The organism is Brevundimonas sp. AVps5, assembly GCF_058681515.1.
On sequence record NZ_CM178740.1, the window covers coordinates 281,088 to 392,515 of the forward strand.

Consider the following 111,428-nt stretch of genomic DNA (forward strand, 5'->3'; position numbering starts at 1 on the left):
GCTCGCAATCGGTCGAGACCCGCAGACCCATGCCGTAGGCGACCCCGACCGGGCAGGGCGTTCCGTCGGGCAGGGTGCGGACGCTGGCGGAGACGAAGTTGGAGCCGGTCGCCATCTCGCGCACCGTCGAGCGGCGGACCGGGCCGGTCTCTGCGTCGTCGCGGGCGGGCCAGGCGGACAGGAGGAAGGCGATCCATTTCGTATAGTCGGGAGCGCTGGTCTGGACCCCGCCCATCGATCCGAACACGCCGTGACGCATGTCCGGCTCGGGCACCCAGGCCTCGTTCTCCCAGCGGTAGCCGAGGGCGCGCTGGACCGGGTTCGAGGCGAAGACGTCATAGCCGGTCGAGTTCATGCCGAGCGGCTGCATGAGCTCTTGCTGGATATAGTCATTGTACGGACGACCGGAGACATTGGTCACGATCCGCCCCAGCAGGGCGTAGCCGAAATTGGAGTATTCGAACGCCATCCCGGGCGCGCGGGTGAAGGGGACGCCCGTTTCGAGCATGGCGGTGAATTCGGCCTCGGTCAGGACCTGCTGCCGGTCGCCCCAGGGATCGTCGGTGACGAAGCCCGCGGCGTGGTTGAGCAGGTCGCGGACCTTGATCCGGGGCGAATCCGCCGTGGGCCAGGTCCAGTTCGCCATCTCCGGCACATGGGTCTCGGCGAGGTCGTCGAGGGACAGTTTTCCCTCGTCGCGCAGCTTGAGGATCGCCAGGGCGGTGAAGGCCTTGGACATGGAGGCGATGCGGAACAGGGAGTGCAGGTCGACCGGTGCCTGGCTGGCCAGATTGCGCCGGCCGGTGAAGCGGGCGTGGCGAAGCTGACCGTTCAGGACGACGCCCCAGATCAGGCCGGGGGCGTGGGCCTGGGCCTGCCAGCGGTCGAAGTTCGCATCGATCTGCGCCACCGCCTCGTCGAAGGTCGTGGGGGCGGGCGCGGGCGCCGGGGTCTGGGCGAGGCCCGGCGTGGCGGTGACCAGAGCCAGGGCGGCGACGGCGGCGGTCAGGCGGCGATGCATGGCTTTCCCTTCAACGGACAACAGCTAACGCGTCGGTCGCGTGGCGCGCCAGTTAACTTTTGCAGGCCGCTTGCAAAGCGCGGGGCGCGGGACTTTGGTGTCGGTGAACCGGAGACCGACCATGATCCTTCGCGCACTCGCTGCCCTGTCCGTGCTGTCCGGCGGGATCGCGCTGGCCGCGCCCGCCATCGCCGCCGATCCGGTGTTCACCGACACCGCCTGTCCGGCCGAGTGGCCGACCGGAGTGCGCGAGGTTCGTTGCGGCACGCTGACGGTCGACGAGGCGCGCGACGGGTCGAGCGAGCGGCGGATCGACGTCGCCGTGGTGATCGTCAAGGCGTCGACGCCGTATCGCGACGCGTCGGGGCATCTGCTGCCGCCTGTGGTGAATTTCCACGGCGGGCCGGGCGGGGCCTCGACGCCGGGCGTCGGTCGCATGTTGCAGGCCGCGCAGCAAAACCCGGACGCCCTGGCCGTCGATCAGGACATGATCTTCTTCGACCAGAGAGGTGCCGGTCTGGGCTCTCCGTCGATGGATTGTCCGGGCGTCGAACTGACCGACGCGGGGCCGCCGTCGGACGAGGATCGCGACGGGCTGATCGCGTGTCTGCGGGGCTATCAGGCGCAAGGGATCGATCTGAACTGGTACAATGCCGCCGCCATCGCCGACGATGTGCGCGACCTGACGCAGGTGCTCGGGCTGGAAAAGATCGACTTGCGCGGCGGCTCTTACGGGCCCCGGATCGAGGCCGCCGTCATCACCCATCAGCCGCAGATCGTGCGCGCCGTCGTGATGGACAGTCCGTGGCCGCCCGAGGGCAACTGGGCCGTGGGCACGCCCGAGCAGGTCTCGACCGCGGTGCGGATCATCCTCGCCAAATGCGCGGCCCAGGCGGACTGCAGCGCCCGCTATCCCGACATGCAGGCGCGGTTCGAGGTCGAGGCGCGGCGCTGGCTGGCAGGACCGATCACGGGCAGGGACGGGCGGACGTTCAATGTCGACGACCTGTCCGCCTTCCTGATGGACACCACCTACAGCCGGGTCGGGGTGCGCCGCCTGCCGGCCGATCTGGACAGGATCCTCGCCGGCGACCTGACGCCCGTCGCCGAAATCGCCGAGAGCCGGACCTACTATTTCGAAGGCCAGCACATGGCGCACCTGTGCAAGGAGGAGCTGCCGTTCGAATCGAAGGCGCGGCTGGTGGCCGGGGCGGCGGGCGATCCGGTGGCGGAGGTGCTGGTTCCGTCACTGTCGCGGCTGTTCGACGTCTGCGAGGCGATCGGCGAGCGTCCGGCCGATCCGATCGAGAACGCGCCGGTCGTGACCGACATCCCGACCCTGTTCGTCGCCGCCGAGATCGATCCCGGCTGCCCACCGGCCCTGACAGAGGCCGCCGCACGGGGCTACGCCAACAGCCAGGTGGTGATCGTGACCAACGCCACCCACGGGGTGATCAACGCAAGCCCCTGCACGCGGGCGATGGCGCGGGACTTCCTGCGCGACCCGTCGGCGCCGGTGGACCGCAGCTGTCTGCCGGCCGCAGGCACGCCGCTGGACTTTACCCTGGATCCGCCGGCCGCATGATCGACCAACCCACCGCCGGCCGTTTCGAAGGCCGGGCGCACCTGTTGCCGGTGCGGGTCTATTACGAGGACACCGACTTCACCGGGGTGGTCTATCACGCCAACTACGTCCGGTATTTCGAGCGCGGGCGGTCGGATTTCCTGAGGCTGGCGGGCATCGGCCACACGCAGTTGCTGGAGATCGATCCGCCGCTGGCCTTTGTGGTGGCGGAGATGAAGCTGCATTTCATCAAGCCCGCGCGGATCGACGACGCCCTGGTGGTGCGGACCACCTATGACGCTGTGAAAGGGGTGCGGCTGCTGATCTCCCAGGTCATCGAGCGGAAGGGTGAGGCGCTGTGCCGGGCCGATGTCACCGCGGTCTGCATCCATCTGGACGGCCGGCCGCGCAGACCGACGAAGGCGCTGGTCGAGGCGGTGACGCCGTGGCTGGCAAACGACTGACGGACTGGTAACTTGCTGGAAGCCCGGGCGCGGCTAGACTCGCGCGCGGCTTCGTCAGGAATCGACGGCCGTCCAATACGCCCCCCGGCCATAGAACCGCCACGCCGCATGGCTCGATAGAGTCCGACTGCACTTCCCAGGATCCGCCCATGACCGTCGCCGCCACTGTCGCCTCCGAAGCTTCGATGCTGAACCCGGTGACCCTGTTCCTGGCCGCCGACTGGGTGGTGAAGAGCGTGATGGTCGGCCTGGCCGTCGCCTCGGTGTGGTCGTGGACGGTGATCATCGACAAGGCCTTTCGCTTCACCGCCCTGAACACCCAGGCCAACGCCTTCGAAAAAGCCATCGCCTCGGGCCGGTCGCTGGAGGATGTGGCGGCGCAGGCGGGACCGGAGCCGGAGCATGCCCTGCCGCGCATGCTGTTGATCGCCCTGTCGGACTGGCGCGAGACGCGGCGCAAGGGTCCGCTGACCGATACCGAGGGCAATCTGCTGATCTCGCGCATCGACCGCAGCCTCGATTCCCTGATCGCGCGCGAGGGCCAGCGGATCGAGGAAGGCCTGGGCGTGTTGTCGGTGGTCGCCACGGCCTCGCCCTTCATCGGCCTGTTCGGCACGGTCTGGGGCATCATGAACGCCTTCGGGCGGATTGCGGCGGCGGGGAACACCAATCTGACGACCGTTGCGCCGGCTATCGCCGAGGCCCTGTTCGCCACGGCCATCGGCCTTGCGGCGGCCATTCCGGCCTATATCGCCTACAACAAGTTCTCCATCGACGCGGGCAAGTTCACGGGCCGTCTGGAAAGCTTCGCCGACGACCTGCAGGCCGCGGTGGCGCGCCGTCTGGGCGGAGGCTCTGCGCCGGTTGCGCCCCCGCCGCCGCCGCCGTCCGCCCCTGACCTGTCCTTCCGCCGGAGCGTCTGAGTCGTGGCCGGTGGTGGGGCGATGGGCGGAGGCGGAGGCCATGTGCGGGGCCGACGCCGCGCCCGGAAACGGCCATTGAGCGAGATCAACGTCACGCCCCTGGTGGACGTGATGCTGGTGCTGCTGATCATCTTCATGATCTCGGCACCGCTGCTGACCGTGGGCGTGCCGGTCGAACTGCCCAAGACCGAGGCCAGCGCAGTCGAGACCGACAAACCGCCGGTGACGGTGTCGATCGACCGCGAGGGCGCGATCTTCGTCCAGCGCGACGAGACGGCCTACGACGCCCTGACGGACCGGGTGGCGGAAGCCGCCGAGGGCACGGACCGCGAGGACCTGTCGATCTTCGTGCGCGCCGACGGGCGCGCGCCCTATCAGGCAGTGGCGCGGGTCATGGCGCGGCTGTCGGCGGCCGGTTTCACCAAGCTGAACCTGATCACCGATACGGCGGAACCGGCTCCGGGCGGGGAAGGCTGAGCCATGGTGGCCTCGCGTCCGTCACCGGCGGTCCTGGGCGCGCTGCTGCTGCATGCGGGCGTGGCGGCGATGTTCCTGATCCGCTGGCCCGAGAGCGAGGCCGAGATCATGCCGACCGTGTCGTCGGTGCCGGTGTCGATCATCTCCTCGGCAGTGGTCGAGGCCGCCGCGCCCGACAATCCTTCGGAAGAGCTGGTGACCGAGGAGGCCGCGACCGCGCCGGTCGAGACGCCGCCGGAACCGGTCCCGCCGGCGCCCACGCTTCCCGCTCCGACCCCGCGGCCCACGCCGACTCCGACCCCCAGACCGACCCCGCCCCGTCCGACGCCGCCGAGGCCCACGCCGCCCCGTCCGACGCCGCCCCGACCGGCTCCGGCCCAGCCGCAGCCCTCGCTGGATCTGGACGCCCTCGCCGGTCCGCGTCGGCCTGCGCCGACGCCGGGGCCTCGCGCGCCGACGGGCCAGCAGGGGCGGGGACAGGCGGCGCAGGCGACGGGACCGCAGCTGACCGCCATCTTCAACCAGGTCTATCCGAACTGGACCCTGCCCTGCGACATCCCCGGGGCGAACCAGCTGCGGATCGAGATGGACGTGACCCTGTCGGCTGAAGGGCGGATCACCTCGGGCCCGACACTGCGCAATCCACGATCCGATTCGGTCTATCGCGCCGCTGCAGACGGGGCGCTGCGAGCCATTCGCCAGACGGCCCCGTTCGATGTTCCGGCGGGTTTCCCGGGCGGCGCGTTCAGGCCGACGTTCAACACCGAACGGGCATGCCGGAACCGCTAGGCGTCTGCGCTTTTGATCAGCGCCAAGGCTTCGGCTCCGCCCTTGACCGCCCGCGGCGAAAGACGTCGGTCGAAGGTCGCGAGACGCCCGCCGTTGTGCACGGCCAGAGCGAGAAGGTAGGTGTCGGTGATCTGGCCGTGACTGGTCAGTCGTGCGGTATCCACGAGCGGTGATGACAGCAGGCTGATGGATTCCGGCCAGAAGACATGGCCTGGTCGCTGGCAGACCCGCTTGAGAATCTCCGCCATGTCCGACGCAGTTCCCTGCATCTGATAGGACGGCTTGCCGGCGATGCGAATGAAGGCGTGTTGCGTAATCGGACACGTCGCCCAGCCTTCGTCGATGGTTTGTTCAAACCATGCTTTGGCATAGGCGTTGTGGACGTGATCGGGGTCAATCAGAGCGATCAGGACGTTCGCGTCGAGAAGATGGATCAACCGTCTTCATCCCTCGCAGCGTTGACCATCTGCATCGTCACGACGGCCCCGCGCCTTGGCAGCTGCGGGAAGCCGTTCCACATTTCCAGCTCCGGGCCCGATGTCTCGAAGGACTTGCGCAGGCGCTCGGACACCACGTCCCCGATTGAACGATTTTCGTGGTCGGCGATCGCTCTGGCTCGCTCCAAAAGGTCATCGTCGATGGTCAACGTCGTTCTCATGGCCGGAGCATAGCGCATCACGCATCACGCATCAATTCCTGACGATGCCTGACGGGACCGCCCGGCAAAGGTTGCCGTCCCGAAAGTCGCCCCATTCGCCCGCAAGCTTCAGCCTGTACTGGCGTTTGTCACACGGTCTGGCGATAAGGACCGGGACATCTCGCCAGGCCTTGAGGAGACACCGATGCGTCTGAACCTGCTTCTGAGCACCGTGGCCGCCATCGGCATTGCCGCGACCTCGATGGCGCAGGCCCAGTCGACGCGGGATCTGAACGGCCCTTCGCGCCAGCAGACCCAGGCCCAGCCGGCCCAGACGGGCGAACCGATCGAGGTCGAGATCGATCAGGGCGTGCTGCGGCCGTTCCAGATCGCCGTCGCCCCGTTCAGCGGCCAGAACGGTGCCTCGATCGCCGATGTTCTGTCGGGCGACCTGCGCCGCTCGGGCTTCTTCGAGCCGATCAACCCGGCCAGCTTCATCGAGACCAATCTGAGCCTGGCCAATGCGCCGAACTTCCCGCAGTGGACCCAGATCGGGGCCCAGGCGGTTCTGTACGGTTCGGTCTCGCCGCGACCGGACGGCCGGAACGACTTCGGCTTCCGACTGTATGACCCCTACCGTCAGTGCCAGCTGGTCAGCTACAATTTCACCGCCACGCCCGAGCAATGGCGCCGGATCGCGCACAAGATCGCCGACGTCGTCTATGCCCGGATGACCGGCGAGACCGGCATCTTCGACACCCGCATCATCTATGTCGCCGAGAGCGGCACGGAGCTGAACCGCCTGTCGCGCCTCGCGATCGTGGATCAGGACGGGTACAACCCTGTCTTCCTGACCGATGGCTCGGAGATCATCCTGACGCCGCGCTTCTCGTCCAACTCCGACGAGATCACCTATATGGCGCTGGGCGAGGACTACAGCCGTATCTACCTCTACAACCTGACCACCGGTCGTCGTGAAAGCCTGGGCGAGTTCGACGGCCAGGCCTTTGCGCCGCGCTATTCGCCGGATGGGTCGAAGGTCGCCTTCTCGATCGTCCGGGGCGGCAATACCGACGTCTATGTGATGAACCTGAGGACGCGGCAGCTGTCTCGTCTGACCAGTGATCCGGGCGTCGACACCTCGCCGTCGTTTTCGCCGGACGCGTCGCGGATCGTGTTCAACTCCGACCGGACGGGGACGCCGCGCCTCTATGTGATGAACGCCGACGGCTCGGGCCAGCGGCCGATCTCGCGGGGCGGTGGCAGCTATACGGCTCCGGCCTGGAGCCCGCGCGGCGACCTGATCGCCTTCACCAAGTCCGGCGGCGGCCAGTTCGGCATCGGGGTGATGGGCGTCGACGGGTCCGGCGAACGGATGCTGAGTCGCTCCTATTTCGAGGAGGGCCCGTCCTGGGCTCCCAACGGCCGCTACCTGATGTTCTCGCGCCAGACGCGCGGCGGGAACACCAACCTGTGGATGGTCGACCTGTCCGGCCGCGTCATCGCCCAGTCGGGATACCAGGGCCGGGGTTCAGACCCCGCCTGGTCGCCGCTGCTGGACGAAAGCCCCAGCAACCTCGGCGTCGGTCAGGGGGCCGACAGCTGCTCTTCGTAAAAAGCCGTTCGGGGGACCCGCCCGAACAACAGTGCGTTATCGCCGGAGACGGCACAGACAAAAGCCACGGTTCGCGACCTATGCTCAAGCTTCGCAGGACCGCCACCCAGAAGGAGACGACCCGATGATGACCGCTTCCACGATGACCAGGTTCGCGTTGGTCGGTCTGGCTGTTCTGTCGATGGCCGCCTGCGCGCCCCGCGCCCCGGTGACCGGCGCGACGGACGGGACCGGCACCCCGGCGGTCGACAATCCCGCCTATCCGGGCCCCGGCAACGGCGGCATCGAGGGCGGCAATATCGGTTCGGGTGCGCCCGGCTCGGAACAGGACTTCATCGTCAACGTCGGCGACCGGATCTATTTCGACCTCGATTCCTATTCGGTCAGCCCCGAGGCCTATCCGCGGCTGGATGCCCAGGCCGCCTGGCTGTCGCGCTATCCGGGCGTCACCGTCCGCATCGAGGGCAATGCCGACGAACGCGGCACCCGCGAATACAACCTCGCCCTCGGTGCCCGCCGCGCCGAATCGATCCGCAACTATCTGATCGAACGCGGCGTCTCGGCCGGCCGCATCGATACAATCAGCTTCGGCAAGGAACGCCCGATCGCCGTCGGCTCCACCGAGGACTCGTGGGCCCGCAACCGCAACGGCCACACGGCGATCGCTTCGGGCGCTCAGTAGGCAAAACGTGTCTCCTCCCTGTCGCGCAGCGATGGGGAGGTTGCGGCGAGCTCTTCGTGAGCTGACGGAGGGGGCGACCCGGTTTGACCGGGGAGCCATCACCAGCCCTCATTCCCGCCGCTACCTCGCCCCCTCCGTCACGGCGCTGAAGAAGCGCCGCGCCACCTCCCCATGCTTCGCACAGGGAGGAGACCGATCCGCCCTTGCTCGCTCCCTCGCTGCACTGCACATAGGGCCGACGCAGAGCCGGAGGGGGCCATGGTGGATATCGATGCGGCGGGCGGTCTGGCGACCGGCGGGCTGATCGCGGGAGCGATCGAGAAGCCGACGGGCAAGGCCGGCGAGCACCACGCCGGGACCTGCAGCGACTGTGGCGAGCCGACCACCGGAAATTTCTGCGCCAACTGCGGCCAGCCGACCCATGTGCATCGCAGCCTCCTGCATCTCGGCGAGGAAGTGCTGCACGGGGTCATGCATTTCGACGCCCGGATCTGGCGCACCCTGCCGCTGTTGTTGCTCAATCCGGGACGGCTGACGCGCGAGTGGATTCAAGGCAAACGGACCCGCTACGTCTCGCCCCTGGCGATCTTCCTGTTCACGATATTCCTGATGTTCTTCGCCCTGAGTTTCGCGGGCGACTTCGTTCCGAACGAGACGCGGAGCCTGGACGAGCAGATCGCCAATGCCGAGACGGCGGTGGCTGAACTGCAGACCCAGATCGCCGCGAACGCGCCCAGTGTCGCGGCAGACGAGCCCGGAGCCGAGGGCGTCGAGGCGGGGCTTGAGGCCGGTCTGGACGCGGCCGAGAACCAGCTCGACGGCCTGAAGGAGGCCAAGGCCGCGGGGCCGCGCGCCGACGGCCTGACGCCCGGAAGCTGGCAGGCCAACATGGCCGATACGGTCCATGACGAGAATTTTGTCGTCGTCGGCATCGGCGACAAGAAGATGCAGGAAAAGATGCTGCACAAGCTCGGGAATCCCGACCTAGCCGTCTATAAATTCCAGCAGACGACCTACAAGTTTGCGTGGCTTCTGGTCCCGTTCTCGATCCCGTTCGTCTGGCTCCTGCTCGCCTGGAAGCGCGGATTCACCTGGTACGATCACGGGGTGTTCGTGCTCTACTCCCTGACCTTCATGTCCATCCTGTTCGTGGCGTTCGGCGTCCTTGGGCGGATGAGCGGGTGGTTCTCAGGGTTCCTCGGCGTGGTCGGGACCTTCGCTGTCCCGCTTCACATGTTCGCCCAGCTGAAGGGGACCTACGGGTTGTCGATCTGGTCGGCGCTGTGGCGCACGGTGCTGCTGCTGTTCTTCTGCCTGTTTGCTTCGACCCTTTTCGTCGTCGCCGTCTTCTATCTGGGCTTCGGCGCCTGACGCCTTGCGGCGGCCTCAAATCGATGAAAGCTGTAGCGTCATGAAGAGCCCATTCTCGTTCCGGAACATCGCCCTCGCCGTGGTGGGCTGCGGCCTGATCGGCGGCGCGGTGATCGCCCAGACCCAGCCCCTGCCCGCGATCCAGTGGGATGTCCGCCGCCTCGACACCCTGGACCGCAACGTTCGCCGGCTCGAGCGCGCCCTGATCCAGCGCAACAATCAGGTCGGCGAGCCCCTGCTGGTCGAATCCGATCCGGAGCTGATCGCCCTGAAGGGTCGGGTGGCGCAGATGGATCGCCGGCTTCAGGACATGGAGCAGACCGTCCAGCGCGTGAACGCGGACCTGGAGCGGCTGACCTTCCAGCTGGACGAGAGCGATCGCGACAACGCCGCCCTGCGCAGCCGGTTGAACGATGCGGACAACCGCGTTGGACGGCTGGAGAACGCCGCTGAAGCGGCCAGACGCGCCGCCGAGGCCGCCGCACAGGAGGCCGCAGAGGAGGCCGCGCGCGGGCCGCGTTCGCCGACCGGCGACGCCGTGTCCGACCTGGCCGCCGCGCGTGCCCTGACCGATCCTGCCGCGTCGCGCGCCGCGCTCGAGGCCGTGGCGACCAACTGGCCGGATACGCCGTCGGGCAAGGAAGCCGTCTGGCGTATCGGCGACATCCTCCGCGCCACGGGGGATCAGGCCGGTGCCGTGCAGCAGTACGCCACCGCCCTGTCCGGTTGGCCGACACTGCCGTGGGCCGGGGAGGTGACGCTGAAGCTCGCGCGCGGGCTGGAGGCGACCAACCGGGACGCCCAGGCCTGCGCGGCTCTGGGCGAATTTGTCCGGCGCTATGAGCGGACCTCGACGCCGGCCCTGCGCGCCATCGCTGCGGACACCCGGACCCGGGCGGCCTGCCGCTGAGCCCGAGCGACGCGGCCGGGCTGGAAGGCCGGGTCGCGGTGCGGCTGGAGGCGCGGCTTCAGACGAACGTCGATCATCCTGTCGCCCTGGCCCTGTCCGGCGGCGGGGACTCCATGGCTCTGCTGGAAATCGCGGCCGTGTGGGCGAAGGGGGCCGGGCGACGGCTGCTGGCGATCACTGTGGATCACAGGCTGAACCCGGACAGCGCGGACTGGAGCCGCCGCTGCCGGGCTGCTGCGCGGGCGCTCGAGGCGGACTGGATCGAATGCCGCTGGGAGGGGGAGAAGCCGGGGACCAGCCTGCCCGCCGCGGCGCGTCGTGCGCGGCATGGCCTGATCGCCGATGCCGCGCGGGAGGCGGGGGCCAGGGTCGTCCTGTTCGCCCACACCGCCGACGACATCGCCGAGAGCGACTGGATGCGGGAACGGGGCTCGACCCTGGGCCGGCTGAGGGAATGGTCGCCGAGCCCGGCCTGGCCCGAGGGGCGGGGGCTGATGTTGCTGCGGCCGATGCTGGACGAGCGGCGGGAGATTTTGCGGGAGTGGTTGCGGGAGGGGGGCCGGGACTGGATCGAGGATCCGGGGAATGCTGATGCCCGGTTCACGCGCTCCCGAGCCCGTGTGGCGTTGAACCCTCTGCCTTCGGGAGAGGGCTTGAGGCTCGCAGAGCGGAGCGATGCGCCAGGCCGAAAGGGTGAGGGGCTTGGCCTCACCGGGACACACCATGCCCCTCACCCTTTCGCGCAAGAACGACGGCAAGCCGCCGTGCGCTCAATCCCTCTCCCGCTGGGAGAGGGAATTGAGATCGATCGCTCTGTCGGTACGACAGGACTGGCGGCGATGCTTCTCTGCGCATCCGGTGGCGAGGTGCCCCCGCGCGGGGATCGGCTCGAGAGGCTGGCGGAACGGTTGAATGCAGCCGAAGACTTCACCGCCACCCTCGTCGGCGCGCGGATCGAGGCGCTCGGCGAGAACGTCATCGTCGGTCGCGAGGCCGGAGAACTGCGGCGCCGTCCCGTCCCGGACGTCGCGCTTGAGCCCGGCCGGTCCGCGGTCTGGGACGGGCGCTATGAGATCACCGCCCGCGAGCCGGGCTGGACCGTCACCGCCGCGTCCGGTCGCCTGAACGCCCTGTCCAGAGCGGATCGCGCCATCGTGAACACGGTTCCGCCCTGGGCCCGCGCGGCTCTGCCGGTCCTGATCCGGGACGGCGGAGATGCGCCGGTTCTTGCATGGCGGGAGGCCGGAGTTCGCGCCCTGGCGCCGCGCCGTCTGGCCCTCGCTCTTGCCGGGGTCCTGGGCGAAACGACGCAGGAAAGCGACCTCGCCGGAACCATCCATGGCGAAACGCCGCCGCCTGACCTATTTTGACGACGACGACGTAACATCTGCCGGCCCACAGGGTCGGCGACGAGGATTTCAGACCGATGAACCTGCGTAACCTGGCGATCTGGGGCGTGATCATACTGGGCCTTCTGGCCGTCTATGCCGCCATCAGCCAGAACGGCGGCGCGACGCTGCCCGGACAAGCCGCCGGCCCCCAGGCGCGGCCGGTGACGATCAGCTATTCCGAGCTGAACGACCGCGTCGCGGCCGGTGAGGTGAAGTCGGTGATGATCTCGGGCGATCAGGTCACCGGCGTTTACAAGAACGACAACCGGTTCACCGCCGTCGTGCCGATCTCGGACAACCAGCTGGCTGCTCGACTGGACGCCGCCGGCGTCGATGTCGGCGCCAAGACTATCCGCCAGTCGATCTGGATGAGCGCCCTGCTGGGGCTGCTGCCGATCCTGCTGCTGGTCGGGGTGTGGATCTTCTTCATGCGCCAGATGCAGGGCGGGGCCCGCGGCGCCATGGGCTTCGGCAAGTCCAAGGCCAAGCTGCTGACCGAGCACAAGGGGCGCAAGACCTTCGACGACGTCGCCGGCGTGGACGAGGCCAAGGAAGAACTTCAGGAGGTCGTCGACTTCCTCAAGGATCCGGCGAAGTTCCAGAAACTGGGCGGCAAGATTCCCAAGGGGGCCCTGCTGGTCGGCCCTCCCGGCACCGGCAAGACCCTGCTGGCGCGCGCCGTCGCGGGCGAGGCCGGCGTGCCCTTCTTCTCGATCTCGGGTTCGGACTTCGTGGAAATGTTCGTCGGCGTCGGCGCATCCCGCGTCAGGGATATGTTCGAACAGGCCAAGAAGAACGCCCCCTGCATCATCTTCATCGACGAGATCGACGCCGTCGGTCGTCACCGCGGCGCAGGGCTCGGCGGCGGCAACGACGAGCGCGAGCAGACGCTGAACCAGCTGCTGGTCGAGATGGACGGGTTCGAGGCCAATGAAGGCATCATCCTGATCGCCGCCACCAACCGTCCCGACGTGCTGGACCCGGCCCTTCTGCGTCCCGGCCGCTTCGACCGTCAGGTCGTGGTGCCGAACCCCGACGTCGCCGGACGTGAGCGTATTCTCCGCGTGCACATGAAGGATGTGCCCCTGGCCGCCGATGTGAACACCAAGACCATCGCGCGCGGCACGCCCGGCTTCTCCGGCGCCGACCTGGCCAATCTGGTCAACGAGGCGGCCCTGATGGCGGCGCGCAAGGACCGTCGCATGGTCACCCAGCGCGATTTCGAGGACGCCAAGGACAAGGTCATGATGGGTGCCGAGCGCAAATCCATGGCCATGAACGAGGAAGAGCGCCGCCTGACCGCCTATCACGAGGGCGGCCACGCCATCGTGGCGATGAACGTCAAGATGGCCGACCCGGTGCACAAGGCGACCATCGTCCCGCGCGGACAGGCCCTGGGCATGGTGATGCAGCTGCCGGAAGGCGACCGCTATTCCATGAAATACCAGCAGATGATCGACCGGATCGCCATCATGGCCGGTGGTCGCGTCGCCGAGGAACTTATCTTCGGCAAGCAAAACATCACCTCCGGAGCGTCCTCGGACATCCAGCAGGCGACCAAGCTGGCCCGCCGTATGGTGACCCAGTGGGGCTTCTCCGACGTCCTCGGGACTGTGGCCTATGGCGAGAACGAACAGGAGGTCTTCCTGGGTCACTCGGTCGCGCGCAGCCAGAACATCTCGGAAGAGACCGCCCGCACCATCGACGCCGAGGTCCGCAAACTGGTCACCTCGGGCTGGGATGAGGCGCGTCAGATCCTGACCGACAAGGCCGCGGATCTGGAGACCCTGGCCCAGGCCCTGCTCGAGTACGAGACCCTGTCGGGCGATGAGATCAAGGACCTGCTGGAGAGGGGCGCCGCGCCGAACCGCGACGAGAACAACTTCCCCAACGCCGGTCCGTCGGTGTCTGTGCCGGTGACGCCGGTGTCTGACGGCGTGACGGTCGAGGTGCAGACAGTCCACTGACATAGCCTCGGCCACCTTCCCCCTTCAGCGGGAAGGTGGCAGGCGTCAGCCTGACGGACGGAGGCTCACGAGCGAGCCTCACCGACAGGCAGCGGGGGCGCTGACAGAGCCTGTATCCGAGCGGCTCCGCCGCCCGCCCCTCCCCGAAATCGGGGAAGGGATCGTTGTGCTTTTCCCCATCCCGGCAACCGGCTGAACTGGCCGGGCCTGCAGCCGCAAATCCCTGTGACCGGTCGCTCACGATGAACTTGTTTGCATTTCAAACATGTCTATGAGATACGCTCCTCTATCGAGAGAGGAGCTACTGTTATGCCGTCATCCCAAACCTGTCCGCCCGAGCGCCTGCACGGCCTCGACACCCTGCGCCGGACCGCGCTGAAAGCCGGAGCCCTGGCGGTCAGCGTGCTGGCCTTCGGCGTGGCCGCGCCGGTGATGGCCCAGAGCCCGGCGGCCCAGAGCCAGGCGACTCAGAGCCCCGCCGGACCCGGCGGCTATGTCCGTCCCGCTGCGCCAGGCCGACTGGTTGAGGTGGCCGTGGGCCGGCGGCTGCACATCTTCTGCAAGGGCCAGGGCACCGGGCCCACCGTGATTTTTGAGGCCGGGCTGTCGCAGTTCACCGCCAACTCGAGCATGAGCGCTGCGCAGGATGCGATCGCTGCCTTCGCGCAAGTCTGCACCTATGACCGCGCGGGGATGGGCTGGAGCGACCCCGCCCCGGAAGGCTGGACCTATCCGGACCGAACACGGGATCTGCACGCCCTGCTCCAGGGGGCCGGGATAGACGGCCCCTATGTGCTGGTCGGCCATTCGCTCGGCGGGCTTCTGATCCGGGCCTACGCCCAGGCCTATCCCGATCAGGTGGCGGGTCTGGTGCTGGTGGACGCCACCTCGGAACGAAATCTCCCCGAGTTCGAAGCCGCCCGGGACTCGACCGTCTCGCAGATCGACGCAGCACTCGCTGTTTCGCAGCCGGGCGTTCCAGTCATCGGTATGCCGGCGGGCACATCCGCAGAAGTGCAGATGGCGTTCACGCCGGAGGTCCTGCGAGGAGTGAAGGCGGAGTTCGAGGCCCTTGCCCTGCTTGATGCCGCGACGCTCCCGCCGGGTGCGCCGGGCGTACTGGGTGACCTGCCGCTGATCGTCATCCGCCGGGGGCGGACGATGTCCCCGCCGAACGAGACGGATCTGAACCATCGTCAGGGCCAGGAGGAGCTGGTGGCCCTGTCCTCGAACAGCGTGCTGATCGTCGCGGAGAACAGCGGTCATGTGATTCCGCTGGATGAGCCGCAGGTGGTGGCCGACGCCGTCCGCCGCGCTCTCGCTGCCCTGCTTTCCCCAAACCACCGTCTGTGAAGGACAACCGTTCGATGACCTGTTCCGAGACCCGTCCGCCCGAAAGGCTGCACGGACTGGACGCCCTGAGGGCCGGAGCCCTGCTGCTGGGCGTCCTCCTGCACTCCACCCTGTCCTTCTTTCCGCAGCAGATCTGGATCGTCGCCGACGAGAGCAAGTCGGTCGGCGCGGCCGGACTGTTCTTCGCCATCCATCTGTTCCGGATGACGGCCTTCTTCCTGATCGCCGGTCTGTTCGCCCACATGATGCTGGCCCGCAGGGGCTGGTTCGGCTTCGCGAGGGACCGGGTCATGCGGATCACGGCTCCGCTGGCGACCTTCTGGTTTCCGGTGATGGTCGGTATCGTGGGCGCGCTGATCTGGACCTCGCACATGAACGGCCTCGTGGTGCCGGGCGCGCCGCCGCCTCCACCGCCGACCTATGACTGGACCAACTTCCCGCTGACCCACCTGTGGTTCCTGTACGTGCTGACCCTGTTCTATGCGGCGGTCCTGATCCTGCGCGCGCCTTTCGCCATGCTGGACCGGAACGGCGACTGGGGTCGGTTTGTGGACAAGGCCGCAGGTGTCCTGATCGGACCGTGGACGCCCGCGCTGCTGGCCGCGCCTCTGGCGGTGGCGATGTATTTCGACCCGAAATGGATCGCCTTCTTCGCCGTGCCGACGCCGGATGCGGGGCTGATTCCGCACACGGCGTCCCTGGTCGGGTTCGGCCTGGCGTTCGGCCTGGGCTTCCTGCTGGACCGTCGCCGTGACCTGCTGAACCGGATCGCCGCCTGGACGCCGCTGTTCCTCGCGGTCGCCGTCGGCACGGGCATTGCCGCCTACTATCTCGCTGGGGGGCCGGTGATCGAACCGATGGTCGAGCGGACGTCGGACAAGGCCGTCGCGGCCTGGGTTACAGCGCTGGCCGTCTATTCTTCGGCCTTCGCGGCCATGGGTTTGTGCCTGCGGTTCCTGTCGGGACACAGTCCGATCCGGCGCTACCTCGCCGACGCCTCCTACTGGGTCTACATCCTGCACCTGCCGCTGGTCATGCTGGCCCAGGTCTGGGTGCAGGACTGGGCGGGACCGTGGTGGCTGAAGCTCGGCGGGGTTTCGCTGGGCGTCTTCGCCGTCTGCCTGATCACCTACGAGCTGCTCATCCGCCACACCTTCATGGGCCAGTGGCTGAACGGGCGGCGCGTGCCGTGGCGCAAGGCTCCGCCGGTCGCGGCCGTTCCCGCCGAATAGCTTGCCAAGGCGGGCCGGCTCGTCCACGCCGGGCGGGCCGGTCGCAGTTGAGAATCGCCCCCATGCCCTCCAAGCCCGCCAGCTCCACGAGGCCTTCTGCTGAAGCCGACCTCGCCTTCCTGCGCTCGATCGTCGAGGGCGGGGGAAAGCCGTCGATCACCCTGGCCATCTGCTATCTGGCGGGCGGGCTGCTGTACGGGCTGCAGTGCCTGTTCCACATCGGCCAGTTGTTCGGCGTAATCCGCTGGCCGGATCTGGCCAATCTCACCTTCGTCATCGGGATCACCGCAGCCGTTATCGGTGTCATCGTCTGGGCGTCGATCCGCGACATGCGCGAGGGCGGCGGCGGCAATCGCGGGCCGCTGGCGACGCGGACGCTGAACGCGGGCTTCTCCAGCGCCGGCATGGTCAACCTGGCCATGATCATCATCTTCGGGGTCGGAGCGTGGCGGGATCAGGATTTCGCCCTCTGGTTCTACTACCCGGCCGTGGTGTTCGGGCTTCAGGCTGCCGCCTGGTCGGTCGCGTGGATGCTGAAGAAGAAGGTGTGGATGCTGGCGACCTCGGCGGGCGGCTGGTTGACGGCGGTGGCTCTGGGCCTGCTGGTGCGTCAGCCGAACCTCTATCTCTATGTCTGCACCGCCGCCCTGTTCCTGCTGTTCGCCCTGCCGGGCTGGATCATGCTGCGCGAAGCCCGGGCCAAGGTCGCCTGACCATGGGCCTGGCCGATCTCGGCAAGATCGACGAGGTCATCCACGGCCGCCTGCGGCTGGGGATCATGGTCTATCTGGCCGATGTCGAGACCGCTGACTTCACCGAGCTGAAGACCGTGCTGGACGCGACCCAGGGCAATCTGTCGGTCCACCTGAAGAAGCTGGAGGAGGCGGACTATGTCGGCATCGACAAGAGTTTCCAGAACAACAAACCTTTGACCCGTGTGACTATCACCACAAAAGGTCGGCAAGCCTTCGGTGCGTATCTGGACGCTCTGGGTGGGCTGATCGGAAAGAGGGGCTGATGGCACCGGCGGTCGTGGATTCGGAGCGTGTGCAGGCTTTCGAGCACGGCGAGGCTTTCCGCGACTGGCAACAGTCGCACCCTGACAGTGAGTCCTCCTGTCCGCAGAAGAAGGTCGGGAAGGGCGTATGAGTTCGATCCGGCCCCGTGTCATGGGCATCCTGAACGTCACGCCAGACAGTTTCTCCGACGGCGGGATGCACGCCTCGGTCGAGGCCGGGCTGGTCCAGGCGATGAAGCTCATCGGCGACGGAGCAGACATCCTCGACATCGGCGGGGAGTCGACGCGGCCGGGGGCGGAGCCGGTCCCGGTTCATGAGGAGATCGTGCGGACGGTGCCGGTGATCGCGGCGCTTCATGCGCGCTGGAACGGGCCGATCAGCATCGACACGATGAAGCCCGAGGTGGCGCGGGCGGCGGTGGCGGCCGGGGCGACGATCTGGAACGATGTCACGGCCCTGACCTGGACCCCCGGCGCGCCCGACGTGGCGGCCGAGCTGGGGTGCGAGGTGGTGCTGATGCATATGCTGGGCGAGCCGCGCAGCATGCAGGTCGAGCCGCGCTACTCCGACGTGGTCGCCGAGGTGCGCGACTATCTGGCCGGCCGGGCCGAGGCGGCGATGGCGGCGGGTGTGGCGCGGGAGAAGATCACGCTCGATCCCGGCATCGGCTTCGGCAAGACGATCGAGCACAATCTGGCGCTGATCGCCGGGCTGGGAGCCTTGGGTGAGCTGGGATACCCGGTGCTGCTCGGGGCCAGCCGCAAGCGGATGATCCGCAACATCGACCCTTCGGCGACCGAGGCGGGCGACCGGCTGGGCGGCTCGATCGCCCTGGCGCTGGAGGGCGCGCGTCGCGGGGCGGCCATCGTCCGCGTCCACGACGTGCGCGAGACGGTGCAGGCCCTGGCGGTCCAGGCAGCGGTAGCGGCTGTCGTTTGAAAAGCAGGGTTGCCGACTCCGCGCCGGTGACGCATCCAGCCGCCATGTCAGCGTCATCCTCATTCCTCGGCCGCGTCCTGATCATCGCCGGATCGGATTCCGGCGGCGGGGCGGGGATCCAGGCCGACATCAAGGCGGTGACCGCGATGAGCGGTTATGCGGCCACGGCGATCACCGCGATCACGGTGCAGAACACGCTCGGCGTCCACGGCGTTCACCCCCTGCCGCTCGACCTGATCGAGGCCCAGGCGCGGGCGGTGCTGGACGATATCGGCGCCGACGCGATCAAGACCGGTATGCTGGGCTCGGTCGCGGTGGTGGAACGGGTGGCGGCCATTCTCGATACCTCGAACGCGCCGGCCGTGGTTGACCCGGTCATGGTGGCCAAGGGCGGGGCGGCCTTGCTGGACGACGACGCGGTGCAGGCCGTGCGAACCCTGATGATCCCGCGCGCGGCCCTGCTGACGCCCAATGCGCCGGAAGCCGAGGCCCTGACCGGGATCGCGGTGGTGGATCTGGAGGGCCAGCGCCGGGCCGGCGCGGCCCTGCTGCTGCTCGGCGCCAAGGCGGTGCTGATGAAGGGCGGTCATGTGCCCGGAGAGACGGTGATCGACCTGCTGGTCACGCCGTCGGGCGAGACCCTGCTGGAGGGGCCGCGCATCCGGACGACCTCGACCCACGGCACCGGCTGCACCCTGGCCAGCGCCATCGCGGCGGGGCTGGCTCAGGGCCGCCCGTTGGAGGTCGCGGTGGCGGAGGCCTGGGCCTATGTTTCCGAGGCGATCCGGCGGGCTCCCGGCCTGGGCCAGGGGCACGGGCCGCTGGATCACGGCTGGCCGCTGAGAGACGCGCGGTGAGCGACCTCGAGGCGCGGCTGGTCGGGATCGTCCGGGCGGACGCCGACCTGATGCATGTGCTGACGACGGTGCGCGGGCTGGACCTGCCCGACTGGCGGGTGTTTTCGGGCGCGGTCTATCAGTCGGTCTGGAATGCGGTGTCTGGCCGACCGGTCGGCTACGGCCGCAAGGATTTCGACCTCGGCTATTTCGATCCGGACACGTCGTGGGACGCCGAGGATGTCGTCATCAAGCGGGTCGCCGCAGCCTTCGACGAGCCGTTCCGCAGCGATGTCGAGGTGCGCAACCAGGCGCGGGTGCATCTGTGGTTCATGGACCGGTTCGGGGAGGACTACGAACCGCTGCCGGACACTGACGCGGCCCTGGCCCGGTTCGTGGCCCCGGCGTTCGGGATCGGGGTGCGGCTGGAGGACGACGATACGATCAGCGTCGCCGCGCCCTTCGGGCTTCAGGATGTGTTCGACAGGGTCATCCGGCCCAACCCGAACCGGCCGCTGGCCCGGGGTTGGGACAAGGTCGTCGCCAGCGCCCGCTCGCGCTGGCCCGAGCTTCAGGTCGTGGGCGGCGGCGACAGCACCGGATAGATGTCGCGGTCGACCTTCTCCATGTGGCGCAGTGGATCGGCGCCCTCGAAGCCGTATTGCGAATAGAGGCCGTGGGCGTCGGCTGTGGCGAGGCCCCAGCGCCGCAGACCCTGCAGTCGGGGATCGGCGAGGATGTCCTGCATCAACTGCTTGCCCAGACCCCGGCCGCGCGCGCCGTCGTCGACGAAGACGTCGCACAGCCAGGCGAAGGTGGCCTGATCCGTGACGACCCGGCCGAAGGCGATCAGATCACCGTTCTCCACGAGGCCGAAGCAGAGCGAGCCGCGACAGGCGCGCTCGAACGTCCTCCACGGAATGCGGGCGCCCCAGTAGCTTTCCTCGGCGATCCAGCGCCACGCCGTGCGCAGCCGGGTCTCGTCGAAATCCGTGGTCAGGGCGGCGGTCATGGGCGGGTCCGTCTGGTCTCCCCTCGCGTCCTAGCTTAAGCCGGGCAGCATGCGCCAGTGGACCGTCGACGCCTTCGCCGAACGCCCGTTCATGGGCAATCCCGCCGCCGTGGTTCAGCCGCTGGACGCCTGGCCGGACGCCGGGTGGATGCAGTCGCTGGCGGCGGAGAACAATCATTCGGAGACGGCCTTCCTTAGAAAGACGGCGAGTCCCTCGCGGTTCGACCTGCGCTGGTTCACGCCGTCGACCGAGGTCTCCCTGTGCGGCCACGCCACCCTGGCGGCGGCGCATGTGTTGTGGCGCGAATTGGGGGTGGAGGCGCGTCAGCTGACCTTTGACACCGCGTCGGGCCCGCTGACGGTCGGGCGGTTCGGCGAGGGCTATGAGATGAACTTTCCGGCTGACCCGCTGACACGGGTCGAGACGCCGAAGGGGCTGGCGGAGGCCCTGGGCGCCGCGCCGCTCGAGGTCTGGGCCAGTCGATATCTGATTGCAGTCATGGCGGATGCGGCCACGGTACGCGGCCTGACCCCGGATATCCCGGCCCTGCTGGCCTTCGGCGACGGGGCGATGGAGCGGGGACAGGTGATCGCTGCGGCCCTGTCGGATGACGGCGGCATCGATGTGGTGGACCGTTTCTTCGGGCCGGGCTGTGGTCTGGACGAGGATCCGGCGACCGGTTCAGCCCGCTGCGGCCTTGCGCCGTTGTTCGCGATGAAGCTCGGTCGGACGAACGTCACCTTCGAACAGGCCTTTCCGGGTCGGGGCGCGCGGTTCGAGACCGAACTGACCGGCGACCGGGTGCTGATCCGGGGGCATGCGGTGACGGTCATGGGATCGGTGCTGCGGTTCTGACGCGAGAGGGCCGTTTCCCCCGATGTTAAACGTCCCTAAGCTGCCTGTTCAGCCGCCGTTCAGAGCGCCGGCCTCATAAGACGCCCTATGACCCGCCTGTCCGCCCTTCTCCTGTCCGTCCTGATCGCCGCAGCCCCGCTGAGCGCCGCGAACGCGCAGGACCGTGGCGATCGCGGAGACCGGGGCAATCAGGAGTTCCAGCGCGAGCCGCGTCGCATCTCGGAGGCGGAAGCCCAGGGTATCGCCCAGTCGCGGGCTCGCGGCGCCCGGTTCGTCGGGTCGCTCGGCCTGCGCGGCAACAGCTATGTCTTCCGCTTCGAACGCGACGGTCAGATCATCGACATCTCCGTCGACTCGCGCGGCTGAAAGTAAGGACCCAAGGTATGCGTGTTCTCCTGGTCGAAGACGACGCCGACCTGTCGCGCCAGCTGAAACAGGCGTTGGGCGACGCCGGCTATGCGGTCGATCACGCCGCCGACGGCGAGGAAGCCCATTTCCTGGGCGATACAGAACCCTACGATGTCGTTGTGCTGGATCTCGGCCTGCCCAAGATCGACGGCGTGTCGGTGCTGGAACGCTGGCGGCGTGACGGCAAGGCGACCCCGGTCCTGATCCTGACGGCGCGCGGCGCCTGGTCGGACAAGGTCGCGGGCTTTGACGCCGGGGCCGACGACTACCTGACCAAGCCTTTCCACACCGAGGAGTTGCTGGCGCGTCTGCGGGCCCTGCTGCGGCGCTCTGCGGGCATCGCCTCGGCGACCCTGGCGTGCGGCGGCCTGAGGCTGGATCCGCGCGCGGCGCGGGCGACGGTCAACGGCGAGCCCCTTAGGCTGACGTCGCTGGAATACCGGCTGCTGCATTACATGATGATGCATCAGGGCCGGGTCATCAGCCGGACCGAACTGGTCGAACATCTTTACGACCAGGACTTCGATCGCGATTCCAACACCATCGAGGTCTTCATCGGCCGTCTGCGCAAGAAGGTCGGATCCGACCGGATCGAGACCGTGCGCGGCCTCGGCTATCGCCTGACACCGCTCGCCGGCGAGACCGAAGCCGCGTGAGCGACGACGCCCCGGCGCTTCAACCCGCGGCGAGGCCGTCCTGGGGGCGCTGGTTCGGCCGGCCGGGCCGGAGCCTGACGCGGCGGCTGATCTGGCTCGCCTCCGCCTGGATCGTCGTCGCCCTCGTGCTGACGGGCTGGATGCTGACCAGCCAGTATCGCGAGAGCGCCCTGCGCCGGCTGGACAATCAGCTGGGCGCCGTCATCGACGACGTGGTCATCGCCAGCGTCATGACGCCGGAAGGCCTGAGAGTCGCCGAGATCAAGGACGCCCCGACCCTGCGTGGCCTGTCGGGCAAATACTGGATGGTCGGAGAGGTGGACGCCGAGGGCGGCTTCGTCGTGCTGGCCAGGTCTCCGTCGCTGGCGGGTGAGAGCCTGTACGTCGATCCGGAATTGCCGGGGCGGCTGCGGGCGGCGATCGGGTCGACGCTCAGCTACAACGACCCCGGCATTCTGGCGGACGGAACCCAGCCATTGCAGATCGCGTCCAGCATGAAGTCGCTGAACGGACGGCCGTTCGTTTTCATGGCGGGTCTTGATCGGTCCGAGATCGATATAGACACGCGCCAGTTCGCCACCTTCACCTGGACGGCCCTGCTGATCCTCGGCATCGGCCTGGTGATCGCGGTCTTCCTGCAGGTCCAGATCGGGCTGCGCCCGCTGTTCGACCTGCGGGTCGAGATCGCCAATGTGCGCAAGGGCAAGGCGGCACGGATCGAGAAGGCCTATCCGACCGAAATCCAGCCCCTCGCCGAACAGGTCAACCGGCTGCTCGACCACAATCAGGAAGTGGTCGAGCGCCAGCGGACCCACGTCGGCAACCTGGCCCACGCCCTGAAGACGCCTCTGTCCGTGATGCTGTCCGAGGCGGGAACGGACCCCGGGCCGCTCGCCGACATCGTCCGGCGTCAGTCGGAGGTGATGAAGGGCCAGGTCGATCACCACCTGCGCCGCGCCCGCGCCGCCGCCCGCGCCGCCCACGGACTGGGCGAAAGGACTCCGGTGGGCGAGGTGATCGACGAACTGGCCGTGATGCTGGAGCGGGTGTTCCAGTCGAAGGATGTGGAGATCGACTGGCGCGCGCCCGATGACCTGGCCTTCCTGGGCGAGCGTCAGGACCTGCAGGAGATCCTCGGCAATCTGATGGAGAATGCCTGTAAATGGTCGACGCGGCGGGTGCGTGTTTCCGCCGGCGCGAGCGGTCTGGGTCAGATGATCGCCGTGGTCGAGGACGACGGACGCGGCTTGCCGGCCGAGCAACGCGACGGCGCGCTGAAGCGCGGGGCGCGAATGGACGAGAATGCGCCGGGGTCCGGACTGGGGCTGGCGATCGTGGACGACCTGACCCGCGCCTATGGCGGGCGGCTGACACTCGCAGCCAGCGAACTGGGCGGACTGAAGGTCGTGCTGGAGTTGCCGGCGGCGGAGTCCTGAGAAGAGGGGGCCTGACGCTCCGCTTCCGGATTCTTAACCTCGTGCCTTCACTGTGATCTCCGACCGCGACATTGCGGTTGACGGAGCGAGGCATGGCCGAGCTGTCGGTCGCGCAGTGTGCAGTGCTCGCCCAGATGCTGGAGCGTGTGCCCGACCGCGTGTTGAACACCCTGTCGATCGCCGTCGCCCAGATGCCCGGTGAGCGCGCCGCTGCGCTCAGCATCATGCTGGCGGAAGAGACGATCGACCGACGCCGCCGCGCCATCGCCTTCGCCCCCCTGTTGCCGATGTTCCAGCGTCGTCCCGACGGCGTCGAGGCCCTGACCTTCCCGTCCGGCGTCCTGCCCCGCCTGTGGAAGGCGTCCTCGGGCAAGGAGCCCGAACTGCTGCTGGTGCTCGACGACTATCGTCCGATCGAGGACAATCCGCAGATGCGGGCGGTGGCCGACCGTATCTGCATGGCCGCGGCGGCCGCCGTGCGCGACAGGCCCGATCTCGTCTGGCCCTCAGGCGGTGGCGACGAGACGGCCCGGGCCAGGGGGCTGGAAGAGCTCGCCCTGTGCTTCGATCTGGCGGCCATGGCCCGGCGCGGCCTGCTCAATCTGCCCGATCTCATCCTGCGTCCGACCGGCGACCAGCTGGCCGAACTCCGCCTCTTGATCCGTGACAGCGGCGAGATCACCACCGACGGCGGGCCGCGCATGCTGGAGATCATGTTCGCCCATCTCGGGGACGCCTCCCTGATCCTGCGGCTTGTGGTCCATTCGTCGAAGGCCTCCGCCAAGGAGGGCTTGCTGTCGGGATCGGAGATGGCCGTCTTCGTCAATCGTCTGATCGCCGAGGTCGAGGCGCGGGTGTTGCGCATCGCCTCGCACAAGCCGGGCGCCAAGGCCGACCCCGGGCCCGGGCTGCGTGCCGACATCGCCTGGTGCGCCGAGACCCTGGGCGAGCTGGAAATCACCTTGCAGCTTGATCCCGAAGGCGCCTGGGGCAAGCAGGCGCGGGAGGCCCGCGAGCGGATCAACAAGAGCCTGTCGGGAACCCTGCGGTCGCTGGACCAGACGATGGACAAGCTGATGCCGTCGAAGGCGGTCAAGACTGTCGGCCGGATGACGAAACAGGCACCTGATCTGGACGCCGCCGCGCCGCCGCTGGAGACGGTCCAGGCGGCCGTGCTGCAGCTGACCTTGCTGGGCGCGCTGCGCACCGCAGCCCAGGTGTTCGGCTGCGAGACGTTGCGCTCGCAACTGGTGCAGTCGGTGACCGAGCGGGTTACCACCTGGGTCGATATGGTCATCGAGGCCGTGAACGCGGGCGAGGCCCCCGATCAACGCAAGTCGCTGGCCATGGTCGAGACCCTGGCCAAATGCCTGCTTGTGATCGAGGCGACCGAAGCCGCCCGCACCGTTCGAAGACGGGCCGCCGCCGCGGGCGCGCGGGCGCCGCTCGAAGTGGAACGCTCGCCCCGGGCCGCCTGATCCGCCGGACCTTGATCGGCTGGGGCGGATCGCCTCGCGATCCCGATGCCGGTTTGATCCCGTGCCCGGCCTTCATCTGGAGCCTGGTGCGACCGGAAAACCGCTTACACTTTTCCGGATCAGGCTCTAGTCACCGAGGATGATCGTTTTCTGGACCCTGGCCGGGCTCGCCACGGCGCTGGCCGGACTACTGGTGTTGAGCCTCGCAAGGCGCGGTGCCGACCGTGGACAGCCTGTGTCCGACACGGGCTCCGCCGAGCTGGCCGAGCTGGATCGCCTGAAGTCGCGCGGCCTGCTGGACGAGGACGCCTGGTCCGCAGCACGCGCCGAGGCGGGGCGTCGCCTGTTGGCGGGCGCGTCGCCGGACGTCGCTCCCCGTGTCGGAGGGCGGGACCGGACGGTCGTGCTAGCCGGGCTGGTCGTTGCGGTCGCCGCGACACTGGGTCTGTATCTGGTCGTCGGCGATCCGGGTCTGCCGGATCAGGCCTATGAGCGCCGGATCGACGACTGGGCCGCCAGCCCCGAAACGCTCGACGCGCCCCGGATCGCGGCCGTCCTGAGCCGCGCGGTGAAGCGAGAGCCTGACAACCGCACCGCCCTGACCATGCTGGGCGCGGCCCGGTTCGAGGCCGGAGATCCGATCGGTGCGGCCTCGGCCTTCCGGCGCGCCCTGGCGCTGGATCCGGACGACGCAACCAGTTGGGCTCGTCTGGGTGAAAGCCTTGTGCGGGCGGCCGACGGGAGTGTCGGCACCGACGCTGAGGCAGCCTTCGCCCGCGCCCTGTCCCTTGACCCCGACCAGCTGGGCGCGCGCTATTTCCTCGGTGAGGCGGCCCTGGTCCGGGGCGATGTCGCGCGCGCGCGCGAGGTCTGGGGGCCGTTGATCGTCATGCTCGATCCGGCTGATGCCCGCCGGACCGACCTGGTCAGCCGGCTGGACGCGGCGGCATGACCCGTTGGAGCCGACCGGGAGTGGCGCTATACGGCGCGACCACTTCGTTCCGGGAACACGTCGTCCGTCCATGAGCTGGCTGCCCAAATCGCCGAAGGCGCGTCGTCGCCTGTGGGTCGTGGCCGCCGCCGCGCCTGTGCTGGCGCTGGCCGTCGGCCTGTCGCTGTGGGCGATGCAGGACAGTGTGACCTTCTTCTTCTCGCCGTCGGAAGCGACCGCCGATGCCGCGCCCGCCGGGCGGGTCATCCGGCTGGGCGGTCTGGTCGAGGTCGGCAGCGTCGAGCAGCACGGCACGACCGTCGCCTTCTCCGTCACGGACAACGCCGCGACCAGCCAGGTGATCTTTGAAGGCGACCTGCCCGACCTGTTCCGCGAGGGGCAGGGGATCGTGGCCGAGGGCAGGTTCGGTCCCGACCGGGTCTTCCACGCCGACACCGTCCTGGCCAAGCATGATGAGACCTATATGCCGCGCGAGGTCGCCGATCGGCTGAAGGCCAAGGGCGAGTGGCGGCCCGAGGGTGGCCCGCCGACAGCCCGGCCTGCGCAGAGCCAGACCCTGTGATTGTTGAATTCGGCGCCTTCGCGCTGATCCTGGCCCTGATGCTGTCGGTGCTGCAGACCGGCCTGGCGACCGTCGGACGCGTGCAGCGCAGTCCGCTTCTGGCCGGCGGGGCGGAGGGGGCGGCCATCGGCGCGGCCCTGGCGACGGCCCTGGCGTTCGGCGCCCTGATCTTCGCCTTCGCGACCTCGGACTTCTCGGTCGCCAACGTCGCGAGCAACAGCCACACCGACAAGCCCATGCTCTACAAGGTCGCCGCGGCCTGGGGCAGCCACGAAAGCTCTCTGGTCCTGTGGTGTCTGGTCATGACCGGGTTCGGCGGGGCCCTGACCCGGGCGCGTGGCCTGCCGTTCGGGCTGAAGACCTCGGCGGTCGGGGTGCAGGGCGGGCTGGGCGCGCTGTTCCTGGCCTTCGCCGTCTTCACGTCCAACCCGTTCGAGCGTATCGATCCGGCCCCGTTCCAGGGCCTGTCGCTGAATCCGCTGCTGCAGGACCCGGCCCTCGCGATCCATCCGCCCCTGCTCTACGCGGGCTATGTCGGCTTCTCGGTGACCTTCTCGCTGGCCATCGCCGCCCTGATCGAGGGCAAGGCCTTTTCCGGCTTCTGGCCGGCCTGGGGACGCTGGGTCCGGCCCTGGGCCCTGGCGAGCTGGGTCTTCCTGACCGGCGGGATCACCCTGGGGTCGTTCTGGGCCTACTACGAACTGGGATGGGGCGGCTGGTGGTTCTGGGATCCGGTCGAGAACGCCAGTTTCCTGCCCTGGCTGGCCGGGACCGCTCTGCTGCACTCGGCCGTCGTCACCGAGCGGCGGGGTGCCCTGGCGGGCTGGACTGTGTTCCTGGCGCTTCTGGCCTTCACCTTCTCCATGCTGGGCGCCTTCCTCGTGCGGTCGGGCGTGCTGACCTCCGTCCACGCCTTCGCGGTCGATCCCGAGCGGGGACTGATGCTGCTGGCGATTCTCGGCGTCACGGCGGGATCGGCCTTCGCTCTGTTCGCCTGGCGCGCGCCGCAGTTGAAGGGCGGCGGCCTGTTCGCCCCGGTCAGCCGCGAGGGTGCGCTGGTGCTGAACAACCTGTTCCTGACCGTGGCGGCCGTGACTGTGCTGCTGGGGACCCTCTATCCGCTCATCCTCGAGGCTGCGACCGGGGCGACCATCTCCGTGGGTCCCCCCTATTTCGCCCTGACCTTCACGCCCTTGATGCTGGTTGCCTTTCTGATCCTGCCGGCCGGGCCGCTGCTGGCCTGGAAGCGGGGCGACCTGAGGGGGGCGATGCAGAGGCTGGCCGTGGCGGGCGGTCTGGCCATCGCCTGCGGCTTCGTCGGCTGGCTGGCGTTCGAGCCGAGGAAGGCCTTCGCGGCCGCGGGTCTGGCCGTCGGGGCCTGGCTGATCCTCGGGGCCCTGGCGGAGGTGGTCGAACGCGTCCGCCTGTTCAGGGCCCCGCTGGCCGAGGTCGGTCGTCGGACGCGCGGGCTGCCGCTGGGTGCCTGGGGCATGACCCTGGCGCATGCGGGTCTGGGTCTGTTCGTGCTCGGGGCCGTGGTCGAGACCGGCTTCAAGGTCGAGGCCGCCGCCCCCCTGCCGATCGGTGGCGAGGTCCATGCCGGTCGCTGGGCCGTGACGCTGGACAGGGTCGAGATCGTCGAGGGCCCCAACTATCTGGCCGAGCGCGGGACGCTGACGGTGACGACGACCGATGGCCGCGCGGTCCCGCGCACCGTTACGGCCGAGCGCCGCTTCTTCCCCGCCGGGGGCCAGACTACGACCGAGGTCGGGCTCGATTTCCGGGGCCTGGACGACGTCTATGTGGTCATGGGCGAGCGCCGTAGCACCCCTGAGGCAGCCCAGGCCTGGACCGTCCGGGTCTATTACAATCCGTGGGCGCGACTGATCTTCCTCGGGCCGTTCGTCATGGCGCTGGGCGGCGTGCTGTCGCTGTTCGACCGCCGGCTCAGGCTGGCGGTGGGCGGGAAGCGGAAACAGACTCCTTCTCCCCTCGGGGGAGAAGGTGGCTCGCGGAGCGAGACGGATGAGGGGGCTGTGTCCGCCCGCTCTGAGGCTGGACTGTGATGCGGTCAGCCCCCTCATCCGCCCTCCGGGCACCTTCTCCCCCGAGGGGAGAAGGCAGTTTTGGGGCATGTCTCGCGCTTGCCTTGCTCCTGGCATGGGGCCCCGCCCTCGCCCAGGAACCCGCCGCCCCGCCGGATCAGCCCCTGGCCTCGCCGGGTCAGGAGGCCCGCGCCCAGGCGATCTTCGAGGTCGTGCGCTGCGTCGTCTGCCAGCACGAATCCGTCGCCGACAGCCCGGCCGGGATCGCCGGGGACATGCGTCGCCTGATCCGCGAGGAGATCGCCTCGGGCGCCACCGATCAGCAGGTTCGCGACGACCTCGTCCGCCGCTACGGCGACTATGTCCTGTTCACCCCGCCGGTGCGGACCGGAACCTGGCTGCTGTGGTTCGGGCCGGCGGGGCTGGCGGTTCTGGGCGGGGTCGCCCTGTTCGCCTTCGCGCGTCGCAAGGCCGTCGAAACCGCGCCGCTTTCGCCCGACGAGGAACGTCGACTGGCCGATCTTCTCCAAAGCGAAACAGTTCGCCCCGATGCTGACGCATCCGCGCCTCACGACGGGCGCTGAGGCGGACCAAGTGTCAGGGTGCAATGGTTGGCGAAAGTCGCCATAGCCCTATATCACAAGGCGAAACGGGCGCCGGTCAGTCTTCTGGCCGGGCCCATTGAAGGATCGAAAACACACCGATGATGAAGCGTAAGGAATTCATCCTGGGGGCCGCTGTCGGCCTCGTGTTCGCCGCCGCCGCGACTGCCGGAGGCGTGATCGACTGGCCGGGCGCCAATGCCGCCGAGGCGAGCGGGCGACTGATCCCCTCCGCCGGGGCCTCGGGCCTCGCCTTCGCCCCGCCGCAAGGCGCGCCGCTCAGCTTCGCCGACATCTTCGACCAGGTCTCGCCCGCCGTGGTCCAGATCGACGTCGAGACCCCGATCGAACGCCCGCGCGGCGGCCTGATCCCCATTCCGGGCCTGCCCGGCTTCGGCTTCCAGGCCCCCGAGACCCAGGAGCCCGGCGCGGAAGAGGAAGACGCTCCGACCGCCCAGGGCGCCGGCTCCGGCTTCTTCATCTCGGCCGACGGCTACATCGTCACCAATAACCACGTCGTGGAGAATGCGACGAAGATCACGGTCAAACTGTCGGACGGCAGGGAGCTGGAGGCTCGTGTGATCGGCAGGGACGAGCGAACAGACCTCGCCGTGGTCAAGGTCGAAGGTTCCGATTTCAAGTTCGTCAGCTTCGAGGAATCGGCTGAACCCCGGGTCGGAGATTGGGTCATTGCGGTCGGCAATCCGTTTGGGCTGGGCGGCACCGCCACCGCGGGCATCGTGTCGGCCAAGGCTCGCGACATCGATCCGAACGGTCTGAACGATTTCATCCAGATCGACGCAGCCATCAACCGGGGCAACTCGGGCGGGCCGACGTTCGACATCTACGGGCGCGTGATCGGGGTGAATTCTGCGATCTATTCGCCCACCGGCGGCTCGGTCGGCATCGGCTTTGCCATTCCTGCGTCGGTCGCCAAGTCTGTGACGGACCAGCTTCGTCGCGGCGAGCGTGTCCAGCGGGGTTATCTGGGCGTCGGCATCCGCGGGCTCAGCGATGACCAGGAGGCCGCGCTCGGCCTGCCCGATGATTTCGCAGGCGCATCCGTGGAAAGCGTGACGCCAGGCGGACCGGCCGACCGCGCCGGCGTCCAGGTCGGCGACTTCATCGTCGGAGTGAACGGTGAGAACGTCTCCAGTTCGACCGACGTGACCCGCCGCGTCGCAGCCGTGCCGCCGGGCGAGGCCCTCCGCATCGAAATCCTCAGGGATGGTCGCCGCCAGACGCTGACCACCCGTGCGGCGGCCCGGCCCTCGGAGGATGAACTGCAGGCGCAGGACGGCGCTGCGGATTCGAATTCGCCGACAGGAGTGCCGCAGTCCCCGTCCGGGACGGTGGTCGAAGGCATGACGCTTTCGCCGATCACGCCTGCCTTGCGCGGGCGGTATCAGATTCCCGACGATGTCGAAGGTCTTCTGGTCACCGATGTTCAGCAACGGTCTGGAGCCGCTCGACTGGGAATTCAGTCCGGTTTCGTGATTCTCCGGGCAGACAATCGCCCGATGCGAGCGGCGGCCGATTTTGCCGCAGCTGTCGATGCGGTTCGCAGCTCAAACCGTCCGGGCGTTTACCTGCTGGTCCGGACGCCCAATGGCAACCAGACGGCCGTCCTCGAACTCGAGGACAAGTGAACGTCCCGACCCTGAACAAGCCTTAACTCCCCAAGTCGCCGCTGATGGACTACCGTCGGCGGCGATTGTGATTCCGGAGGGGCACCCTGTGAAAATTCTTGTGGTCGAGGACGACGCCGAGGCGGCCCAGGCGATGGTGCGCGGCCTGGCCGAGGCGGGTCACGTGGCCAGCCACGCCATCGACGGTGCCTATGGGCTGCTGGAGGCCCAGAAGGGCGACTACGACGTCTATGTCGTCGACCGGATGATGCCCCGCCTCGACGGCATCGGCATGGTCGAGACCCTGCGCAAGGACGGCGACCAGACGCCGGTCCTGTTCCTGTCCGCCATGGGCGAGGTCGAGGACCGGATCTCGGGCCTGAAGGCCGGGGGTGACGACTATCTGGTCAAGCCCTACGCCTTCGCCGAGCTGATCGCCCGGGTCGAGGCCCTGTCGCGCCGGCGCGAGACCGGCGGGGTGCAGACGGTGCTGAAAGTCGGCGACCTGGAGATGAACCTGATCGCCCGCACCGTGCATCGCGGGACCTCGGAGATCGACCTGCAGCCGCGCGAGTTCCAGCTGCTGGAGTTCCTGATGCGCCACGCCGGCCAGTCGGTGACCCGCACCATGCTGCTGGAGAAGGTGTGGGAATACCATTTCGACCCCCAGACCAACGTCATCGACGTCCACATCAGCCGCCTGCGCTCCAAGATCGACAAGGGCTTCGACACGGCCATGCTGCAGACGGTGCGCGGGGCGGGGTATCGGCTGGAGGCTTGATTCTCCCTCCCCTTTATGGGGAGGGACAGGCGGCGAAGCCGCCAGGGTGGGGAAGTCCACGACTTGAACGACGTCACGGCCAGGGCCAGAGCGATGCGCAAGGCGATGACGCCGCCCGAGGCGCGTCTGTGGGTCGGCCTCAAGGCGCTGCGGCGCGAAGGCTATCATTTCCGTCGGCAGGCTCCGGTCCGGGGCTACTTTCTGGACTTCGTCTGCTTCAGCCACCGGCTCATCATCGAAGTCGACGGGGCCTCGCACGAAGCCGAGGAACGGGCGAAGAAGGACAGGATCAGAGACGCCGTGTTCGCACAGGAAGGGTTCAGGACCTTGCGGTTCGACAATGCGATGATCCGGGACAATCTCGGCGACGTCGTGGAATTCGTGAGACAATCGCTTGTGACACACCCCACCCGGTCTCCGCTGCGCTTCGACCACCCTCCCCATAAAGGGGAGGGAGAATAGGTGGCCATGCGTCTCCCGTCCCTCTTCCGTCGTACGCCCTTCCGGCTGACGCTGCTGTTCCTGGCGCTGTTCGCAGCGGCGGCCAGCGCGATTCTGGCCTATGTCTATGTCGCTTCCGCCCAGGAGGCCCAGGCCCAGGCAGAGGCCGACGTGCGGGGCGAGCTCAAGACCCTGCTCGGCGTCTATGACAGCCGGGGTCTCGATGCGCTGAACATGGCGGTCATCGACCGGACCCTGACCCGCAGCGCCTATCTCTATCGGCTGATGGAGCCGGACGGGACTGTCATCACCAGCAGCCTGAGCATCAATCCGTTCGACGGCGCGCCGGGTGCCGAGGAATGGGCCACCTTCACCCTCAACGATACCGATCCCGATGGACGGCTCATCCGGCCCCAGGTGCGCGCCGTGCAGGTCAGGCTGGCGGGCGGCGAAGGGCTGATCGTCGGTGAATCGCTGGGCGACACCGAGGCCTATCTGGGCCGTCTGACCCAGGCGCTGTGGATGGCCATGGGCATGGTGCTGTTGCTCGGCCTCGGCGGGGGTCTGCTGATCAGCCGCAACCTGGAAAGCTCGATGGGGCGGCTGAATGCGGTCGTAGGATCCGTGCAGGACGGCGACCTGAAGGCGCGGGTGGCGGTGCGCGGTTCGGGGGATGAGTTCGATGAACTCGGTGTCGGGCTGAACCGGATGCTGGACCGGCTGGAGACCTCCATGGCCTCGATCCGCCATGCCGGCGACGCCATCGCCCACGATCTGCGCTCGCCGCTGACCCGGATGCGGGCCAGGCTGGAAGTCGCCCTGATCGATGCCGAGAGCGGCCGGATCGACGGTGCCGACGCGCTGCAGGTCGCCCTGGACGAGGCAGATACCCTGCTGAAAACCTTTAACACCGTGCTGGCGATCGCCCGGCTCCAGGCGGCGGCGGGTCGGGTGCCGGACGCCGCGGTGTTCGACGCCGCCGACCTGGCCGCAGACATGGCCGAACTGTACGAGCCGGCGGCCGAGGACAAGGGTCTCGACTTCTCGGCCGAGATCGAGCGTGGCCTGATGATCGAGGGCGCGCGGCCCTTCCTGGCCCAGGCCCTGGCCAACGTCATCGACAACGCCATCAAATACACGCCGGTCGGCGGCGCCGTCATGCTGCGCGCGCGCCGGCGGTCGTCGGGCGAGATCGAGTTCTCCGTCACCGACACCGGGCCGGGCGTGCCGGAAGAGGATCGCGGCCGGGTCATCGAGCGGTTCGTCCGCCTCGACAACAGCCGCACCGAGGCCGGGTCCGGTCTGGGCCTGTCGTTGGTCGGCGCCGTGATGGAGGCCCATATGGGCCGTATCCAGCTGGATGAGGGTCCCGGCGCCTATGGTGGGTCCGGTCCGGGCCTGCGCGTCGCCCTCGTCCTGCCGCCCGCGAGCGAGGGATGAGCGAGGCGCCGCTGGGCGAACGGCTGGCAGCCTGCGGGCCGGTGGCCGATGCCGAGGCAGCCGGGCGCGCGCGCGAGCGGCTGTCGGGCAGCGCGGCGGAGGGCGGCTGGGCTAAGGTGTTCGACGCCGCCTGGCCGGGCTTGCAGCCCGTGTTTGCCGCCTCGCCCTATCTGTTCGGTCTGGCGCGGCGCTGGCCCGGGACCCTGCACGCCATCCTGACCGATGCGCCCGGGGTTCGGCTCGAGGACATCGCCGCCCGGACCATCGCCCTGACCGGCGGCGCGGACGACATGCGCTCGCCGCTGCGACGGCTGAAGGCGGAACTGCACCTGTTGACGGCTCTGGCCGATCTCGGCGGGGTCTGGGATCTGGATCAGGTCACCGGCGCGCTGAGCCGGTTCGCCGACGTGGCCTCACGCGCGGCCCTTTCGGGGGTGGCCGAGGACCTGCGTCGGCGCGGCAAGCTTCTGACCGCCGCCGACGACACGCGCGGACCCATCCCCGGCCTGTTCGGCCTGGCCATGGGCAAGCACGGCGCGTTCGAGCTGAACTATTCCTCCGACATCGACCTCAGCCTGTTCTTCGATCCCGAGCGTCTGGCCCCCGTCCTCGCCGAGGGGACGGAGGCGCAGGGGTTGATGAACCGGGTGGCGCAGGGGGTGGCGTCGCTGCTGTCCGAGCGCACCGCCGACGGCTATGTCTTCCGCGTCGACCTGCGTCTGCGTCCCGATCCGTCGTCGACGCCACCGGTCGTCACCGTGCCCATGGCGCTCGATTATTACGAGAGCGTCGGCCAGAACTGGGAACGGGCGGCCTTCATAAAGGCCCGCGCCATCTGCGGCGACTTCGGCGCGGCGAAAGAGTTCCTGAAGGCGCTGGTCCCCTTCGTCTGGCGCCGCAGCCTCGACTATCAGGCCGTGCTCGACATCCAGTCGATCAAGCGACAGATCCACGTTCACAAGACCGGCGAGGGGATGGTGGCGGCGGGCGCCAATCTGAAGCTCGGGCGCGGCGGCATCCGCGAGATCGAATTCTACGCCCAGACCCAGCAGCTGATCCTCGGCGGCCGCGACCCGTCGCTGCGCAGTTCCCGCACCGTCGACGCGCTCGCCGCCCTGGTCGCGAAAGGGCACCTGCCCGCCGACGTCGCCGCCGAAATGACCGGGGCCTATGTCGAGCTGCGCGGACTCGAGCATCGGGTGCAGATGCTGGAGGACGAACAGACCCATATCCTGCCCGCCGATCCGGCGCGCCGGGCGGCGGTCGCGGCCCTGGCGGGGCAGGGTGATCTGGCCGGCTTCGATACCGGCGTCGAGGCCATCCTGATCGGGGTGAACCAGCGCTACGGGGCCCTGTTCGAGGGCGAGGAGGAACTGTCCTCCCCGTTCGGCAGTCTGGTCTTCACCGGCGTCGACAACGACCCCGGGACCCTGGCGACGCTGGAGCGGATGGGTTTTTCCGATCCCGGCGCGGTCGCGGATACGATCCGGTCCTGGCACCATGGCCGTATCCCGGCGACGCGATCGGTCCGGGGGCGCGAGCTGTTCACCCGGCTGGCACCGCGGCTGCTGACGGCCCTGGCCCGCACAGGCGCGGCCGATGCGGCGTTCAAGCGGTTCTCGGTCTTCTTCGCCGGCCTGTCGGCGGGGGTGCAGGTCCAGGCCCTGTTCCTGAACCAGCCGGAGCTGTTCGAACGGATCGTCGGTGTCATGGCCTTCGCCCCCCGGCTGGCGCGCACCCTGGGGCGCTATCCGGCCGCGCTGGATTCGATGCTGGACGCGCGGTTCGAGACCGAGCTCGGCGTCAACACCGGTCTGTTCGATCAGATGGCGGAGGAGGCCGAAGCCGCCGGCGATTTCGAGGGGGCGATGAATGCTGTGCGTCGCCTGCATCGCGAACAGGCCTTCCGCATCGGCATGCAGACCCTCAGCGGGCGGGTGGGGCCGGAAGTTGCGGGCAAGGGGTTCACCAACCTCGCCGACGCCGTCATGCGCACCCTGTCGGCGGCGGCCTTGACCGAGACGGAGCGGCTGGGCGGTGCGATGTCGGGCGCGGTGGCGGTGATCGCCCTCGGCAAGGCCGGGTCGCGTGAGATGACGGCGGGGTCGGATCTGGACCTGATGACCGTCTACGGCGCGTCGTCAGACGCCGTGTCGGCGACGAAGGGATGGTCGCCTGACGTCTTTTACGTCCGCTTCACCCAGCGGCTGATCTCCGCCCTGTCGGCGCATACGGCCGAGGGCGGCCTCTACGAGGTCGACATGCGGCTCCGGCCGTCCGGGTCGAAGGGACCGGTATCGGTGCCCCTGTCGGGGTTCCAGGCCTATTACGCCGACGAGGCCGCGACCTGGGAGTTCATGGCCCTGACCCGCGCGCGCGTCGCCTGGGCCAGCGATCCGGCCTTCGGCATACAGGTCAAGGCGGCCATCGAGGCGGCGCTGTGCCGTCCGCGACCCGGGGTGGACACGGCCGGCGACGTGCGGGCCATGCGCGACCTGATGGATCGCGAACGGCCGGCCAAGGGGTTCTGGGATCTGAAGCTGGTTCCCGGTGGACTGGTCGATGCCGAGTTCGTGGGTCAGTTCCGTCAGCTGCAGGCGGCCGCCGGGCAAGGCGCGCTCAGCGTCTCGATCCTGGATCAGCTGGCGAAGGATCTGGCGCTCAGGGAGACCTGGGTTCTGCATCAGGCTCTGGCCCAGCTTCTGGCCTGCGCCTTCGATGACAAGGGCGACCCCGAGGCCGAATCGGAGACCTTCCGCACGCGCCTGGCCGAGGCGGCCGGTGAGACGGACTTCCCGGCCCTGAGGCGTCGTCTGGAGCGGGTTCGAACGGACGCCAGAAAGGCCTTCGAGAGGGCCCTGCCGGTGCGCCGCGACGGATAGTCCGGACTGCCGCGTTACACTTTCCGGACGGGGGTTCTGCAGGCGCGTCCTGCGCTTGTTCCTTGGGAGACGAAGAGATGAGGAAATCCACACTGGCCGCCGGCACCGCCGCCGTTCTGGCCCTCCTGACCGCCGGGTCGGCCATGGCCCAGCAGGCTCCGCGAGCGGCGCGTGCTGACGCCGACGGCGACGGTCGTGTGAGCCGCGCCGAATTCGTTGACGGCCGCATCGCGCGCCTGACGGCGATCGACGCCAACCGCGACGGCTCGATCACCGTCGAGGAGCGACGGTCGGGCATCGACACCCGCCGCAACCAGCGCGTCTCTGCCCGGTTCGAGACGCTCGACACAGACGGCAACGGCGCGGTCAGCCGCGAGGAGTTCACCGCTGCCCGCGAGATGCGCGGCGACCGTGCCGGGCGCGGAGGTCGTCACGGCATGCGCGGTCATCGCGGCCAGGGGCGTGAGGGTGCCGAGGCACCGGGTCCCGTGACCATCGCGGCTGTTCAGGCCCGCTTGACGACCCGGTTCGACCGCGTCGACGCTGACCACGACGGCTTCATCGCCGCCGGGGAACGCAACGCCGCCCGTCAGGCGATGCGCGGGCAGCGCCACGAACGTCACGCGGCCCACCGGGCGTCGCCTTCGGCGCCCGCTTCGGAGTAAGAGGATGGGGACGGTCGCGTTCGCCTGGCCGTCCCGCCTCACCGCCTGTCGGGAAAGAGACCGCTTGGCTTCTGTTGCCGACCCCGATGAGGATCTGGTGCGCCGCGTGGGTCAGGGCGACCCTGCGGCCATTCAGGCCCTGGTGGCGAGAAAGCTGCCGCGCATGCTGGCCCTGGCGCAGCGGATGCTCGGCGACCCTGTCGAGGCCGAGGACGTGGCCCAGGACGCCATGCTGAGGGCCTGGAAACAGGCCCCGCGCTGGACGCCCGGGAAGGCGAAGTTCGACACCTGGCTGCACCGGGTGGCGCTGAACCTCTGCTACGATCGCCTGCGTCGACGGCGAGAGGTTCCGACCGAGATTTCACCGGACCGGCCCGACGAGGGGCCGCTTCCGGATCGCGGCGTCATGACGGCCCAGCTGGGTGCCCAGGTGGATAGCGCGCTCGCCGCCCTGCCGCAGCGCCAGCGAGAGGCCATCGTGCTGTGCCACTATCAGGAGCTGACCAATATCGAGGCCGCTGGTCTGATGTCGGTCAGTATCGAGGCGCTGGAAAGTCTGCTGTCGAGAGGACGAAGAACCCTGAGACAGACATTGGCACATCTGGCCCCCGGCGCAGGGCCGGCGGCAGACGGAGGACGAGGATGACATCCGAACGCATGGACGAGACGCGTTTCGGCGAACTGGCTGACGCCTTTGGCGGCGACGTCCGTCGCTGGCCGGATGGCGTGCGCGATGCCGCGTGTGTCTGGATCGACGCCCATCCGCTGGAGGCCGGGCGCGCCCTGTTCAACGCGCGCCAGACCGACGCCGCCCTGTACGCCTCGCCCAATCCGGTGGTCTCGATGGCGTTGCGGGACCGTGTCCTCGCCTCGGCGGCCACGACCGGGTTGAGGGTCCGCGCCGGTTGGCCCGCCCTGCGAAAACTGTTGTGGATCGGCGGAGCCGGATGGGCGGCGGCAGCCTGTGCCGGGGTCGTGTTCGGCGCGAACCTCGGCAGCCATCTGGCGAGCCAGGCCCAGGCCGACGCCGTGCTGGACCAGGCCATGCTGAGCGGCTTCGACGAGTCCGAGGTGCTGGGATGAACACGCGCACCCTCACCATCGTTCTCGGCATCGCGCTGGCCGTTTCTGTCGCGGTGAACCTGTTCGCCGCCACCGCCGCCTACACCGCCCTGACCGGTCAGGAGCGGATCGAAAGCCACATGCACGGCAGGGATGGGGATGACCGTCGTGCCTCCCCGCGCGAACTGGTCGCCGCTCTTGGTCCCGATGACCGGATCCGCGTGCGACAGGCGTTGCGCGAGGCGGGTCTCGGCGCCCGCCCGGACTTCCAGCAGGCACGAGAGGCCCGTCGGCAGGCGATCGCCGCCGCCGCCGCCGAACCCTATGACGCGGCGCTTGTCGAACGGCTTCTGGACCAGTCGCGCGAAGCCGAGAGTCGCGGTCGTCGTCGGCTTGAGGCGGAGACCCTGGCCATTATGGGTACGATGGATCCCGCCGACCGTGCCGCCTTCGCCCTGATCCTCGCTCACGGCAGGGGCGGCGGCGCAGGTCACGGCGAAAGGGGCGGGGCCAGGGACCCGAAACAGGACGACCCCACCCCCCGGGGTTAGCCTGCATGGCTGTGGTGATCCGGGGGCCGGGTCTCCTCCTTCCGAGGCCCGGTCTGATCGTGTTCTACGCGGCCCGGGCCTGTTCGACCTGCGCCCCTGGACGTTTCATCGGGATGTCGAAGCTGACCGTGGTGCCGACCCCCGGCTCGCTCTCCATCAGCATCTGGCCCTGGTGAAGCTCGATCAGGGCCTTGGTCAGGGACAGGCCGAGCCCGGTGCCCTGGGTCGTCTTGGAATGCTGGCCCTCGACCTGTTCGAAGGGCTGGGCCAGGCGGGCCAGGTCGTGGGCGGCGATACCGATCCCCGTGTCGGTCACAGCGATCTGCACCCGGCCCACGTTCAGCCTCTCCAGTGAAACCGTGATCTCGCCGCCTTCGGGCGTGAACTTCACAGCGTTCGAGATCAGGTTCAGCATCACCTGTTTCAGTCCGCGATAGTCGGCGTCGATCTCGGGCAGGTCGTGAGCCTGGAGCGACAGGGTCAGGCCCGAGTCCTGCGCCTTGCCGCGCATCAGGCGGATGGCGTCCTCGCAGATCTCGGTCAGGGACACGGGCTCGTAGTGCAGGGTCATCTTGCCCGCCTCGATCTTGGCCATGTCGAGGATGTCGTTGATCAGGCTCAGCAGGTGCTGGCCGGACTTCAGGATGTCGCCGGCGTAGCCCTTGTATTTGGGGTCTCCCAGAGGCCCGAACATCTCGCCGGCCATGATCTCCGAGAAGCCGTTGATGGCGTTCAGCGGGGTGCGGAGTTCGTGGGACATGTTGGCCAGGAATTCGGACTTCGCCTGGTTGGCGGCCTCGGCCCGGGTCATGGCGATCTCGTATTTGCGGGCCAGCAGGCTGAGTTTTTCCTGGCTGGACTCAAGTTGATCGACGGTGATCCGCAAGCTGTCGGCGGCGCGCTGCCGTTCCAGTTCCTGGCGGCGGATGGCTGTGACGTCGGCGGCGGTGACCACAGTGCCGCCGTCGCCGGTGAACCGTTCGGACAGCTGCAGCACCCGGCCGTCAAACAGCTCGACTTCGCGGGCGCCGGCGAGGCCCTCGGCGGAGGGCCGCTCCTCCTTGATGGCGAGCGCGGCGATACGGTTCAGCTCGTCCTTCATGGCACCCTTGCGCACGGCTTCGTCGGCAAAGCCGAAGGCGTCCTTGAAGGCCTGGTTCCACAGGATCAGGCGGCCGTGCTTGTCGAACAGGACGAAGGCGTCCGAAACGCTCTCGATGCCGTCCCGTAGCCGGTTCTCGGCGGCCTGGGCCTGGGCCTTGGCGCGGCGGGCCTCGGTGATGTCCAGGGCGACTCCGAGGATGATGCTGAAGCCCTCTTCGCCGCTCGATCCGCGGGCCTGGCCCCGCGCGTCGATCCAGCGGGCGCCCCCGGTCGCCAGGGGCACCGGGAAGGTCACCTCGAACGCGCCGAAGGTCGCGGCCTGGCGCAGGGCGTGTTCGACCAGGTCGCGATAGCGCGGGTGGATCCGCTCCATCACGGCCTCCGCGCTCACCGAACCGCCGGCTGAAAGGCCCAGCAGTTCGGCCATGAAGTCCGACACCACGACCTCACCGGCGTTGAGATCCCACTCCCAGACGCCGCAACGCGCCGCCTCGACGGCGACGCGGAACCGGTGCTCGGTTTCGGCCCAGGCCTTCGATGCGCGCGTCTGTCGCCATCGCTGCAGCAGGGCGAGGCCCAGCACCAGGACGCCGAGCCCGAGAGGCGCGATCAGCAGCCACAGGTCGCTGATGATGGCGGCGGCGCCGGTCGTTTCCGGGCGCCAGGCGACAACCACCAGTCCGCTGTCGCCGACGGGCGCGGCGGTCGCCTCGATCGCTTCTCCGGGGCGAGGGGTGCCCTGCACGGCGGCGTCAGCCGCGGTCAGGGCCGACAACTCCAAGCCCAGCCGATCTTTCAGAGAAGCGCCGGCTGAGCCCGCGATCAGGCCCTCGGTCGGCGACACGACCAGGGTCCGCCCCTCGGCCGTATCCGCGACAGGGGTCAGGGCGACGAGGCCGGTGGCCTGGGGCGCGGTCGACAGGATGGCCCTGCGATCCCGGGTCGCCCGGGGCGCAGAGGCCTCCGGGGCGGCCGCCAAGGGGCGGAACTCCGCCGGACGGGCACCGACTGCAGCGCTTGCGACGCCGGCGGCGTCAATCACGGCGAAGGCGCTGTCCGGAGCCGCGACCCGTGCGGCCTCCAGAGCATCCAGCGGGCGGCCAGGGTTCGTTTTCAGACGCTGCGCGGCGATGCTCAGCCCCACGGTCGCCCGGGCCAGTTTGGCATCCAGCAGTGCAGCGCCCAGGTCGGCGTCGCGTCGCAGGGCCTCGACCTTCAGGGTCGCCGCCTCGCGTGCGGGACGCGTGCTCTCGCGCGCGAACAGGACGACGTAGATCGCAAGACCCAGGGTCAGCGCCAGAACCAGCACCCGGCCCCAGGTCGGCAAGCCTTCAGGACGGTCCTGCGACCGTCGTCCCGGCTGCTGAATGCGGCGATCGGCGCCCCGCAAATCTCTCTCCCGGACATGATCGCGGCGTCCCGGCCGCGACGGCAGGGTCAGGCGCTGAACGATTCGACGACGGCTGGGAATCTAGGCTGCGTCGCGGAATCCTGTCGAGGTTTGGTTAACGAAAGTTCTCCAGGGCCTGATCCAGGCGAAAGCATGATTCACGCGTCAGGCCGGACCCGGAAATCGGGTCCACCAGAAACGATCAGGCTCTACGCTGCGTGCGCGCGGGGAGCGGTCGCGGACGCCTCGGGCGCGGGGGCCAGAACGTCGGTCACGGACTTCAGGACGTCGCGCGCCTGGCGGGCCAGGGCCAGGGTCTCCGGCGGGGCGTCGTCGGGGCTTTCAGCGACCGTATCGATCAGCTTTTGCGCCAGGTCCATCAGCCGCGGCGCGGCGGCGATCAGGCGCGCCTGGAACTCGATCCGCCGGGGATCGCGGTCGTATTCCGCGCCCGGAACGCGCCAGCCGCCCCAGTCCGCCGGATCGGTGACCACGACGGGATAGGTGCCCGGATAGGGATGGTGCGGCACGTCCTCGGCCTGCTGCCACTTGTTGCGCGCGCGCAGCAGCCGCCAGTCGCCGACGTCCGTGCCCGCTTCGTCCTCGGCCGGGAGCATCAGTTCGGTCGCCTGGAACTCGCGCCCCAGCCCGACGTCGTAGGTGACCTTGACCGGTTCCTCGAAGCCCTTGGCCCAGACGGGCTGGACCTTTTCGATCTGGGCCCATGCGCCGACGCACTCGACCCAGACCTTCTGGCCCTTCTGGAATTGCGCGCGCGCCATGGTCGTCCCTTGTCCGTTCCACCCCACCTTGCAGGACGGGCCATTGACGCCCGGTTTCGCAAGACGGTGAAGCGGGCATGAAGACGCGACGGATTCTGGCCACCCGAACGTCGAACCTGGCCATTCATCAACCTGACAGTTCGACAACGGCCGGCTCAGACGCGTGTCAGGTTCAGAATGCTTTTCTTCACCACGCAGCCCACCCCCGGGCCGAGATGAAGGAAGAAGATCATGACGACCGCCCTCACGAAGAAAGCCCTGGTTTCGCTCCTGGCCGCGTCGGCGGTCGCGATCGCGACCCCGACCCTGGCCCAGGACTACGGCCGAGGCCACGATGACCGCGGTGGGGACCGTGGCGGCGGCTACGGCCAGAACCACAACGGCGGCTGGAACGGTGGCTGGAACGGTGGCGACAACGGCGGCTGGAACGGCGGCGGTCTGAACGGAGACCAGGCCCGTCTGGCCCGTCGCATCGATCGCGCCGCCTACAATGGCCGCATCAGCCGCCGCGAGGCCCAGAACCTGCGCTTCCAGCTGGAAGAGTACCAGCGTCTGGAGTGGCGTTACCGCCGCGACGGCCTGTCGCACTGGGAACGCCGCGACCTCCAGGACCGCCTGGACCGGATCGAGCGTAACCTGCGGGACGAGCGCCGGGACCGCGACGGTCGCCGCTGGTAGGCTGATCGCAGCCTGACCGAGGGGCCGTTTCCGAAGGGACGCGGCCCTTTCGGTTGTCTTCTTTCTCCCTCCCCTTCATGGGGAGGGACGGCGGAGCGAAGCGCAGCCAGGGTGGGGTCCGAAAGGTGAGTGCGCACTCGCCTTTCGGACCCCACCCGCGCTCGGCTGACGCCTCGCGGTCCCTCCCCATGAAGGGGAGGGAAAGGCCGCGTTCGCCAGACCCAAGATCGACATGACCGCAGCCCAGAACGCCCAAGCCATCCTGACCCGCCTCGGCGTCTCCGATGCGACCTTCGATCCCGCCGGTCTGCCGACCCGCTCGCCTGTCGACGGCTCGACCGGAACGCCCGTTCGCGTCGCTGACGCCGCCGCGACCGGGGCCGCCATCGCCGCCGCGACGAGCGCCTTCGACGCCTGGCGCCGTATCCCGGCGCCGCGCCGGGGCGAGCTGGTCCGGCTGCTGGGCGAGGAACTGCGCGCATCGAAGGATGATCTCGCCCTGCTGGTCACCCTCGAGGCGGGCAAGATCACCTCGGAGGGCCTTGGCGAGGTTCAGGAGATGATCGACATCTGCGACTTCGCCGTCGGCCTGTCGCGCCAGCTGTACGGCCTGACCCTGCCCAGCGAGCGGCCCGGCCACCACATGCGCGAGACCTGGCAGCCTCTGGGGCCGGTCGCGGTCATTTCGGCCTTCAACTTCCCGGTCGCGGTCTGGGCCTGGAACGCGGCCCTGGCGCTTGTATGCGGCGATCCGGTGATCTGGAAGCCCTCGGAGAAGACGCCTCTGACCGCGATCGCCACCCATGCCGTGATGCAGCGCGCCCTGGCCCGGTTCGGCGATGCGCCCGAAGGCCTCGTCCAGCTTCTGGTCGGCGGACGCGAGGTCGGGGAAGCCCTGGCTGCCGATCCCCGCGTGGCGCTCGTTTCCGCCACCGGTTCGACCCGGATGGGCAAGGCGGTCGCGACGACTGTCGCAGGCCGGCTGGGCCGGTCGCTGCTGGAACTCGGCGGCAACAACGCCATGATCGTCACGCCCAGCGCCGACATGGACATGGCGGTGCGTGCGATCGCCTTTTCCGCCGTCGGCACCTGCGGCCAGCGCTGCACCACCCTGCGCCGTCTGCTGGTGCATGAGGATGTCGCCGAGGCTCTGCTGGACCGGCTGGCAAAGGCCTATGCGACGCTCCCGATCGGCGATCCGCGCGAGGACGGCGTCCTGGTCGGTCCCCTGATCGACGAGGACGCGGCGATCGGCTTCGATGCGGCGCTCGAACAGGCCGTGGAGCAGGGCGGTCAGATCGTCGTCGGCGGAACCCGCGAGGGGGCCTATGTCCGCCCCGCCATCGTCCGCATGCCGGCCCAGAGCGCGGTCGTGCAGCACGAGACCTTCGCCCCCATCCTCTACGTCCTGACCTGGCGGGAGTTCGACGAGGCCGTGGCGATGCAGAACGCCGTGCCCCAGGGCCTGTCGAGCTGCGTCTTCACCGACAGCGTGCGCGAGGCCGAGGCCTTCCTGTCGGCCTGGGGCTCGGACTGCGGCATCGCCAACGTCAACATCGGTCCCTCCGGCGCCGAGATCGGCGGAGCCTTCGGCGGCGAGAAGGAGACCGGCGGCGGCCGCGAGTCCGGCTCCGACGCCTGGAAAACCTATATGCGCCGCCAGACCCAGACGGTGAACTTCTCCTCCGCCCTGCCTCTGGCCCAGGGCGTGCGGTTCGAGGTCTAGAGTCCTTCTCCCCTTGCGGGAGAAGGTGGCCGAGCGGAGCGAGGTCGGATGAGGGGTCACGCTGACGTCAGACGTCAGCGTTGCCAATCCTCATTCCAGGCACCTGCGCAACCCCTCATCCGTCAGCCTTCGGCTGCCACCTTCTCCCGCAAGGGGAGAAGGAAATCCGGCCATACCTATCAACACATCCCCGAAATCCGGCAACGATTCCAACGCACGGCCCGAACGAGAGCCCTTTTGCCCATCGCTGTCTGATACGCCCCCATACTGGTCCCTTTCGCGCGGAGAGGACGGCCATGGGCGAACGCATCGGACGCATCGGACGCTTCGGACGGGGTTTTCAAGACCGGCCCCGCGGGACTCTATGGACGATCTGGACTCTGAATTCCGGAGTCAGCCGGGCGCCGTCCTCCGGGGACGCGGAACGGCGATTGCGACGTCGCCGCGCCTCGACAGTGCCGCAACCCATCCCCACTGTCAGGGCATGAACCGCCGCGCTCTCCTGACTCGCGCCGTGCTCGTCGCCGCCGGCCTCGGCGGGGCGTGGTGGCTGAGGGACCATGTGCTGTGGCGCGATCCCGGCATCGTCTTCGGGCCTGACGGCTCCAGCGGCTGGCTCCCCTATGATGAACACCGCGCCTCGGTGCCGACGGTGAGGGTCACGGTCGCCGGCCAGCCGGTCCGCGCCCTGGTCGATTCCGGGGCCCAGTATTCCGTCATTGATCGTGCGCTGTTCCAGCGCCTGGGCCTGACCCGGGCGTTCGACATCCCGCTGGTCGCCTATGGTGTCGGCGGCGGAGCCCAGATGGGGCAGGGGGTGACGCTGGACGTCACGGTCGGGGGCATGCGGATCGAGGCGCTCCGCACCGCCATCCTGTCGCTGGGGCCGCTGGCGGTCGGCGAAGGCCTCTCGGCACCGCTGATCCTCGGCCAGGACCTGCTGGGTGAGACCGTGCTGGAGCTGGACACGGAGGAGCGGCACATGCGCTTCCTGCCGCGCGAGGGCTACGTCCTGCCGACCGACGTCGCCGCCATCCCGGTGTCGAAGGCGAACGGTGCCCTGACGACCGAAGTCACTGTCGAGGGGGCGACGGTCCGGGCCGTGGTCGATACCGGTGCCTCGGCCCTGCTGGCCCTGTCCCGGGAAGCGGCCAGGGACGCGGGCCTGCTGGACGGGCGTCCGTCGGAGCGAGGGGCGAGCATCGTTCTGGGCGGGTCGATCGACTCGCAGATCGTCCGGTCACGGACCATCACTGTCGGCGACCAGATCTATCGCGACGCGGCGACGCCGATCTACGCCGACGTCCCCCTGCCGGGCTTCCCCGCCGCCCTCGTCGGGATGGAGGCCTTCGCGGGCCGGCGGATGGTGCTGGATCTCGGCGGTGGCCGTCTGCACGCCTCCCGGCCTCTGGACCTGACCATCAGCTAGGGCCGGGTCTGGCCGGTCCCGCGCACGACGTATTTATAGCTGGTCAGTTGTTCCGCCCCTACCGGCCCCCGCGCATGCAGGCGCGAGGTGGAGATGCCGATCTCTCCGCCGAAGCCGAACTCGCCCCCGTCGGCGAACTGGGTCGAGGCGTTCCACAGGACGATGGCGCTGTCGATCCGGTTCAGGAACTCGGCCGCTGCCGCCTCGTCACCGGCCACGATGGCATCGGTATGGCCCGAGCCGTGCCGCCGGATGTGTTCGATCGCCGCGTCCAGCCCGTCGACGACCTTCACAGCCAGGATCGGTGCCAGGAACTCATGCCCCCAGTCTTCGTCGGTCGCGGCGCGCATTGCCGGGACCAGCGCCCGCGCCTCCGCATCGCCCCGCAACTCGCATCCGGCCGCGATCAGGGCTTCGGCCACCGGTGGCAACAGCCGCGCCGCGCCGGCCCGATCAACCAGCAGGGTCTCTGTCGATCCGCATACGGAGACACGCCGCATCTTGGCGTTGACGACGATGTCCCGCGCCATCTCGATCTCGGCCGAGGCGTGCAGATAGGTGTGGTTGATCCCCTCGAGATGGCCCAGCACCGGCACCCGCGCCTCGGCCTGAACCCGGGCGACCAGACTCTTGCCGCCGCGAGGAATCAACAGGTCGATGGTCCCGTCCAGCCCGGTCAGCAGCGCCCCGACCGCCGCCCGGTCCGGGGTGTCGACCAGCTGCACCGCGTCTTCCGGCAGGCCCGCCGCCGCCAGTCCCTCGACCACGGCCGCATGGATGGCCAGCGAACTGTCCAGACAATCCGACCCGCAGCGCAGGATGGCGACATTGCCCGAGCGAATGCACAGGGCCGCCGCGTCCGCCGTCACATTGGGCCGGCTCTCGTAGATGATGGCCAGCACCCCGATCGGGGTGCGCACCCGGGCGAAGTCCAGCCCGTTCGGTCGGGTCCAGCGCGCCGTCTCGACGCCCAGCGGATCGGGGAAGGCCGCGACCTCGTCCACTGCCGCCGCCATGGCCTCGATGCGGGCAGGCGTCAGGGCCAGCCGGTCGATCTGCGCCTCCGCCGTGCCGTTCGTCCGGGCCCGGTCGATGTCGCGGGCGTTGGCCTGAAGGATGGCGTCGGACATAGCCCGAAGAGCCGCCGCCATGGCCGTCAGGGCCGCCGAACGCACCCCGGCCGGGGCCAGCCGCACGGCGTCCGCCGCCGCCCGCGCGCGCCGCCCCATCGCCCGCATCGCCGCGTCCAGATCGCTCATTCGTACAGCACCAGATCGTCGCGATGAATGGCCACGCCCGGTCCCTTGTAGCCGACCAGACCTTCGATCTCCCCGGAGTGTCGGCCCCGGATCTTCTCCATCTCGTCGGCGGCGTAGGCGGCGAGACCGACCCCCAGCACCCCACCGTCGGCCCCGACCACGCGGACGCAATCGCCCCGGTCGAACCGGCCCTCGACCCGCTTCACGCCGGACGCCAGCAGGCTGCGTCCGCCCGCCAGGGCCTCCGCCGCCCCGTCATCGACCCCCAGCGCACCGGCAGGCTCCAGGCTGCCCGCGATCCACGACTTGTAGGCTTGCAGAGGTGTTGCGGTCGCCGTGATTAAACTGGCGCGTGCGCCTGCGGCGACGGCGCTCAGCGGCCGCGCCGCCAGTCCCGAGACGATCAGGGTCGCGCACCCGGCCGAGCGGGCGATCCGCGCCGCCTCGAGCTTGGTCGCCATGCCGCCGGTGCCGACGTCGGCGTCCGCATTGGCCCCGCCGGCCATGGCGAGGATGTCCGGTCCGAGGGTTTCGATCAGCGGCAGATGCTCGGCCGCCGGATCGCGACGTGGATCGGCCGTGTACAGACCATCGACGTCCGACAGCAGGATCAGCAGGTCCGCCCGCACCAGTTGCGCCGTCCGCGCCGCCAGCCGGTCGTTGTCGCCGTAGCGGATCTCCTCGGTGGCGACGGTGTCGTTCTCGTTGACCACGGGCACGACGCCGAGCTTCAGCAGGGCTTCCAGCGTCGCGCGGGCGTTGAGCCAGCGTCTGCGCCGTTCGGTGTCGTCTCGCGTCAGCAGCACCTGTCCGGGCGTCATACCTGCACCCGCCAGCGCCGCCTCCCAGGCCTGCATCAGCAGCGATTGGCCCACGGCCGCGGCGGCCTGTTTCTCATCGAGGCGTGCATTCTTCTCCAGCCCGAGCCGCCCGCGTCCCAGCGCGACCGCGCCGGACGACACGACCACGACCTGGCACCCTTTCGCCCTCAGCTCAGCGATGTCGGCGGCCAGTCCGGCCAGCCAGACCGTGGCCGGCACTTTCTGGTCCACCACCAGGGACGACCCGACCTTGACCACGATCCGTCGGGCCGCGCGCAGGCTGGCGGCGGGGGAGGCGGTTTCAGGCGTGGTCAGGGCAGGGGCGGTCACGGCACGACCATGCCGCGCCGTGTGCGATGCAACAAGCGGCCTTTAGAGGCCCTGGAACGTATCGCAGCTTGCGGGATCGCCGGTCTGGTAACCGCGCTGCAGCCATTCCATCCGCTGGGCCGACGAGCCGTGGGTGAAGCTTTCCGGGCTGACCTGACCGCCCGAGCGGCGCTGCAGGGTGTCGTCGCCGATGGCCGAGGCGGTGCGCAGGCCCTCTTCCAGATCGCCCTGTTCGACCGCGACCTCTCCGCCCGAGACGGCGGCGGCGTTGGCGGCCCAGACCCCGGCGTAGCAGTCGGCCTGAAGCTCCAGCGCCACGGAATAGCGATTGCCCTCGGCCTCGGACGAGGCGCTCTGCTGCGCCCTCTGCACCTGTTCCGAAGCCCCGGTCAGGGTCTGGACGTGGTGGCCGATCTCGTGGGCCAGGACATAGGCGCGGGCGAAGTCGGCACCGGAGGCCCCGAGCTGGGTCTCCATCTCCTGCCAGAAGCTGAGGTCCAGATAGACCTGACGGTCGGTCGGGCAATAGAAGGGGCCCATCGCCGACTGGCCGAAGCCGCAGCCCGTCGGGGTGCCCCGTTCATAAAGGACGATGTTTGCGGGTGGCTGGTAACCTTCCAGCTTCGTCGCCCAGACGTCGTGGATGTTGCCGCCGACGACATCGACGAACAGGCCGGCCTGATCTTCCGGCGTGCCTTGACGGCCCTCCTGGCTCGCGCCCGCCTGACCGAACTGGCTGGCGACCTGGGTGGTGGTCGCGGGGTCGATCCCGAAGACGAAATAGCCGATCAGGGCCAGGACGGCGACACCGATGCCCCCGCCTGCGACGGCCCCGCCGCCCATGCCGCGACGATCCTCGATCCCGCCGCCGCCTTTCCGTCCGCCCTGCCACCGCATCGTCGCCTCCCGTTTGTCCCACTCAAGCTATGCCGGAACGAGGCTCGGGGCGAAAGGGATGCAGGCCTCTATCGCGGTGCGCGCGCCAGCCAGTCGTCGATCTGTCCCGCGCCCGACGCCACGGCCTCACGTCGCGCCGTCGCCGCCTCACGCGCCCGACGCCGCGCATCCGCAGAGGGCACCACATTGACGAAGGGGACATAGGGCTCCGGCTGCCGCCGGGCGCGGATCTCCATCCCGGTCAGACGGGCGTTCAACTGGTACTGCCGGGCATAGGCGGCCTGTTGTTCGGACTGGAGGCGCTGGCTCTCCACGCGAGAGCGCAGCCGGTCGGCCATCGGGTCTCCGATCCAGGGCTGGCCGGGCGTATAGGTCTGGGCCGGGGCGGTCCCGGCCCACAGGACGGACAGCAGGATCAGGGCTGCGGTTCTCATCCTTCGAAGATGGGGCCGGACGCCGTTCCGGCCAAGCGTGGCCGCAATCAATCCAGCGAGAAGACCGAACTGCGCTTGATGGCGAAATCCTCCAGCTCGCGCGTGGTCGGCACCTGGTACTCGGCCAGATGCGTCAGGCCGTCGGTGCGGAAATAGGTCCGGTGCGGATCGCCGATGAAGACCTGGGATCCCTGCGCCCGCGCCTGTCTCAGCCAGGCCATGACCCGTTCGGTCATCGGCTTTTCGTAGCAGACGTCGCCGGCGCAGAGGATGTCGACCTCGGGCGGGGCGGCGTCCAGCAGGTCAGCGTCGGTGAAGGACAGGGCCACCCCATTGGCGTCGGCGTTCAGCATGACCGCCGCCTCGCAAAACGGGTCGATGTCGGCGCACAGCACGCTGGCGGCGCCCGCCATCATCGCTGCCACACCGACCAGCCCTGACCCGGTGGCGAAGTCGACGACTGTCTTGCCCGCGAAGGTCTGCGGGTTGTCGAGCACCCAGCGCGCCAGTCCCTGGCCGCCGGACCAGGCGAAGGCCCAGAACGGGGGCGGCAGGCCCAGTTCGCCCAATTCCTCCTCCGTCAGCTTCCAGATAGGGGTGATCTCGTCGGCCAGCCACAGCGAGATCTCCGGCGCATGGGGCACGGCCTGGAGCCGGGTATTGGCCAGGATGAAGGCGGCGGGATCGGTGATGGTCAAGCGGGTCAGAGCTGCTCGAGGGCGGCGTCGAACAGGAAGCCCTCGCCCGCATCCAGCCCCCTCACGAAATAGTCGTGGATCCAGGTGGCGATGGTCCCGGGGTCGCGCGCCGCCAGTGTCACCGTCAGATGCTGACGGGGCTGGAAGGAAATGATCACGGCCTGTCCCAGTTCGGCGATCAGGGCGTCGGGCTGGCTGTCGGCGAGGGAGGCCATATTGACCTGGTCGTCGACGAACTGAAGCCAGCGACTCGCGTCACCCTCGACGGTGAAGGTGACGCACAGGCCTTCCGGCCCTTCCATCACGCGGGTCACGATGTCGGCCATGCCGCCGATGATGTCCGCCCTCGTGTCGCTCATGCGTCTTTCGCTCCGCTCGCCTGACGCAGGACGCTGACATAGCCGGGCGCCACCTCCATCCGCCCGCCCGGTTCGGTGGCACGGATCGCCCTGTGCAGGCGCGGCAGGTTCCAGCAGGGGACGTGCATGAACAGATGATGCTCGGCGTGGAAATTGACCCAGTAGGGGGCGATCAGGGCGCGCTCCCACCCGCTCGCGCGGGTCGTGCGGGCGGCGCGGAAGGGATCGGTCGCCGAGCCCTCGACGCAGGCGTGTTCGGCGATGTTCCTCAGGCGCGTGACCAGCGGGAACCAGGTCGCCATGGGAAGGAGCCACAGGGCGAACCAGGCCCACCATATCCCGGCCGCGACGAACCCCGCCAGTATGGCTGCATTGACCAGCAGGAAGGGCGCGACCGAGCGGCCGGTGACGATGGCGTCATAGTCATGGGCCTCCCCGCCCGCCGATCGCTTCCGCAGCACGGCCAGCGGCAACAGAACCCGCTGCTTGAAGAAGGTCTGGCCGGTCAGGTCGCGGATCATCTTGCGTCGCAGGGAGGCGCCGGAGACGGGGAAGGGGGCCGACAGGACCAGATCGGGGTCTTCGGGCTGCTGGGCGAACCGGTGGTGCGACAGATGATAGGGGCGATAGGCGTCCAGAGACGCCCCGATCGGCACGGCGCACAGCCAGTGGCCGAGGACATCGTTGAGCTTCAGGTTCTTCGCCAGCGCCCCGTGCGCCGCCTCGTGCATCAGGATGGCGAGGCCCAGCTGGCGCGTGCCGATGATCATGACACAGAGCGGGATCAGGATCGGCTGCCAGACCCCCGCAGCGACGGCCAGGGCGATGACACCCCAGGCGTGGACGACCAGCAGCGGCCCCTTCCACGCCGAGCGGCTCTGGAACGGAGCCCATTCGTCGGGCGCGAAGACCTCGGCGGGCGATATGCGCGGGGCGGCGGGCATGGCGGCGATGATAGGCCGCCTCCGCGCGCCCACCAAGCCGCCTCGATGCACGTCAGTCTTACCTGACAAAAGTCATGTTGACCTGACAAAATTGTAGTGTAAGGTGAGCCTTACAAAGGAGATGCCTCATGGCTTCGTGGAAGACACTGGATCCGGCGCACAAACGCTATGTGATCCGCACCAACATGTTCATGGCCGGCTATGTCCTGGTCAATGTGGCGGCCATCTTCGGCGCCTTCGACGAGATCATCGGCAAGGCGGCGGGCGTGGTCCTCGGTCTTTGCGTCGCCGCGCCGATCGCGGGGCAGTTATGGGCCACCCTTGCGTTGATGAACGAGGCCGACGAGTTCGTACGCGCCCTGACCGCCAAACGGTTCGTCATCGCCTCCGGACTGGCCATGGCCCTGTTCAGCGGCTGGGGCTTTGCCGAGAGCTACGGCGGCGCGCCGCATGCGCCGGGCTGGCTCATCTATCCGCTGTTCTGGGGTCTGTTCGGCCTTGTTTCGCCGTTCGTGAAGAGCAGCGGCCGATGAAGAACAGCCTTCGCGAACGGCGCACTGAGCGCAGCTGGACCCAGGAACAACTGGGTCAGGCCCTCGGCGTCTCCCGCCAGGCCGTAAACGCCCTGGAGACCGAGAAACACGACCCCTCTCTCGACCTCGCCTACCGCATCGCCGCCCTGTTCGAGCGGCCGGTGGAAGACGTCTTCGACAATCCCCACGCCTGACGTTTCGTCAGGATAACCTTACAAGGACATCGCTATGCTGCATCTCCGCCACTTCGTTGGGCGCTCGACCCTGCGAGCCCTGGTCCTGGCCTCGGCCGCCGCCCTGGCCGTCGGCGGCACCGTCTTCGCAACCTGCGCTTTCGCTGAGCCCGTCGCCGAAGCGCAAACCGCGCCCTTCGCCTCCGACCGGCTGTCGGTCGAGGTTATCGGGTCCGGCCCCGACGTCATCCTGATTCCGGGTCTGGTCTCGTCGCGTGAGGTCTGGCGTCCGCTCGCGACCCGGCTTTCCACCAGCCACCGCGTGCATCTGGTCCAGCTGGCGGGCTTCGCCGGCGAACCCTGGAGCCACGGCGAGGGTGCCTTTCTGGAGCCCGTCGTGGTGGAACTCGACCGCTATGTCCGTGAACAGGGACTCGATCATCCGGCGGTGATCGGGCACTCGATGGGCGCGCTTGTCGGTCTGCGTCTGGCCCAGACCGACCCGGAGGCGGTCGGCCGGCTGATGAGTGTCGACAGTTTGCCGTTCTTCGGCGCGTTGCAGGGACCTCATGTCACCGCGGACAACATCGCGCCCGTCGCGTTGCAAACCTCGCGCATGGTCATGGACATGCCCGGCGACGCCTTCGTCGCCAGCCAGACGCGCTCGGCCCAGGGCATGAGCCGCGATCCGGTGACGCGGGACGCGATCGTGGTCTGGTCGCTGGCCTCGGACCGGCGCGCCATGGGGGCGGCGCTGCGGGACGTAATGACCACAGACGCCCGTCCCGGCCTCGCCGCCATGAGGATCCCCGTCACAGCGCTTTACGCCTCGGACGCCGACGGCGGGGCGCCGGCCGAGCTTGCCGAGCGGGCCTGGACGCATGAGTACGCGACCCTGCCGGGCGTGCGGCTGATTCGCGTCGACGCCAGCCGCCACTTCATCATGGCCGACCAGCCGGCACGGTTCGACGAACTGGTGGATGATTTTTTGAGGTAGGGCGCGACTTTCTCCCCCCTTCATGGGGAGGGAGACTATCGTCAGGCTTCTGCCTTCGGCTCGCCGGCGAACTCGTCGGCATAGGCGGGGGCGAGCAGGGCGCGGAACGCGCTCTGCGGCACGGTCACTTCGTATGATCCGTCGGAGTAGGGCCCCACCTGGTACGGGCCGATCAGAAAGACCAGGCCGCCGGCCTTGCCCGGCATTGTCCCGGTCACCAGCACAAAGGGCACGGTCGCGGCGCGCGGGCATTTCCACATCTCGCTGCCGGTCAGGGAGACGGTCTCGGCCTGGGGGTCGCGCTTCTTCTTCTCGGCGTTGATCGCGGCGCAGAGGGCGACGTCCAGGGCCGACAGATCGGCCGTCTTGGTGAACAGGTCGGCCGCCGCCACCTCGCGCTTCAGCGCCTTGTCCCACAGGATGGAGGCAAAGGCGGAGTTGGGATGCGCCCCGCCGGTGTATTCGGAATCCGTGCGGATCAGGCTGAACAGCTTGCCGGTCTCGGCGCCGGGCGTGATCTCGATCGACCTGTTGTAGGCACCCATGCCCTCGTCGCCGCCGGCCTCGGTGCGGTCGGCCTGGGCCCCTTCGGCGAACTCGCGCAGATCGCGGACGGCGGCTGCGTAGAGGCGGGCATGCAGGTCGGGCTGGGCCTTGATCGCGACCGGAAGGGTCAGGCTGACCTCGGCGAATGGAGTTTTCGCCTCGAAGGCCATCGGGGCGGCGGCGTCGGCGGGAGTGACCAACGCGCCCGTCCCTGCGGTCGCGGCCGGGGGCGCGGCCTTGTCCTCAACCTTGTCGCGGTTGCAGCCGACCAGGGTCGCGGCGATGGCGAGGCTCAGAACGGCAACCTGCAGGGCGGGGCGGAACGGCGTGGTCATGGACGCGATCATGGGGCGGTCTCCGGGCTAGAAGGGCAGTGATACGGCGCCGAGGGCGATGGCCGCCAGCAGGATCAGCCCCGCCTCACGGTTCGACTTGAACAGTGTCAGCGCGAGGGTGCCGTCGTCGGGCTTCAGGGTGCGCACCTGCCAGGCCAGATGGGCGGCGTAGGCGACGAGGCCGACGAAGAAGAGCAGGCTCAATCCGGCTGTCAGTCCGGCCAACCCGGCCGAGATCACCGCCAGTCCGTAGAAGACAGCAACCCCGCCTTTCACGCCCTTGCCCAGCCGCCGCGCCGAGGACTTCACCCCGACCATGGCGTCATCCTCGATGTCCTGCAGGGCGTAGACGGTGTCGTAGCCGAGGGTCCAGAACACGCCGCCGAGGTAGAGGAGGACGGCGGCAATGGTCATGGCTGGGGGGGCGCCGAAGCCCTGCGCCATCGGGGTGATGCCGGCCTCGGGAAACACCCAACGAAGCAAGTTCAACGGGTCGCTCACCGCCGCATAGCCCATCAGCGCGCCCCAGTTGAACGTGAGACCCAGCCACGCCTGCGGCCACCAGGTGATCCGCTTCATGAAGGGGTAGGCCGCCACCAGCAACAACGACGCCAAACCTAGAACGATAGTAGTTTCACTCAGCGTCAGCAGGATCAGCAGGCTGACGAGACTGCATCCCACTACGAAGGCCCAGGCCTGTTTCACGCTGATGCGTCCGGATGCAACAGGTCTGGCGGCGGTGCGCGCGACCTTCAGGTCTATGTCGCGATCCACAATGTCGTTGAAGGCGCAGCCCGCCGCCCGCATCAGGCAGGCCCCGATGGCGAAGCCGACGAACAGCCACAGCTCGTACAGGCCCGGCGTCGTCCGGTACTGCGCCAGAGCCAGCGCAATTCCCTGCCACCCGGGCAGGAGCAGCAGCCAGATGCCTATCGGGCGGTCGAACCGCCCCAGCCTCAGCCAGGGCTTCAGACCTTCGGGCGCGCGGGCGTCGACCCAGTTGCGGCCGGCGTCGGGGAGGGGGGCGGACATGGCGGACGGATAGCACTCCGTCCGCCCGGCGTCAGGTCACAGGTCGAGCCGATCGCGCGCGTCGAGCAACAGATAGACACAGATCGCCAGCAGCCCGACGTCCTTGGAGAGGAACTGCCCTGTCGAGCCCAGGGCGGGGAAGCCGTAGCCCTCCTGCCAGACGCCGGGGGCGGTGAAGAAGAAGCTCAGGGTCACGACAAAGGTCGCCATGCCCATCAGCGCGCCTAGCAGCCCTGCCCACGGGAATCGGCCGCCAACGGCGATCAGGACGCCCGCGGTGATCTCCAGCACGCCGATCACCGCCGAGGCCCCGCCCACGCCGACCAGCGGATAGAGCCATCCGAACAGCCAATAGTCCTCGGCGATGCCGCGAACTCCCTCGGCCTCGTAAGGCAGGAATTTCATGTAGCCGAACCACAGCAGGATCAGGGCGATGCCGAACCGCAGAGCGGCGCGGCCGTCGAGGCGGGGCGGGGACAGGGATTCGATCATGGTGGCTCCGGTGGCGGTTCGCCTCGGGTTCGCCGCCGGAGCCGCTGAGGTTACGTCCGCCTAGCTCCGGCGCACGAGGATGACGCCGCCGATGACCAGGGCCACGCCCGCTATGCGGCCCAGATTGACCGGTGCCCGCGGCACGCCGAACGCGCCGAAATGATCCAGCGCCAGACTGATGATCAGTTGGCCCGCCACCATCAGGGTGATGGTCATGGCCACGCCCAGTCTGGGCACGGCCCAGGTTGCTGCGACCACGAAGATCGCGCCGTACAGGCCCCCGACCCAGGCATACCAGGGCAGCGCCTTCGAAGCGGCGATGTCGGGGCGGCTGTGCAGAATGGCCGCAAGAATGCCCAGCGCCGCCGTACCGACGGCGAACGAGACGAAGGCGGCGTTGACGGGGCCGGTCACGGCCGTCGCCAGCCGGGCGTTCGTGGGCGCCTGAAGGGCGGTGGCGCCGCCGGCGAGGACGACTGCCAACATGGCCAGAAGCGAGGCGATCCCGGGTGCGAAGTTCATACGTCCAGCCTCTACCAGCGCGGATCGACGGGCGCACCGCCGAACATCTCGGCCAGCCGCGACCGCGTCGAACGGTGCGCGTCCCCGGGCAGGTCAGCGGGATCGAACCAGCCGGTCTCGGCGATCTCGCCGTGGTGGGTCAGGCTGCCCGGCTCGAACTCATCAAAGCGATAGACCAGCACATGGTCGCCCCTGAAGAACTGCTCATTCGAATGGACCGAGACCAGCCGGCCGGGTGCCGTCGCCCTCAGCCCCGTCTCCTCGAACAGTTCGCGCGCCGCCGCATCGCCGGTCGCCTCGCCGCGATCCACGCCGCCGCCGGGCAGCCACCAGCCGGCCAGATAGGTGTGTTTGACCAGCATGACCCGCCCCTGGGCATCGACCGCTACGGCCCGCACGCCGAGCGTCATGCCGCGCTGCAGCCGGGACCAGGCAAAGAAGAGCGGCCGGGTGAAGGGCTCGATTCGGACGCGCCAGTTCATGCCGCGACGCTACAGGACGACGACCTCGCCGTCCTCCTTGACGAAGGTCGCCGGCCGCCGGTCCAGCACTTCGAACACCCGTTCCGACGGTCGGGCCATGAGCACACCCAGCGGCGTCTCGACGATCGGCCGGTTCACGAGGATCGGATGTTCGACCATGGCGGCGATCAGGGTGTCGTCGGTCACCGCCGGATCGAGCAGGCCGAGGGCTTCAGCCGACGTGCCCTTCTCGCGAAGGACGGCGCGAGCCCGAACGCCCATGCGCGCGATCAGGTCGGCCAGTTGCGACGCGGCCCAGCCGCTTTCGAGATAGAGGACGACCTTCGGCGCATAGCCCTGATCGAGGATCGCACGCAGCACGTTGCGCGACGTGCCGCAGTCGGGGTTGTGAAAGATGGTTACGGGAAAGTCGGTCATGGCGTCTTGTCCGACAGGCGGGGAAACCGATCAACAGCCGCCTTGAACCCGAGCGCCGGCACCTCTATTCCGGCACCATAATCAGGAGCTCCCCATGCTGGCCCTCTACATCATCATCGGCTTCGTCGCCGTCATCGGCGCGTTCAACCTCTTCGAGTTCGGCCGGGTTGACTGAACCCCAACGCGGCGCGGCGCTCGTCACGGGCGGGGCGCGCCGGATCGGCCGCGCCATCGTTCTGGCGCTCGCCGCGCGCGGTCATGACGTCGCCATCCATCATCGGGAGTCGGCCGACGACGCAGAAGCAGTGGCCGAAGAGGTACGGGCTTTGGGGCGTCGCGCCGCTGTCCTGTCCGCCGACCTGACCGACGAGACCGGGACGCGCGCCCTGATCCCAGCGGCCGCCGAAGCGCTCGGGCCGCTTTCCATCCTGATCAACAATGCCTCGGTGTTCGAGGACGACCGCGTCGGCGGCCTGTCGCGCGAGACCTGGGACCGGCATCTCGACACCAATCTGCGCGCCCCCGTCGTGCTGGCCGAGGTCTTCGCCGCCCAGGCTCCCGACGGATCCTCCATCATCAACCTGCTGGACCAGCGGGTGCTGAAGCCGGATCCGCGCTTCTTCTCCTACGCCCTGTCGCGCAATGGCCTGTGGTGGGCGACGCGGACCCTGGCCCAGGCGCTGGCGCCTCGCATCCGGGTCAACGGCGTGGGGCCCGGCCCGACCCTGGCCTCCATCCACCAGTCCGAAGCCCAGTTCGCCGCCGAACAGGCCGCCATGCCACTCGGCCACGGCCCGTCGCCCGAGGACATCGCCCGGGCCGTCGTCTATCTCGTTGACGCCCGCTCGGTCACCGGCCAGATGATCGCCGTTGACGGTGGCCAGCACCTGGCCTGGCAGACCCCCGACATCGCCGAGTGAACCCCGCCGTGATTGAACCCCTTTCGGCAATGGCCATTTCGGCCGCCCGGCGCGAGAACCTGACCGTCTTCGTCAAGGGCCTGCGGGTCGAGGCCGGTATCGGCGTCTACGACCACGAGCATGGCCGGCTGCAGACCCTGGTCATCGACGTGACCCTCGATCTCGGCCCCGCCGAGGTCCACGGCCTTGCCGACACTATCAACTATGAGACCGTCGCCGCCTCCGCCCGCCGTATCATCGCCGAGGGGCATGTCGGCCTGGTCGAGACCTTTGCTGAACGACTGGCCCTGCACTGTCTGGAGGACGGTCGGGTTCAGGCCGTCACCGTCCGCGTCGACAAGCCCGGCGCGCTGGAGGCCGCAGACGGCGCCGGCTGCGAACTGATCTACCGCAGGTGATTCCCTCTCCCGCCGGGAGAGGGGCCGTGGCTTGCTTTGAGTCGCAACAAGCACGACATGTCGCCGCGCAATGCCCCAGGTTCGCTTCACCCGCCGATTCTCGATGGCCCACCGCCTGCTCTCCGACCCCGGGTCGCGGTGCGCGGTGCCGCATGGCCACAACGAGTTCGTTCACGTCGTCCTGGCCACGGACGCGGAGATGGATTTCGGCGGCGCCAACTTCGTCGCCTCCTTCGAGAGCCTCAAGGGCCGCTGGCACGGTTTCATCGACAAGGCCGTGGACCATGCGTTCCAGCTGAACGGCGCGGATCCCATGCTGGCCTGGTTCCAGGCGAACGAGCCTCAGCGGGTCGCCCGCCTGATGGTGTTCGACGGTGATCCGACGACGGAGGCCTTCGCCATCGCCCTGCGGAGGAAGCTGGACGCCATCCTGACCGATGACGGCTCGCCCTACCGCTGCGTCGAACTGACCCTGGAAGAGACCCCGACCAATGCGGTCATCGTCGGCGAACACCTCAGCGCCGCCGAGCGGGCCTGGGCGGCCGGAAGCTGGATGGACCGGGCCGATCTGTCGATCAACGACCTGCCCGACGTAAAGTGACGCCCGGTTCGGCTTGCCTCCGACGGGCCGCCCCGCCATTGTCTTCATCATGAACGCGAGGACCCCGATGGCCGAGCCCGGCGATCCCAATGCGCCCCAGGATTTCGAAGAGACGGCGCCTGAAACGCCGCCCCATGACGTCGGCCACGACGATCTGATCGGCTTCACCTCGCCCGCTGCGCTGGAGGGCCAGACGCGTGCCCCCGCACCGCCGCGGGTCGAGCCCGAACCCGGGTCGTCGGCCCTGGAACCCGGGCTGATCGCGCCGGAGCCCGGCCCTGTCGCTGCGCCGGTTCCCGGGATTGCAGCACCGACGTCGATCCCGACTCCGCCGCTCCCGCCCGAGCCGATCCCGCAGTGGGCCCGGGAGGCCCCGATCTCCGAACGGCCCGTCGGCGGTTTCGCCCATCGCAGCGAGCAGCCCGCGCCGATCGACGGTGCCATGAGCCTCTACGCCGTCTATGCCCTGATCCTGTTCGCCGTGCCGACCCTGGGCGTCTCGGCCCTCATCGCCCTCGTGGCCGTGACAGGCCGGGCCGGTCCACAGGGCGATGTGGCGGTCAGCCATTTCATCTTCCAGCAGCGCACCCTCTGGGCCGGTGCCGTCGTCGCCCTGCTCGGTGCCATCCTGATCGCCTTTGGGTGGGGCGTCTTCGTCCTGTTCGTTCTGGCGGTTTGGTTGATCCTTCGCGGAGCCGGGGGCGTGATGAAACTGAAGGCGGGGCGTCCGATCGAACGTCCCCGCGCCTGGCTGTTCTAGTTTTGGGAGAAATCATGTCCGACGCGCCCCAACCCCGCCTCGAGGTCGGCCACGAGGCCGAGGGCAAGCCCGCAGCCCTGATCGCCTGGGGCCTCTACATCCTGTCGATTCCGTCGGCCAACGTGCTGGTTCTGGTCGGACTGGTCATCGCCTATGCCGCGCGCAGCTCCGCCACCGGTCTCCCCCGCCAGCATATCGAGGCCCAGATCACGCTGTTCTGGTCGGTCTTCTGGTGGACGATCGCGCTGTGGGTCCTGATCGCGATCAGCATGGCGGCGTCGATCATCCTGATCGGCATCCCGTTCCTGCTTCTGTTCGGTGCCCTGTGGTTCCTGCTCAGCATCTGGTTCACGGTGAAGAGCATCCTCGGCGTTGTGAACCTGGTCTCCGACAAGCCTGCCTGACGATAGGCGGCCGCCAGGAACGGGTTTTCGGCGGCGGGGTTCTGACCTCAGCCGAGGGGAGTTTCATGACCGATTTTCGCGACGTTGTGGCCGAGCAACGCTGCGAGCAGGGCTTCGCTGACGCCGACGGACAGATCCGCCGTGTCTGGGCCGACTATTCGGTCCAGGGCCGTCGCCGCGCCATCCTTCACGTCGAGGCCGAGGACGAACTGCGCGGCTCCGGCGCGGCCGGCAAGTTCATGCAGAGTCTGGCCGACCACGCCCGCGCAGAGGGCCACACGTTGACCCCCGTTTGCGGCTACGCTGTCGCCTGGTTCCGCAGGCACCGGGATCAGGCGGACCTGGTGGGGTAAACAAGCCGGCGGACCCCGGGCCGGTTCCGGGGCATTGTATCATCGACGGCGTCAGGCCGGGCAGGGGAGCGCCGAATGGACGGTATCGACCTTCAGGGGGTTCAGCAGGGCCTCGGCGCCGCGGCCGGTCCCTTGCGGACCTGGGTCCTGCCCGCCCTGCTGGGGCTCGGCCTCGCCTCGGCGACGGGCCTGCGGACCTTCCTGCCCCTGCTGATGCTGGCGCTCGCCGCCCGCTTCGGCCTGTTCGGTATCGACCTGAACGACCAGATGGAGTGGCTCGCCGACTGGCCCGCGATCGCCGCCCTCGGCATCGCCGCCATGGTCGAGTTCGCGGGCGACAAGATCCCCGTCGTCGACCACGGCCTGAACGTGCTGGGTGCCTTCACCCGGCCGGTCGCGGGCGCCGTCGCAGCGGGCAGCGTCTTTGCCGGCGTCGATCCCACGACCGCCGCCATTGCCGGCGTCATTGTCGGCGCGCCCACGGCCTTCGCCTTCAACGCGGCGCAAGGGGGAGCTCGTCTGACGTCCACGGCCACGACCGGCGGCGTCGGCAATCCGGTCCTGTCCCTCATCGAGGACGTACTGGCCTTCTTCACGGTGATCCTGGCCTTCCTGGCCCCGATCCTCGTGCCGGTGGTGCTGATCGTGCTGGCGGTGCTGGTTTTCCGTCTGGCCAGACGGATGCGCGACCGTCTCCACGCGCGCGACGGCGTCACGTCACGCGTGACATGATCGCCTTGATGCTTCCGGCGCGGGACGGCAGGTCCTCGGCCAGACGCGCTGCGATCTCGCGCGCCCCGACGGGGTAGGCCTCGCCGCCCTTCGCGATCTCGTCGGCCATGGCGGCGGTCCGGGCCAGCAGTCCTTCCAGCGCCTCGACCTGCTCGAGGGCCAGGGCCCGGGCCTCGGCCTGCAGTCTCTGCACGCGTTCCGCCGTCGTCCGGGGCGCACGCATCAGGTCGTAGATTTCCGACTGGGCTGCGACCAGGCGCAGGTCGGGTTTTGATGTCCTGGGCATGTTGAACGTCTCCTGACGCCACCAATGCGGTCGGAACGGCTGCGGTTGCAGTGGAGCAGCCCGGTGCCTTCACTCGCTGATCCGGTGTGCCCTTAACGACGCAGGTCGTTCAGGGGTCAGACGGTCTCGCGGGGCCTGGGTTCGTCGCCCTCCAGAGCCTCGGCGGCCTCCTCGTTCAGGGCCCGGCCCTCGCGGCGCGGCTTGATGTAAGGGGCGGGTTGCGGCGTCACCGCATTGCCGCGCGTCAGTTCGCGCCCGGCCTGGAAGCCGCCCGCGACCTGCAGGATCAGCCGTTCCTCGTCGCGGCGACGGGCGTCGTCGACGGCCTCTTTCGCCTCCTCGGCCGAGAAGCCCAGATCGACCAGCACATGCTCGCTGAAGGCCAGGGCGCTCTCGAAGGTTTCGCGAATGTGGAACTCCACGCCGGCCCTGATCAGCCGCATCGAATGACCCCGATCATAGGCGCGCACGAACAATTTGGTCAGCGGGAACTCCGCCTGGGCGATCTCGACGATCTTGTCCGCGGTCTCCGCCTTGTCGACACAGATCAGAATGGTCTCGGCATCCGCCGCACCCGAGGCCCTCAGCACGTCCAGACGCGAGCCGTCGCCGTAGTAGACCTTGAAGCCGAAATTGCCGGCGGCCTTGATCATCTCCACGTCGTTGTCGACGATCGAAACATCGACGTCGCGCGCCAGCAGAGGCTGACAGACCACCTGGGCGAACCGTCCGAAGCCGATCACCAGCACCCGCTCCTTCAGGTTCCGCGCCTCCTCGACCCCGTCCAGCGACACGGTCTCGATCGGCTTCAACCGGTCGGCGATCAGCATGCGCAGCGGTGTCAGCGCCATCGACAGGATGACGATGGCCCCCGCGATCGCCGCCGTGCGCGGATCGAACAGGCCGGCGGCCAGGGCGGCGGCGTAGAGGACGAAGGCGAACTCGCCGCCTTCACCCATCAGGGCCGCGCGCTTCAGCGCCTCGCCGTGGCCGGCCTTGATCCGGGCCACGCCATAGACGCCCGCCATCTTGGCCCCCATGCAGGCGGCGGCCCCGCCCAGCACGATGGGCCAGTCCTGGATCACCACGCCGAGGTCCAGCGACATGCCGACGCTGAGGAAGAACAGACCCAGCAATATGCCCCGGAACGGCTCGACGTCCGCCTCCAGCTGATGGCGGAAGGTCGATTCCGACAGCAGCACCCCCGCAAGGAAGGCCCCCATCGCCATCGACAGCCCGCCCAGATCCATCGCCCAGGCCGCGCCCAGAACCACCAGAAGCGCCCCTGCCGTCATCACTTCGCGTCCGCCGTATCGGGCCAGGATGCGGAAGGCCGGGTTCAGGGCGAACTTGCCGATGACATAGACGGCGGCCACCGCCGCGATGGCGAAGCCGATGGTCATCCAGACCGGCTGGGGGTTCTCGATCGTCGTGCCGTATATCCCTGCAAGCACGGCCACGACGGCCAGCAGCGGGACAATGGCCAGGTCCTCGAACAACAGGATCGACACGACCCTCTGGCTGTCGGTCTCGTTGTTCTCGTTCCGCTCTTCCAGCAACTGCATGACGATGGCGGTCGACGACAGGGCGAACCCGGCCCCGGCGATGAAGGCGGCGTACAGGGGCAGGCCGAACAGGAAGACGATTCCGGTCAGCAGGGTGGCGCAGACCGCGACCTGCAGCGCCCCGAGGCCGAAGATTTCCTTCCTCAGGCTCCACAGCCGTGCCGGCCGCATCTCCAGCCCGATGATGAACAGGAACATGACGACGCCAAGTTCGGCGACGTGCAGTACCGATTCCGCGTCCTCGATCATCCCCGCGCCGTAAGGCCCGATGGCCAGGCCGGCGGCCAGGTAGCCCAGCACGGCACCCAGGCCGAACCGCTTGAACAGGGGCACGGCGACGACCGCCGCCGCCAGCAGCGCCACTGCGTGGCCCAGACCCATTCCCGTCGGTTCCGCCATGATCCGTCCTGTGTCGCGAACCCCTATACTGGCGACGCTTTGCCGCGATTGCGAGGGGCGTCAGGCTTTCGCCAACGCCACGATCCGCTCCACCAGCCCGCTCTCGGGATCGGCCAGCGGGTCCAGGACGGTGAAATGGTTCAGGCCCGGCAGGGTCTCGAACCGCGTCTCGACACCCTTGCTGCCCCAGAAGTCCGTCATGTCGCGCGACTGGCGCACGAACTCGGCGGTCTCATCGCCCCCGACGAAGCAGTCCAGCACCGTCCCGCCCGGCGTCGATCCGTTCGGAACGGGCCAGTGCACGGGCGACAAGGCCGCCGCTTCCCGCGCATCCAGCCGCAACGCCGCGTTCAGCGATGTCGGGATCAGCGGCTCCAGATCGAACAGGCCCGAGATCGCCACCGCCGCCGACGCCCGCCCCTCGCTCAACATACAGGCCGCCAGATGTCCGCCCGCCGAATGGCCGAACACGACGGGTCGCCGGCCGGTCCGCGCCCGGACCAGCTCGACCGCGTCGCGCATCTGGCTGACGATCCTTCCCAGCCGCACATCGGGGCACAGATCGTAGGACGGCACGGCCAGACTGACGCCATGCTTCAGCAGCGCCGGGGCCACCCAGCTGAACCACGACCGGTCGAGCGCCTGCCAGTAGCCGCCGTGGATGAAGACCGCGACCGGCGCGTCCGGCCCGGCCTCGAACAGGTCCATGACCGCGCGCTCGCCGGATCCGTAAGGCAGGGCGACCGGTGGATGCGCCGCTCGCGCGGCCTCTGCCTCCGTCTTCCACCGCGCCATGACGACGGGGTGATCCGGCACGGCCGCCCGGTTGTTGTATTCCGCTTCGAGATCGAGGGTCTTACCGGCCACGTCCGCATCCGCTACTCAGGCCCGCGAACACCGGAGCCCACGACCATGATGACCGCCATCTTCGTCTTCATCAAATGCGAGCTGGGCCACGCCAACGACGTCGCCGCCGACATGGTCGACAATGTCGAATATGTCTCGGAGGTCTATTCCACCTCGGGCCAGTACGACCTGCTGGCCAAGTTCCAGCTGCCGAAGGACATGGACATCGGCAGCTTCGTGACCAAATCGGTTCAGACGCGGCCGCACATCCGCGACACCTTCACGGTGATCACCTTCTCGCCGTTCCTGCCGACGAAATAAGTCGCAGAAGCTGACGCCGCGTCACGGTGGCGTCTTCAGACTGATCGCTGCTAACCTGCCGGCCTGAGACGCAGGCACAGGCGTCAGGGAGCGAACCATGGCCGATCTGGAAACCTTCCGCGCCGAGACGCGCGCCTGGCTGGAGGCGAATTGCCCGGCCGAATGTCGCGGCCCGCTCGACAATGACGAGGACCGCGTCTGGGGCGGCCGCAACGCGACCTTCAAGACCGCGGCGCACAAGCGCTGGATGGATGTCATGGCCGCGCGCGGCTGGACGGCGCCGCAGTGGCCCACGGAATACGGCGGCGGCGGTCTCGACCGCGAACAGGCCAAGGTCCTGACCTCCGAGATGCGCCGTATCGACGCCCAGCTGCCCCTGTCGTCCTTCGGCATCTGGATGCTGGGCCCGGCCCTGCTGCAGTTCGGGACCGAGGAACAGAAGAAGCGCTTCCTGCCCGAGATCGTGCGCGGCGAGATCCGCTGGTGCCAGGGCTATTCAGAGCCCGGCGCCGGTTCCGACCTGGCCGCAGTCCAGACCCGCGCCGAGGATCGCGGCGACCACTGGATCATCAACGGCCAGAAGATCTGGACCTCCTACGCCGACAAGGCCGACTGGATCTTCTGCCTGATCCGCACCGACCCCGAGGCGCCCAAACATCTGGGCATCTCCTTCGTCCTGTTCGACATGGCCGCGCCCGGGGTGACGACCCGGCCGATCGAGCTGATCTCGGGCAAGTCCGCCTTCTGCGAAACCTTCTTCGACGACGTTCGGGTCGAGAAGGAGAACCTGATCGGGACCCTGAACCGGGGCTGGGACGTGGCCAAGGCCCTGCTGGCCCACGAGCGCACCATGATCGGGGCCATCGGCGACATCGGCCGGCCGATCAGTCAGGTCGCGGTCGATTCCATCGGCCTGGACGACGCGGGTCGTCTCGACGAACCCATGCTGCGGACGAAGATCGCCGAGCTGGAAATCGACGCCGCCGCCTTCCGTCTGTCGATGGAGCGGGTCGGCGATCAGGTGAAGGCCAAACAGGTCTCCCCGGCCATCGCCTCGATGCTGAAATACTACGGCTCGGAGCTGAACAAGCGCCGCCACGAGCTGGCCATGGCCGCCGGCGGCTCGGACGCCCTGGAGTGGGAAAGCGAGCGCTCGCACAAGGGCACGCCCGCCCGCGACTGGCTGCGCACCAAGGCCAACTCGATCGAAGGCGGCACCTCCGAGGTCCAGTTGAACATCGTCGCCAAACATCTGCTTCAGCTGCCGGGAGCCTGAGCCCATGCCCCTGATCCTGACCGAAGAGCAGACCATGCTGAAGGAGGCCTCCGACGGCTTCCTGGCCGAAAACGCGCCCCTCGCCCACCTGCGCAAGCTGCGGGATGCCCGGGACGCCGACGGCGTGTCACGCGACCTGTGGAAGGCGTTCGGCGAAATGGGCTTCGCCGGCGTCATCATCCCCGAGGAACACGGCGGCTCCGGCCTCGGCGCGGTCGAGGCGGGCATCGTGGCCGAGAGTCTCGGCCGCACCCTGACGCCGTCGCCCTACTTCGGCTCGTCGATCCTGGCCAGTCGTATCCTGATCGACGCGGCCTCGGCCGATCGGCAGGCCGCCTGGCTGCCGAGGATCGCGGCCGGCGAGGCCATCCTGTCCCTGGCCCTCGATGAGGGTCCCAAACACCAGCCTTCCCGTATCGCCACGACGGCCGAGCGCAGCGGCAACGGGTTCAAGCTGAACGGGGCCAAGGGCTTCGTCCTCGACGGTCACATCGCCGACGCCCTGATCGTCGCCGCGAAGACCGACGGCGGCGTCACCCTGTTCCTCGTCGATCCCAGGACTTCGGGCGTCGAGATCGAACGCACCGTCATGGTCGACGCCCACAACGCCGCCCGCATCACATTGACCGACGTCCAGGTCGATGCCGACGCCGTCATCGGCGACGTCGATGCGGGCGAGGCGGCTCTCGAGGGCGCACTGAACCTCGGCCGCGCCTGCGCCGCCGCCTGCCTGACCGGCGCCGGTGACCAGGCCTTCCTGACCACGGTCGAATACCTCAAGACCCGCAAGCAGTTCGGCAAGCTGATCGGCGAATTCCAGTCGCTGCAACACCGCGCCGCCCACCTGTTCACAGAGCTGGAACTGGCCAAGGCGGCGGTGCTGGGCGCCCTGCAACGCCTCGACGCCGGCGCGCCCGGGGCCGACCTCGCCGTCTCCGTCGCCAAGGCCAAGGCCGGCCGCGTCGCCGAACTGGCCGTCCAGGAGGCGGTCCAGATGCACGGCGGCGTCGGCATGACCGACGAATACGACGTCGGCCTCTACATGAAGCGGGTGCGGGTGTTGAACGAACTCCTCGGCGACGCGGGTTTCCACGCCGAGAAGCTGGCCCGGGCCGGAGGATACTGAATCCTCCCTCTCCCGGCGGGAGAGGGTGACGCGCTGAACCACCCCCGCTAAACCTCCCGGTCAGGGAGACGACACTCATGACGCTGAACAGCGCGACCTATCTGACCGGCTTCGGCAATCATTTCGCCACCGAGGCCGTCCCCGGCGCCCTGCCGGTCGGCCGCAACTCGCCGCAGAAGACGCCGATGGGCCTGTATGCGGAACAGCTTTCGGGGACGGCCTTTACGGCACCGCGGAGCGAAAACCGGCGGTCGTGGTTGTACCGGCTGAGGCCGTCGGCGCAGCATCCGGCCTACAGGCCGTTCGCCCAGGGGCTGGTGCGGTCAGGGCCGTTCCATGAGGCGCCGCCGTCGCCGAACCGGATGCGCTGGGACCCGCTGCCGATGCCGATCGAGCCGACCGACTGGGTCGAAGGGCTGGTGTCATACGGCGGCACGGGCGATGCCGAGGCCCTGTCGGGCGTCGGCATCCATCTGTATGCGGCCAACCGGTCGATGACGAACCGGGTCTTCTACTGTGCTGACGGGGAGATGCTGATTGTCCCACAGCTGGGAGATCAGATTTTTGCCACGGAAATGGGACGGATCGAAGCGAGCCCCGGCCACATCGTCGTGATTCCGCGCGGTGTCCGCTTCCGCGTCGAGTGTGACGGTCCAATCCGCGGCTATGTCTGCGAGAACTACGGCGCACCCTTCCGCCTGCCGGACCTCGGCCCCATCGGCTCTAACGGCCTGGCCAATCCGCGCGATTTCGAGGCTCCCGTCGCGGCCTTCGAGGACGTCTCGCGCGCCACTGAATGCGTGCAGAAATACGGCGGGCGGCTGTGGGCCACGACCTTCGATCACTCGCCGCTCGATGTCGTCGCCTGGCACGGCAACCTCACCCCGTATCGTTGGGATACCGCCCGGTTCAATACGATCGGCACGGTCAGTTTCGACCACCCTGACCCGTCGATCTTCACCGTCCTGACCTCGCCGTCGGACACGCCGGGAACGGCCAACTGCGACTTCGTCATCTTCCCGCCCCGCTGGATGGTGGGCGAGGACACCTTCCGTCCGCCGTGGTTCCACCGCAACGTCATGAGCGAGTTCATGGGTCTGGTGACCGGCGAATATGACGCCAAGGAAGGCGGGTTCGCACCCGGCGGGGCGAGCCTGCACAACTGTATGAGCGGGCACGGGCCGGACCAGGCCAGCTACGACAAGGCGGTGGCCGCCGAGCTCAAGCCGGTCAAGATCGAGAACACCCTGGCCTTCATGTTCGAGACCCGGGCCCCGATCCGGACCACGGAATGGGCGCAAACCTCACCGACGATGCAACTCGACTACGACGACGTCTGGACCGGCTTCGCCAAGGGCGACGTCTCTCAACAAGGATAGACCATGCGCCTTCTGATCACCGCAGCGCTGGCCGTCGCCGCCCTGTTGTCGGGCAGCTGCGCTCCGTCCGTTCCCAACGAGGCCGACCTGCCGCCGATGGCCCACGCCGACCACGATCTGGCCCAGGCCTGCGGGGAGGAGGGGGGCGAACTCATGCGCGTCGGCCGGCTGCAGACCGAACGGTGCGTCGTGCCCTTCCCGGATGCGGGCAAGGTCTGCCGCGACGGTGACGACTGCCTCGGTGACTGCCGGGCCGCCTCGGCCGGACCCAACACGCAGACCACCACCGGCGTTTGCGCACCCAATGACCTGCCGTTCGGCTGCAACACGCCGATCGAAAACGGACGCGCCGGCCCGACCCTGTGCGTCGACTGATCGCGACGCATCCACCCGGCCCGTGCTAGCGTTTCTTCTGCATGACCCTGCCTGAACTCGCCGCCCTGCTGGGCCTGAACCTGGCCGTCCTGGTCGCCGTGATGCTGGCCCTGTGGGGGCTGGCCTTGCGGCTGAAGGACGTCAGCTTCATCGACGGCGTCTGGCCGCTGGGGATGCTGCTTCTGGCCCTGATCACCTTCCCCCGTACCGACGGCGACCAGACCCGAAAATTCCTGCTGCTCTGGCTCTGCGCCGTCTGGGCCGTCCGCTTGGCCTGGCACCTGCTGGGCCGCTGGCGCGAGATGGGCGTCGACGGCCGCTACGCCGAGATAGTCGAGACCCAGGAAAGGAAGCACGGCTGGAGCTTCGGCAAGACGGCCTTGTTGATTGTCTTCCTGCCCCAGGCGTTTCTGGCGTGGCTGACCTCCCTGCCAGTGCAACTGGGCCAGATCGAACACGGGCCGATCGGCTGGCTCGGCTGGATCGGGGCCGTCGTCGTCGTTGTCGGTATCGGCTTCGAGAGCATCGGTGACGCCCAGCTGGCGGCCTTCCGCAAGGATCCGAAGAACAGGGGCAAGGTCCTCGACACCGGCCTGTGGCGCTACACCCGCCACCCCAACTATTTCGGCGACGCCTGCGTCTGGTGGGGGCTGTGGCTGATCGCGGCCGAGACCGGCTGGGTCGGGATCGCCTCGGTGGTCGGGCCGATCTTCCTGACCTTCACCCTGACGAAGTGGTCGGGCATCGGCATCACAGAAAAGGCCATCGGCAAGACCAAGCCGCACTATGCGGACTATATCCGCCGGACCAGCGCCTTCATCCCTCTTCCGCCGAAGAAATAGTCTCGCCGCCCCCAAGGACGGTGACCCTCCCCCTCATTCGCTGTGACGCGTCGGCTGCGCCGGAGGACCGGAACAGGCGCCGCTACGCGGGCCGTTCGGTACCGTTCCTGTACTGGCGTGGTGGACGGCTGCAACACAGCAGGTCGCATGGCCAGTATTCATTGTTTGTTGTTCCAGAAATAGATGTCACATGAGCAACGACATACGCAATAATACGTAGTTATAGCAATTCAGGTGGGTGCGAGCTGAGCCTTTAGTCGTGTGTTAACTCCCGTGGTGAATACATCGGAAAGACACCATTAGATCTGAGGAAATTCCATGACGGCGAAGTTAATGTTTTCGGCCTTCGCGCCAGTTGTTCTGGCCGCCGCCTTCACGCCCGCCCTCGCGGCTGAACCCGGCAGCAGGCCTGACGACAGCGCCGTCATCCAGACACAGGCCGCACGCCAGGGCCCGCCCGCAGTCGCGCCGGCCAGCAGCGAGGCGGTGTTCTCCACCGGTGTTGCGAGGGGCCGTGACCGGCTCGACAGCGCGACCTCCACAAGTGCCCTCAGGGCCGGCGACCTCGACGCGCTGAGTGCCCGCTCGCTGGGCGACATTCTTCGCAACATTCCGGGTATCCGGACGGAATCGTCGACCGGCGACGGCAGCTCCGCCTACACGATTCGCGGACTTCCGCTGGCTTCCGGCGGATCAAAATACATGCAGCTTCAGGAGGACGGTCTGCCCGTCCTCGAGTTTGGCGACTTCTTCAACGGCGCGACCGATATCTATATCCGCGCAGACTTCAATCTGGCGGCCGTAGAGGCCATCCGCGGCGGCTCGTCATCGACGTTCGCGTCCAACTCGCCAGGCGGAGTGATCAATCTCATCTCCAAGACCGGAGATGTCGAAGGCGGCGCGATCCAGCTGACCAGCGGACTGAACTATGACACGACGCGGGTGGATTTCGACTACGGTGCGCCCATCAACGATAGCCTGCGCTTCCACCTGGGCGGTTTTTACAGGACCGGCGAAGGCCCGCGCCGGGCGGGGTTCAACGCCTTTGAAGGCGGCCAGTTCAAGTTCAACCTCACCAAACAGCTTGCCAACGGCTATGTCCGGCTCTCGGGCAAGTATCTCGATGACCGCTCGCCCCACTATCTTCCGGGCCCGGTCCGCATAACGGGCACCAACGACAATCCGGTGTTCGAGAGCTTCAACACCTACGACGTCAGGCGCGACTTCATGATGTCGGGATTCTTGCCCGATCTCACCACGCTCGACGCCAACAACAATCCCGCGGTTCTGCCGATCAGCCAGGGCCAGAGTGCGCTGGTGCGGTCGGTCGGTCTTGAAGCACAGTTCGACATCGCCGACTGGACGATTACCCAGCGTGGCCGCTACTCCATGATCGAGGGCGGCACGACCCGTAACCTCATCTCGAGCATCCTTTCGGGCAGTGCATTGCCGGCCTCGCTCGGCGGGGGCACCGGGACGTTCAGCTATGCCACCGGCCCGCGGGCGGGTCAGGTCATCTCGAACCTCGGCTCCATAAACGGCAACGGCCTGGTTGTGGCAACCTCGCTGAATCGGGTCGAATCGCGCTCGCTTGACAACTTCATCAACGATCTGCGCGCCTCGCGTGTCTTCGCGGTCGGCGAGGCCGAACTGACCTTGACCGCCGGAATCTACAAGTCGCTGCAGGATTACACGAGCGACTGGCTCTACAGTAACCACCTGCAGGATGTAGCGGGGGCCGGCAGCTCGGCTCTGATCAACTACACCAACGCGGCGGGCGTCCCACAGACGCAGAACGGCTATCAGGGCTTCAACCGCTCCGGCAGTACGGCATTCTTCCGGCGTAGTTACGACGTCCAGTACGATATCACTGCCCCCTATGGCTCCCTCAACTATCGCATCGGCAGGTTCGCAATCGGGGGCAGCCTTCGCTACGATTCGGGCAACGTCAGCGGCCAGTTGTTTGGTGCCGATCTCGGCGGCGGCCGCATCGGTATCCGGCCCACGGACTTCAACGGCAATGGCGTGATTTCCGCGGCCGAAGCGCGGACCGCCTTCACGCCGTTCGACCGTCCCGCCCCCGTCGACTACGACTATGGCTATCTCAGCTATTCGACGGGCATCAACTTCCGGGTGGCCGAGCCGTTTGCGGTCTTTGCGCGCTACAGCAGCGGGGCCCGGGCGGCTGCCGACAAGGTGCTGTTCTCGACCAAGGTGAGCACGATCGACGGCAGCCTGCTCGATGAGGACGATGGCTACGATATCGTCGAACAACTCGAAGGCGGGTTCAAATATCGTGCTTCCGGAATGACCGTAAACGTCACCGGCTTCTCCGCCGACACAGAGGATACGAACGTCCAGGCGGGCGCCATCACCACGGACCGGACCTACACCGCCTATGGCGTGGAGGCCGAGGCGGGCTATCAGATCGGTGGGTTCAGCATGGCGGGGGGCGTGACCTGGACCCAGGCCGAGATCGTTGGTGACAAGTTGAACGCCGCTGTGGCCGGCAAGGTGCCTCGCCGTCAGCCGGACTTCATCTTCCAGGCGACATCGCAGTATGAGACGCGGGCCGTCACCATCGGCGCCAATATCATCGGCACGACCGACAGCTTTGTGCAGGACAACAACCTGATGCGGATGCCGGGCTATACGCTCGTCAACGCGTTCGTTCAGTACCGCCCGATGGACAGGGTCCAGCTCATGCTGGACGCCAACAACCTGTTCGACGAGACGGCCTTCATCGAGATCACGACGCCGTCGGTTCCAGCCAACGGGATCGGGTTTGGACGCGCAGCCAACGGTCGCACGATCAATCTTTCCGCCCGTTTCGATTTCTGATCGCCCGCGGGGCCAGCTGGCGAAACAGGACAACGAAAGGCCCCCGCCGCTTTTGCGACGGGGGCCGATCGGTCTTCAGGTCCCGGTGCGGCCGGGAGCACGATTCACGCTTAACCCTGATGCCGATCAGGCTCTAGTTGGCCGGGGGCGTGGTGACCGGGGCCATCGCGCTTTCCGGCGACGATGGCGAGGTGTTCGGCGTGTTGGCGGTGGTCATGCCGCCGTCGGCGTTGCCGGCCTGTTGCTCGATGCGATCAGCCTCGGCGTTAAGGGCGGTTTCCTGCTCCTCGGTCGGAGCGGCGGCGGCTTGCTGCTCCAGAGCGTCAGCCTGGACCTCGGCGGACTTGTCGGCGGCCGATTCACCGCAGGCGGCGAGCGAGGCGGCCAGAGCCAGCGAGGCGGAGGCTATGATCAGTTTGCGCATGGAAAAATCCCTTCCTTGTTGAGCCAGAAAAATGCGGCCACTCACGGAAGGTTCACGTCGCCGTGACGAATAATCCGAACGTCGTTATCTGACCTCGGCAAAGGCGACCCGCGCCGCGCCGAGCAAGGCGGCGTGTTTGTGGGTGATCACCCAGGTCGGAATCCCGGCCATATAGTCCTGGAACCGGCCCTTGCGCTCGAACCGCTCGCGGAAGGGGCTGGCCGCGAGGAAGGGCAGGATCCGGGGCGCGATGCCGCCGGCGATATAGACCCCGCCGCGCGATCCCATGGTCAGGGCCACGTCGCCGGCCACGGCCCCCAGTATGGCGCAGAACCGGGCCAGGGTGGCGCCACAGTGGCTGCGCGGATCCTCAAGCGCTTCCCGGGTGATCTGTGCAGGGTCGTCGATATGGGTCTCGCGCCCGTCGATCTGGGCCAGGGCCCGGTGCATGTTCAGGAGGCCGGGGCCACAGATCAGCCGCTCGATCGACACCCGGTCGTAGCGCTGGCGCAGGATTCGCAGGATCTCGTCCTCGACCGGATCGCCGGGCGCGAAACAGGCGTGGCCGCCTTCCGAGGGCATGGCGACCTCAAGCCCGTGAACATCCCGCGCCAGGGCCGAGACGCCGAAACCTGTCCCCGGCCCAAGCACCGCGATGGCCGAATGCGGATCGCCCGCCCCCGGTCCGCCCAGATGGGCGAGCTCGGTCGAGGGCACGACCGGTGCCCCCCAGGCCAGGGCCTCGAAATCGTTGATCAGCCGCACGGGGTTCAGGCCCAGGGTCTGAAGTTCGGTCTCCGACACCGCCCACGGGCTGTTGGTCAGGTCGATGGTGCCGTCCGTCACCGGCCCGGCCACGGCGATGACCCCGCCGGTCGGCTTGACCTCGCAGCCGTCGATGAAGGCCGCCACCCCCTTCAGGAAGGTCGGATACTGCTCCGCCGGAAAGCTCTCGTGATGGTCCAGCGTGATCTGGCCGTCCGTCATCGTCGCGATGGCGAAGCGGGCGTTGGTTCCGCCCACGTCCCCGACCAGCAGCGTCCTGTTGTCGCTCATGCGTCCACGTCCCGGTTCTGCAGGTTCGCGTCCGCGACGTCGCGGATCTCTGGTTGCCTGTCGGTTGGCTCGGCGGCGAAAAAGACCGAGGCCCCACGCTCTGCCGAAGACACTGCATTGCGGAAAGCCCCGAACAGCTCGCGGCCGTAACCCCAGCTCTGGACCGGGTTCGGCCGTGCCCGCTGACGGGTGGTCAGGTCGGCGTCGATGGTCAGCACGCCAGCCTCGGCATCCAGCCGCACCACGTCACCGTCCAGCACATAGGCCAGGGGGCCGCCCTCAAGCGCTTCCGGCGTCACATGGATGGCCGCCGGGGTCTTGCCCGAGGCGCCCGACATCCGTCCGTCGGTGACGAGGGCGATCGGCAGGCCGCGATCCTGCAGCACGCTCATCAGGGGCGACAGGGAATGCAGCTCCGGCATGCCGTTGGCCTTGGGTCCCTGGAAGCGCAGCACGATGACGCAGCCCTCGTCCAGTTCGCCGGCCTTGAACGCGGCCAGCACGTCCTCCTGGGCGTCGAACACCCGGGCCCTCGCCTCGACCATCCGGTGCTGAGGCTTGACCGCCGAGATCTTGATCACGGCCCGGCCGAGGTTGCCCTTGACCAGCCTCAGGCCACCCTCGGTGTCGAACGGGTCGGAGGCGGGGCGCAGGATGTCGCGGTCCAGACTTTCGGAGACCCCGTCCTTCCAGACCAGTTCGCCGTCCACCAGGGTCGGCTCCTTGAAATAGTGTTCGATGCCCCGGCCCATGATGGTGGTGACGTCGGAGTGAATGTGGCCCGCCTGGGCGAGTTCGCGCGCCACGAAGGCCACGCCGCCCGCCGCCTGGAAGGCGTTCACATCGGCCGAGCCGTTGGGATAGATCCGTGCCAGCAGGGGAGTCACGGCCGACAGCTGGTCCATGTCGGTCCAGTCGATCAGCACCCCGGCCGAACGCGCCATGGCCACCAGGTGGATGGCGTGGTTGGTCGATCCGCCGGTGGCCAGCAGGGCCACGATCATGTTGACGATGGATTTCTCGTCGATGACGTCGGCCATTCGGCCCTCGCCGCTGACGGCCAGTTCGACCGCTCGCTTTGCGGCCGCCGCCGTCAGGGCGTCGCGCAGTCCCGTCTCGGGATGGACGAAGGCGGTCGACGGCATATGCAGCCCGCCCAGCTCCATCATCATCTGGTTGGAGTTGGCCGTGCCGTAGAAGGTGCAGGTGCCCGGCGAATGGTAGGAGCCGATCTCGCTGGCCAGGAGGACGTCACGGTCGACCTTGCCCTGGGCGTATTCGGCGCGCACCCGCGCCTTTTCGGCATTGGGAATGCCCGAGGGCATGGGGCCGGCGGGGGCGAAGATCACGGGCAGATGGCCGAACGCGAGCGCGCCCATGAACAGGCCGGGGACGATCTTGTCGCAGACCCCAAGCATCATCGCCGCGTCGAAGGCGTCGTGGGTCAGGGCGACCCCGACCGACATGGCGATGACGTCGCGACTGAACAGGCTCAGCTCCATGCCCGGGCGACCCTGGGTGACGCCGTCGCACATGGCGGGGGTGCCGCCGGCGACCTGGGCCGTGGCTCCGACCTCGCGGGTCGCGGCGCGGATCACGTCGGGGAAGCGTTCGAACGGCTGATGCGCCGACAGCATGTCGTTATAGGCGGTGACGATTCCGACATTGGGGGTCTTGCCCGACATGGCGGTCAGCTTGTCGGCGATGGTCTGACCCGCAAAGGCGTGGGCCCAGTTGGCGCATGACAGCTTGGCCCGGCCGACACCCGAGTCCCGCGCCGCGTCCATACGACGGATGTAGTCGGTCCGTGTCTCTTTCGAGCGCTCGATGATGCGTTGGGTGACGTCTGCCACCACGGGATGCAGGGCCATCAGTTCGCTTCCGTCCAAACAACTTCCAGGGGGACCTTCGCAGCGATCATCGCCGCGATCGGTTGCACGGCCGGATCGCCCCCGGCCTCCCGCTCGAACACCGAACGCTTGGCCGCGCCCTTCAGGCCCAGGATCACCCGACCCGCCGACATCAGGTAGGGCAGGTTGATCGATATCCGCTCCAGGCTGGGCGCCATTCCGTCCCGCCCGTGCGGCACGCCCAGCACCGTCGGTTTCAGTGTCGGCGACAACAGGGTCTTCAGCGTCGGGCTGCCGGGGAACATCGAACAGATGTGCCCGTCCTCGCCCATGCCCAGAAGCACTGCGTCGAACCGCCCGCCGGCCGCGGCCAGCCTGTGCGCCGCCACCGCCGCCGCCCGGTCGACCGTGACCTCGGAATGGTACAGCGGGATGAAGGTCGCCTTCGCGGCCGGGCCCTGCAGCATCACGGCCCTGATCAGCCGCGCGTTCGAGTCCGGGTCGGTCTCTGGCACATAGCGCTCATCCACCAGCGTGACTGCGACCCTGTCCCAGCCGATGTCGGTCTGGGCCAGACGCGCATAGACCGGTGAGGGGGTCGATCCGCCCGGACCAGCGAACAGCGCCTTGCCGTTCCGGATCACTGCGGCGCCCAGGGTCTCCTCGATCCGCCCGGCAATCGACAGCGCCCAGGTTTCGAGGGTGGGGAAGGTCTCGATCTCGACGGTCATCCCTGCGTGTTCCAGTCCCGCCCGGTCCGCACCATCAGCATGTCGGCGGCATCGGGACCCCAGGTCCCCGCGCGATAGGGCTGGGGCTTCACCTTGCCGTCGACCCAGGCCTGCGAGACCCCGTCGACCCATTCCCAGGCCTTCTCCGCCTCGTCGCGGCGTACGAACAGGGTCGAGTCCCCGTTCAGGGCGTCCAGCAAAAGCCGTTCATAGGCAACACGGCGACGCGGCGGCTTCGCGTCCCTGTCGCCCACGCCCCACGACAGGCTCATCCGGATCGGCTGCAACTGCATGCGCTGATCCAGCCCCGGCTTCTTGTTCATCACTGTCAGGGAGATGTCTTCCTCGGGCTGCAGCTCGATGATCATCCGGTTGGCGCTGTCCTCCTCGTGCCCGTTGTCGCCGAAGATCGAGTGCGGCACCGGCTTGAACTGGATGACGATCTCGGTCCGCTTCTCGGGCAGTCGCTTTCCGGTCCGCAGGAAAAAGGGCACGCCGGCCCAGCGCCAGTTGTCGATGTCCACGCGGATGGCGACGAAGGTCTCGGTGTCGGAATCCGCGCCGCGCTCCTCGTCGTATCCGGGAACGCGCTTGCCCTCGACGGTCCCCGAAACATACTGGCCCCGCACGGTGGTGCGTTCGGCGTCTTCTTCGGTAATCGGGCGCAGGGACCGGATGACCTTGACCTTCTCGTTGCGCACCGAATCCGGATCGAGGTCCGAGGGCGGCTCCATCGCCACGAGGCACAGCAGCTGCAGCATGTGGTTCTGCAGCATGTCCCGAAGGGCGCCGTACTCGTCGTAGTAGGGCCAGCGGTCGCCGACCCCGACGGTCTCGCCGACCGTGATCTGGACGTGGTCGATCGACAGGTTGTTCCACAGCGGTTCGAAGATGACGTTGCCGAACCGAAGGGCGATCAGGTTCTGCACCGTCTCCTTGCCGAGGTAGTGGTCGATGCGGAACACCTGGTTCTCGGTGAACGCATCGGCGACCGCGTCGTCGATGGCGCGGAAGCTCTCCAGGTCGCGACCGACCGGCTTTTCCAGCACCACCTTGTCGTCGGCCTCGGCCAGACCCGCCGCCCGCATCGCGGTGACGATCCTGGCGTACAGCGACGGCGACACCGCGAGGAAGCTGGTGCAGGCCCCCGGCCCGACCTTGTCCTTCAGCGGTTTCAGGCTCTCGGCCGAGGTGGCGTCGACGGCCAGATAGTCGAGGCGCGCCTCCATCCGGCTCCAGCTGGCCTCGTCCCAGGCGTCGTCGGCCTTCGCCTTGCCCTCGACGGCCGCACGGACCTTCTCGACATACTCGTCCCGGCTCTCGTCGGAGCGGGCGGCACCGATGATCTTGAGCCCCTCCGGCAAGAGGCCGTCGTGGTCCAGGAAATAGAGCGAGGGCAGCAGCATGCGCATCGCCAGATCGCCGCCGCCGCCGAACAGCACCAGAGCCGTCATGCCCGCTTCCTCGTTTCCCGCCGGGCTGAAATCCCGGCCGTCTAGTGTTCGTGTTTGGCCGGTCCCGCCCGGGACGCCAACACGCCCAGCACATCCTGAAACGACATTTGACGCGACCGTAACAGAACCAGCAGATGATAGATCAGATCCGCGGCCTCGGATGCGACTTCCTCGTCGGGTCCCGCTGCGCCGGCGAGCGCCGTTTCCACGCCCTCCTCGCCGACCTTCTGCGCCGCCCGTTTCGGACCCTGGGCCAGAAGCCTGGCGGTCCAGCTGGTCTCCGGATCGGCGCCTGCCCGCTCGGCGATGGTGCCCTCCAGTCGCGCGATCCGGCCCAGACCCGGCGCGTCCGCCTCGCCGAAACAGCTGGTCGTTCCCAGATGGCAGGCCGGCCCCATCGGCCTCACCGCCAGCACCAGGGCGTCGCCGTCGCAGTCGGGCGTGATCGATACGACCGTCAAACGGTTGCCGCTGGTCTCGCCCTTGCGCCAGCGGCCGCCGCGCGAGCGCGAGAAGAAGGTCGCTTCTCCCGAGGCGATCGTCTCCTCCAGCGCCGCCCGGTCCATATAGGCGAGCGTCAGCACCTGCAGGGTGTCGGCGTCCTGCACCACGGCCGGGATCAGGCCGGCCCCCTTGGCGAAATCCAGATCGTCCGGATTGATGGTCATTGTCTCACCTCGACACCCGACGCCGCCAGGAAGGCCTTCAAATCCGGCACCGCGATCTGCCCCGAGTGGAACACGCTCGCGGCCAGCGCGCCCGACACATTCGCCCCACCTTCGGAAAGAGGGGCGAATACGTCGAGGAAATGGGATGCCGAGCCGGCGCCGCCGGAGGCCACCAGCGGAATGGTCAGCCGCGCGCGCGCATCGGCCAATTGCGCCGTGTCATAGCCCTTCCGCACCCCGTCCTGATCGATACAGTTCAGCACGATTTCGCCGGCGCCCCGTTCCTGCGCCTCCACGATCCAGTCCATCGTCCGACGTCCGGCCAGCCTGCGCGCATCGGGATCGCCGGTGTATTTGTGCACGACAAAGTCGCCGTCCTCGCGCCGGGAATCGACCCCGACCACCACGCATTGGGATCCCAGCCGCTCGGCCATCTCGGAGATCAGCTCGGGCCGCTCCAGCGCGGGCGAATTGATGGAGACCTTGTCCGCCCCGTTGTCGAGACAGGCGGCCGCCTGGTCCACGCTGCGGATCCCGCCCGCCACGCAGAACGGAATGTCCAGCAGCTTCGCGATCTCCCGCACCCAGCCATAGTCCAGCGTCCGCCCCTCGGGGCTGGCGGTGATGTCGTAGAAGACCAGTTCGTCGGCGCCCTCGTCGCGATAACGCGCGGCCAGTTCGCAGGCGTCGCCCATGTCGACATGCCCCTGGAATCGTACGCCCTTCACCACGCGACCGTCCTTGACGTCCAGGCAGGGGATGATGCGTCTCGCGGTCACGCGCCCAACGCCGTCGAGGGGTTGGCTTCAGAAATGCTCTCGATGGCCTGTCGCACCGTGAACCGACCCTCGTAGATGGCGCGGCCGACGATGGCGCCGTCGCAGCCGATGGCTTTGGCGGCGCGGATGTCCTCGATCGATGAGACGCCGCCGGACGCCTGCAACTTCAGCTCCGGCCGGCGCTGCAGCACCTCGGCCAGCAGCTCCAGGTTCGGACCCGTCAGCGCCCCGTCCCGTCCTACGTCGGTGATCAGCACATGTTTCAGCGTCCCGACCGGATAGCGATCCAGCGCCGCCCAGAGATCCACCCCTGCCGCCTCTGTCCAGCCCTTCAGAGCCGGAACCGGAACCCCGTCCTCACCGAGCCGCACATCGAACGCCAGGGTGATGCGGTCGGGGCTGAACCGCTCCAGCCATCCGGCCACCACGACGGGGTTGCTGACCGCCAGCGACCCGACCACGACCCGCGCCACGCCGGCGTTGAGCAGGGCCTCGACGTCATCGACATCCCGCACGCCGCCGCCGGACTGGATCTTCACGTCGATACTGCCGGCCAGCTCGCCGATCAGGCTGTGCTGCACTGCCCGGCCGGCCTCGGCCCCGTCCAGGTCGACGACATGGACCCAGGTCGCGCCCTCGGCGACGAAGGCCGCCAGCCGCGCCGCGGGAACCTGGTCGTACTCCGTCACCTGGTCGAACCGGCCATGCATGAGCCGCACGCAGACGCCGCCGCGCAGATCGATGGCGGGATAGACGATCATGCGGCCAGCTCCAGGAAGTTTCGCAGTATCCGCGCCCCGGCTTTCGCTGACCGTTCGGGATGGAACTGGCAGCCCCAGCGGTTTCCGCTGCGCACCATGGCCGGGACCTCGGCACCATAGTCGGCGCGGGCGATGGTCGCACTGGTCTCGGGACAGACGTAGGAGTGCACGAAATAGGCGTAGTCGCCCTCGCCGATCCCCTCCAGAACCGGATCGTCGGTCAGCCCACCCAACCGGGACCAGCCCATGTGCGGCACCGGCAGATCATCGCGAACCGGCATCCGGGTGACGCGCCCCGGAATAAAGCCCAGCATGGTCGCCCCGCCGTTCTCTTCGCTCTCGGCGAACAGCAGCTGTTGGCCGAGGCAGAGGCCCAGCAGTGGCCGATCAAAGCTCTTGATGATGTCGGTCAGACCGAGCGCGCCCATCCGCTCCATCGCATAGCCCGCAGCGCCGACGCCCGGCAGGACGACCCGCTCGGCGTCCGCGATCACGGCGGCATCGGACGTCACGACCACATCGGCCCCCAGCCGTTCCAGCGCGAACTGGACCGAGGCCGTGTTGCCCGCGCCGAGGTGGACGATGGCGACGGTCACAGCACCCCCTTGGTGCTCGGCACGGCGTCGCCCTCGATGCGGATCGCCTGCCTCAGCGCGCGGCCGAAGCCCTTGTAGACGGCCTCGGTCTTGTGGTGGTCGTCGTCGCCGGTGACGGAGATATGGACCGCCGCACCCATGGCCTCGGCCAGCGAACGGAAGACGTGAGCCGTCAGATCGGTGCGATATTCACCGATGAAGGGCGTCGAAAACGTGCCCTCGAACAGGGGGTAGGGCCGTCCCGACAGGTCGATCGCGACATTGGCCCGCGCCTCGTCCATGGCCAGCACGAAGCCGTACCGGGCGATGCCGCGCCGCTCGCCCAGCGCCTGTTTCAGCGCCTGGCCGAGCGCGATGGCGCTGTCCTCGATCGTATGGTGCGGATCCGTGTGCAGGTCGCCCTCGCATTGCAGCCGCAGGGAAAACCCGCCGTGCGCCGCCACCTGCTCCAGCATGTGATCGAAGAAGCCGACGCCGGTCTCAATCCTGATCGGCCCGGTCGCGTCCAGGTCGACGGCGCAGACAATGCGAGTCTCCTTCGTATCCCGCACGGCCTGCCCGACCCGATGCGCCCGCGTCTTGACGGGTGCCAGGCCCAGGCCGGTCAGCAGCCGGTCGTTGACCTCCGCCTTGATCGAGACCGGCAGCCTCAGCCGGTCGCCCGACCGATTCGCCGCCACGCCGTATTTCGCCAGCTCACCCAGCGTCGCCTCGATGTCCGACGGTCGCGCCATCAGGATCGGTCCGACGCCGCTTTCGACCACCATGATCCGGCCGATCTCGCGCACCAGTCGCTCGCGTTCGCGCCGCACGGCTGCGATCCGCTCCGCCGTCTCGATCATTCTCGACGGATCCAGCGCCTGCATCGCCAGCCGCACCAGCGGTTCAGGCAGGGCGTAGGGCTCCACGACATCAGCCAGTTTCGCCAAGGTCCCGGCCTGTCCCAGCGCCGCACCGACCCGCGCCCCGGCCAGCCCATAGGCCAGCGACAGGCTGCGCAGCACGACCAGATTGGCGTGGTCGCCGATCAGTATCGCGGCTGACGGAGCATCGGCGAATTCGGCCAGCCCCTCGTCGACCACCAGCAGGGCGGGCGCGACCCGTTCCGCCATCTCGGCCACGGCTTCCGGAGAGCCCAGGGCCCGGATCACCACTGCCGTCCGCTCGCCGTCGGTCGCCCGATAGATGCGGCCCAGCCCGGCATAGGGCTCGGCGTCCGGCGCCTCGACCGACCGGCCGTCGCGCGCGGCCAGCCGCCAGACCAGCTCCAGGCCGTGCGTCAGCCCGCGCACCGCCAGCACTTGATCGGAGGGGATGCCGTAGATCTGCGCCATCCGCGCCTGCAGCGCCGACGCCTCGCCGGGATATTTCTCCAGACCCTCGCCGCCGGAGACGAGGGGCGGATAGGGGGCGGGCAGGGTCATCGTATTCCTCCCCCATCGGGGGAGGGGGACCGCCGAGCGCTTGCGCGGGGGTGGAGGGGGCCAACTGCGCACGCCGGAGTCTGGGGCAGGCCCCCTCCGTCACGACGCGAAGCCGCGCCGTGCCACCTCCCCCGTCGGGGGAGGACGGTCTCTGCCTCACTCATCCCACGCTCCTCAGATCCGCCGCCCGGGCGTGGGCTTCCAGACCTTCCAGCCGCGCCAGACGCGCCGCGATCGGCCCCAGTCGTTCTGCGCCGGCCTCGGTCACCGTCTGCACCGACATCGAGGTCATGAAGCTGGCGGTGGTGATCCCGCCGAGCGTCCGCGCCCCGCCGTCGGTCGGCAGGACGTGGCTCGGCCCCGCCGCATAGTCGCCCAGCGTCTCGGCGGCCCAGCGTCCCACAAACACCGCGCCCGCCGCCCGGATGGAGGCCACCAGCGCTTCGGCGTCCTCGGCCTGGATGGCCAGGTGCTCGGGGCCGTAGAGGTTCGACACCGCGCAGGCCTCGGCCATGTCGGACACGAGGATGGCGCGGGCTTCGGACAGGGAGGCGCGGGCGATGTCGGCACGGGGCAGGGTGGTCAGCTGCTCCTCCACCTCGGCCAGGATGGCGTCGATCGTGGCGGCGCGCTCACAGACCAGGATGACCTGGGCGTCGGCGTCGTGCTCGGCCTGGCTGAGCAGGTCGGCGGCAGCGATCTCTGGGTCGCAGAAGCGGTCGGCGATGACCAGCAGCTCCGACGGACCGGCGGGCATGTCGACCGACGGACCGTTCGGCAGCGCGGCGGCATAGCGCTTGGCCTCGGCGACGAACGCATTGCCCGGCCCGAAAAGCTTGTCGCAGGCGGGGATCTCGCCGTCGTCCAGCACGACGCCGAAGGTCATGGCCGCGATGGCTTGGGCCCCGCCGATCAGCCAGATCGCGTCGAGGCCGGCCTCGGCCGCGGCCAGGATCATGGCCGGGTGGACGCTGCCGTCCTTGGAAGGCGGGGTGACGACGACGCGCGTCGTGACGCCCGCGACCTCGGCCGGGATGGCCTGCATCAGCAGCGAAGAGAAGAGGGGGGCCGTGCCGCCGGGGACGTAGATCCCGGCCGCGCCGATGGGCCGCCAGACCAGTTTGGACTTCACGCCGGGCGTCGTCTCGACGAAGGCGGTGTCCTCGGGTTTTGTCGCCTGGTGGAAGACGCGGACGTTCTCGGCGGCGACGCGCAGGGCGCGGGTGTCTGCGGGGGGCAGGGCGTCGCGGGCTGCGGCGACGGCCTCGGGCGTGATGGCGATGCGGCGCGGCTTGAAGCCGTCGATCCGCTCGGCGAACTGGCTGACGGCCGCGCCGCCTGAGATCGCGACCTGTTCGAAGATACCGCTGACGACGTCCTGGACGTCGCGCTCGCTACGGCGCGAGGGGCGGGCGAGGGCGTCGAGGCGGCCCTGTCCGTCGAGGTTCGCCCAGTCGATGCGTTTGATGGTCACGGCACTCATCACATCATCTTCTCGATGGGCAGGACCAGGATCGCCGAGGCACCCGCGCGCTTCAGCTTCTCCAGCGTCTCCCAGAAGACGGCCTCCTGACAGACGGCGTGGACCGCGACCGCGTCGTCGCGCCCCATCAGCGGCATGACCGTCGGTGCGCCTGCGCCCGGCAGGATGGCCGTGATCTCGTCCAGCGCCGAGCGCGGCGCGTTCAGCATCACGTATTTCGCGCCTTGCGAGGACACCACGCCCGCCATCCGCTCGATGATCGAGTCCAGCAGGTGTTGCAGGCCCGGTTCCGGCGCGACGGGTGACTGGATCAGCACCGCCTGGCTTTCGAACACCGTCTCCTTGGCGACGAGGCCGTTGGCCTCCAGTGTCGCGCCGGTGGAGACCAGATCGCAGATCGCTGCGGCCAGCTTCAGTCGCGGCGCCACCTCGACCGCGCCCCGCATGACGACGATGTCCGCGCTGACGCCTCGCTCATCGAGATAGCGCCGCAGGATTTTCGGATAGGAGGTCGCGATCCGCGTGCCCTCGAGCGACACCGGCCCTGCGTAGTCCAGCGTCGGCTGACAGGCGAGCTTCAGCGTGCATTTGCCGAACCCCAGCGGCATGATCACCGAGGCATTCGCCCCGCCGTTCCTGCCTTCCTCGAGTACGTTCTCGCCGACGATGCCGAGGTCGCAGACCCCGTCCGCCACGAAGGTCGGGATGTCGTCGTCGCGCACCCGCAGCAGGTCGATCGGATAGTTTTCGACCTTGTAGAGCAGGTCGTTGGCCCCCTTCACGACGCGCAGGCCGGCGTCGCGCACGAGGTCGAGACTGCGGTCGGCCAGGCGGCCGGATTTCTGCACGGCGATGCGAAGTCGCCCTTCAACGGTACTCATCGGAACTCAGGCTTTCTTGTTCGTTCGGTCCAGCACCAGGCGGTAGCCTTGATGCGGCATTTCCTTGAGGAACCGCGCGACGCGCACGACGGTGGTCGGGCTGGCCCCGGCCTCCTGTGCGATCCCGCGGTAGGATTTGGTCTTCTGGTCCAGCAGTCGCGCCACGGCCCAGCGCTCGGCGAACGCTCGCAGTTCCGCCGGGGTGCAGAGATCGTTCAGAAAGGCGTCCAGCTCTGTGCGGGTCTTGAGCGACAGAAGGGCGTCATACAGCGCCAACCGGGCGGCCGTCTGGCGTTCCGGGGCCGCAGGGGCGGTGGTGTCTTCAGGGAGATCGGTCATCGGGTGTGTTCCACTATGCTGTAACAGTGGAACGGTCAAGGGCTGAGTCACGACCCTCCCCCTTGCGGACGAGGGCCTCGCCTTCCCGCTCCCCCGATGGGGGAGGAATAATTCCGCACCGCAACAAAACTGTTGCTTACCGGTTGTCGCCCGGTCCACGCTGCCCTTTCATCAGAGTGGCTACAAGCGCGGGAGCGACCGTCACGTTCGACGAAATGTCAGGCCACGCCGGATCCAAAGAGGTCCGAAATAGCTACCGGACGCTCGCCCGGTGGCTCGAAAGCGCGCCGGCCGACCTGCTGCAGGCCCGGTCGCGTCAGGCGGAGTTGTTCTTCCGCCGCATGGGCGTGACCTTCGCGGTCTATGGCGACGTCGAGTCCAACGAACGACTGATCCCCTTCGACGTGGTGCCGCGCATCATCGGCAAGTCCGAATGGGATGAGCTGGAACGGGGTCTGAAACAGCGCGTCTCGGCGATCAACGCCTTCCTGAAGGACATCTACGGCCCGCAGGAGTGTATCCGCGCCGGCATCGTTCCGGCCGAACTGATCTTCACCAACCCCCACTACCGGCCCGAGATGCAGGGCCGCCGTCCGCCGGGCGACATCTGGACCCACATCTGCGGCGTCGACCTGGTCCGCACGGGCGAGGACGGCTTCGTGGTGCTGGAGGACAATTGCCGCACCCCCTCGGGCGTCTCCTACATGCTGGAGAACCGCGAGATGATGATGCGGTTGTTCCCGGACCTGTTCGCCGAGCACCGTATCCGCCCGGTCGAGACCTATACCGACATGCTGCTGGCGTCGTTGCGCGCTTCGGCTCCGGACCATGCGGGCGGGGATCCGAATATCGTCGTCCTGACGCCCGGCCCGTTCAACTCGGCCTACTACGAACATTCGTTCCTGGCCGATAAACTGGGGGTCGAGCTGGTCGAGGGCGGGGACCTGTTCGTCAACGACGACATCGTCTTCATGCGCACGACCGAGGGGCCCAAACGGGTCGACGTCATCTATCGCCGCGTCGATGACGACTGGCTGGACCCGCTGACCTTCCGGCCGGACTCCACGGTCGGCGTGCCCGGGCTGATGGCAGCCTACACTGCCGGCAACGTCACCCTGTCGAATGCGGTCGGCACCGGCGTCGCCGACGACAAGGCCGTCTATACCTATATGCCGGAGATCATCCGCTTCTTCTCCGGCGGCGATCCGATCCTCGGCAATGTCCCGACCTGGCGCTGCCGCGAACCCGATGCGCTGAAGGAGGTGCTCGACAGGCTGCCCGAGCTGGTGGTCAAGGAGGTCGGCGGTTCCGGCGGCTACGGCATGCTGGTCGGCCCGGCCTCGACCAAGGCCGAAATCGAGGCCTTCCGCGCCAAATTGATCGCCGACCCCGACGACTTCATCGCCCAGCCGACCCTGGCCCTGTCGACCGCTCCGACGCTGGACAGCAGCGGGGGCCTGTCGCCCCGCCACGTCGATCTGCGCCCGTTCGTGCTGTCCAGCCCCGCCGGCATCCGCGTCGCGCCCGGCGGCCTGACCCGTGTGGCGCTGAAGGCCGGGTCGCTGGTCGTGAACTCCAGCCAGGGCGGCGGCACGAAAGACACCTGGGTGCTTGATGATTGATCGCCCATGCTGAGCCGCACCGCAGAGAGCCTGTACTGGACCGGCCGTTATATGGAGCGCGCCGACTTCCTCGCGCGCATCCTGGAGGCCGCCGTTCGTCTGGCCGCCCTGCCGGCCCGCGACGGCGCCGCCGCCAACGCCTGGGCCAGCGCCATCGCCTCGGCCGGAGTGTCGAGTCAGTTCGCGGCCAGCGGCCGCACCCCGTCGGAGAAATCTGTCCGCGAGTATCTGGCCTTCGCCCCGGACAATCCCTCCTCGATCCGGGCCTGTATCACGGCCGCCCGCACCAACGCCCGCTCGGTGCGCACCGCCCTGACCATCGAGCTGTGGGAGGCCATCAACGGTGCCTGGAACGGCCTCAACGAGTTCGGCGAGCCCACCCGACGCGACGACTTCGTCCGCTTCCTCGAATGGGTGAAGAACGTCAGCCTGGCCGTCGAGGGCGCTTCGTCCCGGACCATGCTGCGCAACGACGCCTACTGGTTCCTGCGCCTCGGCATGGCGATCGAGCGGGCCGACAACACCGCCCGCCTGCTGGACGTCAAATACCACCTGCTGCTTCCCGCCGGCGAACGCGTCGGCGGCCAGCTCGACTATTTCCAGTGGACCACCCTGCTGCGCGAAGTGTCCGCCCTGACCGCATATCGCTGGGTTTACCGCGAAAGCGTCCGGCCCTGGCTGGTCGCCGACCTGATGGTCCTGAACCGCCAGATGCCGCGGTCCCTGGCCAGTTGCCAGGGGATGATCGTCTCCTACCTCGACCGCCTCGCCACCGACTACGGCCGCCGCGGCCCGGCCCAGCGCATCGCCTCCGCCCGCCTGACCCGCTTCAACGAGACCAATATCGAGGCGATCTTCCAGTCCGGCCTGCACGAATACATCCTTGGTTTCCTCAGTGAGAACAACGCCCTGGCCAGCGCCATCCAAGATCAGTACCTCGTCTGATGCGCATCCGGATCGATCACGAAACCCGCTACGCCTACGACCGCGCCGCCCGGTTCATCGTCCAGGTCCTGCGGCTGACGCCGCGCTCTACCGAGGGCCAGCAGGTGCGCGACTGGCGTATCGAGACGGATGTCGACGCCCATTTGCGTCGCAGCGAGGACGCCTTCGGCAACATCGTCCACACCCTCTATACCGAGCGCCCGACCGAGAGCCTGATGGTCCGGGTGACGGGTGAGGTGGCGACCGTCGATACCGGCGGGGTCCTGCGCGGCACGCCCGAGCGTCTGTCGCCCCTGGTCTTCCTGCGCGACACCCCCCTGACACTCGCTGACGAGGCCCTTCGCGCCCTCGCCCGGGACGTGGGCCCGCACGGTGATGCCCTGTCCCGCCTGCACCGTCTGATGGCCGCGATTCACGAGCAGGTCGCCTTCATGGTCGGCTCGACCACCGCAGACCACACGGCCGCCGCCGCCTGGGCCCAGCGGCAGGGCGTGTGCCAGGACCACGCCCAGATCTTCATCTCGGTCGCCCGCCGCATGGGCATCCCGGCCCGCTACATCTCCGGCCACCTGCATCGGTCCGACGGGGTCGAAAACCAGGACGCCGCCCATGCCTGGGCCGAGGCCTGGGTCGAGGATCTGGGCTGGGTCGGCTTCGACGCCGCCAACGGCATCAGCCCGACCGAACACTATGTCCGGGTCGCCAGCGGTCTGGACGCGCGGGGTGCCTCTCCAATCCGGGGCACCAGCTACGGCGGCGGGCGCGAGACCATGACGGTGGCCCTGCGTGTGCGCCAGATGCAACAGACCCAGCAGCAACAGCAGCGGCAGGGCTGGTCATGAACGCCGTTAACCTCGTGTTGATTCCGGAATCTGTTAACGTGACCGTTCCAGTCGGATGGAGGCCCCCGTTCGGGGCCAGTCTTTCTCAATGACTTACTGCGTCGGCATGATGGTGAACGAGGGTCTGGCGATGATCGCCGACACCCGCACGAACGCCGGTGTGGACAACATCTCCTCCTACAAGAAGCTGCACGTCACCGAGATCACCGGCGACCGCGTCATTTCAATCGCCACCGCCGGCAACCTGTCGGTGACCCAGACAGCCCTGGCCATGCTCGCCGAGGGGGTCCGCATGCCCGGCAACGAGGTCCCGGAAACGCTCGAGACCTGCCCGACCCTGTTCCGCGCAGCGCAGCTGGCCGGCTACTGCCTGAACCTGGTCCGTCAGGATCTGCAGCCTACCGTCGCCGCCGACGCGCTGAAGGTCACAGCCTCCATGCTGCTGGGCGGCCAGATCAAGGGCGGCAAGCTGGGCCTCTACCTGATCTATGCCCAGGGCAATTTCATCGAGTGCGGGGCCGACACCCCCTACCTCCAGATCGGCGAGCTCAAATACGGCAAGCCCATCCTGGACCGGGGGCTTCGTCCCGAGACCCTGATGGCCGATGCGGTCAAGCTGGGTCTGATCAGCTTCGATTCGACCATCCGCTCGAACCTCGCCGTGGGTCCGCCGTTCGACATGATCGTCATTCCCCGCGACGGCCTGACCGGTGACCAGCGCCGGATCGAGGCCGAGGATCCGTATTTCCGCGATCTGGGGCGGCGCTGGTCCGAGGCTCTGGCCCAGGCCCATCGTGACATGCCTCCGCCTCCGTGGATGGAGAAGACCCAACAGATACGGCCCGCCATTTCGGTGGTTGGCTAGATCACGGCCATTCCTGATTCCGGGACGCCCTGACGAACGTCGGGGCCGGGCTCAGGGCAGGGCGGTGGCTCTTCTGGCTGGCATACTCGGGCCCGTGAACGATCACATACATCTACCGGGCAGGACTGCGATTGCGACCAGTTCTCAATTCGGCTTGCCTTGGTCCTCCGGTCTGCTATTGCGAGCGCATCGCATTTTCATTAGCCGGACCGTCTGCCTTGCCCCACCCCAGTGCCACCACCCTCCGCAGGGTGATCTCCGCCTCGACCCTTTTCCTGACGGCGCTTCCCGCGACGGCCCTGGCACAGTCGGGCCCGACCGATCTGGAGCCCATCATCGTCACCGGCGTGACGCGCGGCTATATCGCGCTCAACTCGGTCACCGCGACCAAGACCGACACCGCCCTGATCGACGTGCCACAAAGCGTGACGGTGGTGACCCGCGCGCAGCTGGACGACCAGGCGCTGTACAGCCTCGGCGACGTCCTGCGCTATGTTCCCGGCGTTACGGTCGGCCAGGGCGAGGGCAATCGCGACCAGATCACCCTGCGCGGCCAGAACACCACGGCCGACTTCTTCATCGACGGCGTCCGCGACGACACCCAGTACTATCGGGGCCTGTACAATCTGGAGCGTGTGGAGATCCTGAAGGGGCCCTATGCCCTGATCTTCGGCCGTGGCGGTGGCGGCGGGATCATCAACCGCGTCCAGAAGGCCCCGAGCGCGGCCGGCCGGTTTCTGGGTCTCCGGGCCAGCGCGAACAGCTTCGGCGCCTGGGACCTGTCGGCGGACCTCAATGCGCCGATCAGCACGATGGCCGCGTTCCGGATCAACGCCGTCTACGAGCAGCTCGGCAATCACCGCGACTCTTACGAGGGGGAGCGGTTCGCGGTGAACCCGCATGTCGCGGTCGACCTCGGTAACGGCTGGAAGGCCGGTCTCTCCTACGAACATATCGACGACGACCGGGTCACCGACCGCGGCGTCCCATCGCTGGCGGGCGAGCCGATCCGGGGCTATCGCGACCGGTTCTTCGGCGTTCCCGGCGTCAACCGCACCACCCTTGATGCCGACATCGTCAAGCTGCGTATCGACGGCACCGTCACGCCCGATCTCTCGTTCTCGACCACAGCCCTCTACGGCGACTACGACAAGCTCTACACCAATGTCTTCCCGAGCGGGCCTGTGACAGCCCGAAACGAGGTCGCGCTGTCTGCCTACACCGACCCCACCACCCGCCAGAATCTGCTGATCCAGAGCAACCTGGTCTGGACCGCCATGACCGGCGGCGTCGGCCACACCGTCCTGTTCGGGCTCGAGTACGGCGATCAGGACTCGACCAACCGGCGGACCAACGGTGTCCTGTCCAACCAGACCTTCAATCTGGCCAATCCGGTGTTCCCTACCGTGGTCTTTTCCGCACCGGTCCGGAACACGGTCTCCAATGTGGAGTCGGTCTCGGCCTATGTGCAGGATCAGATCAGCTTCGGAGAACGGTTCGAGGCCGTCGTCGGCCTGCGATACGACCGCTTCGACATCGACGGGGTCGACTTCCAGCCCAATCCGGACCGGCCGTTCGCCCGGACCGACGACAAGGTCTCGCCGCGGCTCGGCCTGATCTTCAAGCCCCGGCCCGAGGTCTCCCTGTTCGCCAGTTACAGCCAGTCGTTCCTGCCACGCTCGGGCGACCAATTCCTGACCCTGTCGACGACCCAGGCCAATCTGGAGCCCGAAGAGTTCGTCAACCACGAGGTGGGCCTGAAATGGAACATCCGACCCAATCTGAACCTCACCGCCGCCCTGTTCCAGCTGGACCGCACCAACGCGACCACGCCCGATCCCGTCAATCCGCTGGTGACCATCAATGTAGGCGAGACCCGCACCCGCGGGGTTGAGCTCGGCATCGCCGGCCAGCTGACGCCCGCCTGGCAGATCAGCGGCGGTTATGCCTGGCAGGAGGCGGTGCTGCAGGGCAACGACTCGGTCCGGCTGGCCCAGGTGCCCGAGCATCAGTTCAGCCTCTGGAACCGGTATAACGTCACCGACCGGCTGGGCCTCGGCCTCGGTGCCATCCACCAGTCCGATCAGTTTGCCGCTATCCGGACCAGTGCGGCGACCACCCGGCTGCCCGCCTTCACCCGCGTCGACGTCGCGGCCTTCTATGCGGTCAGCGACACCGTGCAGGTCCAGCTGAACGTCGAGAACCTGTTCGACACGACGTATTTTTCCGACGCCCACAACAACTTCAACATCTCGCCGGGTGCCCCGCTGAACGCGAGGCTGACTGTGAGGACGCGCTTCTAGAGCCGGCTCTCCGCTGTAGGACACGCCCCCGCCCCGGCGGGGGCGTCACCAGCTCAGTGACAGGCCCGCCCTGACGGTCCGGGGAGGACCGAAGCCCGCGACGCCGTCGCCCGTTTCGGAGACCTCGACCTCGGCGTCGAACAGATTGTCCGCTGCGGCCCAGGCGATGATCCCGTCGCGGACCGTCCACTCGGCCCTGAGGTCCAGTGTGACCGCTCCGTCCAGCATCCGGCTGTTCAGATCGTCCTCGAAGCGGCGGCTCTCGTAACGGGCCCGGGCGACGAGCGTCAGGCGCTCGCTCGCGCGCCAGTCAAGCCCCGCGGTCGCGCTCCAGACCGGGGCCTGGGCGGGGCGCAGGTCGGTCAGCTGCGGGGCCGCGGTCCCGCCGTCCAGCCGGGCGTCGGTGACTGACAGGGCGGCGTCCAGCGACAGGGTCGCATCCAGCCGGTGCGAGGCCGTCAGCTCCAGCCCCGTCGCCTCGATGGTGCCGGCGTTCTGACGCTGGCGCAGCACGCCGCCGGCGGGGACGAAGCCCGCGCGCCGGAAGGTCCCGGGTCCTGTGCCGATCGTGACATTGACGATCGCGTCCTCGATCCTGTTCCAGAACAGGGTCGCGGCGACCAAAGTGGGCCCGTCGTTCCGGCCGAGCCCGATCTCGACGCCCTGAAGTTCTTCGGGAACCAGCGCCGCATTGGCCTCGGTCAGGTCGTTGCCGACCCGAAACGGGCGATGGAGCTCGTTGAGGGTGGCGGGCCGAAAGCCGGAATAGGCGGCGGCGCGGGCGGCCAGACCGTCACCCAGATCACGCCGGAGAGCCAGGCGGGCGCTGACCACCTCGCCCGACCGGTCCGGGTCGGTCTCGTCCAGGGTCGCGAGGCCCGTTGCACGGTCGCGCTCGATCCGCCGCCCGTTCGCCGTCTCCCAGCCGTCGAGACGAAGCCCGCCCGCGACCAGCCATGGGCCGGCGGTCCACGACGCCTCTCCATAGGCCCCGGCGACCGAGGTCTCGCCGCCTGCGACCCGGTCCCGCGTGAAGGCACCGACCCCCGCCACTGTCATGTAGCGAAACCGCTCGCGCGTCTCGCCCTCGTTGAAGCGGGCGTCCGCGCCCAGTTCCCACTCCAGCCGTCCTCCGGCCAGATCGACCGCGACACGCCTCAGCGCGACATTGCCACCCCAGCCCTCGGCCGGGGTGGCGAACTGGTCATTCGCAGGCGTCGTCGACCCGCGCCCGGCCGCTACGGCGACCGAGGTGTTGGCGAAGTCGCTCTCGCGTCGCCAAATCTGCACCCGCCAGCCCGACCGTCCGGCCGAGGGGGTGCGTGACACGGTCGCCGCATAGCTCTGACCGGTCGCTGACGACCGGGCCCCCGCCAGCCCGGACCCCCGATCCTCCTCATAGGCCGAGCCGCGCAGCGACAACGCGGTCGCCGGATCGATCGCCACGTCTGCGCGGATCGATCCGCTCAGCGTCGCCAGATCCAGCGGCGTGTCCGCCGCTCCCGCCGCCGCGCCCCGCACGGGGACATAGCCGTCGCTCAGTTCCCGCTGCACCGATCCGGTCAGGGCGAACCGCCCGGCGCCCAGGGTCGTGGCCGCCGCCAGCCGCCGCCTGCCATCCTCGTCGACCGAGACGTCCAGCGCCCCGCCGCCGCCATCGCGTTCGCGCAGCTGGATCACCCCGGTCAGGGCCCCGGCACCATAGGCCCCGGCCCCGGCACCGCGCACGACATCCAGTCCCGACAGGCTTTCCGGCACCGCCTGCGACCACAGCACCCAGCCCCCGAACGGATCGTTGAGCGGCACGCCGTCCAGCGTCACAAGGGCCCGTCCCGCCCCCGACGGCGCGATGGCTCTCAGCGAAATCCCCTGGGTCGTCGGATTGGCCGCGAGGCTCGACGTGCGCCTGAACAGACTGACCGCCGGCACGGTCTGCAACGCCTCGTCGATCCGCGTGGCCCGGCCCAGCACCCGCTGGTCCAGCCGGATCACGGAGAAGGCCGCGTCCCCCGCGGCAGGCGGCAGACGCGCGGCGGTGACGACGATGTCGGGAAGGTCGGCAGGGATGTCTTGCAACATGCGACTCGAATACCTCACTTCGCCCAAGGTTCATCTGCGTCCAATCCTCCCCCGTCGGGGGCTTGCGGTCGGCTCGTATACGACCCGATCCTCTAGGCGCGGCGCGGCTTCGCGCCGTGACGGAGGGGGCAGGCCGCGAACCCGGTGTCCGGGATCGGCCCCCTCCACCGCGAAGACGCGGTCCCCCTCCCCCGATGGGGGAGGACTACAGGCGGCCCAGAAGCTCGGCCGCGAAGGTCGAAAGCGTGTCGTCCCGCGCGCCCATGATGATGATCCGGTCGCCGGGCCTGGCCAGCTCGACCAGCCGGTCGCCACAGGCCGCACGGTCATGCAGGGCCTCGGCGTTCCGGCCCTCGGCGCGGACGCCCGCGGCGATGTCTTCCGATCCCACGCTGCGGTCCGTCGTGCCGCCGTAATAGACGGGCTCCGGCATCAGCAGCAGGTCGTCGGACTTCAGCAGCCCGGCGAAGGTCTCGATGAACTCGCGCTTCATCAGCCTCAGCGGCCCGAAGCCGTGCGGCTGGAACAGGATCAGCAACCGCCCGTCGAAGGCGTGCAGTGTCTTCACCGTCGCGGCGATCTTGTCCGGGTTGTGGGCGAAGTCGTCCAGCACCGTGATCCCGTTCGCGACGCCGACCACCTCCATCCGCCGCCTGATCCCGGCGAAGCTCTCCAGCGACCTGACAGCGTCTTCCAGCGGCACGCCCAGCGCCAGCACTGCCCCCAGGGCCGCCAGCGCATTGGCGACATTGTGCGCGCCGGGCACGTTCAGGGCCGCGGTGATCCTCGTCCCGCTCGACCGCTCGGTCAGGTCGAAGGTCATGCCGGCGGGCAGGGGCTTCAGATCGTGCGCCGACAGGTCCGCCGCCTTGTTCCCCAGAGCGAAGGTCAGCACCGCCCCGGCTCGCCCGTCGTCGACCATGGTCTGGGCGAGGGCGGCCGTCTCGACGTTGTCGAGGTTCAGCACCGCAGTCCGCGCCCGGCCGGTGAAACCGCCGAACAGATCGCGCAGCTCCTCCATCGACTTATGGTCCAGCGAGATGTTCGACACCACCGCCACCGTCGGATCGTAGCGGGCGATCGAGCCGTCGCTCTCGTCCACCTCGGCCACGAACAGGTCGGCGCTCCCCACCAGGGCGCTGGCGAACGGATGGTCCGCGTCGGCGAAGTTGCGCATCACCGCGCCGTTCATGACCGTCGGCCTGCGGTCCGACTGGCTCAGGATCCAGGCGATCATCCCGGTGATCGTCGACTTGCCGCTGGTCCCCGCCACGCCGACCGAGGTCGGTGCCGCATTGAAGATCTGCGACAGCAACTGCGGCCGGGTGACGATCTGCGCCCCGACCCGTTTCGCCGCCCCGATGTCCGGCACAGTGTCCTCTACCGCGCCGGTCGCCACCACGGTCTGGTCCGCTCGCACGCCCGACCCGTCCTGGGCATGCAGCACGATGCCGTGCCCCCGCAGCCAGTCGAACTTCTCCGGCGTCCGGCCCTGGTCCAGCGCCCGGTCCGAGCCCTCGACCGCCGCGCCCCGCGCCTGGACGATCATCGCCAGGGGCAGCATGCCCGACCCGCCGATGCCGCAGAAGAAATAGGATGGTTCGCTCATGGTCCGGTGACTAAAGAGGAGAAGCCGGGGAGGGAACACAAGAATGAAAATCGGGGTCGTCGCCGTCTCGTCCCGCTTCGCCAGGGAGCGCGCCGAGGCCATTCAGGCCTGGTTCGACCTCAAGTTCCCACTTGGCGAGGTCACCGTCGCCTTCCACCCCAACAGCTTCGACAAGTCGGGCCATTTCGCCGGCGACGACGCCGCCCGCGCCGATGCCTTCGTGGAGTTCGCCAACGATCCGCGTCTGGATCACATCTGGTTCGCGCGCGGTGGCTACGGCTCCTGCCGCATCGCCGAGGCGGTCATGCCGCGCCTGACGGATGTGGCGCAACAGAAGCGGTACCTCGGCTATTCCGACGTCGGCTCGATGCTGGCCATCCTCTACAAGAACGGCTTCGACGTCGCCCACGGCCCCATGGCCTCGGACGGGGTGCGCAACGATCCGACCGGCTTCCGCTCCCTCAACTGGCTGCGCAAGGGCGAGACCGAGGGGCTGGAAGCGTCGCTGGTGACCGACCCCCGCCCGGCCGTCGCCTTCAACCTGACGGTCCTCGACCAGCTGCTGGGCACGTCGCTGGAGCCCGACCTGACCGGCCATGTCCTGATGCTGGAGGACGTGTCCGAGGCCGCCTACCGCCTTGACCGGATGATGTTCCATTTGACCAGCCAGCCGTCGATCCGTCGCGTGGCGGGCATTCGCGCCGGTCGCTTCACCGACGTCACGGTCAACGAGCCCGACTTCGGCCTGACCGGCGAACAGATCGTCCAGTTCTGGTGCGAGCGGTCGGGCATCCCCTACCTCGGCCCCGCCGACATCGCCCACGACCGCGACAACAAGGTCGTGCCGTTCGGGCCCCGCTGATCCTCCCCCGTCGGGGGAGGAGGGTGCCGTGCCGTTCGGGCCACGGGCTTAACCCTATCGCTCCCGCCCCCGGGGAACCCTGTCGACAGAGAACTCAGGTCTGCGTCACATGCCGCCCGATGGGGCGTAACGGATTCCTGACCCTGCCGACATGGACACGGGCGGCCATGGTCGGCGTGCTGGGCGGAGCCGTTCTCGCGAGTGCGACGGCCGTATCGGGGGGTACGGTCGAGGCGGAAAGCCGCAGCTTCATCACTTCCGACGGGGCCCGCCTCCACTATCTGGAGGCGGGTCCTAGCGGAGCCCGGACCGTGGTCTTCGTGCCCGGCTGGACCATGCCCGCCTGGATCTTCGAGGCGCAGATCGACGCCCTGTCCGACCGCTACCATGTCCTCGCCCTCGACCCGCGTGGCCAGGGCGAGAGCGAGGTCACCCGTTTCGGCTATACCCATGAGCGTCGCGGCCGGGATATCGGCGAGCTGATCGACCATGCCGCCGAAGGCCCGGTCGTTCTCGTCGGCTGGTCCCTGGGCGTGCTCGACAGCCTGGCCTGGGTCGCCGACGGCGGGGTCGACCGGATCGCCGGCCTCGTCCTGATCGACAATTCGATCGGCGAAGAGCCGGCGCCGCGCGCAGCCTCGACCCCGCAGCGCTCCGCCGCTCCGCCGCCGGAGCCGACGCCCCGCGAACGCCGCGAACGCCGGGCCGCCTTCGTCACCTCCATGTTCGCCCATGATCCGGGTGCGGATTATCGCGCCCGCCTGACCGATCAGGCCCTGCGGATGAGCGTCGAGGACGAGCGCCGCCTGCTGGCCTATGACGTGCCACGCGAATACTGGCGCGCCGCCGTCCACGCCACCGACCGGCCGGTCCTCTATGTCGTCCGGCCCCGCTGGCGCGAGCAGGGCGAAAACCTCGTCCGCACCCATCCGGACGCCTCGCTGACCGTCTTCGAGGACGCGGGCCACGCCCTGTTCGTCGATGAGCCGGAGCGGTTCAACGCCCTGTTGCTGGACTTCCTCGACCACCGCGTCGCGCAAGGAACCGTCCATTGAACGCCGCCTCCGATCTGACGGGCAAGACCCGCGCGGCCCTGATCCCGTTGTTCCTGATCGCCATGGGGGTGGTCGGGATCGAGAACGCCCTGACCCGCTATTTCGCCGTCGCGAAATGGTCGGAGTACGGCTACTGGATCATCTCCATCGTCATGGCCGGGTTCGCCCTGTCCGGCGTGGTGGTCGCCCTGTTCCGCGACAGCGTCGCCCGGCACGGCGTGATCCTCAGGACCGTCCTGCCCGCCGCCATGGTGATCGCCGCGGCCGTCGGATACCAGCTGGTCACCGCCAACGCCTTCAACCCCCTGCAGCTCCAGAACCCGACCACCTGGCCCGATCAGGTGAAGAACATCGGCCTCTATTACGCGGCCCTGTTGCCCTTCTTCTTCCTCGCCGGCCTCTACATCAGCCTGATCTTTGTCCTGAACCACCGGGAGATCGGCCGGGTCTACGGCTACGACCTGATCGGCGCAGGGCTCGGCGCGGCCCTGGCGCTGGGCCTGATGTTCGTCGTCCACCCCTTCCTGCTGGCCCCGGTCCTGCTGATCCCCCTGGCCTTGGCTCCCCTGTTCCAGCCCGGCCGGTTCCGTGGGCTGGGCATCGGGCTGGCCGGGGCGGCGCTGATCGGGGGCGAAGCCATCCTGTTCCTCGGCGCGCCCCCGGCCTTCTCCGAGTTCAAGGCCATCTACGCCCCGCTGAACACGCCGGGCGCGGCCGTCGTCGCCGAGATCCGCCAGCCGCGTGGCCACTATCTGCTGCTCGAGAACTTCACCGAGCGGGTCGACGCCGACGTCTCCAACAACGCCGGCCTGATGGGGATCGCCGGTCCGCCCTCGACCTATGGCCTGTATCGCGACGGCAACCGCATCGCCTCCCTGCCCAAGGCCGGCCCGCTGGACGCCGCCTACGCCCCGAGCGCCCTCAGCGCCGCCCCCTACGTCCTGCGCCAACAGCCGGCCGTCCTGCTCGTCGGCCTGTCCGGCGGCTATCGCGTCGCCGAGGCCCTGACGCTCGGCGCCGCCCGCGTCGACGGCGTCGAGGGCGAGCCTGTCCTGCGACACGCCCTCAGCGCCGGTCTCGGCCCGTCCCCGGCGCTCGCCGCGGACGCCAGGGTCACCCTGCTGGACGGAGGCCCCATCGCCGCCGCCTGGCGCGCCGGGCCCAACGCCTACGACATCATCGACGTCTCCGCCGACTTCGTGGACGCGGCCCCCGCCAACGTCACGGGCGTCACCGGGGAGGCGCTCGCCGCCTATCTCGCCGCGCTGAAGCCGGGTGGGATGGTGTCGATCTCCGTCTCCATCCGTGACTTCCCGGTCTATGCCCTGCGCGTGCTCTCGACCGCCCGCGAAGCGTTGGTGGCCAAGGGCATCGCCAACCCCGCCGACCACGTCCTCATCTACCGCTCCGCCTGGAACGCCCGCATCCTGATCAGCCCGACCGTCTGGTCCGCCGCCGATGTCGCCGCGCTTCAGGCCTGGTGCGCTGCGCGGTCGTTCGACGTCTCCTGGCACCCGGGCATGGACGTGATCGCCGCCCGCGCGACCCTGTTCAATGACCTGCCGAGCGTCTCGTTCGAGACCGGCCAGATGACCTCGAACGGCCCCGACGACGCGATCGCCAACGAGGTCGCCGCCGTCCTAGCCGGCCGGCCGTCGCCGTCGTCTCAGGCCTTCCACGTCCGCCCCGCTACGCTCGACCGCCCGGCCTTCTATTCGTCCCTGCGCCTCGAACGCCTCGACACATTGATCAAACGACTGGAGGTCCTGCCCCAGGCCGAGATCGGTGCCCTGGTGAACATCGCCGTCCTCGGTCAGGCCATCCTCATCGCCCTGCTGGTGCTGGTCGCCCCCGCCCTGTTCCGTCGCCGCGCGGGCGGGGTGAAGGAGACGTCGAAACTCTGGCCCGCCCTCTATTTCCCGGCGTTGGGCCTTGGCTTCCTGCTGGTCGAGATCTTCCTGATCGACAAGGCGGCCTTCTATCTCAACGACTATTCGTCGGCCTTCGCCCTGGTCCTGACGGCCATGCTGATCTTCTCAGGCCTCGGCAGCATGATCGCCGGTCAGTGCGCGCGCCTGCCCAAGGTCGCCTCCTTCATCGGCCTGATCGTGGTCCTCGGCTGGATCGGCGCCATGCTGGTCGGCGCCGAGCAGTTCATGATGACGTCGCTGGATCAGCCCTGGATCGTAAAGGCCGGACTGGTCATCCTTGCCGCCGCGCCCGTGTCGCTGGCGCTGGGCCTGCCCTTCCCCCTGGGCCTCATCCAGGTCGGCGATGGCCGGGCATTGCCCTGGGCCTGGGGGCTGAACGGTGCCTTCTCCGTGGTCGCCACCCCGCTCGCCAATCTGATGAGCCGCGATGTCGGCTTCTCGTCCCTCCTGATCGTGGCGGCCGGCCTCTACGCGCTCGCCTTCCTCGTCCTGCCGGTCGCCGCAGCTGTGCGAAAGACCGTCCCGATGTTCGAACCCGCCGTCCCGACCAATCCCTTCGGCGACCTGCCGGACCCCGAGCCCGCCCGACTTGACCCCTTCCCGGAACAGACTGGCCCGGGCCAGTCTGACCAGAGCCAGACGAGCCCCGCATGACCCCTGATCGCACGATGATGGACCGCCGCACCCTGTTGACCGCCGTCGGCGCCGCCTCCCTGACCGGGCTCGCCGCCTGCGACGAGAACACGATGAAGTCCGTCCAGGCCCGGCTCAACCCGACCCAGGCCGCGGGCGGGGCAGGGGCTGCCGCGCCCGCCGCCCCGACAACGGTCGCCGCCGGGGAAGCCTCGGCGGTCTCCGCAACCGTCCGCATGCCGACAGAGCCCTGGACCTTCGCCCGGTTCAACGCCGCCATGTCGGCGTCCGGCCGCCCGCACGCGATCACCGAGGCCCAGTTCGCCGAGATCCAGGCCCGCAAGCCTGCCGCCATCGAACGCATCAAGACCTATCTCGACGGCCGCTTCGGTGCCCACGATCCGAACGTCATCAAGGCCTTCGAAAGCCTGCCGCGCGAGTATTTCCACTACGCCTATGCGTCGGACACCTCGACCGCCTACCAGGCCTGGGAGGCCAGCCCCAAACCCTGGGCCATCGGCCACGGCAGCGTGCTCTCGGACTATCTGGGTCAGGCCTATATGACCCAGCTCGCGGCCCCGAAGCCGACCGACGTGACGCTGGAAATCGGCACCGGCTCGGGCTTCCAGTCGTCCCTGCTCAGCCGCGTCGTGCGCGACAGCTACACCATCGAGATCATCCAGCCGATCGGCGAGGCGGTCGGCAAGATCTGGGCCCCGCTCGGCTACGACAACGTCCACGGCAAGGTCGGCGACGGCTATTTCGGCTGGCCCGAGGTGACCGAGGGTTTCGACACCATCATGCTGACCTGCGTCGCCCAGTACGCCCCGCCCGAGCTGTTCCGCCAGCTCAAACCCGGCGGCAAGCTGATCATCCCCATCGGCCAGCCCTTCCGCCGCGGCCAGGTCCTCTATGTCTACACCAAGGACGCCGACGGCCGCGTCCGCAGCCGCCGCGACGTGGGGGTCTTCTTCATCCCCATGACCGGCGCGATGCAGAACCGTCCACAGCCGACGTAACGCCCGTTAAATCCACGTCGCTGCCGAGGCGGTCGAGGCCTGCGCCTCAAACGGCTTCCCCACTTCTTCCGTCATCCTCGGGTCAAGCCCGAGGATGACGGAAGATGGCACTGACCAGAGGATTTATTCCTAGACGTGGCTTGCGCGCGGGCAGGCCGCGACCCACGTCTCGACCGGGTCTTTGAAATCGCCAGACACGACGACCGAGAGTGAAACCGGAGTCCAAACCGGATCGGAAAATCTTTCACCTATAAATCAGTGAGATAACTCAATCTGCTTCGAGCGTCCCGCAGGTTTTGGACTCTTTGCACCCTGTTTTTCCGAGTCCAGTCAGGCCGCCTCCGCCCGCACCTCCGCCAGCGCATCCAGAGCCTGAACCAGATCGGAGATCAGGTCGTCCTCGTGCTCCAGCCCGACCGACAGCCGCAGCAGGCCGTCGGTGATACCGGCGACGACGCGGGCCTCCGGGGTCATGGCGGCGTGGGTCATGGTGGCCGGGTGGGCGATCAGGCTTTCGACCCCGCCCAGCGACTCGGCCAGGGTGAAGGTCTCCAGCGTCTCGACCATCTGGCGCACGGCATCGACGCCGCCGGCCAATTCGAAGCTCAGCATGGCGCCCGGCCCCTGCTGCTGCCGCGCGGCCAGTTCGTGGTTCGGGTGGGATTTGAGGCCCGGATAGTGGACGGCCGACACGGCCGGGTGGGCCTCCAGCAGCTCGGCGACCTTGCCCGCCGTGGTCTGCTGCCGTTCGATGCGGGCGAACAGCGTCCGCACCCCGCGCAGGGTCAGATAGGCGTCGAACGGCGAGCCGGTGACGCCCAGGCAGTTGGCCCACCAGGCCAGCTCCGCATGATCCGCCGGATCCGCCGCGATCACCGCCCCCCCGACCACGTCCGAATGCCCGTTGATGTATTTGGTCGTCGAGTGGACGACGATGTCGGCACCCAGTTCGATCGGCCGCTGCAGGGCCGGCGACAGGAATGTGTTGTCCGCCACCACCTTGGCGCCGACCCGGTGGGCGCGGGTGCAGATGTCGGCGATGTCGACGACCCGCAACAGGGGGTTGGACGGCGTCTCGACCAGCACCAGTTTCGGGTTCAGGGCCAGGGCCGCGTCGAGGGCGACCGGATCGCCCTGGTCGACCCACAGCACCTCGAAATGCCCCTTCCTCGCCCGGGCGCACAACAGGCGGTGGGTCCCGCCGTAACAGTCGTGCGGCGCGATCAGCAGGTCGCCGGGCTCCAGCAGGCTCAGCGGCAGATCGACCGCCGCCATGCCCGTCGCCGTGACCACGCAGCCGGCACCGCCCTCCAGCTCGGCCAGGGTCTCGGCCAGCACGTCGCGGGTCGGATTGCCCGAGCGGCTGTAGTCGTATTTCCGCTTCTGCTCGAAGCCCGCGAACGAATAGTTCGAGGACAGATAGAGCGGCGGCATGACCGAACCGTGGGCCGGGTCCTGATCGACCCCCGAGCGGGCGCAGGTGGTGCGGACGTCGTGCGGGCGCTTGCCGGTGGGACGGGTCATTGGTCGATCTCCTTGAGCGCGGAACGGAGGATGGCGGCGACCGCCTCGTCCTCCTTCAGAAAGGCGTCGTGGCCGTACAGGGACGGGGCCTCGACCAGCCGGAAGAGGGCGGGCAGGCGGGCGGCCAGTTCGCGAATGTCGTCGATCGGAACCAGCCGGTCGGAGGTGAAGCCGACCAGGGTCACCGGCGTCCGGATCGCCTCGGGCGTGACGTTGTGGCGGTCGATCGAGTCGGACAGAGACAGCCACCGCGCCGGGGTTGTGTGGGTCCGGTAGGCCTTGCCGCGCGCGGTCAGGTATTCGCAGACCGGATAGGCCTGGCCCGCCGATTTCGGGGCCTCGCTCTCGAACCGCTCGCCGAACTCCTCGGCCGTGCGATAGGTGGTCATGGCCAGTTCGCGGGCCAGGGCGACGCCGTCCTCGGGACGACCGGCGGCCTCGGCCAGCTGCAGGATCCGGCGCTGGATGCCGCGCCAGGCCGTCGCCTGCGGATGGGCCCGGTGGGCGGCGGAGACGACGATCAACTGCTCGACCCGCTCGGGGAACAGCTCACCGAAGGCCAGGGCGATCATCCCGCCGTAGGAGCAGCCGACGAAGGCCGAGACGACCGGATCGCCGATCTCGTCCAGGATCAGGCGCAGCAGCCGGGCCTGGTCATGGGTGGTGATGGTGACCGGTTTCGATCCCTCAGCGGCCTCCGGCGCATAGTCGAAGGCCAGGACCTGGAAGCGGCTCAGGTCGATCGGACCCCGGATCGACACCGCGCCCGACCACCAGCCCAGGCCGTTGGTCTCGGTCCGGTGCACGAACCGTCCCGCCGAGATGCCGCCGGCCACGACGACCAGCGGCGCTTCGGCCCGGCCGTGCAGCCGCCCGACTATCTTGCTCTGGCCGAGCCGCTCGCCGGACTGCAGACGGAAGTCGGCGGGGATATCGACGGCGATATCGACCGCACCGCCGCCCTTGCGGGCCAGGATCGCAGCCGGCCGCGCCGTCGAAGGACAGAGGGGGTCTGCGGAAAGGGTCTGAGTGTCGAAAGCCATGGCGTCGTCTGCATCGTCCCGCCCAGCAAGGCTCCGGATGCGATGACAGATCGTGGAGACGTCGCCTCGTCGACGCTCCACTCATCTCTCGCGGAACCGCCGAAACGGACCCTCGCAGGAGTTGGCACCGTTCGGCTGGAAACCGATGGTTGCCCCGACGTCAAAGGGCCTATCCCTCGGTCGGTCTTGATGAGTGACCTTACGTTGCGGGTGCGAAGAGCGCCGGTCAAGAGAAAAAATCTACCTCATTACTCCCGTGTGGCGCGATCCCTGTGACCGAAAGGTCTCGCAGGAGCCGAAGGGCGCAAAAAAGATGCACGAACCGGGTTGACGGCGATCGTTTGTGCCGACACCCTGAGATCAACGATCTTCCAGAGGCTTCGCTCGTGTCCCGTCCCGGCCGCATCGCCGTTTCGACCTCGACCACCGCATTCGCGGGCCGGTCGATGACGCTCGCGACCCTCATTTCGACCACCACCGGTATGACCATCACCGGCCCCTCGCGGGCGGGAACAGGTTAGCGCGGAGGTCGAAAGACACCCAGCCAACCCAGACCCGCCCGGCCCCGGCCAGGCGGGTTTTCCTTTGCCCAAATCCCAACTCATCCTCCCCGAACGGATCTCTCCAATGCCCCACTCCAACGTCCGCCTCGCCGTCGTCGAGAAACCGGTCGCCGAAGCTTCGCCCGCCGCCGAGGTGGTGGTCCTGAAGTTCGGCTCCTCGATCCTCCGGGACCAGTCCTGCGCCCCGGCGGTCGCATCGGAGGTCTACGGCCACGTCCGCGCGGGCCGGAAGGTCATCGCCGTGGTTTCGGCGCTCGGCGGCCACACGGACCGACTGCTCGCCGATGCCCGCGCCCTGGGGCTCGACCACGACAACGACCTCCTGCCCGGCTATGTGGCCCTGGGCGAGGAGAAGGCGGCGGCGCTCGTGGCCATTGCCTGCGACCGGATCGGGCTGGACGCGGCGGCCTTGTCCGTACGCGAACTGGGCATCGTCGCCGACGGGCCTTCGGAACACGCCCATCCTGTATCGCTCCGCAGCGACGCGCTGTGGAAGGCGTTGGCGGATCATCAGGTCGTCGTCGTCCCGGGCTTCGGCGCGGTGGGAACCCGCGGCAAGGTCGTGCTGCTCGGACGCGGCGGATCTGACCTGACGGCGGTCTTCCTTGCGGCCGAACTGGGCCTCAGCCGGGTTCGTCTGGTGAAGGACGTGGACGGCCTCTACGACCGTGATCCGGCCTCGGCTTCGGGCAAGCCGCTGCGCTATCGTCGCGCCAGCTGGGACGACGCCAGGCGTCATGGCGGCGCTCTGGTCCAGCACGATGCGATCGATCTGGGTCAGCAACGCTCGGTTGAGATCGAGGTCGCCGCGCTCGGTCGCGCTGACTGCACCGTCGTCGGCGACCACTCCGCGCCTCCGGGACCGTCCGTGCCGGACGCGCCGCTGAAGGTGGCGATCGCCGGCTGCGGCGTGGTCGGCGGCGGTCTGCTGCAAAGGCTTCAGAAGGACAGCCGGTTCGAGGTCGTCGGCGTGCTGGTTCGCGACCCGGCCAAGGCTCGCGATGTCGAGGCCCCGGCCGAGCTGTTCACAGCCGATCGGGAGGCCTTGCTGGCGCTCCAGCCCGACATCCTGCTTGAGGCCCTGTCGGAGGGCGGCGCCGGGCACGACCTGATCCGTGCCGCGCTCGAACGCGGCATCGACGTGGCCAGCGCCAACAAACAGGCGATCAGCCGCGACCCCGCCGGTCTCGCCGACGCCGCTCGCGCCCATGGATCGCAACTGGCCTATTCGGCGGCGGTCGGCGGCGGGGCGCCGATGATCGAGACCCTGCGCGTGGCCAGGGCGGCCGGGCCTGTGAAAGGGTTCGAAGCGGTGTTGAACGGTACGGTCAATTTCATGCTGACGCGCCTCCAGGCCGGCGCCGACTTCGCCGACGCCCTGGCCGACGCCCGGGTCGCGGGCTTCGCCGAGGAGGATCCGTCGTCGGACCTTGAGGGTCGCGATTCAGCCGCCAAGGTGCGACTGCTGGCGTTCGAGGCCTTCGGTCGGACCCCGGCTGAGGCGGATGTGGCCTGCGCCGTCCTGTGCGAGAGCTTCACCCCCGCCGGGCCGGTGCGCCAGATCGGCGCCTGCTTCCGCGACGAGGCCGGGCTGACGGCGTCGGTTTCGCTTGACGTCGGCCTTGACGATCCGCTCTTCCAGAGCCTCGACGGGGAGCGCAACGCCTTGAAGGTCTATGGCGAAGACGGACGGGTCTGGTCCTGCAAGGGCCGCGGCGCGGGTCGTTGGCCGACGACCGAGAGCGTGCTGGCGGATCTCGCAGACATCGTTCGGGCGCGACACGCGTCGCTGGGTCACCACTGATTGGCCGTCTTCACTCCGGTTACTGATGAACAGGCGCGGGCGTTCCTGGCGGACTATCCGCTGGGCGCGTTCGCGTCCCTGCATCCCATCGCCGAGGGGGTTGAGAACACCAATTATCGGCTGGAGACCGAGGGCGCGCGCCACGTCCTGACCCTGTTCGAGGCACGGACAGATGCGGCCTCCCTGCCGTTCTGCCTGGGTCTGACCGATCGTCTGGCGGCACGCGCGTTCCCGGCTCCGAGGCCCGTTTCGAACATGGACGGCGACTGGGTCGGGGCGCTGAACGGGCGGCCGGCGGCGGTCATCGAATGGCTTCCGGGCGCCTGGCTGCGCGACCCGTCCCGGGCCGAGGTCGAGGCGGCTGGGGCCATGCTGGCGCAGCTGCATCTGGAGGCCGCCGGCTTCCCGGTGGAGCGGGCCAATCCGGTGGGACACGTGGTCTGGCGAGCGCTGGCGGACCGGTCGGCGACGGCGGCGAGAGGCGAGGACCGGGACATCCTGGAGGGTGTCGAGGCGGCGCTGGCGCGCCTCGGCGATCCGTGGACGGAGGACCTGCCACGCGGGCCGATCCATGCCGACTATTTCCCGGACAACATCCTGTTCGAGAACGGAAAAGTCTCGGGTGTCATCGACTTCTATTTCGGCTGCACCGACCTTCTGGCCTATGACCTCGCCATCGCCTTGAGCGCCTGGGGCTTCGACGGGGCGGGGACGCCGATCCACGGCGCGGTCGAGGCCTTCCGGCGTGGCTATGAGGCCGTGCGCCCCCTGACGTCTGCCGAGGCCGCCGCCCTGCCGAGGCTGGGAGAGGCCGCCGCCATCCGCTTCACCCTGACCCGGCTGCACGACCGGATCTTCCACGATCCGACCAAGCTGGTGACACCGAAGGACCCTGGTGCCTTCTTCCGTCGAGCCGCGTGGTGGCGAGAACGGGCCTAGGCTCCAAACCCTCGCACCGCCGCCAGAGCCGTATCCGCATCGGCGTCGATCACCTCGAACCGTTCGGCCCGGTCACCCAGGTCACGGATGACCCTCGGCGGGTCGGGATCGAAGCCGAGGACCGGTGCGACGTCCTTGCCGAACTTGGCAGGGTGGGCGGTGGCGAGGGCGATGACGGGACCCAGGGTTCGGTCGACGCCGCGCGCGGCCGACAGGGCGACGGCCGTGTGGGGGCAGACGACCTGACCCCAGCTGGCGTGGGCGTGGGCGATCTCTTCGCGCGTGGCCGGTTCGTCGACCGAGACGGCGGAGACCTGGGCGCGGACGGCGGCCAGCAGGGCGGAGGGCAGGGTCACTGCGCCCTCGGCGGCAAAGGTTTCGAACAGGGCGCGGGTGGCTGAGGCGCCGCGGCCGGAGGCTTCGAAGACAAGACGTTCGAAATTGGACGGGGCCTGGACGTCCATACTGACACTGGCGGTCTCGACGGCGGCCTTGCGGGCATAGACCCCGTCGTTGATGGCGCGGGCGAGGGCGTCGTTCTGGTTCACGGCGGCGACGAACCCGGCGACGGGCAGGCCCATCTTTCGGGCCACGATGCCGGCGAAGGCGTCGCCGAAATTGCCGGTGGGGACCACGAAGACCGGGGCGCGGGTCTCACCCATGGCGACGAGCTGGGACACGGCGGAGACGTAGTAGGGAATCTGACCGGCCAGGCGGGCCCAGTTGATCGAGTTGACCGACGAGAACCGGCCGTGGGCGCGCAGGCTTTCGTCTGCAAGCAGGCCCTTCACCAGACGCTGGCAGTCGTCGAAGTCGCCGCGGACGGCGAGGTTCAGCACATTGGGCGCATCGACCGTGGTCATCTGGCGACGCTGGACCGGCGAAACCCGCTCGTGTGGATGCAGGACGATCAGGCGAATGCGGTCGGTGTTGGCGAATGCCGCGACGGCGGCGGCCCCGGTGTCGCCGCTGGTCGCTGTGACGAGAGTCAGCTGTTCTCCGGACGCCTGCAATGCCTCTGATGACAGGGCTGCGGCCAGTTGCATGGCCAGGTCCTTGAAGGCGGCGGTGGGGCCGTGGAACAGCTCCAGCATATAGAGGCCGTCTTCGAGCTTCCGCAGTGGCGTGACCTCGGGCGGGGCGAAGCCGGCGGTCAGACGCTCGAGCGCGCGGTCGAGGGCCCCTGCGGGCAGGGCGTCGCCGATGAAGGGCGCCATCGCCTGTCTGGCCATGTCCGCATAGGCGCGGCCGGGCGCCCAGGTGCCGGCGCCGAGGGTCGGCCAGGCGGCCGGCATGTAGAGGCCGCCGTCGGGGGCCATGCCGCGCAGAAGCGCCTCTGCGAAATCGGTCGGGGCGGCATCGCCCCGGGTGGAGACGTATCGATCAGGGGAGGAGGTCATCGTCATTCTGGTTAGCCAGCGGAGCTGGAAGCGTCACCTGTTTTCGGGCCGAATAGTCAGACTGACCGGACTCCGAAAACGGAGTCCAGATAGTCCATAGAGTCTCGTTCGGATGGCGAACCGACTCCGAAGCGGGAGTCCAGATAGTCCGTAGAGTCCCGTCCGCCCCCTTCTTTTGGCGAGGCAGGAAGCATCATAACCCCGCCGCAGGGCGCGGTGCATATTAAGACGACCGTTTCTATAGCCGGTGTGGCTTCCGGCCGGGCCATCCGGGACGGGGTGCGCAGCGCCACGGTTGTTGCTATCGACGGGTGTGACCGATCCGACGCCCTCCGCCCGCCTGACCCACCTCCAGTGTCTGGAGGCCGAGGCGATCCACATCCTGCGCGAGGTGGCGGCCGAGATCGAGCGGCCGGTGATGCTGTATTCGATCGGCAAGGACTCGGCCGTGATGCTGCATCTGGCGCGCAAGGCCTTCTTCCCCGGTCCGATTCCGTTCCCTCTGATGCATATCGATACGACGTGGAAGTTCCGGGACATGTACGCGCTGAGGGATCAGGTCGGGGCGGCGGGCGACGTCGATCTGAAGATCTGGGTCAACGAGGACGCCCGGTCGCGGGGGATCAATCCGTTCGATCACGGCTCCATGCATACCGACCTGTGGAAGACCGAGGGTCTGAAACAGGCGCTGGATCATCACGGCTTTCAGGCGGCCTTCGGCGGGGCACGGCGCGACGAGGAGAAGTCGCGGGCCAAGGAGAGAATCTTCTCCTTCCGTTCGGCCGGGCATCGCTGGGATCCGAAGAACCAGCGGCCGGAACTCTGGCGGCTGTACAACACGCGGATCGGGGCGGGGGAGAGCATTCGCGTCTTCCCGATCTCGAACTGGACCGAGCTGGATGTGTGGCAATACATCGAGCAGGAGGCGATCCCGATCGTGCCGCTGTATTTCGCCCAGCCGAGGCCGGTGGTCGAGCGGGACGGGGCGTTGATCATGGTCGACGACGCGCGGATGCGGCTGGCGCCGGGCGAGGTGCCGCAGGTGCGGTCGGTGAGGTTCAGGACCCTGGGCTGCTACCCCCTGACCGGAGCGGTCGAGAGCACGGCGACCAGCGTCGCCGACATCATCGCCGAGATGAAGGCCTCCACCACGTCGGAGCGTCAGGGGCGGGTGATCGACCACGACCAGTCGGCCTCGATGGAGAAGAAGAAGGCGGAGGGCTATTTCTGATGAAGTCCCTGCTTCGCTTCATCACCTGCGGCTCGGTGGACGACGGCAAGTCGACCCTGATCGGGCGGCTTCTCTACGACACCCGAACGATCCTCGACGACCAGATGTCGGCGCTGGAAGCGGACTCCAGGAAGGTCGGCACCCAGGGGCAGAACATCGACTTCGCCCTGCTGGTCGACGGGCTGGCGGCCGAGCGGGAACAGGGCATCACGATCGACGTGGCTTACCGGTTCTTCGCCACCGAACACCGCAAGTTCATCGTCGCCGATACGCCGGGGCACGAGCAGTACACGCGCAACATGGTCACCGGCGCCTCGACGGCCGACGTGGCCGTAGTCCTGATCGATGCGCGCAAGGGTGTGCTGGTCCAGACGCGGCGGCATTCTTACCTCTGCGCCCTGCTGGGCATCCGCAAGGTCGTGCTGGCGGTCAACAAGATGGATCTGATGGGCTGGGATCCGGCCGTGTTCGCCGGGATCGTCGCCGCCTATCGCGCCTTCGCCGACAGCATCGGGTTGTCCGACGTGACGCCCATCGCCCTGTCGGGCCTGACGGGGGAGGGGGTGGTCGCGCCGTCGCCGGAAGGGTTCGCCGGGCCGACCCTTCTGGAGTGGCTGGAAGGGGTCGAGGTCGGCGATGACGCCGCCGCCCGGCCGTTCCGGATGCCGGTGCAGTGGGTCAATCGTCCAAACCCGGAGTTTCGGGGCTACGCCGGACTGATCGCGGCGGGGACGGTGCTGCCGGGCGATCGCGTGCGGGTGCTACCGGGCGGGCGCGAGAGCCGGATCGCGCGGATCGTGGCCATGCCGGGCGACCTCGCCGAGGCGGCGGCCGGACAGTCCGTCACCCTGACCTTGGAGGATGAGATCGACGTCTCGCGCGGCGATGTGATCGCGGCGGCCGAGGCGCCGCCCGAGGTCGCGGACCAGTTCGAGGCGACGGTGGTCTGGATGGACGAGGAGACCCTGTCGCCCGGTCGGTCCTATCTGCTCAAGATCGGCGCGCGGACGGCGACGGCCCAGGTCACCGCGATCCGGCATCGGGTCAACGTCAACACGCTGGAGAAGCTGGCGGCCAAACGGCTGGAGCTCAACGATATCGCCGTCTGCAACCTGTCGCTGGACCGGCCGATCGCCTTCGAGCCCTATGAGACGAACCGCGATCTGGGCGGCTTCATCCTGATCGACCGGATCACCAACCGGACGGTCGGGGCGGGGATGATCCGGTTTGCGTTGCGCCGGGCCGACAACATCCACTGGCAGGCCATCGATGTGGACCGCTCCGCGCGGGCGGCGATGAAGGGACAGAAGGGTGCCGTCGTCTGGCTGACCGGACTGTCCGGGGCCGGAAAGTCGACCATCGCCAACCTGGTCGACAAGCGGCTGCATGCGCTCGGGCGACACACCTATCTGCTGGACGGGGACAATGTGCGGCACGGGCTGAACCGCGATCTGGGTTTCACCGAGGAAGATCGGGTCGAGAATATCCGCCGGGTCGCCGAGGTGGCGAAACTGATGGCCGACGCCGGCCTGATCGTCATCACGGCCTTCATCTCGCCTTTCCGGGCGGAGCGGCGAATGGCGCGCGAATTGATGGCGGAGGGCGAGTTCCTGGAGGTATTCGTCGATGCGCCGCTGGCGGTCGCCGAGGCGCGGGACGTGAAGGGGCTCTACGCCAAGGCTCGCGCGGGCGACTTGCAGAATTTCACCGGGATCGACAGTCCGTATGAGGCGCCGGAAGCCGCCGAGATCGTCATCGACACCACGGTCCTTGGCTCGGTCGAGGCGGCCGAGGCCATTGTGAAGCGGCTGGGGTTGGGCTGACTTCCGGGCGTCTTGCGCGTATGGGGTCGCCGACGATGACCCATCCCGCCCACAGACTGTCCGTCGCGCCGATGATGGACTGGACCGACCGGCATTGCCGGGCGTTCCACCGTGCCCTGTCGACGCGGGCCCTGCTCTATACGGAAATGGTCACAGCCCCGGCGGTGATCCATGGCGACCGAGAGCGGCTGCTGGGCTTCGACCCGGTCGAGCATCCGGTGGCGCTGCAGCTCGGCGGGTCCGATCCGGCGCAGCTGGCCGAGGCCGCGCGGATCGGCGCGGCCATGGGGTATGACGAGATCAATCTGAACGTCGGCTGTCCGTCGGACCGGGTGCAGTCGGGGCGGTTCGGGGCCTGTTTGATGCGCGAGCCCGAGCTGGTCGCCGACTGCATGGCCGCGATCCGTGAGGCGGTCGACGTGCCGGCGACGGTCAAATG

The 111,428-nt window shown here is 68.5% G+C and carries 111 protein-coding genes and 1 riboswitch (2 of these 112 cut by a window edge); of the genes, 71 read left to right on the forward strand and 40 right to left on the reverse strand.

Translation table 11 applies throughout. The features are described from left to right. Positions 1 to 1,021 carry the 5' portion of a serine hydrolase domain-containing protein gene (locus ACW18A_RS01405; RefSeq protein ID WP_492023037.1) on the reverse strand. The gene continues 506 nt to the left of window position 1, outside the view, so only the first 1,021 of its 1,527 coding nucleotides appear in the window; the start codon lies at positions 1,019 to 1,021; the stop codon falls past the left edge of the window. Between the two features lie 121 nt (positions 1,022 to 1,142). On the opposite strand from ACW18A_RS01405, the gene ACW18A_RS01410 reads away from it, so the two are divergent. From ACW18A_RS01410 to ACW18A_RS01430, 5 genes are all read left to right on the forward strand, one after another. Next, positions 1,143 to 2,606, forward strand: coding sequence for an alpha/beta hydrolase (locus ACW18A_RS01410; RefSeq protein WP_492023038.1), 1,464 nt, complete (start codon positions 1,143 to 1,145; stop codon positions 2,604 to 2,606). Then, a complete protein-coding gene (gene ybgC / locus ACW18A_RS01415) occupies positions 2,603 to 3,049 on the forward strand; it encodes a tol-pal system-associated acyl-CoA thioesterase (RefSeq protein ID WP_492023039.1) in 447 nt (148 codons plus the stop codon). Before ACW18A_RS01410 ends, ybgC begins: the two co-directional genes overlap by 4 nt. A gap of 149 nt (positions 3,050 to 3,198) precedes the next feature. Continuing rightward, positions 3,199 to 3,972, forward strand: coding sequence for a protein TolQ (gene tolQ / locus ACW18A_RS01420; RefSeq protein ID WP_492023040.1), 774 nt, complete (start codon positions 3,199 to 3,201; stop codon positions 3,970 to 3,972). 21 nt (positions 3,973 to 3,993) lie between these two features. Continuing rightward, complete coding sequence (gene tolR, locus ACW18A_RS01425; protein WP_492023041.1) at positions 3,994 to 4,449, forward strand: protein TolR; 456 nt, start codon at positions 3,994 to 3,996, stop codon at positions 4,447 to 4,449. A 3-nt stretch (positions 4,450 to 4,452) separates the two neighbouring features. Further along, on the forward strand, positions 4,453 to 5,238 hold the full coding sequence (locus ACW18A_RS01430; protein WP_492023042.1) for a hypothetical protein: 786 nt from the start codon (positions 4,453 to 4,455) through the stop codon (positions 5,236 to 5,238). Here the strand turns inward: ACW18A_RS01430 and ACW18A_RS01435 are convergent. Continuing rightward, the gene (locus ACW18A_RS01435) at positions 5,235 to 5,675 is read right to left on the reverse strand and encodes a TA system VapC family ribonuclease toxin (protein ID WP_492023043.1); all 441 of its coding nucleotides are present in this window, start codon (positions 5,673 to 5,675) and stop codon (positions 5,235 to 5,237) included. The genes ACW18A_RS01430 and ACW18A_RS01435 overlap by 4 nt on opposite strands. Further along, positions 5,672 to 5,884, reverse strand: coding sequence for a CopG family transcriptional regulator (locus tag ACW18A_RS01440; protein ID WP_492023044.1), 213 nt, complete (start codon positions 5,882 to 5,884; stop codon positions 5,672 to 5,674). Before ACW18A_RS01440 ends, ACW18A_RS01435 begins: the two co-directional genes overlap by 4 nt. Before the next feature lie 196 nt (positions 5,885 to 6,080). On the opposite strand from ACW18A_RS01440, the gene tolB reads away from it, so the two are divergent. The 13 genes from tolB (at position 6,081) to ACW18A_RS01505 (ending at position 19,795) form a co-directional block, all read left to right on the forward strand. Then, complete coding sequence (tolB, locus tag ACW18A_RS01445) at positions 6,081 to 7,490, forward strand: Tol-Pal system beta propeller repeat protein TolB (protein WP_492023045.1); 1,410 nt, start codon at positions 6,081 to 6,083, stop codon at positions 7,488 to 7,490. A gap of 127 nt (positions 7,491 to 7,617) precedes the next feature. Next, complete coding sequence (gene pal, locus ACW18A_RS01450; protein ID WP_492024313.1) at positions 7,618 to 8,172, forward strand: peptidoglycan-associated lipoprotein Pal; 555 nt, start codon at positions 7,618 to 7,620, stop codon at positions 8,170 to 8,172. Positions 8,173 to 8,430: 258 nt separating this feature from the next. Then, positions 8,431 to 9,543 (forward strand): DUF3667 domain-containing protein, encoded by a 1,113-nt coding sequence (locus tag ACW18A_RS01455; protein ID WP_492023046.1) that lies wholly within the window; start codon positions 8,431 to 8,433, stop codon positions 9,541 to 9,543. Between the two features lie 40 nt (positions 9,544 to 9,583). Next, positions 9,584 to 10,453 carry a tetratricopeptide repeat protein gene (locus tag ACW18A_RS01460; RefSeq protein ID WP_492023047.1) on the forward strand — a complete coding sequence of 290 codons (870 nt, stop codon included), beginning with the start codon at positions 9,584 to 9,586 and terminating at the stop codon, positions 10,451 to 10,453. 38 nt (positions 10,454 to 10,491) lie between these two features. Beyond that, positions 10,492 to 11,823 carry a tRNA lysidine(34) synthetase TilS gene (gene tilS / locus ACW18A_RS01465; RefSeq protein WP_492023048.1) on the forward strand — a complete coding sequence of 444 codons (1,332 nt, stop codon included), beginning with the start codon at positions 10,492 to 10,494 and terminating at the stop codon, positions 11,821 to 11,823. Between the two features lie 56 nt (positions 11,824 to 11,879). Next, positions 11,880 to 13,811: an ATP-dependent zinc metalloprotease FtsH gene (gene ftsH / locus ACW18A_RS01470; protein ID WP_492023049.1), complete on the forward strand. Its 1,932-nt coding sequence runs from the start codon at positions 11,880 to 11,882 to the stop codon at positions 13,809 to 13,811. A gap of 309 nt (positions 13,812 to 14,120) precedes the next feature. After that, positions 14,121 to 15,164, forward strand: coding sequence for an alpha/beta fold hydrolase (locus ACW18A_RS01475; protein WP_492023050.1), 1,044 nt, complete (start codon positions 14,121 to 14,123; stop codon positions 15,162 to 15,164). A gap of 14 nt (positions 15,165 to 15,178) precedes the next feature. After that, complete coding sequence (locus tag ACW18A_RS01480) at positions 15,179 to 16,396, forward strand: acyltransferase family protein (protein WP_492023051.1); 1,218 nt, start codon at positions 15,179 to 15,181, stop codon at positions 16,394 to 16,396. A gap of 62 nt (positions 16,397 to 16,458) precedes the next feature. Then, a complete protein-coding gene (locus ACW18A_RS01485; protein WP_492023052.1) occupies positions 16,459 to 17,109 on the forward strand; it encodes a hypothetical protein in 651 nt (216 codons plus the stop codon). Positions 17,110 to 17,111: 2 nt separating this feature from the next. Next, on the forward strand, positions 17,112 to 17,414 hold the full coding sequence (locus ACW18A_RS01490; RefSeq protein ID WP_492023053.1) for a winged helix-turn-helix domain-containing protein: 303 nt from the start codon (positions 17,112 to 17,114) through the stop codon (positions 17,412 to 17,414). 127 nt (positions 17,415 to 17,541) lie between these two features. Next, positions 17,542 to 18,354: a dihydropteroate synthase gene (gene folP, locus ACW18A_RS01495; RefSeq protein ID WP_492023054.1), complete on the forward strand. Its 813-nt coding sequence runs from the start codon at positions 17,542 to 17,544 to the stop codon at positions 18,352 to 18,354. A 44-nt stretch (positions 18,355 to 18,398) separates the two neighbouring features. Continuing rightward, positions 18,399 to 19,211: a bifunctional hydroxymethylpyrimidine kinase/phosphomethylpyrimidine kinase gene (thiD, locus tag ACW18A_RS01500; protein WP_492023055.1), complete on the forward strand. Its 813-nt coding sequence runs from the start codon at positions 18,399 to 18,401 to the stop codon at positions 19,209 to 19,211. Next, complete coding sequence (locus tag ACW18A_RS01505) at positions 19,208 to 19,795, forward strand: nucleotidyltransferase family protein (protein ID WP_492023056.1); 588 nt, start codon at positions 19,208 to 19,210, stop codon at positions 19,793 to 19,795. Before thiD ends, ACW18A_RS01505 begins: the two co-directional genes overlap by 4 nt. Here the strand turns inward: ACW18A_RS01505 and ACW18A_RS01510 are convergent. Next, positions 19,762 to 20,202, reverse strand: coding sequence for a GNAT family N-acetyltransferase (locus ACW18A_RS01510; RefSeq protein WP_492023057.1), 441 nt, complete (start codon positions 20,200 to 20,202; stop codon positions 19,762 to 19,764). The genes ACW18A_RS01505 and ACW18A_RS01510 overlap by 34 nt on opposite strands. Before the next feature lie 49 nt (positions 20,203 to 20,251). On the opposite strand from ACW18A_RS01510, the gene ACW18A_RS01515 reads away from it, so the two are divergent. From ACW18A_RS01515 to ACW18A_RS01600, 18 genes are all read left to right on the forward strand, one after another. Beyond that, a complete protein-coding gene (locus ACW18A_RS01515) occupies positions 20,252 to 21,058 on the forward strand; it encodes a PhzF family phenazine biosynthesis protein (protein ID WP_492023058.1) in 807 nt (268 codons plus the stop codon). An 87-nt stretch (positions 21,059 to 21,145) separates the two neighbouring features. Further along, the gene (locus ACW18A_RS01520) at positions 21,146 to 21,424 is read left to right on the forward strand and encodes a hypothetical protein (RefSeq protein WP_492023059.1); all 279 of its coding nucleotides are present in this window, start codon (positions 21,146 to 21,148) and stop codon (positions 21,422 to 21,424) included. Positions 21,425 to 21,441: 17 nt separating this feature from the next. Next, positions 21,442 to 22,122: a response regulator transcription factor gene (locus ACW18A_RS01525; RefSeq protein ID WP_492023060.1), complete on the forward strand. Its 681-nt coding sequence runs from the start codon at positions 21,442 to 21,444 to the stop codon at positions 22,120 to 22,122. Beyond that, positions 22,119 to 23,558: a sensor histidine kinase gene (locus ACW18A_RS01530; RefSeq protein ID WP_492023061.1), complete on the forward strand. Its 1,440-nt coding sequence runs from the start codon at positions 22,119 to 22,121 to the stop codon at positions 23,556 to 23,558. The genes ACW18A_RS01525 and ACW18A_RS01530 overlap by 4 nt, the downstream gene beginning before the upstream one ends. Positions 23,559 to 23,650: 92 nt before the next feature. Beyond that, a complete protein-coding gene (locus tag ACW18A_RS01535; protein WP_492023062.1) occupies positions 23,651 to 25,036 on the forward strand; it encodes a hypothetical protein in 1,386 nt (461 codons plus the stop codon). Positions 25,037 to 25,175: 139 nt separating this feature from the next. Further along, complete coding sequence (gene ccmI, locus ACW18A_RS01540; RefSeq protein ID WP_492023063.1) at positions 25,176 to 25,988, forward strand: c-type cytochrome biogenesis protein CcmI; 813 nt, start codon at positions 25,176 to 25,178, stop codon at positions 25,986 to 25,988. Positions 25,989 to 26,058: 70 nt separating this feature from the next. Then, positions 26,059 to 26,550 carry a cytochrome c maturation protein CcmE gene (gene ccmE, locus ACW18A_RS01545; RefSeq protein ID WP_492023064.1) on the forward strand — a complete coding sequence of 164 codons (492 nt, stop codon included), beginning with the start codon at positions 26,059 to 26,061 and terminating at the stop codon, positions 26,548 to 26,550. Continuing rightward, positions 26,547 to 28,616: a heme lyase CcmF/NrfE family subunit gene (locus ACW18A_RS01550; protein ID WP_492023065.1), complete on the forward strand. Its 2,070-nt coding sequence runs from the start codon at positions 26,547 to 26,549 to the stop codon at positions 28,614 to 28,616. Before ccmE ends, ACW18A_RS01550 begins: the two co-directional genes overlap by 4 nt. A gap of 83 nt (positions 28,617 to 28,699) precedes the next feature. Next, entirely contained in the window at positions 28,700 to 29,179 is a 480-nt protein-coding gene (locus ACW18A_RS01555; RefSeq protein WP_492023066.1) for a cytochrome c-type biogenesis protein, read from the forward strand. A 119-nt stretch (positions 29,180 to 29,298) separates the two neighbouring features. Continuing rightward, on the forward strand, positions 29,299 to 30,846 hold the full coding sequence (locus tag ACW18A_RS01560) for a Do family serine endopeptidase (protein WP_492023067.1): 1,548 nt from the start codon (positions 29,299 to 29,301) through the stop codon (positions 30,844 to 30,846). Between the two features lie 88 nt (positions 30,847 to 30,934). Continuing rightward, the gene (locus tag ACW18A_RS01565) at positions 30,935 to 31,606 is read left to right on the forward strand and encodes a response regulator transcription factor (RefSeq protein ID WP_492023068.1); all 672 of its coding nucleotides are present in this window, start codon (positions 30,935 to 30,937) and stop codon (positions 31,604 to 31,606) included. A gap of 63 nt (positions 31,607 to 31,669) precedes the next feature. Beyond that, positions 31,670 to 32,068 carry an endonuclease domain-containing protein gene (locus ACW18A_RS01570; RefSeq protein ID WP_492023069.1) on the forward strand — a complete coding sequence of 133 codons (399 nt, stop codon included), beginning with the start codon at positions 31,670 to 31,672 and terminating at the stop codon, positions 32,066 to 32,068. A gap of 6 nt (positions 32,069 to 32,074) precedes the next feature. Continuing rightward, positions 32,075 to 33,487 (forward strand): sensor histidine kinase, encoded by a 1,413-nt coding sequence (locus ACW18A_RS01575; protein WP_492024314.1) that lies wholly within the window; start codon positions 32,075 to 32,077, stop codon positions 33,485 to 33,487. Next, complete coding sequence (locus tag ACW18A_RS01580; RefSeq protein WP_492023070.1) at positions 33,484 to 36,369, forward strand: bifunctional [glutamine synthetase] adenylyltransferase/[glutamine synthetase]-adenylyl-L-tyrosine phosphorylase; 2,886 nt, start codon at positions 33,484 to 33,486, stop codon at positions 36,367 to 36,369. Before ACW18A_RS01575 ends, ACW18A_RS01580 begins: the two co-directional genes overlap by 4 nt. 77 nt (positions 36,370 to 36,446) lie before the next feature. Further along, positions 36,447 to 37,034: an EF-hand domain-containing protein gene (locus tag ACW18A_RS01585; protein ID WP_492023071.1), complete on the forward strand. Its 588-nt coding sequence runs from the start codon at positions 36,447 to 36,449 to the stop codon at positions 37,032 to 37,034. 64 nt (positions 37,035 to 37,098) lie between these two features. Continuing rightward, complete coding sequence (locus ACW18A_RS01590) at positions 37,099 to 37,680, forward strand: RNA polymerase sigma factor (RefSeq protein WP_492023072.1); 582 nt, start codon at positions 37,099 to 37,101, stop codon at positions 37,678 to 37,680. After that, positions 37,677 to 38,117, forward strand: a complete 441-nt coding sequence (locus tag ACW18A_RS01595; protein WP_492023073.1) for a hypothetical protein — start codon at positions 37,677 to 37,679, stop codon at positions 38,115 to 38,117. Before ACW18A_RS01590 ends, ACW18A_RS01595 begins: the two co-directional genes overlap by 4 nt. Beyond that, the gene (locus tag ACW18A_RS01600) at positions 38,114 to 38,647 is read left to right on the forward strand and encodes a periplasmic heavy metal sensor (protein ID WP_492023074.1); all 534 of its coding nucleotides are present in this window, start codon (positions 38,114 to 38,116) and stop codon (positions 38,645 to 38,647) included. Before ACW18A_RS01595 ends, ACW18A_RS01600 begins: the two co-directional genes overlap by 4 nt. A 64-nt stretch (positions 38,648 to 38,711) precedes the next feature. Here the strand turns inward: ACW18A_RS01600 and ACW18A_RS01605 are convergent, their stop codons facing one another. Both ACW18A_RS01605 and ACW18A_RS01610 read right to left on the reverse strand, forming a co-directional pair. Beyond that, the gene (locus ACW18A_RS01605; protein WP_492023075.1) at positions 38,712 to 41,141 is read right to left on the reverse strand and encodes an ATP-binding protein; all 2,430 of its coding nucleotides are present in this window, start codon (positions 41,139 to 41,141) and stop codon (positions 38,712 to 38,714) included. Positions 41,142 to 41,350: 209 nt separating this feature from the next. Beyond that, positions 41,351 to 41,923, reverse strand: a complete 573-nt coding sequence (locus ACW18A_RS01610) for a hypothetical protein (RefSeq protein ID WP_492023076.1) — start codon at positions 41,921 to 41,923, stop codon at positions 41,351 to 41,353. Positions 41,924 to 42,154: 231 nt separating this feature from the next. On the opposite strand from ACW18A_RS01610, the gene ACW18A_RS01615 reads away from it, so the two are divergent. From ACW18A_RS01615 to ACW18A_RS01625, 3 genes are all read left to right on the forward strand, one after another. Continuing rightward, positions 42,155 to 42,601 carry a hypothetical protein gene (locus tag ACW18A_RS01615; protein WP_492023077.1) on the forward strand — a complete coding sequence of 149 codons (447 nt, stop codon included), beginning with the start codon at positions 42,155 to 42,157 and terminating at the stop codon, positions 42,599 to 42,601. A 232-nt stretch (positions 42,602 to 42,833) separates the two neighbouring features. Continuing rightward, positions 42,834 to 44,327 carry an L-piperidine-6-carboxylate dehydrogenase gene (amaB, locus tag ACW18A_RS01620; RefSeq protein ID WP_492023078.1) on the forward strand — a complete coding sequence of 498 codons (1,494 nt, stop codon included), beginning with the start codon at positions 42,834 to 42,836 and terminating at the stop codon, positions 44,325 to 44,327. Positions 44,328 to 44,811: 484 nt separating this feature from the next. Further along, positions 44,812 to 45,756 carry an aspartyl protease family protein gene (locus ACW18A_RS01625; protein WP_492023079.1) on the forward strand — a complete coding sequence of 315 codons (945 nt, stop codon included), beginning with the start codon at positions 44,812 to 44,814 and terminating at the stop codon, positions 45,754 to 45,756. Here the strand turns inward: ACW18A_RS01625 and ACW18A_RS01630 are convergent. From ACW18A_RS01630 to ACW18A_RS01660, 7 genes are all read right to left on the reverse strand, one after another. Then, complete coding sequence (locus tag ACW18A_RS01630; RefSeq protein WP_492023080.1) at positions 45,753 to 47,015, reverse strand: glutamate-5-semialdehyde dehydrogenase; 1,263 nt, start codon at positions 47,013 to 47,015, stop codon at positions 45,753 to 45,755. The two genes, ACW18A_RS01625 and ACW18A_RS01630, sit on opposite strands and share 4 nt — an antisense overlap. Further along, a complete protein-coding gene (gene proB, locus ACW18A_RS01635) occupies positions 47,012 to 48,166 on the reverse strand; it encodes a glutamate 5-kinase (protein WP_492023081.1) in 1,155 nt (384 codons plus the stop codon). The genes ACW18A_RS01630 and proB overlap by 4 nt, the downstream gene beginning before the upstream one ends. Before the next feature lie 42 nt (positions 48,167 to 48,208). After that, positions 48,209 to 49,063 (reverse strand): KPN_02809 family neutral zinc metallopeptidase, encoded by an 855-nt coding sequence (gene ypfJ / locus ACW18A_RS01640; protein WP_492023082.1) that lies wholly within the window; start codon positions 49,061 to 49,063, stop codon positions 48,209 to 48,211. 68 nt (positions 49,064 to 49,131) lie between these two features. Further along, positions 49,132 to 49,497 carry a hypothetical protein gene (locus ACW18A_RS01645; RefSeq protein WP_492023083.1) on the reverse strand — a complete coding sequence of 122 codons (366 nt, stop codon included), beginning with the start codon at positions 49,495 to 49,497 and terminating at the stop codon, positions 49,132 to 49,134. Positions 49,498 to 49,544: 47 nt separating this feature from the next. Next, on the reverse strand, positions 49,545 to 50,195 hold the full coding sequence (locus ACW18A_RS01650; protein ID WP_492023084.1) for a class I SAM-dependent methyltransferase: 651 nt from the start codon (positions 50,193 to 50,195) through the stop codon (positions 49,545 to 49,547). A gap of 5 nt (positions 50,196 to 50,200) precedes the next feature. After that, positions 50,201 to 50,554 (reverse strand): hypothetical protein, encoded by a 354-nt coding sequence (locus tag ACW18A_RS01655; RefSeq protein ID WP_492023085.1) that lies wholly within the window; start codon positions 50,552 to 50,554, stop codon positions 50,201 to 50,203. Then, positions 50,551 to 51,498: a fatty acid desaturase family protein gene (locus ACW18A_RS01660; protein ID WP_492023086.1), complete on the reverse strand. Its 948-nt coding sequence runs from the start codon at positions 51,496 to 51,498 to the stop codon at positions 50,551 to 50,553. Before ACW18A_RS01660 ends, ACW18A_RS01655 begins: the two co-directional genes overlap by 4 nt. A gap of 128 nt (positions 51,499 to 51,626) precedes the next feature. Between ACW18A_RS01660 and ACW18A_RS01665 the strand changes: the two genes are divergently transcribed. Genes ACW18A_RS01665 through ACW18A_RS01675 form a run of 3 tightly spaced genes read left to right on the forward strand, consistent with a single transcriptional unit; the run spans position 51,627 to position 53,201 of the window. Further along, positions 51,627 to 52,031: a hypothetical protein gene (locus ACW18A_RS01665; protein WP_492023087.1), complete on the forward strand. Its 405-nt coding sequence runs from the start codon at positions 51,627 to 51,629 to the stop codon at positions 52,029 to 52,031. Further along, on the forward strand, positions 52,028 to 52,225 hold the full coding sequence (locus ACW18A_RS01670; RefSeq protein WP_492023088.1) for a helix-turn-helix transcriptional regulator: 198 nt from the start codon (positions 52,028 to 52,030) through the stop codon (positions 52,223 to 52,225). The genes ACW18A_RS01665 and ACW18A_RS01670 overlap by 4 nt, the downstream gene beginning before the upstream one ends. 34 nt (positions 52,226 to 52,259) lie before the next feature. Further along, positions 52,260 to 53,201, forward strand: a complete 942-nt coding sequence (locus ACW18A_RS01675) for an alpha/beta fold hydrolase (protein WP_492023089.1) — start codon at positions 52,260 to 52,262, stop codon at positions 53,199 to 53,201. Between the two features lie 41 nt (positions 53,202 to 53,242). Here the strand turns inward: ACW18A_RS01675 and ACW18A_RS01680 are convergent, their stop codons facing one another. The 6 genes from ACW18A_RS01680 to arsC are packed head-to-tail and all read right to left on the reverse strand — an operon-like array spanning position 53,243 to position 57,027. Beyond that, positions 53,243 to 54,094: a DUF3298 and DUF4163 domain-containing protein gene (locus ACW18A_RS01680; protein ID WP_492023090.1), complete on the reverse strand. Its 852-nt coding sequence runs from the start codon at positions 54,092 to 54,094 to the stop codon at positions 53,243 to 53,245. Positions 54,095 to 54,109: 15 nt separating this feature from the next. After that, complete coding sequence (locus ACW18A_RS01685) at positions 54,110 to 55,114, reverse strand: UbiA family prenyltransferase (protein ID WP_492023091.1); 1,005 nt, start codon at positions 55,112 to 55,114, stop codon at positions 54,110 to 54,112. 36 nt (positions 55,115 to 55,150) lie between these two features. Then, positions 55,151 to 55,606: a YkgB family protein gene (locus tag ACW18A_RS01690; protein ID WP_492023092.1), complete on the reverse strand. Its 456-nt coding sequence runs from the start codon at positions 55,604 to 55,606 to the stop codon at positions 55,151 to 55,153. 60 nt (positions 55,607 to 55,666) lie between these two features. Continuing rightward, positions 55,667 to 56,128: a DMT family transporter gene (locus ACW18A_RS01695; protein WP_492023093.1), complete on the reverse strand. Its 462-nt coding sequence runs from the start codon at positions 56,126 to 56,128 to the stop codon at positions 55,667 to 55,669. 11 nt (positions 56,129 to 56,139) lie between these two features. Then, complete coding sequence (locus ACW18A_RS01700; RefSeq protein ID WP_492023094.1) at positions 56,140 to 56,610, reverse strand: NUDIX domain-containing protein; 471 nt, start codon at positions 56,608 to 56,610, stop codon at positions 56,140 to 56,142. A 9-nt stretch (positions 56,611 to 56,619) separates the two neighbouring features. Continuing rightward, entirely contained in the window at positions 56,620 to 57,027 is a 408-nt protein-coding gene (gene arsC, locus ACW18A_RS01705; protein WP_492023095.1) for an arsenate reductase (glutaredoxin), read from the reverse strand. Positions 57,028 to 57,194: 167 nt separating this feature from the next. On the opposite strand from arsC, the gene ACW18A_RS01710 reads away from it, so the two are divergent. From ACW18A_RS01710 to ACW18A_RS01740, 7 genes are all read left to right on the forward strand, one after another. Then, a complete protein-coding gene (locus ACW18A_RS01710) occupies positions 57,195 to 57,947 on the forward strand; it encodes an SDR family oxidoreductase (protein WP_492023096.1) in 753 nt (250 codons plus the stop codon). Positions 57,948 to 57,976: 29 nt separating this feature from the next. Further along, positions 57,977 to 58,345, forward strand: a complete 369-nt coding sequence (gene folB / locus ACW18A_RS01715; RefSeq protein WP_492024315.1) for a dihydroneopterin aldolase — start codon at positions 57,977 to 57,979, stop codon at positions 58,343 to 58,345. Positions 58,346 to 58,448: 103 nt separating this feature from the next. Further along, entirely contained in the window at positions 58,449 to 58,946 is a 498-nt protein-coding gene (locus ACW18A_RS01720; RefSeq protein ID WP_492023097.1) for a 6-carboxytetrahydropterin synthase, read from the forward strand. A 67-nt stretch (positions 58,947 to 59,013) separates the two neighbouring features. Further along, positions 59,014 to 59,706 (forward strand): DUF4870 family protein, encoded by a 693-nt coding sequence (locus ACW18A_RS01725; RefSeq protein ID WP_492023098.1) that lies wholly within the window; start codon positions 59,014 to 59,016, stop codon positions 59,704 to 59,706. A gap of 14 nt (positions 59,707 to 59,720) precedes the next feature. Further along, positions 59,721 to 60,110 (forward strand): hypothetical protein, encoded by a 390-nt coding sequence (locus ACW18A_RS01730; protein WP_492023099.1) that lies wholly within the window; start codon positions 59,721 to 59,723, stop codon positions 60,108 to 60,110. 65 nt (positions 60,111 to 60,175) lie between these two features. Beyond that, positions 60,176 to 60,463: a GNAT family N-acetyltransferase gene (locus tag ACW18A_RS01735; RefSeq protein ID WP_492023100.1), complete on the forward strand. Its 288-nt coding sequence runs from the start codon at positions 60,176 to 60,178 to the stop codon at positions 60,461 to 60,463. A 75-nt stretch (positions 60,464 to 60,538) separates the two neighbouring features. After that, a complete protein-coding gene (locus ACW18A_RS01740; RefSeq protein ID WP_492023101.1) occupies positions 60,539 to 61,195 on the forward strand; it encodes a DUF4126 domain-containing protein in 657 nt (218 codons plus the stop codon). On the opposite strand, the gene ACW18A_RS01745 is transcribed toward ACW18A_RS01740, so the two are convergent. The 3 genes from ACW18A_RS01745 to ACW18A_RS01755 form a co-directional block, all read right to left on the reverse strand. After that, on the reverse strand, positions 61,176 to 61,481 hold the full coding sequence (locus tag ACW18A_RS01745) for a hypothetical protein (RefSeq protein ID WP_492023102.1): 306 nt from the start codon (positions 61,479 to 61,481) through the stop codon (positions 61,176 to 61,178). The two genes, ACW18A_RS01740 and ACW18A_RS01745, sit on opposite strands and share 20 nt — an antisense overlap. A 116-nt stretch (positions 61,482 to 61,597) precedes the next feature. Further along, a complete protein-coding gene (locus tag ACW18A_RS01750; RefSeq protein WP_492023103.1) occupies positions 61,598 to 63,445 on the reverse strand; it encodes a monovalent cation:proton antiporter-2 (CPA2) family protein in 1,848 nt (615 codons plus the stop codon). Between the two features lie 60 nt (positions 63,446 to 63,505). Then, positions 63,506 to 64,312, reverse strand: a complete 807-nt coding sequence (locus tag ACW18A_RS01755; protein ID WP_492023104.1) for an alpha/beta hydrolase — start codon at positions 64,310 to 64,312, stop codon at positions 63,506 to 63,508. 45 nt (positions 64,313 to 64,357) lie between these two features. On the opposite strand from ACW18A_RS01755, the gene ACW18A_RS01760 reads away from it, so the two are divergent. The 7 genes from ACW18A_RS01760 to ACW18A_RS01790 all read left to right on the forward strand — a co-directional run bounded on the left by ACW18A_RS01760 (position 64,358) and on the right by ACW18A_RS01790 (position 72,451). After that, positions 64,358 to 64,612 (forward strand): Lrp/AsnC ligand binding domain-containing protein, encoded by a 255-nt coding sequence (locus tag ACW18A_RS01760; protein ID WP_332654744.1) that lies wholly within the window; start codon positions 64,358 to 64,360, stop codon positions 64,610 to 64,612. A gap of 97 nt (positions 64,613 to 64,709) precedes the next feature. Then, positions 64,710 to 65,888 (forward strand): acyl-CoA dehydrogenase family protein, encoded by a 1,179-nt coding sequence (locus tag ACW18A_RS01765; protein WP_492023105.1) that lies wholly within the window; start codon positions 64,710 to 64,712, stop codon positions 65,886 to 65,888. Between the two features lie 4 nt (positions 65,889 to 65,892). Beyond that, the gene (locus ACW18A_RS01770) at positions 65,893 to 67,014 is read left to right on the forward strand and encodes an acyl-CoA dehydrogenase family protein (RefSeq protein WP_492023106.1); all 1,122 of its coding nucleotides are present in this window, start codon (positions 65,893 to 65,895) and stop codon (positions 67,012 to 67,014) included. Between the two features lie 77 nt (positions 67,015 to 67,091). Then, a complete protein-coding gene (gene hmgA / locus ACW18A_RS01775) occupies positions 67,092 to 68,393 on the forward strand; it encodes a homogentisate 1,2-dioxygenase (RefSeq protein ID WP_492023107.1) in 1,302 nt (433 codons plus the stop codon). A 3-nt stretch (positions 68,394 to 68,396) separates the two neighbouring features. Continuing rightward, entirely contained in the window at positions 68,397 to 68,768 is a 372-nt protein-coding gene (locus tag ACW18A_RS01780) for a hypothetical protein (RefSeq protein ID WP_492023108.1), read from the forward strand. Between the two features lie 41 nt (positions 68,769 to 68,809). Then, complete coding sequence (locus tag ACW18A_RS01785; protein WP_492023109.1) at positions 68,810 to 69,610, forward strand: DUF1295 domain-containing protein; 801 nt, start codon at positions 68,810 to 68,812, stop codon at positions 69,608 to 69,610. A gap of 318 nt (positions 69,611 to 69,928) precedes the next feature. After that, positions 69,929 to 72,451 (forward strand): TonB-dependent receptor domain-containing protein, encoded by a 2,523-nt coding sequence (locus tag ACW18A_RS01790; protein ID WP_492023110.1) that lies wholly within the window; start codon positions 69,929 to 69,931, stop codon positions 72,449 to 72,451. 133 nt (positions 72,452 to 72,584) lie between these two features. On the opposite strand, the gene ACW18A_RS01795 is transcribed toward ACW18A_RS01790, so the two are convergent. From ACW18A_RS01795 to ACW18A_RS01855, 13 genes are all read right to left on the reverse strand, one after another. Further along, positions 72,585 to 72,875: a hypothetical protein gene (locus ACW18A_RS01795; RefSeq protein WP_492023111.1), complete on the reverse strand. Its 291-nt coding sequence runs from the start codon at positions 72,873 to 72,875 to the stop codon at positions 72,585 to 72,587. Between the two features lie 84 nt (positions 72,876 to 72,959). Further along, positions 72,960 to 73,931, reverse strand: coding sequence for a glucokinase (gene glk, locus ACW18A_RS01800; protein WP_492023112.1), 972 nt, complete (start codon positions 73,929 to 73,931; stop codon positions 72,960 to 72,962). Continuing rightward, positions 73,928 to 75,802: a phosphogluconate dehydratase gene (gene edd / locus ACW18A_RS01805; protein ID WP_492023113.1), complete on the reverse strand. Its 1,875-nt coding sequence runs from the start codon at positions 75,800 to 75,802 to the stop codon at positions 73,928 to 73,930. The genes glk and edd overlap by 4 nt, the downstream gene beginning before the upstream one ends. After that, positions 75,802 to 76,512 (reverse strand): 6-phosphogluconolactonase, encoded by a 711-nt coding sequence (gene pgl, locus ACW18A_RS01810; RefSeq protein WP_492023114.1) that lies wholly within the window; start codon positions 76,510 to 76,512, stop codon positions 75,802 to 75,804. The genes edd and pgl overlap by 1 nt, the downstream gene beginning before the upstream one ends. After that, on the reverse strand, positions 76,509 to 77,966 hold the full coding sequence (gene zwf, locus ACW18A_RS01815) for a glucose-6-phosphate dehydrogenase (protein ID WP_492023115.1): 1,458 nt from the start codon (positions 77,964 to 77,966) through the stop codon (positions 76,509 to 76,511). Before zwf ends, pgl begins: the two co-directional genes overlap by 4 nt. 41 nt (positions 77,967 to 78,007) lie before the next feature. Further along, positions 78,008 to 78,634, reverse strand: a complete 627-nt coding sequence (gene hisIE / locus ACW18A_RS01820; RefSeq protein WP_492023116.1) for a bifunctional phosphoribosyl-AMP cyclohydrolase/phosphoribosyl-ATP diphosphatase HisIE — start codon at positions 78,632 to 78,634, stop codon at positions 78,008 to 78,010. Beyond that, positions 78,631 to 79,413 (reverse strand): imidazole glycerol phosphate synthase subunit HisF, encoded by a 783-nt coding sequence (hisF, locus tag ACW18A_RS01825; protein ID WP_492023117.1) that lies wholly within the window; start codon positions 79,411 to 79,413, stop codon positions 78,631 to 78,633. Before hisF ends, hisIE begins: the two co-directional genes overlap by 4 nt. Next, entirely contained in the window at positions 79,410 to 80,174 is a 765-nt protein-coding gene (gene hisA, locus ACW18A_RS01830) for a 1-(5-phosphoribosyl)-5-[(5-phosphoribosylamino)methylideneamino]imidazole-4-carboxamide isomerase (protein ID WP_492023118.1), read from the reverse strand. The genes hisF and hisA overlap by 4 nt, the downstream gene beginning before the upstream one ends. Next, on the reverse strand, positions 80,171 to 80,770 hold the full coding sequence (gene hisH / locus ACW18A_RS01835; protein ID WP_492023119.1) for an imidazole glycerol phosphate synthase subunit HisH: 600 nt from the start codon (positions 80,768 to 80,770) through the stop codon (positions 80,171 to 80,173). Before hisH ends, hisA begins: the two co-directional genes overlap by 4 nt. Continuing rightward, on the reverse strand, positions 80,767 to 82,194 hold the full coding sequence (hisB, locus tag ACW18A_RS01840; RefSeq protein WP_492023120.1) for an imidazoleglycerol-phosphate dehydratase HisB: 1,428 nt from the start codon (positions 82,192 to 82,194) through the stop codon (positions 80,767 to 80,769). The genes hisH and hisB overlap by 4 nt, the downstream gene beginning before the upstream one ends. 160 nt (positions 82,195 to 82,354) lie before the next feature. Beyond that, positions 82,355 to 83,677, reverse strand: a complete 1,323-nt coding sequence (gene hisD, locus ACW18A_RS01845; RefSeq protein WP_492023121.1) for a histidinol dehydrogenase — start codon at positions 83,675 to 83,677, stop codon at positions 82,355 to 82,357. Further along, positions 83,677 to 84,558, reverse strand: a complete 882-nt coding sequence (hisG, locus tag ACW18A_RS01850; protein ID WP_492023122.1) for an ATP phosphoribosyltransferase — start codon at positions 84,556 to 84,558, stop codon at positions 83,677 to 83,679. The genes hisD and hisG overlap by 1 nt, the downstream gene beginning before the upstream one ends. A gap of 6 nt (positions 84,559 to 84,564) precedes the next feature. After that, positions 84,565 to 84,897: a YerC/YecD family TrpR-related protein gene (locus ACW18A_RS01855; RefSeq protein ID WP_492023123.1), complete on the reverse strand. Its 333-nt coding sequence runs from the start codon at positions 84,895 to 84,897 to the stop codon at positions 84,565 to 84,567. A gap of 215 nt (positions 84,898 to 85,112) precedes the next feature. Here ACW18A_RS01855 and ACW18A_RS01860 point away from each other — a divergent pair, with 215 nt between their 5' ends. The 5 genes from ACW18A_RS01860 to ACW18A_RS01880 all read left to right on the forward strand — a co-directional run bounded on the left by ACW18A_RS01860 (position 85,113) and on the right by ACW18A_RS01880 (position 91,474). Next, on the forward strand, positions 85,113 to 86,519 hold the full coding sequence (locus ACW18A_RS01860; RefSeq protein ID WP_492023124.1) for a circularly permuted type 2 ATP-grasp protein: 1,407 nt from the start codon (positions 85,113 to 85,115) through the stop codon (positions 86,517 to 86,519). A gap of 6 nt (positions 86,520 to 86,525) precedes the next feature. Continuing rightward, positions 86,526 to 87,464, forward strand: coding sequence for an alpha-E domain-containing protein (locus ACW18A_RS01865; RefSeq protein WP_492023125.1), 939 nt, complete (start codon positions 86,526 to 86,528; stop codon positions 87,462 to 87,464). Continuing rightward, on the forward strand, positions 87,464 to 88,306 hold the full coding sequence (locus tag ACW18A_RS01870; RefSeq protein ID WP_492023126.1) for a transglutaminase family protein: 843 nt from the start codon (positions 87,464 to 87,466) through the stop codon (positions 88,304 to 88,306). The genes ACW18A_RS01865 and ACW18A_RS01870 overlap by 1 nt, the downstream gene beginning before the upstream one ends. A gap of 88 nt (positions 88,307 to 88,394) precedes the next feature. Further along, positions 88,395 to 89,171, forward strand: coding sequence for a proteasome-type protease (locus ACW18A_RS01875; RefSeq protein WP_492023127.1), 777 nt, complete (start codon positions 88,395 to 88,397; stop codon positions 89,169 to 89,171). A 218-nt stretch (positions 89,172 to 89,389) separates the two neighbouring features. Further along, the gene (locus ACW18A_RS01880; protein WP_492023128.1) at positions 89,390 to 91,474 is read left to right on the forward strand and encodes a TonB-dependent receptor; all 2,085 of its coding nucleotides are present in this window, start codon (positions 89,390 to 89,392) and stop codon (positions 91,472 to 91,474) included. 45 nt (positions 91,475 to 91,519) lie between these two features. Here ACW18A_RS01880 and ACW18A_RS01885 read toward each other — a convergent pair whose 3' ends face one another. After that, on the reverse strand, positions 91,520 to 93,553 hold the full coding sequence (locus ACW18A_RS01885) for a TonB-dependent receptor (protein WP_492023129.1): 2,034 nt from the start codon (positions 93,551 to 93,553) through the stop codon (positions 91,520 to 91,522). Between the two features lie 205 nt (positions 93,554 to 93,758). Further along, complete coding sequence (locus tag ACW18A_RS01890; RefSeq protein ID WP_492023130.1) at positions 93,759 to 95,162, reverse strand: glutamate ligase domain-containing protein; 1,404 nt, start codon at positions 95,160 to 95,162, stop codon at positions 93,759 to 93,761. 43 nt (positions 95,163 to 95,205) lie between these two features. Here ACW18A_RS01890 and ACW18A_RS01895 point away from each other — a divergent pair, with 43 nt between their 5' ends. The 4 genes from ACW18A_RS01895 to ACW18A_RS01910 all read left to right on the forward strand — a co-directional run bounded on the left by ACW18A_RS01895 (position 95,206) and on the right by ACW18A_RS01910 (position 100,662). Further along, complete coding sequence (locus ACW18A_RS01895) at positions 95,206 to 96,024, forward strand: LD-carboxypeptidase (protein ID WP_492023131.1); 819 nt, start codon at positions 95,206 to 95,208, stop codon at positions 96,022 to 96,024. Positions 96,025 to 96,143: 119 nt separating this feature from the next. Further along, on the forward strand, positions 96,144 to 97,079 hold the full coding sequence (locus tag ACW18A_RS01900; RefSeq protein WP_492023132.1) for an alpha/beta fold hydrolase: 936 nt from the start codon (positions 96,144 to 96,146) through the stop codon (positions 97,077 to 97,079). After that, positions 97,076 to 99,664 carry a hypothetical protein gene (locus tag ACW18A_RS01905; RefSeq protein WP_492023133.1) on the forward strand — a complete coding sequence of 863 codons (2,589 nt, stop codon included), beginning with the start codon at positions 97,076 to 97,078 and terminating at the stop codon, positions 99,662 to 99,664. Before ACW18A_RS01900 ends, ACW18A_RS01905 begins: the two co-directional genes overlap by 4 nt. Further along, entirely contained in the window at positions 99,661 to 100,662 is a 1,002-nt protein-coding gene (locus ACW18A_RS01910) for a protein-L-isoaspartate O-methyltransferase family protein (protein ID WP_492023134.1), read from the forward strand. The genes ACW18A_RS01905 and ACW18A_RS01910 overlap by 4 nt, the downstream gene beginning before the upstream one ends. Before the next feature lie 330 nt (positions 100,663 to 100,992). Here ACW18A_RS01910 and metB read toward each other — a convergent pair whose 3' ends face one another. Together metB and metX are read right to left on the reverse strand one after the other, a co-directional pair. After that, complete coding sequence (metB, locus tag ACW18A_RS01915) at positions 100,993 to 102,186, reverse strand: cystathionine gamma-synthase (RefSeq protein ID WP_492023135.1); 1,194 nt, start codon at positions 102,184 to 102,186, stop codon at positions 100,993 to 100,995. Further along, the gene (metX, locus tag ACW18A_RS01920) at positions 102,183 to 103,229 is read right to left on the reverse strand and encodes a homoserine O-succinyltransferase MetX (protein ID WP_492023136.1); all 1,047 of its coding nucleotides are present in this window, start codon (positions 103,227 to 103,229) and stop codon (positions 102,183 to 102,185) included. Before metX ends, metB begins: the two co-directional genes overlap by 4 nt. Positions 103,230 to 103,307: 78 nt before the next feature. Then, positions 103,308 to 103,425: riboswitch (SAM riboswitch) on the reverse strand. Between the two features lie 190 nt (positions 103,426 to 103,615). Here metX and ACW18A_RS01925 point away from each other — a divergent pair. The 3 genes from ACW18A_RS01925 (at position 103,616) to thrB (ending at position 106,535) form a co-directional block, all read left to right on the forward strand. Continuing rightward, positions 103,616 to 103,750, forward strand: coding sequence for a hypothetical protein (locus ACW18A_RS01925; protein WP_492023137.1), 135 nt, complete (start codon positions 103,616 to 103,618; stop codon positions 103,748 to 103,750). Between the two features lie 106 nt (positions 103,751 to 103,856). Continuing rightward, positions 103,857 to 105,596 carry an amino acid kinase family protein gene (locus ACW18A_RS01930; RefSeq protein ID WP_492023138.1) on the forward strand — a complete coding sequence of 580 codons (1,740 nt, stop codon included), beginning with the start codon at positions 103,857 to 103,859 and terminating at the stop codon, positions 105,594 to 105,596. Continuing rightward, entirely contained in the window at positions 105,597 to 106,535 is a 939-nt protein-coding gene (gene thrB / locus ACW18A_RS01935) for a homoserine kinase (protein WP_492023139.1), read from the forward strand. Here the strand turns inward: thrB and thrC are convergent. Beyond that, positions 106,532 to 107,941, reverse strand: coding sequence for a threonine synthase (gene thrC / locus ACW18A_RS01940; protein WP_492023140.1), 1,410 nt, complete (start codon positions 107,939 to 107,941; stop codon positions 106,532 to 106,534). The two genes, thrB and thrC, sit on opposite strands and share 4 nt — an antisense overlap. A 307-nt stretch (positions 107,942 to 108,248) precedes the next feature. On the opposite strand from thrC, the gene cysD reads away from it, so the two are divergent. The 3 genes in view from cysD to dusA are tightly spaced (at most 35 nt apart) and all read left to right on the forward strand, a layout consistent with a single transcriptional unit that may run on beyond the window. Beyond that, positions 108,249 to 109,166, forward strand: a complete 918-nt coding sequence (gene cysD, locus ACW18A_RS01945) for a sulfate adenylyltransferase subunit CysD (RefSeq protein ID WP_492023141.1) — start codon at positions 108,249 to 108,251, stop codon at positions 109,164 to 109,166. Then, positions 109,166 to 110,989: a sulfate adenylyltransferase subunit CysN gene (gene cysN, locus ACW18A_RS01950; RefSeq protein ID WP_492023142.1), complete on the forward strand. Its 1,824-nt coding sequence runs from the start codon at positions 109,166 to 109,168 to the stop codon at positions 110,987 to 110,989. The genes cysD and cysN overlap by 1 nt, the downstream gene beginning before the upstream one ends. A gap of 35 nt (positions 110,990 to 111,024) precedes the next feature. After that, positions 111,025 to 111,428: the 5' portion of a tRNA dihydrouridine(20/20a) synthase DusA gene (gene dusA / locus ACW18A_RS01955; protein WP_492023143.1), read on the forward strand. The gene runs 619 nt beyond the window's last position; only the first 404 of its 1,023 coding nucleotides appear in the window; its start codon is at positions 111,025 to 111,027; its stop codon lies beyond the right edge, outside the window.

Bases quoted from the DNA above. Each gene is read 5' to 3' on its own strand.
- ACW18A_RS01515 (WP_492023058.1), top strand. From the start codon at position 20,252: ATGCGCCAGTGGACCGTCGACGCCTTCGCCGAACGCCCGTTCATGGGC.
- ftsH (WP_492023049.1), top strand. From the start codon at position 11,880: ATGAACCTGCGTAACCTGGCGATCTGGGGCGTGATCATACTGGGCCTT.
- ACW18A_RS01725 (WP_492023098.1), top strand. From the start codon at position 59,014: ATGGCCGAGCCCGGCGATCCCAATGCGCCCCAGGATTTCGAAGAGACG.
- ACW18A_RS01735 (WP_492023100.1), top strand. From the start codon at position 60,176: ATGACCGATTTTCGCGACGTTGTGGCCGAGCAACGCTGCGAGCAGGGC.
- pgl (WP_492023114.1), bottom strand. From the start codon at position 76,512: ATGACCGTCGAGATCGAGACCTTCCCCACCCTCGAAACCTGGGCGCTG.
- arsC (WP_492023095.1), bottom strand. From the start codon at position 57,027: ATGACCGACTTTCCCGTAACCATCTTTCACAACCCCGACTGCGGCACG.
- hisIE (WP_492023116.1), bottom strand. From the start codon at position 78,634: ATGACCATCAATCCGGACGATCTGGATTTCGCCAAGGGGGCCGGCCTG.
- thiD (WP_492023055.1), top strand. From the start codon at position 18,399: ATGTCAGCGTCATCCTCATTCCTCGGCCGCGTCCTGATCATCGCCGGA.
- ACW18A_RS01525 (WP_492023060.1), top strand. From the start codon at position 21,442: ATGCGTGTTCTCCTGGTCGAAGACGACGCCGACCTGTCGCGCCAGCTG.
- ACW18A_RS01410 (WP_492023038.1), top strand. From the start codon at position 1,143: ATGATCCTTCGCGCACTCGCTGCCCTGTCCGTGCTGTCCGGCGGGATC.
- ACW18A_RS01610 (WP_492023076.1), bottom strand. From the start codon at position 41,923: ATGGCGCGCGCGCAATTCCAGAAGGGCCAGAAGGTCTGGGTCGAGTGC.
- glk (WP_492023112.1), bottom strand. From the start codon at position 73,931: ATGAGCGACAACAGGACGCTGCTGGTCGGGGACGTGGGCGGAACCAAC.
- amaB (WP_492023078.1), top strand. From the start codon at position 42,834: ATGACCGCAGCCCAGAACGCCCAAGCCATCCTGACCCGCCTCGGCGTC.
- ccmI (WP_492023063.1), top strand. From the start codon at position 25,176: ATGATCGTTTTCTGGACCCTGGCCGGGCTCGCCACGGCGCTGGCCGGA.
- ACW18A_RS01585 (WP_492023071.1), top strand. From the start codon at position 36,447: ATGAGGAAATCCACACTGGCCGCCGGCACCGCCGCCGTTCTGGCCCTC.
- ACW18A_RS01535 (WP_492023062.1), top strand. From the start codon at position 23,651: ATGGCCGAGCTGTCGGTCGCGCAGTGTGCAGTGCTCGCCCAGATGCTG.
- ACW18A_RS01910 (WP_492023134.1), top strand. From the start codon at position 99,661: ATGACCCCTGATCGCACGATGATGGACCGCCGCACCCTGTTGACCGCC.
- ACW18A_RS01485 (WP_492023052.1), top strand. From the start codon at position 16,459: ATGCCCTCCAAGCCCGCCAGCTCCACGAGGCCTTCTGCTGAAGCCGAC.
- hisB (WP_492023120.1), bottom strand. From the start codon at position 82,194: ATGACCCTGCCCGCCCCCTATCCGCCCCTCGTCTCCGGCGGCGAGGGT.
- metB (WP_492023135.1), bottom strand. From the start codon at position 102,186: ATGACCCGTCCCACCGGCAAGCGCCCGCACGACGTCCGCACCACCTGC.
- ACW18A_RS01665 (WP_492023087.1), top strand. From the start codon at position 51,627: ATGGCTTCGTGGAAGACACTGGATCCGGCGCACAAACGCTATGTGATC.
- metX (WP_492023136.1), bottom strand. From the start codon at position 103,229: ATGGCTTTCGACACTCAGACCCTTTCCGCAGACCCCCTCTGTCCTTCG.
- ACW18A_RS01895 (WP_492023131.1), top strand. From the start codon at position 95,206: ATGAAAATCGGGGTCGTCGCCGTCTCGTCCCGCTTCGCCAGGGAGCGC.
- hisG (WP_492023122.1), bottom strand. From the start codon at position 84,558: ATGAGTACCGTTGAAGGGCGACTTCGCATCGCCGTGCAGAAATCCGGC.
- ypfJ (WP_492023082.1), bottom strand. From the start codon at position 49,063: ATGCGGTGGCAGGGCGGACGGAAAGGCGGCGGCGGGATCGAGGATCGT.
- zwf (WP_492023115.1), bottom strand. From the start codon at position 77,966: ATGACGGCTCTGGTGCTGTTCGGCGGCGGCGGCGATCTGGCGATGCGC.
- ACW18A_RS01510 (WP_492023057.1), bottom strand. From the start codon at position 20,202: ATGACCGCCGCCCTGACCACGGATTTCGACGAGACCCGGCTGCGCACG.
- ACW18A_RS01770 (WP_492023106.1), top strand. From the start codon at position 65,893: ATGCCCCTGATCCTGACCGAAGAGCAGACCATGCTGAAGGAGGCCTCC.
- ACW18A_RS01875 (WP_492023127.1), top strand. From the start codon at position 88,395: ATGACTTACTGCGTCGGCATGATGGTGAACGAGGGTCTGGCGATGATC.
- thrC (WP_492023140.1), bottom strand. From the start codon at position 107,941: ATGACGATGACCTCCTCCCCTGATCGATACGTCTCCACCCGGGGCGAT.
- ACW18A_RS01455 (WP_492023046.1), top strand. From the start codon at position 8,431: ATGGTGGATATCGATGCGGCGGGCGGTCTGGCGACCGGCGGGCTGATC.
- hisA (WP_492023118.1), bottom strand. From the start codon at position 80,174: ATGATCGTCTATCCCGCCATCGATCTGCGCGGCGGCGTCTGCGTGCGG.
- edd (WP_492023113.1), bottom strand. From the start codon at position 75,802: ATGGCCCTGCATCCCGTGGTGGCAGACGTCACCCAACGCATCATCGAG.
- ACW18A_RS01780 (WP_492023108.1), top strand. From the start codon at position 68,397: ATGCGCCTTCTGATCACCGCAGCGCTGGCCGTCGCCGCCCTGTTGTCG.
- tolB (WP_492023045.1), top strand. From the start codon at position 6,081: ATGCGTCTGAACCTGCTTCTGAGCACCGTGGCCGCCATCGGCATTGCC.
- ACW18A_RS01685 (WP_492023091.1), bottom strand. From the start codon at position 55,114: ATGTCCGCCCCCCTCCCCGACGCCGGCCGCAACTGGGTCGACGCCCGC.
- tolR (WP_492023041.1), top strand. From the start codon at position 3,994: ATGGGCGGAGGCGGAGGCCATGTGCGGGGCCGACGCCGCGCCCGGAAA.
- ACW18A_RS01870 (WP_492023126.1), top strand. From the start codon at position 87,464: ATGCGCATCCGGATCGATCACGAAACCCGCTACGCCTACGACCGCGCC.
- ACW18A_RS01865 (WP_492023125.1), top strand. From the start codon at position 86,526: ATGCTGAGCCGCACCGCAGAGAGCCTGTACTGGACCGGCCGTTATATG.
- ACW18A_RS01745 (WP_492023102.1), bottom strand. From the start codon at position 61,481: ATGCCCAGGACATCAAAACCCGACCTGCGCCTGGTCGCAGCCCAGTCG.
- ACW18A_RS01690 (WP_492023092.1), bottom strand. From the start codon at position 55,606: ATGATCGAATCCCTGTCCCCGCCCCGCCTCGACGGCCGCGCCGCTCTG.
- ACW18A_RS01655 (WP_492023085.1), bottom strand. From the start codon at position 50,554: ATGAGCGACACGAGGGCGGACATCATCGGCGGCATGGCCGACATCGTG.
- ACW18A_RS01760 (WP_332654744.1), top strand. From the start codon at position 64,358: ATGATGACCGCCATCTTCGTCTTCATCAAATGCGAGCTGGGCCACGCC.
- ACW18A_RS01460 (WP_492023047.1), top strand. From the start codon at position 9,584: ATGAAGAGCCCATTCTCGTTCCGGAACATCGCCCTCGCCGTGGTGGGC.
- ACW18A_RS01490 (WP_492023053.1), top strand. From the start codon at position 17,112: ATGGGCCTGGCCGATCTCGGCAAGATCGACGAGGTCATCCACGGCCGC.
- folP (WP_492023054.1), top strand. From the start codon at position 17,542: ATGAGTTCGATCCGGCCCCGTGTCATGGGCATCCTGAACGTCACGCCA.
- ACW18A_RS01730 (WP_492023099.1), top strand. From the start codon at position 59,721: ATGTCCGACGCGCCCCAACCCCGCCTCGAGGTCGGCCACGAGGCCGAG.
- folB (WP_492024315.1), top strand. From the start codon at position 57,977: ATGGCCATTTCGGCCGCCCGGCGCGAGAACCTGACCGTCTTCGTCAAG.
- ybgC (WP_492023039.1), top strand. From the start codon at position 2,603: ATGATCGACCAACCCACCGCCGGCCGTTTCGAAGGCCGGGCGCACCTG.
- ACW18A_RS01930 (WP_492023138.1), top strand. From the start codon at position 103,857: ATGCCCCACTCCAACGTCCGCCTCGCCGTCGTCGAGAAACCGGTCGCC.
- cysN (WP_492023142.1), top strand. From the start codon at position 109,166: ATGAAGTCCCTGCTTCGCTTCATCACCTGCGGCTCGGTGGACGACGGC.
- ACW18A_RS01630 (WP_492023080.1), bottom strand. From the start codon at position 47,015: ATGAGCGATCTGGACGCGGCGATGCGGGCGATGGGGCGGCGCGCGCGG.
- ccmE (WP_492023064.1), top strand. From the start codon at position 26,059: ATGAGCTGGCTGCCCAAATCGCCGAAGGCGCGTCGTCGCCTGTGGGTC.
- ACW18A_RS01860 (WP_492023124.1), top strand. From the start codon at position 85,113: ATGTCAGGCCACGCCGGATCCAAAGAGGTCCGAAATAGCTACCGGACG.
- ACW18A_RS01670 (WP_492023088.1), top strand. From the start codon at position 52,028: ATGAAGAACAGCCTTCGCGAACGGCGCACTGAGCGCAGCTGGACCCAG.
- ACW18A_RS01675 (WP_492023089.1), top strand. From the start codon at position 52,260: ATGCTGCATCTCCGCCACTTCGTTGGGCGCTCGACCCTGCGAGCCCTG.
- ACW18A_RS01430 (WP_492023042.1), top strand. From the start codon at position 4,453: ATGGTGGCCTCGCGTCCGTCACCGGCGGTCCTGGGCGCGCTGCTGCTG.
- ACW18A_RS01575 (WP_492024314.1), top strand. From the start codon at position 32,075: ATGCGTCTCCCGTCCCTCTTCCGTCGTACGCCCTTCCGGCTGACGCTG.
- ACW18A_RS01750 (WP_492023103.1), bottom strand. From the start codon at position 63,445: ATGGCGGAACCGACGGGAATGGGTCTGGGCCACGCAGTGGCGCTGCTG.
- ACW18A_RS01855 (WP_492023123.1), bottom strand. From the start codon at position 84,897: ATGACCGATCTCCCTGAAGACACCACCGCCCCTGCGGCCCCGGAACGC.
- ACW18A_RS01615 (WP_492023077.1), top strand. From the start codon at position 42,155: ATGACGACCGCCCTCACGAAGAAAGCCCTGGTTTCGCTCCTGGCCGCG.
- ACW18A_RS01595 (WP_492023073.1), top strand. From the start codon at position 37,677: ATGACATCCGAACGCATGGACGAGACGCGTTTCGGCGAACTGGCTGAC.
- pal (WP_492024313.1), top strand. From the start codon at position 7,618: ATGACCGCTTCCACGATGACCAGGTTCGCGTTGGTCGGTCTGGCTGTT.
- ACW18A_RS01600 (WP_492023074.1), top strand. From the start codon at position 38,114: ATGAACACGCGCACCCTCACCATCGTTCTCGGCATCGCGCTGGCCGTT.
- hmgA (WP_492023107.1), top strand. From the start codon at position 67,092: ATGACGCTGAACAGCGCGACCTATCTGACCGGCTTCGGCAATCATTTC.
- ACW18A_RS01785 (WP_492023109.1), top strand. From the start codon at position 68,810: ATGACCCTGCCTGAACTCGCCGCCCTGCTGGGCCTGAACCTGGCCGTC.
- hisD (WP_492023121.1), bottom strand. From the start codon at position 83,677: ATGAGTGCCGTGACCATCAAACGCATCGACTGGGCGAACCTCGACGGA.
- ACW18A_RS01720 (WP_492023097.1), top strand. From the start codon at position 58,449: ATGGCCCACCGCCTGCTCTCCGACCCCGGGTCGCGGTGCGCGGTGCCG.
- ACW18A_RS01700 (WP_492023094.1), bottom strand. From the start codon at position 56,610: ATGAACTGGCGCGTCCGAATCGAGCCCTTCACCCGGCCGCTCTTCTTT.
- ACW18A_RS01790 (WP_492023110.1), top strand. From the start codon at position 69,929: ATGACGGCGAAGTTAATGTTTTCGGCCTTCGCGCCAGTTGTTCTGGCC.
- ACW18A_RS01475 (WP_492023050.1), top strand. From the start codon at position 14,121: ATGCCGTCATCCCAAACCTGTCCGCCCGAGCGCCTGCACGGCCTCGAC.
- ACW18A_RS01660 (WP_492023086.1), bottom strand. From the start codon at position 51,498: ATGCCCGCCGCCCCGCGCATATCGCCCGCCGAGGTCTTCGCGCCCGAC.
- ACW18A_RS01900 (WP_492023132.1), top strand. From the start codon at position 96,144: ATGGGGCGTAACGGATTCCTGACCCTGCCGACATGGACACGGGCGGCC.
- ACW18A_RS01560 (WP_492023067.1), top strand. From the start codon at position 29,299: ATGATGAAGCGTAAGGAATTCATCCTGGGGGCCGCTGTCGGCCTCGTG.
- ACW18A_RS01765 (WP_492023105.1), top strand. From the start codon at position 64,710: ATGGCCGATCTGGAAACCTTCCGCGCCGAGACGCGCGCCTGGCTGGAG.
- ACW18A_RS01695 (WP_492023093.1), bottom strand. From the start codon at position 56,128: ATGAACTTCGCACCCGGGATCGCCTCGCTTCTGGCCATGTTGGCAGTC.
- ACW18A_RS01645 (WP_492023083.1), bottom strand. From the start codon at position 49,497: ATGAGAACCGCAGCCCTGATCCTGCTGTCCGTCCTGTGGGCCGGGACC.
- ACW18A_RS01480 (WP_492023051.1), top strand. From the start codon at position 15,179: ATGACCTGTTCCGAGACCCGTCCGCCCGAAAGGCTGCACGGACTGGAC.
- ACW18A_RS01890 (WP_492023130.1), bottom strand. From the start codon at position 95,162: ATGAGCGAACCATCCTATTTCTTCTGCGGCATCGGCGGGTCGGGCATG.
- ACW18A_RS01625 (WP_492023079.1), top strand. From the start codon at position 44,812: ATGAACCGCCGCGCTCTCCTGACTCGCGCCGTGCTCGTCGCCGCCGGC.
- ACW18A_RS01680 (WP_492023090.1), bottom strand. From the start codon at position 54,094: ATGATCGCGTCCATGACCACGCCGTTCCGCCCCGCCCTGCAGGTTGCC.
- ACW18A_RS01580 (WP_492023070.1), top strand. From the start codon at position 33,484: ATGAGCGAGGCGCCGCTGGGCGAACGGCTGGCAGCCTGCGGGCCGGTG.
- ACW18A_RS01740 (WP_492023101.1), top strand. From the start codon at position 60,539: ATGGACGGTATCGACCTTCAGGGGGTTCAGCAGGGCCTCGGCGCCGCG.
- ACW18A_RS01520 (WP_492023059.1), top strand. From the start codon at position 21,146: ATGACCCGCCTGTCCGCCCTTCTCCTGTCCGTCCTGATCGCCGCAGCC.
- ACW18A_RS01885 (WP_492023129.1), bottom strand. From the start codon at position 93,553: ATGTTGCAAGACATCCCTGCCGACCTTCCCGACATCGTCGTCACCGCC.
- ACW18A_RS01795 (WP_492023111.1), bottom strand. From the start codon at position 72,875: ATGCGCAAACTGATCATAGCCTCCGCCTCGCTGGCTCTGGCCGCCTCG.
- tolQ (WP_492023040.1), top strand. From the start codon at position 3,199: ATGACCGTCGCCGCCACTGTCGCCTCCGAAGCTTCGATGCTGAACCCG.